Source organism: Streptomyces sp. NPDC048106, assembly GCF_040706415.1.
Classification (GTDB): Bacteria; Actinomycetota; Actinomycetes; order Streptomycetales; family Streptomycetaceae; genus Streptomyces.
The window spans coordinates 1-91,787 of sequence record NZ_JBEZND010000040.1 but is presented as its reverse complement, the minus strand read 5'-3'; the positions used below and the strand labels follow the sequence as shown (position 1 = coordinate 91,787).

The following is a 91,787-nucleotide window of genomic DNA, read 5'->3' as shown; positions in this document are numbered from 1 at the left end:
GTGTCCGGCGGATCTTGGCGGAGACGCGGGGTCAAAACCGTGCCGTGACTTCCCTCCACCAAGATCCGCCGGACACCCCCTAGCCCAGTACCCGCTTCAGCGTGTCCAGCGCGGATCGCAGTTCCTCCGCCGTGATCGTCAGTGGCGGTGCCAGGCGGATCGTGGAGCCGTGGGTGTCCTTCGCCAGGATGCCCTCCCGCATCAGGCGCTCGCTGATCTCGCGCCCGCTGCCGATCGCCGGGTCGACGTCGACACCCGCCCACAGGCCACGGGAGCGGAAGCCGAGGACTCCCTTGCCCACCAGCTCGGTCAGCCCGTCCCGCAGGATCACGCCCGACTCGGCGGCCCGTCGCTGGAACTCGCCGGTCTCCAGCAGCTCGATCACCGCGATGCCGACCGCCGCCGCGAGCGGGTTGCCGCCGAACGTCGAGCCGTGCTCGCCCGGGTGCAGCACGCCCAGCACCTCGCGCCGGGCCACCACCGCCGACACCGGCACGATGCCACCGCCGAGCGCCTTGCCGAGCAGCAGCACGTCCGGCACCACGTCCTCGTGCTCGACGGCGAGCGTACGGCCCGTGCGCCCGAGGCCCGACTGGATCTCGTCCGCGATGAAAAGACAACCCTTGCGCCGGGTCAGCTCCCGCACGCCCGTCAGATAGCCGTCGTCCGGGATGACCACCCCGGCCTCGCCCTGGATCGGCTCGATCAGCACCGCCGCCGTGTTCTCGTCGACGGCCTCCTCCAGCGCGGCCAGGTCGTTGTACGGCACCACCTTGAAGCCCGGCGTGAACGGGCCGAAGCCCGCCCGCGCCGACTCGTCGGTGGAGAAGCTCACGATCGTCGTCGTACGGCCGTGGAAGTTGTCCGCCGCGACCACGATCGTGGCCTGGTCGGCGGGCACGCCCTTGACGTCGTAGGCCCATTTGCGGGCCACCTTGATGCCGCTCTCCACCGCCTCGGCGCCGGTGTTCATCGGCAGCACCATGTCCAGGCCGGTCAGCGCCGCGAGCCGCTCGGCGAACTCGGCCAGCCGGTCGTTGTGGAACGCCCGGGAGGTGAGGGTGAGCCGGTCCAGCTGGCGATGGGCGGCCTCGATCAGCGCCGGGTGCCGGTGACCGAAGTTGAGCGCCGAGTACCCGGAGAGCATGTCCAGGTAGCGGCGGCCCTCGACGTCCTCCACCCAGGTGCCCTCGGCCCGGGCCACGACCACCGGCAGCGGGTGGTAGTTGTGCGCCAGGACCGGCTCCTCCGCACGGATCAGGTCGTCGGACGTACGGGTGCGCGCGGGTGCGGTCATCAGCGGATCTCCTGGGTGCAGCACTTGATGCCACCGCCGGCCTTGTGGAACTCCGACAAGTCGACGGGGACGGGGACGTAACCGTGGTCGGCGAGGCGCTCGGACAGCGCCTCCGCCTGGGGTGCGATGAACACGTGCCGGCCGTCGGACACCGAGTTCAGGCCCCAGGTCATCGCGTCCTCGCGGGTGGCCGGCACCGCGTCGGGGAACAGGCGCCGCAGCACCTCGCGGCTGCCCGGCGAGAACGCCTCCGGGTAGTAACAGACATTGACGTCGTCCAGCACGAACAGCGCCGTGTCCAGGTGGTAGAAGTACGGGTCCACCAGCGTCAGGCCGATCACCGGGTACCCCAGGAACTCCTGCGCCTCACGATGCGCCTCCCGGGTGGTGCGGAACCCGGTGCCGGCCAGCAGGTACCGGCCCGTCCACACCAGGTCGCCCTCGCCCTCGGACACCGCTTCGGGGCGGTACACGGTATACCCGGCCGCCTTGAACCAGGTGTCGTAGTGCACCGACTCGGGGCGCCGCTCCGGCGCGTGGAACAGCGAGCCGAAGACGCGGCCGCCGACCACGCACGCCGCGTTGGCCGCGAACACCATGTCCGGCAGGCCCGGCACCGGCTCGACGGAGTCGACGGTATGGCCGTGGGCGCGGTAGGCGCGGATCAGCTCCTGCCACTGCTCACGGGCGAGATCCACGTCAACCGGCCGGTCGGGGTTCATCCAGGGGTTGATCGCGTACTGCACCGCGAAATGTCTGGGTTCACAGACGAGGAAGCGCCGGGGGCGCGATTCACGGCTTTCGGACACAGAGGGTTCCCTCCGGTTTCCGTCTGTCACTGTTGGGTGACTCCACGGTAGGAAGGAACGAGGACGGGCGACAAGCGCGAAAAGCTGCGTGGACCTGCAACATCGCTGCGTTGTCCGGCACGATCACGCAGCCCTGCTGCGCATACTTCCGATCACCCCGTGAAGGTCGTCTCCGGGTCATTCGGGGGCCGCCTGGGTGGCACCCGCCTCCGGGCTGTCGGGGAGGAGATGGGAGAGCACCATCACGCTGATCGTCTTCCGGATGAAGGGCACCGTGCGGATCCGCTCCAGCACCTCCTCGAAGTGGTCCACGTCCCGCGCCCGCACGTGCAGCAGCGCGTCCGCGGCACCGGTCACCGTCATGGCCGCCGTGATCTCCGGATGGTTGCGCACGACCTCCGCGAGACGCCGGGGCGGGGCCGCGCCCTCGCAGTAGACCTCGACGTACGCCTCCGTGCGCCAGCCGAGCGCCGAGGGCTCCACCGTCGCCGTGAACCCGGTGATCACCCCCGTCTCGCGCAGCCGGTCCACCCGCCGCTTGACCGCCGTCGCGGACAGCCCGATCGCCGCGCCGATCTCGGCGAAGCTGCTCCTGGCGTTCGCCATCAGCGCGGTGATGATCTCGCGGTCGAGTTCGTCGAAGGACGCGGCCCTGCTGCTCATGCGGGCTATGTAATCAGCTGGAGGCGCCCGGGAGGCTGGAGGCGCCCGGGGGGCAGGGAGCGCCCGGGGCGCTACGACCGGGTGACGGCCAGGACGAGGGTCAGCAGGCCCAGCACCACCCAGCCGAACCACAGCCAGCCGTTGCCGCCGAGCGTGACCGTGTAGGCGGTCACGGCGACGAGGGAGCCGGCCGTGAGCCCGCCCATCGCCTTGGCCGAGCCGTGCTCACGGCCGTACGCCGAGCCGGGCCCGGTGCCGGGCGTGGGACCGGGTGTGGGACCGGGTGTGGGTGTGGAGCCGTTCGGGGAACCGGGCATCGCGAGACCTCCTCATGGTCCGTCCGACCATGGTGCCCCGGCGGCCGCCCGTAGGGGATACCCCGCGCTCAGCCCTGGCGCGCGTTGAGCGACGCCAGGTAGGCGTTGTACTCCTCCAGCTCCTTGTCGCCGTCCCGGTCGGCCTGCCGGTCCTTGCGCTTGGCGTGGCGCTGCTCGGAGCCGTACCACTGGAACAGCAGCGCGATCAGCACCAGCACCGACGGCACCTCGCTGAACGCCCAGGCGATGCCGCCGGCCGAGCTCTGGTCGGAGAGGGCGTCGATGCCGAGCGAGGCGGGCGGGTGCAGGAAGGTCTTCACCATCGGGGTCGACGCCATCATCAGCGCGATGCCGAAGAACGCGTGGAACGGCATGCCGGCGAACAGCTCCAGCATCCGCATCAGGTGACCCGGCCGGTGCGGGCCCGGGTCCACGCCGATGATCGGCCAGAAGAAGACGACACCGACCGCGAGGAAGTGCACCATCATGAAGATGTGCCCAGTCCTGGAGCCCATCAGGAAGTCGAACAGCGGGGTGAAGTACAGCGCGTACAGGCTCGCGATGAACATCGGGATCGTGAACAGCGGGTGGGTGATCACCCGCATGTACCGGCTGTGCAGCAGCATCAGCAGCAGCTCGCGCGGGCCCTTGCGGCCCCGGCCCGCGGTCGGCAGCGCGCGCAGCGCCAGGGTGACCGGAGCGCCGAGCAGGATCAGGATCGGGGACAGCATGCTGATGACCATGTGCTGCACCATGTGCACGCTGAACATGACCATCCCGTAGTCGTTCAGCCTGGTGCACATCATCAGCATGATGGTCAGCACGCCGAGGACGTACGAGACGGTCCGGGCCATCGGCCACGCGTCACCGCGCCGCCGCAGCCGTACGACCCCCCACGCGTACAGGCCGAGCCCGAGCAGGCAGGCGACCAGGAAGAAGGGCTCCGCCGAGAAGTGGAGCCCACGCCCCAGCGTGAACGGCGGCAGATCCATCACCATGCCGTGCCCGCTGTGATCCATGTGTCCCATGTGATCCATGCGGCGGCTCCTGTTTCACGGGGGTTGTGCGATTCTGTCCGCCCACAAGAGTAGAACCGCCCCCGATCATGCCGATGACCGGGGGCGGGTAGTTCACAAGCGGACTAAAGCACGCACTCCGCCTCGTCGTACCGCTCCACCGGGACCGTCTTCAGCGTCTCCACGGCCTCCGTCAGCGACACCATCACGATGTCGGTGCCGCGCAGCGCCGTCATCATCCCGAACTCGCCCCGGTGCACCGCCTCCACGGCGTGCCAGCCGAAGCGGGTGGCCAGCACCCGGTCGTAGGCGGTCGGCGTGCCGCCGCGCTGCACATGCCCGAGGATGACCGGCCGGGCCTCCTTGCCGAGCCGCTGCTCCAGCTCGATCGACAGCTGGCGGGCGATGCCGGCGAAGCGCTCGTGGCCGTAGACGTCCTTGCCGCCCTCGTCGAACTCCATGGTGCCGGAGCGGGGCTTGGCGCCCTCGGCGGCGACCACGATGGCGAACCGCTTGCCCGCCGCGAACCGCGCGCCGATCTTGCGGGTCAACTCCTCGATGTCGAAGGGCCGCTCCGGTACGACGACGGCGTGGGCGCCGGCCGCCATGCCGGAGTGCAGGGCGATCCAGCCGGTGTGCCGGCCCATGACCTCCACGATCAGCACCCGCTGGTGGGACTCGGCGGTGGTCTTCAGCCGGTCCAGCGCCTCCGTCGCCACGGTCACCGCGGTGTCGAAGCCGAAGGTGACGTCGGTGACAGCGATGTCATTGTCGATCGTCTTGGGCACGCCCACGATGGGCAGTCCGTTGTCCGACAGCAGCCGGGCCGCCTTGAGGGTGCCCTCGCCGCCGATCGGGATGATCGCGTCCAGACCCAGCTCCGCGACATGGCCCCTGGCCCGCTCGACGCCGTCGCGCAGATGCTCGGGGCGGACCCGCGAGGAGCCGAGGATGGTGCCGCCCCGGGCCAGGATGCCACCGACGGCGTCGAGGTCGAGCTTCACGGAGTCGCACTCCAGGAGGCCCTTCCAGCCGTCCCGGAAACCGATGACCTCGTCGCCGTGGTCGGCGACCGCACGGTGCACGACGGACCGGATGACGGCGTTCAGACCAGGACAGTCGCCGCCGGACGTGAGGACACCAATGCGCATAGCCCGAATTACCTTCTCGACGTGGGCCGGGATACCGGACCACGTTGTCCGGCCGATTCCCGGCCACCCTACCGGCGTGAGGGGGTGGCTCCGTAGCGGGCGTCCGCCTGCTGGACGCGCCCGCCCAGATGAGCGGACGAGCCGTCAGGCGGGCCCACCACGACCCTGCCGGAACCCGCTGAGAAGCCCCTGACGCGAGGCTTACGCCGGCTGCCGCGCGGCAGTACCCACGCGGGCTGCCGCACGGCGGTTCTCACGCGGGCTGCTGCGCGGCCGCGATGCGCTCCTCGCGGAGCGCGTCGTACCACCGGTCGTCGATCGGCGGCAGCGCGTTGACGTCCAGCGCCAGCTTCAGCAGCAGGTCGGCGATGAGCGGGTTGCGGGCCAGGACCGGCCCGTGCATGTACGTGCCGAAGACGGTCCCGTTGTACGCGCCCTCCGTGCCGTCCCCGGTGCCGTTGCCCCGGCCGATCTTGGTCCGGGCGAACGGGCGGGCGGTCGGGCCGAGGTGGGTGACGCCCTGGTGGTTCTCGAAGCCGGTCAGCGGGGGCAGGCCGAGCTGCGGGTCGATGTCGCCGAGCACGTCGCCGACGCACCGCTCGCCCTCGCCGCGCACCGAGACCACGTCGAGCAGGCCGAGGCCCGGCTCACGCTGGCCGAGGTCGTTGATGAACTCGTGGCCGAGGATCTGGTAGCCGGCGCACACCGAGAAGACGATGGCGCCGTTCTGCACCGCTCGCTGGAGGTGCCCGTCACGGCGCAGCCGCTCGGCCGCCAGCCGCTGCGGACGGTCCTCGCCGCCGCCGATCAGGTAGATGTCGCCGGAGGTCGGGATCGGCTGGTCGCTGCGCACGTCGAGCCGGGCCACGTCCAGGCCGCGCTGCCGGGCCCGGCGCTCCACGACCAGGGCGTTGCCCTGGTCGCCGTAGGTGCTCAGCAGGTCCGGGTAGATCCACACCAGCCGCAGTTGGTTGTCGCTCATGAGGTGATCGCCCTTCGAAGATCAGTTGCCGACGCGGCGGCGCAGGTCCTGGAACGCGGTGTAGTTCGCGATGACCTCGATCCGGCCGGGCGGGCACAGCTGCACGGCCTGGTCGAGGTTCTCGCAGACCTGGAAGTGCTGGTTGGCGACCTCCAGACGCACCGCGAGGTCCAGCTTGCGGTCGCCGAGCACGAAGATCGGGTGACCGGTGAGCCGGGTGTAGTCGACGTCCCACAGCCAGGAGGTGTCGGTTCCGTCGGCCCCGCGGGCGTTCACCGAAAGGATCACCGGGGCGGGCGGCGGGTCGATCAGCGAGAAGGTCTCCAGCCAGCCGGCCGGGTTCTTGGCCAGCAGCAGGCGCAGGTCGCGGTTCTGGAACTGCACGACGTCGTACCGGCCGGCGACCGCCTGCACCTGGTACATCCGCTCCAGGGCGACCTGCGGCGGCACCCCGAAGACGGCGGCGACGGCCGCGGAGCTGGCCGCGTTGGCCTTGTTGGCGCGGCCCGGCAGCTGGAGGTGGATCGGCCAGGCGGAGCCGTGCGGGTCGAGGACGTGGTCCCCGGACAGCGCCCAGCTCGGCGTGGGCCGGCGGAAGCCGCACTCGCCGCAGTACCAGTCGTCGCCGGGGCGCTGCATCACGCCACCGCAGGACGGGCAGGACCAGGCGTCGTCCTTCCACATCTGCCCGGCCGCGACCCAGATCACGTTCGGGGACGAGGAGGCGGCCCACACCACCAGCGGGTCGTCGCAGTTGGCGACCACGACCGCCTTGGAGCCGGCCAGGCCCTCGCGCCAGTTCTCGGCGAGCATCCGGGTCTCGGCGGCGCGGTCGAGCTGGTCGCGGGAGAGGTTCAGCAGGGCGATGCACTTCGGGTCGGTGTCCCGGGCCACTCCGGCCAGGTACTTCTCGTCGACCTCTATGACGCCGAACTTGGAGTCCGAGCCGCCCGCGAGCGCGGAGGTGATGCCGGCCGGCATGTTGGCGCCGAGCGCGTTCGACACCACGGGGCCCGCGGCGCGCAGCGCCTCCGCGATGAGCCGGGTGGTGGTGGTCTTGCCGTTGGTGGCGGACACCAGGACGACGTCCAGGTTCTGGGCGAGCCGCGCCAGGAGGTCGGGGTCGAGCCGCAGCGCGACCTTGCCCCCGATCACCGACCCGCTGCCCCGTCCGGCGGCGCGCGATGCCGCCGCGACCGCCCTGCCCGCGGTCACGGCCAGCTTGGCCCGCGGCGTGAGCGGGTCCGAGTTGCCTGCCATCAGTTCTCGATCCTCCTTGCGTACGCGCCGCGCCTGGGGCCATCCGGCAACGTGGTGTGAACCCTCAGCCTATCGAGATCCATTCCCGCACCCGAATCCCGGTCCGCACCCACTGCGGCGGGCGTGGGCTGAACGAACCGTACCCTTGCCGCCATGCGACACGGTTCCATTCCGGGCGTCCACGGGCGCGTCCGGCCCCTCACCCTGCTCGGCGACCCCCGCCTGCGCGAACGATGCCGGGACGTCACGGACTTCGGCCCCGAGACGGCGGCGCTCGTGGAGGACTTGTTCGCCACGATGTACGCGGCCCAGGGGGTGGGCCTGGCCGCGAATCAGATCGGGGTGCCGCTGCGGGTGTTCGTCTACGACTGCCCGGACGACGACGATGTCCGGCATCTCGGGCATGTGGTGAACCCGCGTCTGGTGGCGGCCGACGGGATCGTGCTGCGGGGCCCCGAGGGCTGCCTGTCCCTGCCGGGCCTGGAGGCGGGCACGGAGCGGTACGACCACGCGGTGGTCGAGGGCTTCACCGTGACCGGTGAGCCGGTCACGGTCCACGGCACGGGCTTCTTCGCCCGCTGTCTGCAGCACGAGTGCGACCACCTGGAGGGCCGGGTGTACGCGGACCGGCTGACGGGCCTGCGTAGGCGCAGGCTGGAGCGGCGGATCCGGCGGGCCTCCTGGAGCCGGTGACTCAGAACCCCGGGCCGCCCGCCCGGTCCCCGGCGGCGGCGAGCCGGCCCCACAGCAGGTCGGCCAGGGAGCGCACCAACTCGGCGCGGGTGCAGGGGCGTTCGCCCAGCCACCAGTCGCCGGCCGCGTGCATCATCCCGACGATCCCGTGGCCCCACACCCGGGCGAGCTGCTGGCTGCCGGGGCCGAGGTCCACCCGCTCCTCGATGACCTGGGCCAGGTCCTCGCCCATCCGCCGCAGCAGCGGGGCGCTGTGCTTGCCGACGTCGAATCCCTGGTCGGCCGCGGTGCTGCCCTCCGCCGGGTGCATCAGGAACCGGTACACCTGGGGTCGCGCCTCGATGGCGGCGAGGTAGGTGTCCAGCGTGGACTCCACCCGCTCCCGCCGGTCCGCCGGGGCGTCGAGCGCGGCCCGCAGGGAGGACAGAAGGGCGTCGGTGTGCCGCCTGGCGAGCGCGGCGTAGAGTCCGCCCTTGTCGCCGAAGTGCCGGTAGAGGATCGGCTTGGTGATCCCGGCCTCGGCGGCGATCGCGTTCATCGACGCCTGCGGGCCGTCGCGGAGCACCACCCGGTCGGCGGCTTCCAGCAGCTCGCGCCGTCGGCGGTCGGCGGACCGCTGCTGATCGGTCCGCTGTGTGGTCTCCATATGTGCTCCCCACCCGTGTTGATTCGGTGACGCCAGCGCAAACTAACACTGGCAGGGCCTGTGACATCGAACGGGATGCCGAGGCACCCTTGCCGGTTGACTTTTCCTACCCGTCAGTAACAGACTCGGGTTACCGTAAGTAACATCGTACCGCCGCTGGAGGGGACATGGCCGAGTTCACCATGGAGCTGAACGACGAGCAGAAGGAAGTCCGGGACTGGCTCCATGGCTTCGCCGCCGATGTGATCCGGCCCGCGGCCGCCGAGTGGGACGAGCGCGAGGAGACCCCCTGGCCGGTCATCCAGGAGGCCGCGAAGGTCGGCATCTACTCCCTCGACTTCTACGCGCAGCAGTACTTCGACCCCACCGGCCTCGGCATCCCGATGGCCATGGAGGAGCTGTTCTGGGGCGACGCGGGCATAGCCCTGTCCATCGTGGGCACCGGCCTGGCCGCGGTGGGCGTCCTCGCCAACGGCACCGAGGAGCAGATCGGCACCTGGATCCCGCAGATGTACGGGGACGCCACGGACGTCAAGGTCGCCGCGTTCTGCTCCTCCGAGCCCGACGCCGGCTCCGACGTGGCCTCCATGCGCACGCGCGCGGTGTACGACGAGGCCAAGGACGAGTGGGTGATCAACGGCACGAAGACCTGGGCGACCAACGGCGGCATCGCCAACGTCCACGTCGTCGTCGCCAGCGTCGACCCGGAGCTGGGCTCCAAGGGCCACGCCTCCTTCATCATCCCGCCGGGCACGCCGGGGCTCGCGCAGGGCCAGAAGTTCAAGAAGCACGGCATTCGCGCCTCGCACACCGCCGAGGTCGTCCTCGACAATGTGCGGGTTCCGGGGTCCTGCCTGCTCGGCGGCAAGGAGAAGCTGGACGAGCGGCTCGCCCGGGCCCGGGAGAAGGCGAAGGCCGGGGGCGGGGAGCGGGTGAAGAACGCGGCGATGGCCACGTTCGAGGCCTCCCGGCCGGCGGTCGGCGCGATGGCCGTCGGCACCGCACGGGCCGCTTACGAGGTCGCCCTCGACTACGCCAAAACGCGGGAGCAGTTCGGGCGGCCGATCATCGACAACCAGGGCGTCGCCTTCCAGCTCGCGGACATGCGGACGCAGATCGACGCGGCGCGGCTGCTGGTGTGGCGGGCCTCGTGGATGGCGATCAACGGCAAGCCGTTCACGGCGGCCGAGGGCTCGATGTCCAAGCTGTTCGCCAGCGAGACCGCGAAGAAGGTGAGCGCGCAGGCGATCCAGATCCTGGGCGGGAACGGGTACACCCGGGAGTACCCGGTGGAGCGTATGCACCGGGACGCGGCTATTTACACCATTTTTGAGGGGACGAGCGAGATCCAGCGGCTCGTCATCGCGCGGACCCTGTCGGGGATGCCCATTCGCTAGGGCGCCGCCTGTTCGGCCATGGGGAAACCGCGCGGCTCCCGCGGTTCGCCGACCGCGGTGCACCGTGCGGTTTCCACCGGCCCCCGACCCCGCCGCCCCTTTCCGGACGGCGGGCTCACCTGTGTTTCAAGGGGGTGAGCTGCTCGATGTCGTACTTGAGCCGCAACGCCTCTATCGCCTCCTGGTCGGGCGGGCCGCCGTCGCTGAGGATCTCGAGGAGTTCCTCGAAATAGCGCTCGTGGTCCGGGGGCGGGCTCGCCTGGAAGAACATCTTGGCGGGGACGTCCGTGGGGTTCGCGAAGGCGTGGGGGCAGCCGGGGGGTACGACGATGACCGTGCCCGGGGTCGCCCGCACCACCCGGTTGCCCGAACTCGACTCCCACCTCCTCCAGTTGTCGGGGGTGCGGATGCGGGGCTCGAAGGCGAGCACGTCCAGCTCGCCCTCCAGGACGTAGAACAACTCCTCGCTGCGGGTGTGCACATGGGCGCCGACGTCGAAGCCCGGCGGGACCTCCACCTCGAAGGTGGAGGCCATCCGCGAGTGCGTGCCGGTGACCTTGAACGTGACCCGCTGCGCGGGCGTCTCCACCACCCGGCCCTGGCCCGGCGGCACGAGCAGCCCGTCGACCGATGCCGATGTCAGCCCTTCGACCGTCGTCATCGCCGGCTCACCACATCACGGGAAGTGCCTCGGGGCCGCGGATCAGCGCGCCCTTCCTGAAGGGCACCTCCTCGGGCGGTACGGCCAGCTTCAGGCCCGGGATCCGGTCCAGCAGGGCGTCGACCAGCAGCTCGGACTCCAGCCGGGCGAGCTGGCCGCCCGGGCAGTAGTGCGGCCCGAAGCCGAACGACACATGCGGGTTGGGACTGCGGGAGAAGTCGATCTCCTCCGGGCGGGGGAAGACCTCCGGGTCGCGGTTCGCGGCCAGGTAGGAGACGTAGACCGCGTCGCCCGCGCGGATCCGGACGCCCCTGATCTCGACGTCCTCCAGGGCGATCCGCGACAGGCCGACCGCGTTGCGGTGCGGGATGTACCGCAGCAGCTCGTCGATCGCCTTCGGGCGGATCGCCGGGTCGTAGCGCAGCCGTTCGGCCAGGTCGGGGCGGGTCAGCAGCAGGTAGAACATCTGCCCGCTGTTGTTGGTGACCGCCTCGCCGCCGATCTGGAGCAGGACGGCGAGACCGACGGCCTCCTCCAGGGTCACCTCGCCCCGGCCCACGGCCGCGCCCAGCAGCGAGGCGACGTCCTCGGCCGTGCTGTGCTCGCGCGCCCCGACGAGGCCGGAGAAGTACGCGCTCATCTCGCGCTTGGCCCGCTCGCTGACCTCCTTGCCGTGCGCGGAGGACAGGATCAGCTGGGTCCACTCGTGCATGTCGTGCCGGTCGGCGGCCGGGACGCCCATCAGCTCGCAGATCACCGCGATGGGGAACGGGCTGAGGACCGCCGCCGTCAGATCGGCCGGCGGGCCGCCCGCCAGGAGCCGGTCGACCAGCTCGTCCAGCATGGCGCGCGCCTTCTCGCGCACCCGCTCCACGCCCTTGGCGGTGAAGGCCGCGGTGACCGAGCGGCGCAGCCGCGTGTGGTCGGGCGGGTCGAGGAAGCCGACCGCGCCGCGGTCCGGTATGAAGTGCGGGGCGAGCCGGGTGACCGGCTTGTCCATGACCGCCTCGCGGCCGAAGCGGGGGTCGTTGGTCACCATGCGCACGTCGTCGTACCGGGTGACCAGCCACGCCCAGCCCTCGCCGTTGGGCAGTTGGACGCGGGTGACCGGGCCCTCCTGCATCAGCTCGCGGAGCACGGGGTCGAAGTCGGTTCCGGTGAGGTCGAGCGCCGGCCACTGGCGGACCGGCGGCACGGCCTCGGTGAGCGTCGCCTCCTCGGTCTCCGTCATCGCCCGCCCCCGTCGCCGTCGACCCAGCGGCCGACCGTCATCTCGGCGGTGATGCCGGGTCCGAAGCCGGCGAGCAGTCCGCGCGCCCGTTCCTCGGCGCCGCCCTCGTCGAACAGCCGGCGCAGCGCGTCCAGGACGACGGCGCTCGCGATGTTGCCGTACTCGGTGAGCGTGGACCGGCTGAACCGGAACGCGTGCGGCTCGACCTCCAGGAACTTGCTGAGGTCGTCGAGGATGCGGGGGCCGCCGGCGTGGATGATGTAGAAGTCCAGGTCGGTGGCGTCCCAGCCGTGGGTGCCCGCCAGGTCCTTGAGCGCCGGGGCGAGCGGCTCCATGGTGGTGGGCACCCGCTTGTCCAGCAGGAAGTGGAAGCCGGTGGCCCGGACGTCGTAGGCGATCCAGTCCTCGGTCTTCGGGATCAGGTAGGAGCCGTTGCGCTCCAGCTGGACGCCCCTGCCGCCGCGTCCGCGCACCACGGCGGCGGCGATGCCGTCGCCGAACAGGCCGTTGGACAGCAGCGAGCCGACGCCGAGGTCGGTGGGCTGGTAGCACAGCGAGCAGAACTCGCAGGCCACGATCAGCGCGTTGGCGTTGGGGTACGCCGTGCAGAAGTCGTGGGCCCGGTTGATCGCCGCGCCGCCGGCCGCGCAGCCCAGCTGGGCGATGGGCAGTTGACGGGTGGTGCTGTCGAAGTCCATCTCGTTGATCAGCCACGCCGTGAGCGAGGGCATCATGAAGCCCGTGCACGACACGTAGATGATCACGTCGATGTCGGTGGTGAGGAGCTCGGCGTCGTCCAGCGCCCGCTGGATCACCGCCGGGACCCGGGCCTTGGCCTCGGCCTCGTAGAGCTTGTTGCGGTCCTCGAAGCCGGGGTGCTTGAGGGTCTCCTCGATGGGCTGCACGATGTGCCGGGTCTTCACACCGGTGTTCTCGATGAGCCTCAGTGCCAGCGCCAGTTGAGGGTGGTCCGCGTGGCGGGAGCGCGCCAGCTCCAGCGTCTCCTCCATCGTGATCACGTGCTCCGGGACCGACACCGAGGGTCTGCACAAAGTCGCCATGAACCGTCCCTGCTTTCCGCGTGTCCGATGGGCCTTCACCCACCGGTCAGAAGGTGGTTCACCTCAGGAGGTGCTCCATCCACCGTCACCCGAGGGGAGCACGATCTCGCGCTGGGTTACTCCGAATCGGGGACGCCGTGGCAGGCTCGAAGGGGGACTTCCGACGCCGGACGAGGGAAAAAACCATGCCGACCGTTAACGCGAAAGCCCTGCTGGGGACGGCCGTCGAGGCCCTCGCCCCGGACCCCGCGGCCCACCCCCTGGTACCGCTCGTCGAACGCGGCGAGGCACCCGTCGGGACCCTGGCCCTGCTGGCCCTGGAACAGCGCTGGGTGATCCCCGCCGACCAGGCCGCCTTCGAACACCTGGCCGCACGCGCCGACTCCGCGTCCGCCGGCTTCTTCGCGGCCCTAGCGGGGGGAGAGGAACTGGCCGCCCGGTATCTGACGGCCTTCGCCGAGGCGTGCGGGGTCACCGAGGACCGCGCCCGCGCCTACATTCCCCGGCCCGGCTGCCAGTCCTGCCCCGCCTACGTGGCCTGGCTCGCCCTCAACGCGGCCCCTGCCGACGCGGTCGTCGCCCTGACAGCCAACTTCTCGGCGTGGGGCGGTTACTGCGCCCGCATCGCCACGGGGCTGCGCCGCCACTACGGCTTCCCCGACGAGGCCTGCGCCTTCTTCGACTTCTTCGCCGAGCCGGTCCCGGACCTGGACCACCGGGCGACGGCGGCGGTCCGGGCGGCGCTCGACGCGGGGGAGCTGGACACCGGCCTGGCCCACGCGTACGCGGGTCTGCTCCAGACGTACGAGGCGATGTTCTGGAACGGGCTGCTCACACGTCCCTGACCTCACGGAGCCCCGCTGCTGTGCGCGATGCACGCCACGTCGATACGGTCCGCCAGCTTCGCCAGCTCGATCGTCAGCGCGGCCACCGTGTCCTCGTCCAGCTCCTGCTCACCGGTCTCGACCAGCCGCAGCCAGCGTCCCCCCACGGTCCGCAACAACTTGCTCACATCGGCGGCGGCCACCTGCAAGGTCCCGCGGTCGTCGACGATCAGAGGCAGAGTCACTTCGCGGTTCACAAAAGAGGATGGTAGCCGTGCATACGTCACGCACTCTGCCAAACCGTGGTGATGTTGCAGAACTCCCGCATTCCGTGCCCGGACAGCTCACGCCCGTACCCCGAGCGCTTCACCCCGCCGAAGGGGAACGCCGGGTGGGACGCGGTCATCCCGTTGACGTACACCGCCCCGGCCTCCAGGTCCCGCGCGAACCGCTCGACTTCGCCGTCATCCCGCGTCCACACATTCGAACTCAGCCCGAACGGGGAGTCGTTGGCGATGAGCAGCGCCTCGTCCAGGTCGGCGGCCCGGTACAGCGTGGCGACCGGCCCGAACGCCTCCTCGCGGTGGATGCGCATCTCGCGGGTGATCCCGGCGAGCACGGTCGGCGGGTAGTACCAGCCGGGCCCGTCCGGCCGGGTGCCGCCGCACAGCACCTCGGCCCCGCTGCGCCGCGCGTCGTCCACCAGCTCCTCCACGTCCTTGCGCCCCTGCTCGCTGGAGAGCGGCCCGATCTCGGTGTCCTCCTCCAGCGGATCGCCGATCCGCAGCGCCTTCATGCCCGCGACGAACCGCTCGGCGAAGGCGTCGTAGACATCGCCGTGCACGATGAACCGCTTCGCGGCGATGCAGGACTGCCCGTTGTTCTGCACGCGCGCGGTCACCGCGACCTCGGCGGCCCGGTCGACGTCGGCGGAGGGCATGACCACGAACGGGTCGCTGCCGCCCAGCTCCAGGACCGTCTTCTTGATCATCTCCCCGGCGGCGGAGGCGACCGCCCGCCCGGCGGGCTCGCTGCCGGTGAGGGTGGCCGCCTTGACCCGCTCGTCGCGCAGGATGTCGTCCACCGCGGCGGAGCCGATCAGCAGCGTCTGGAAGCAGCCCTCCGTGAAGCCCGCCCGGTGGAACAGGTCCTCCAGGTACAGGGCGGTCCCCGGGACGTTGGAGGCGTGCTTGAGCAGGCCCACGTTGCCCGCCATCAGCGCGGGCGCGGCGAACCGGATCACCTGCCAGAGCGGGAAGTTCCAGGGCATCACCGCGAGCACGGGGCCCAGCGGCCGGTAGCGGACCCTGACCCGGCTCGCCCCGGAGTCGCGGACGTCCGCCTCGGCGGGCTCCTCGTCGGCGAGCAGGGCCTCGGCGTGCTCGGCGTACCAGCGCATGGCCTTGGCACACTTGGCGGCCTCCGCGCGGGCCTGCTTGACCGGCTTGCCCATCTCGGTGGTCATGACCCTGCCGATCTCCTGCTGGTCCTCGTCCAGCAGGTCGGCGGCCTTGTTCAGCAGCCGGGCGCGCTCGGTGAACGGGGTCGTCCGGTACGTGCGGAACGTGGCCTCGGCGAGCTGGAGCCGGCGTTCCAGCTCCTCCTCGCCCATGGCCTCGTACGTCTTGAGTGTCTCGCCGTTCGCCGGGTTCACCGTCGCGATGGGCATGGCTGGCCTCCCCTGGAAGCGGGCTGTGCTTCGACCTTCGCGCGCGGCCCGCTTGGGCGCAACGCCAGGTCGCCTGTTCAGCCCGAGTGCTCCGCCAGCCGGTCGAGAAACGCGGCCTGCGCGGTGATGATCACCTCGCGGGCCCGCTCCAGGCCGAGCCAGGCCACCCGGTCCAGTTCCGGGAACTCCGCCCGCCGCCCCGAGCGCGGGGGCCACTCCATGGTGAAGGTGCCGGGGGCGAAACCGGTCAGGTCCGGGTCGCCCCGTACCGCCCAGGCCGTGACGGCCTTGCCGTTCTTCTGTACGACCTCGCCGAGCGGTACGGCCTCTCCGTCGGGCGGCGCGAGGCCCAGCTCCTCCCGGAACTCCCGCCGGGCCGCCTCCCAGGCGGGCTCGTCGTCCGCGTACTCGCCCTTGGGGAGCGTCCAGGCCCCGGCCTCCTTCCTCGCCCACAGCGGGCCGCCCATATGGCCGAGCAGTACCTCGACCCCCTCGCCGGTGTGCCGGTACACCAGCAGACCCGCGCTGCGTCTCGTCGTGCGTGCCGTCACGGTGTGACCTCCGGGTGGGCCGCGAGCAGGGACTGGACGGTATCGGCCTCGGCGGGGCTCTTGTCCTCGCGGTAGCGGACCACGCGGGCGAAGCGGAGGGTGACGCCGGCCGGGTAGCGGGAGGAGCGCTGGAGGCCGTCGTAGGCGATCTCCACGACGAGTTCGGGGCGGACCCGCACCGTCCAGCCGTCGTCCTCGACCGCGAGTCGCCGCAGACGGTCGGTCTGCCAGTCGAGCATCGCGTCCGTCATGCCCTTGAAGGTCTTGCCGAGCATCGCGAAGCCGCCGTCCGCGGTGCGGGCGCCGAGGTGGAGGTTGGACAGCTTGCCGGTGCGCCTGCCGTGGCCCCGCTCGGCCGCCAGCACCACCAGGTCGAGGGTGTGCACCGGCTTGACCTTGAGCCAGGCGGCGCCGCGCCGGCCCGCGCTGTAGGGGGCGGCCAGCGACTTCACCACCACGCCCTCGTGGCCGCGGGCCAGGGTGTCGGTGAGGAACCGCTGCGCCGCGGGGACGTCCCCGGCGCCCTCGGCCAGCGCCCGCCGGACCCGCATCGGCTCGGGCACCAGCCGGGCCAGCTCCGCGTGCCGCTCGGCGAAGGGCAGGTCGAGCAGATCGCGGTCGTCCGCCGCGAGGACGTCGAAGAAGACGGGGGAGACCGGGACCTGTTCGGCCGCCCGCGCCACGTCCGTGCGGGAGCCGACCCGGCCCGCCGTCTCCTGGAAGGAGCGGGGCCGCCCGGCCGCGTCGAAGGAGATCACCTCGCCGTCCAGGATGAACCGCTCGCCCCTCAGCTCCCGTGCGGCGGCCGTCACCTCGGGCAGCCGGGAGGTGATGTCGTCCAGGGTGCGGGTGTGCACGCGGACCGTGTCGCCGTCCCGGTGCACCTGCACCCGGATGCCGTCCAGCTTCTCCTCCACCGCGCAGGGCCCCAGCTTCTCCACGGCCTCGGCGACGGAGGAGGCGCTGTGCGCCAGCATCGGCAGCACCGGGCGGCCGACCGTGAGCCGGAACCGGTCGAGTGCGGCGGGCCCCTCGCCCAGCAGGGCCTGCGCGACCGCGCGCAGCGAGCCCGAGAGCATCACCGCCCGCCGCACGTCACCCGCCCGCGCGCCGGTCGCCCGCGCGAGGCCCTCCACCGCGACCGCGTCCAGGGCGCCCTGGCGGACCTCGCCGGTGAGCAGACCGCGCAGGAAGTACTGCTCCTCGTCGGTGGCCGCGCCCATCAGCGCGCCCACGAGCCGGGCGCGCTCGGCCTGGGCACCGGCTCCGGACACCTGGCCCAGGCCGGTGAGGGCGGCGTCGACCGCGCGGACGGTGAGGGTGGGCTGGGCGGCCGGCGGGACCCGCTCGCCCAGCACCTTCCAGCCGACGCCCAGCCGGCCCTGCGGCAGCCGTCCGGCGAGGTACGGGATGACGATCGGCGCGTCGTCCGGGTCCGCCTCCCGGAACAGCTCCGCGAGCAGCGCGATCTTGCGGGACCGGGCCGCCGTCGCGGCGACCTCCCGGGACACCTGGGCGAGCCGGGCCAGCAGCATGCCCCCAAGGGTGCCTCATGGACCGGCCGGGTGCGATGCCCGGCCCCGCGGGACCGACAGCCGGACCGACCGCGAGACCGACCGCGAGACCGACAGCGGAATTGACAATTGGGTTTGCCGAAACTGCAATGCCGGCATGAGCACCGAAGACGTCCTGGCGGAGGTGGGTCCCCGGCTGCGGCGGATCCGCAGGGAACGGGAGGTGACGCTGGCGGCGCTGTCCCAGGCCACCGGCATCTCCGTGAGCACCCTGTCGCGGCTGGAGTCCGGGCTGCGCAGGCCCAGCCTGGAACTGCTGCTGCCGATCGCGCAGGCCCACCAGGTCCCGCTGGACGAGTTGGTCGGCGCGCCGCCGGTCGGCGACCCCCGGGTGCGGGCGGAGCCGGTGCGGCGGCAGGGCCGTACGTTCTGGCCGCTGACCCGCCAGCCCGGCGGCCTCCAGGCCTTCAAGGTGCTCGAACCGCGGCGCGCGGAGGAGCCGGAGCCGCGCAGCCACGAGGGGTACGAGTGGCTGTACGTGCTGTCCGGGCGGCTGCGGCTGGTGCTCGGCGAGCACGACGTGGTGCTGTCGGCCGGGGAGGCGGCCGAGTTCGACACCCGGGTACCGCACTGGTTCGGGTCGACGGGGGAGGGGCCGGTGGAGTTCCTGAGCCTGTTCGGGCCGCAGGGGGAGCGGATGCATGTGCGGGCGCGCCCGGCGGCGCGGAGGTGAGCCCCCGGGGGGTGTTCCCGGATAGGCAAGCGACCGCTTAGTATGCGAACCGATCCGGTCGGACGATGCGGTCGCGTGGAGGCCCCGAATGCAGGCATGGCAGGTGCACGAGAACGGTGAGCCGAGTGAGGTGATGCGCCTCGCGGAGACCGAACCGCCCGTCCCGGGCGACGGCCAGGTGCTGCTCCGGGTGCGGGCGGCCAACGTCAACTTCCCGGACGCGCTGCTGTGCCGGGGCCAGTACCAGGTGCGCCCGCCGCTGCCGTTCACGCCCGGCGTGGAGATCTGCGGCGAGACCGGGGACGGCCGCCGGGTGCTCGCCACCCCCGCGCTGCCGTACGGCGGCTTCGCCGAGTACGCCGTCGCCGACGCCGCGGCCCTGCTGCCGGCGCCCGAGACGCTGGACGACGCCGAGGCCGCCGCGCTGCACATCGGCTACCAGACCGGCTGGTTCGGGCTGCACCGCCGGGCCCGGCTCGAAGCGGGCGAGACCCTGCTGGTGCATGCCGCGGCCGGAGGCGTCGGCAGTGCGGCCGTGCAGCTCGGCAAGGCGGCCGGGGCCACCGTCATCGGCGTGGTCGGCGGCGCCGAGAAGGCCGCCGCGGCCCGGGAACTGGGCTGCGACGTGGTCGTGGACCGGCACGCCCAGGACGTCATCGCCGCCGTGAAGGAGGCCACCGGGGGGCGCGGCGCCGACGTGATCTACGACCCCGTCGGCGGCGAGGCCTACGCCCAGTCCGCCAAGCTGGCCGCCTTCGAGGGCCGGATCGTGGTCGTCGGCTTCGCGAGCGGCACCATCCCGGCCCCGGCGCTCAACCACGCCCTGGTGAAGAACTACTCGGTGCTGGGCCTCCACTGGGGCCTGTACAACACCAGGAACCCCGAGCTGGTCCGGCACTGCCACGAGCGGCTGACCGGACTGGCCGCGCGCGGCGCGATCAAGCCGCTGGTCAGCGAGCGGGTGCCGCTGGGCGGCGCCGCCGCGGCCGTGCAGAAGGTGGCGGACGGCCGCAGCACCGGCCGGATCGTCGTGACGACGGAGGGGGCAGCGTGAGCGACGCCGGCGAACTGCGCGAGCGGACCAGGGAGTTCCTCGCCGCGAACCCGCCCGAGCGGACCGGGCGGCTCGACTTCCTGCGCGCCCGCTTCGACGCGGGCCTGGCCTGGGTGCACTACCCGCAGGGCCTCGGCGGCCTCGGCGCGCCGCGCTCCCTCCAGGCCGTCGTGGACGCCGAGCTGGAGGCGGCGGGCGCCCCCGACAACGACCCCCGGCGGATCGGCATCGGCCTCGGCATGGCCGCGCCGACGATCCTGAAGTACGGCACCGAGGAGCAGAAGCTGCGCTGTCTGCGGCCGCTGTGGACGGGCGAGGAGGTCTGGTGCCAGCTCTTCAGCGAGCCGGGCGCCGGCTCCGACCTGGCCGCGCTCGGCACCCGCGCCGTCCGCGAGGGCGACTCCTGGGTGGTCAACGGGCAGAAGGTGTGGACCTCCAGCGCCCATCTCGCCCGCTGGGCCATCCTGATCGCGCGCACCGACCCGGCCGTGCCCAAGCACCAGGGCATCACCTACTTCATCTGCGACATGACCGACCCCGGGGTCGAGGTGCGACCGCTGCGGCAGATCACCGGTGAGGCCGAGTTCAACGAGGTCTTCCTCACCGACGTCCGCATCCCCGACAGCCGCCGTCTCGGCGCGGTCGGCGAGGGCTGGCGGGTCGCCCAGACCACGCTGATGAACGAGCGCGTCTCCATCGGCGGCATGCGGCTGCCCCGCGAGGGCGGCATGATCGGCCCGGTCGCGAAGACCTGGCGCGAACGGCCCGAGTCGCGCACCCACGACCTGCACCAGCGGCTGCTGAGGCTGTGGGTGGAGGCCGAGGTCGCCCGCTTCACCGGCGAGCGGCTGCGCCAGCAGCTCGTCGCGGGCCAGCCGGGACCCGAGGGCTCCGGCATGAAGCTCGCCTTCGCCCGCCTCAACCAGGAGATCAGCGGCCTGGAGGTCGAACTCTGCGGCGAGGAGGGCCTGTTGTACGACGACTGGACCATGCGCCGCCCGGAACTGGTGGACTTCACCGGCCGGGACGCCGGATACCGCTATCTGCGCGCCAAGGGCAACAGCATCGAGGGCGGCACCAGCGAGGTACTGCTGAACATCGTCGCCGAGCGCGTCCTCGGGCTGCCCGCCGAGCCGCGCACCGACAAGGACGTCGCCTGGAAGGACCTGGCCCGATGACCGACCTGCTGTACTCGGAGGAGGAAGAGGCGCTGCGGGCGGCCGTACGGGACCTGCTCTCCGACCACTGCGCCGCGGCTGACGTCGTCGCCCGCACCGAGTCCGACGCCCCGCACGACCTCGGCCTGTGGGCGTCCCTCGCCCAGGACATGGGGCTCGCCGGCCTCCTGGTCCCCGAGGCACTCGGCGGCCAGGGCGCCACGCACCGCGAAGCCGCCGTCGTCCTGGAGGAACTGGGCCGGGCCGTTGCGCCGGTTCCGTACCTCACCAGCGCCGTGGTGGCCACCGAGGCCCTGCTGGGCTGCGGCGACGAGGAACTGCTCGGCGGGCTCGCGACCGGGCGCACCATCGGCGTGCTCGCCGTCGCGCTGCACATCGCGCCGGGCGCCGCCGTACCGGCCGTACGACTCGCGAACGGGGCGCTGCACGGCGAGCTGACCGGCATCGCGGACGCGGCCGCCGCCGACGTGCTGCTCGTCCCGGCCGACGACGGCGGCCTGTACGCCGTGGCCGCCGACGCCGTGACCCGCACCCCGCAGACCTCCCTGGACCTCACCCGGCCGCTCGCCACCGTCACCCTCGACGGCGCGCCCGGCCGCCGCGTCGGCGACGCCGAGCCCGCCGTGCGACGGGCCCTGCGCGCCGCCGCCGGTCTGCTCGCCTCCGAGCAACTGGGCCTCGCCGACTGGGCGCTGACCGAGACGGTGCGCTACCTCAAGGAGCGCAAGCAGTTCAACCGGCCGGTCGGCGGCTTCCAGGCGCTCAAGCACCGGCTCGCCCAGCTGTGGCTGGAGGTGGTCAGCCTGCGGGCCGCCGCCCGCGCCGCCGCCGACGCCCTGGCCACGGGTGAGGACACCGACATCACGGTGTCCGTCGCCCAGGCCTACGCCGGCCCCGTCGCCGTCCGCGCCGCCGAGGAGGCGCTCCAGTTGCACGGCGGGATCGGCATGACCTGGGAGCACCCCGTGCACCTGTATCTGAAGCGGGCCAAGGCCGGCTCCCTCGCCTACGGCACCTCCGGCGCCCATCGCGAGGCCCTGGCCGGACTGGTCGACCTCCAGGCGCCCTGACCCCTACCGCCGAAGACACCACACGATCGGAGGACACGTCAGCCGCCCGGCGGAACCCTCCGCTACGCCACACTTGCGGCCGAACGCCGCTCATGGGCGTGGCGGAGGAGGTTCCCGATGGCGATTTCCATCTCTGTGGTGCTGCTGCTCCTGATCCTGGCCGTGATCTTCATGCGCAACGGTTCGCTGAAGGTCTCCCATGCCCTGGTCTGCATGCTGCTCGGCTTCTATCTGGCGTGCACGAGCATGGCGCCCACCATCCACAACGGGCTCGATGCGACGGCCGCCCTGGTGAGCAGCCTGCGGCCCTGAGCCGATCAGCCCGTGGCGAAGACCCCGACCCCGTTCGCCACGGGCCGCTCGGCACCGCCGCTCGGATGGTTGCGGACCGTCACGGCGGCCGCGCCCGCGCCCCGGGTGACCATCTCGGTGGAGCCGCCCCCGTCCAGGTTGAACGCGTCGGTCGCCCCCAACGACCGCATGGTGGTGGCCTCTTCGGCGACCGTCAGTCCGGACCGGTAGGCGGCGGCGCCGTCCAGGGCCAGGATCAGCAGCCGCCGTCCGCCGTCGTCGAAGCCAACGACCGTGCGCACCGCCGAGGTGGTGTCGTCCAGCCCGGACAGCGGCTTGCCGCCGCGCAGCACCGGGAAGCCGCCGAGCGCGAAGGTGTAGGCGGTCTTGGAGGCCGCCGCGACCAGCGAGTGGGTGACGGACACCGTGTCGCCTACCGCCAGTTCGCGCAGGCGCCGGGCGCCGTCCTCGCGGCCCAGCAGGACCGTGGTGTCCGCCGGGATCGGGCCGCTGCCCGGCGCGTTGGCGACGGAGACCACCCGGCCGGCGCGCACCGTCACCTCGTACGCGTCGGAGCCGCAGGGCGCCCCCCGGTTCGTGTCGGTGCCGCAGACGGCGCGCTCGCGCGAGGCGCTGCCCCAGCGGGAGGTGTAGGCGCCGACCGAGTTCTCGGGCAGCGCGTACTGGTTGAGGCCCTTCAGCGGCAGCGTGCCCCGCGGCGTGCGCACCGAGCCGGTCAGGGAGAGACGGTCCAGGCGGGCCCGGTGGTCGGTGCCCACGCCGAGGACGTCCTCGGTGGTCGTGCCCGGCGGCAGCGCGGGCCCGAACCGTTGTCCGTCCGGCACCGCCGCCTTGAGCACCTGCCCGTCCGCCACCGCAGGACCGACGCTCGCGCCGGTGGCGGTTACGCCCGGGTGCTGGGTCTCGGTGATGTCGAAGAAGTCCCCGTTGACGCCCGCGACCGCCTTGGCCGCGTCCGCCATCCGGGAGACCGTGGCCCGGGCGGCCACCGCGCCCGGGTGCAGCAGGTCGACGCGCACGTGCGGATTGCCGAGGTCGACCGTGAGCAGATGGGCGTGCGCGGTGCCCGCGGCCGCGTGGACGTCGAACTGCCGGTAGGTGACGCCCGGCGTGATGGTGGTGCCCGCCGGCGCGGCACCGGCCGGCGCCGCCCCCGAAAGGGCCGCGCCGGCCAGCACGCCGAACGCCGTGACGACCGTGAGAACCGCACTGCCCGCTGCCGAACCCCTGCGAGGTCTGATCACCATGCCCCCTGATGTCCCGTCAACTGTCCCTGATTCCAGGGGCAGTGCACCAGACGGGGGCGGACGGCGGGCGGACTAGGCGTCGACTACGCGAGAACGAGTGAGAAAACGCACTCCCTCGGGGGCCTCCAGGGAGAATCCGCTGCCCCGTCCCGGGACGACGTCCACGATGAGCCGGGTGTGGCTCCACGCCTCGTACTGGCTGCGCGACATCCAGAAGGTGACCGGCTCCGCCACCCCCGGCACATCCAGCTCCGCGAGCAGCACGTCCGAGCCGCCGGTGCGGAACTCGCCGTCCGGGTAGCACATCGGCGCGCTGCCGTCGCAGCAGCCGCCGGACTGGTGGAACATCAGCGGCCCGTGCTCGGCACGCAGCCGGCGCACCAGGTCTTCGGCGCGCGGCGTGAGGAGCACGCGCGGGACTTCCTCTTCCATGGCACCGTCCTGGAAACCGGGGCGTCCGTCCCGGCCAGTCTCACGGATGCCCGGAACACAGTCCAGAGCGCGGGTCCCCGACAACGGGCGGGTGGGTCACGTCGGTTGACGCCGCAGGGATGAGCGGGACGGACGCCCTGCCGGGTGCCGAGGTGGTGCGACGTCCGCTCAGTGGTCCCGCCGGTCGCGGCGCGCCCTGCGGGCCTCCGCCAGCAGCGGCAGCATGGACAGGACGACCACCACCGCGACCAGCAGCAGCAGATAGTCGTCCACCTGGGGGACCGAGGCGCCGAGGGTGAACCCCGCGAGGACCAGGGCCTGCGACCAGAGCACCCCGCCCACCGTCTGCCAGACCGTGAACGGCCGCGCGGGCACCCCGAGCGCCCCCGCCACCGGATGCAGCACCGTGCGCAGCAGCGGCACGAACCGGCCGATCACCAGCGCCTTGCCGTAGCCGTACCGGGCCAGCAGGCCCTCGGCGCGGGTCGCCGCGTCCTTCACGCGCCGGCTGGAGGTGCGCGCGAGCAGCGCCCGGCCGCCGTGCCGCCCGATCAGATAACCGACCTGGCCCCCGGCCACCGCGCCGACCGCCGCGCACAGCAGCACCTGCCACAGCGCGAGCCGCGGCGGCTGCCCGGGGCTGCCCGCGCACAGCACACCGGCCGGGAACAGCAGCGTGTCCCCGGGCAGGAAGAAGCCGAAGACCAGCAGGCCCGACTCCGCGAAGATCACCGCCAGCACCCCGAGCGCGCCGAAGGCGGCCAGCACCGAGGCGCTGTCCAGCGGGTTGACGGCGATCACCGGCGGCGCCTCCTGGCCTTCTCGCGGGGCTTCTCCCCCACCAGCATCCTTCGTGGGGAGGATTCGTGCGAAAGCACAGGCCGGTGGATGCCGCCGACCATGGACACGGACACGGCACGGCTGCCCCGGAAGCGGCCCCCGAACCCGTGGGTACCGGGAGCCGCCACTCAGCTCCGCTGGAAGAACTCCACCTCCGCCACCGCGACGTGCCGGCCCGCCGTCAGCCCCGTGACCGAGTGCAGCACCAGCCGCACGCGCACCACGTCGTCGATTCCCGTGGGCACGGTCTGCGGGCCCGCCTTGTCGGCGAGGGAGACGGACTTGTGGTGCACCGTGCCGTCCGAGGACGTGACGTCCATGTCCATCTGGAGCGCGCGGGCCTCGGTCGCGTACTGCTCCGGTGAGAGCGACGCGCCGTTGATGATGATGACGTCCACCAGCCGGAACGGCTTGCCGAAGGTGTACGTCACCGAGGCGCCCGTTCCCGGCGCGCCCCAATAGCGGTTGTTCAGACCGTCCTTGGTGTTCGACGCCGGATGTCCGGGCACGGCGGCGCTCGCCGTGACCCGGGTCGCGGTGACGGCCTTGGGGGTGCCGAGCTTGTCCCGGGTGTCCTCGTACAGGGCGCGCCCGGCGGGCAGCAGCAGGAACCCGCCCACGCACAGCGCCAGCACCACCAGCAGGATCACCAGCATCCGCACCCACCGCCCGGACCCCGCCCGCACCCGGCGCCGGAACGGCCACACCGTCCGCCACCACGGCAGCGGCGCGGGGGCCGCCTGCGGGTTCAGCGGGGTGGCACAGCGCCGGCAGAACCGGCGCCCCGGCGGATTCGGCGTCCCGCACGCGGGGCACGGCGGCCCGACCACCTCGTCGCGCCGCTCCGCCGGCCGTACGACGGGCCGCGGCGCGACCGGCCTCCCGGGCAGCACGGGCGCGGGCTGCCGGGCCTCCGGCTCGGCCGGCTCGGGCGGCTCGGGCGGCTCGGGCGCGCGGGGTACCCGCGGGGCCGGGGGAGCGACGGGTGGGGCGGGAGAGACCGACGCCGCCGGCGCGGGAGGCGTGCGGGGCGCGGGCGGCACCGCGGGCGCGCCGGCGGTGCCGGACGCGGGAGGTGCCGCACGGGGAACGGGCGGGGCCTGGCCGGCCTGGGGGCCGTCGTCGGCGGGGGCCGTACGACGTTCCGCCTCGCCTCGGGCCGTACGCGACTCCTCCGGACGGGGCAGGGTGTCGGCGGCCGGCCCCGGGCTCCCTTCGCCCGCGGCCGAGGGTTCGTTCGCGGGCGAGGGGTCGTACGCGGGCGAGCCGGTGTCCGCGGCCGGGGGGCCCGGAGTTCCCTCGCCGGCCGGGCCGTCGTCCTCCGCCGGCGTCCGCGCGACCCCTTCCGAGGACCACCCCAGATACGCCCCGCAGTTGCCGCAGAAGTCGTCGTCTGGGCTGTTGGACGCCCCGCACGCGGGACAGGCGCGCATGACGTCACCTCCCTTCGTCGGCGGGCGGACCGGACAGGATCTCGACCCGGCAGGGGACATGGACGGGACAGTGGGCGCGGACGAGCTCGCGGACGCGGTCCGCGTCCACCTCCGCTTCCCGGCCCGGCCACACCCGGACCAGTACCTCGCCCGACGGCGCCGGCGGCAGCGGGGTGCCCGGGGTCCGGGACCACGCCGCGCCGCCGTCGCCCACGACATCGGCGTTCACCCCGAGCGTGAGCCGCAGCCGCTCCAGCAGGCCACGCCGGGTGCCGCGCCAGCGGTGCAGCTCGACCGCCCGTACCACCGCCTCCCGGCGCAGCTCGGCCGGCCATTCGGGGTCGTCGGCGGCGCCCACCCACGACGCCAGCCAGGCCACGAAGTCGGCCGGCGCGACCCGGGGGTCGAGATAGGCGGCCAGATTGTCGAGGGTGGAGAACACGGGGGCGAGGACGGTGTCCAGGCCCGCGGTGAACCGCTGGGCGAAGTCGTCGTCGGCGTACAGCGCGGGCAGCAGCCCGCCGATCGGATGCCGGCTCGGCAGACCGGGGACGGCGGCGCGGCTCATGGGCGGCCCTCCGGCTCGATGGGCTGGACGACGACCTGGTGCTGGTAGGAGAAGACGAGCGCGCCCGGACCGATGTCGATGCGGTCCACCGGGGCGCCGCGCCGCCCGGTGATCGGGTCGGCGGCGAACAGCCGGATCTCCTCCACCAGCGCGTTGCCGGTGGCACGTTGCAGCACGCCGAACACCTCCCCGTACTGCACCGGACGCCCGAACGGCCACCCGGTGCCGTCGGGGCCGCCGTGCAGCGGGTTGAGGTACCGGAACAGGGCGGTGAGCGCCGCGTCCCGCACCCGGTCGGTGTCGGCGGGCGCGGTCGCGAGCCGGGCGACCACGGTGACGCCCTGGTAGACCGGCGGCTCCACCACCAACCGGGTGCCGATCAGGCGTCGTTCGTCCAGACTCTCGGTGATCGCGGCGAGCACCTGGTCCGAGGGGATGAGCTGTTCGAAGCGGAGCCGGTCGCCGTCGTCGGCGACCGCGTCCGGCACCACCAGCACCCGGACCGCGCCCGCCCCCTCCCCGGCGGGCAGACAGCGCACCCGGCGCACCGAGGGGGCCGCCTGGCGGGCGATGATCTCGTGGTCCTCGGCGGTGACCGCCCGCTCCTGCATGCGCAGCGCGTCGGGGGCACGCAGCTTGGCGTTCGCGACGGTCTCCCCGTCCACGCCGCCGCGCGCCGCCTCCCGGTTGACGACCCGCGCGATGTACGGCACCGAGCTGCGCAGCACCGAGATCGCACCCCGGGCCACATTGCCGGCCGGGCCGCCGCCGGTGCGGTAGCGGGACACCCGGATGTGGGCGCCCTTCTCCGGCACCGCGCCGCACAGCCGCAGCGTGCCGTCCGGCTCGCGCAGCGCGGGCGGGAAGCCGAACTCGCCGGTCGTGGCGTCCACCCGGACATGCCGGTCGCCGGGGCCCGAGCGGCCGAAGTGCTCGACCACCTCCCAGCGCTGCCAGCCGTCGGCCGAGGAGACCTCCACCAGCGGCGGCCCGCCGTCCAGCAGCACGGGCGGGCGGCCGAGCCGGAACGTCTGGCCCGCCACCCCCTCCGAGATGCCGAGCGGGACGTCGGTGACGGTCTCGGCGTGTTCGACCCGGGTGGTGCCGCCGACCGTGAACACCGTCGCCTCGCGCACCGTCGGGGACTCCGAGTAGAACGGCTGGCCCGGCTCCGTCTCGGTGGCCCGGCAGCGCAGCCAGCCCGCCCGGGTGCCGCCGATCACGGACGCCGTGTGCCCGTCCGGCACGTACACGATCACCTCGCCGGGCCGGTTCAGGCCGCCCGTGGTGTCCGAGCCGGTCTCGCACCGCTGCCAGCGGCCCCCGTCCCACGCCTCCCACACCAGCGGCGGCTGGCGCGGGTCCACGCCGACGCCCTCCACCCGGCTGTCCAGACGCACCGCCACGATGCACCGCGGCACCGCCGCGGGCAGTCCGAACAGCAGCGCGTCCCCCGGCTGCGGGGCCGCCTGGAAGCACCGTACGTCGCGGCCCTCGGCGAGTTCCCGGGGCCGGTCGGTCTGCTCGCCGGTGCGCGGCGCGGTCACCAGCCGAATCAACTCGCTGGGCACGATCCGCAGTTCTTCCTCGGTGGCGAACACCACGGGCTCCTCGGCCTCGCCGTCCGCGGTGGTCACCTCGGTGCCCGCGGGCAGCGTCACCGCCTCCTGCTGCGGCGCCGACAGCCAGAAGTCGACGTCGGCCCCCGCCGCCGCGGGCGGGAACAGCCGGATCCCCAACAGGTCGAGGAAAGCGGTGTAGTTCTTGTCCGGCACCCGGTTCAGCCGGTACAGCAACTGGTCCACGATGTAGGCGAACGTCTCGATCAGGGTGACGCCCGGGTCGGAGACGTTGTGGTCGGTCCACTCGGGGGCGCGCTGCTGCACGTAGCGCTTCGCCTCGTCGACGAGCTGCTGGAAGCGCCGGTCGTCCAGATTGGGGGAGGGCAGGGCCATCAGTCCGCGACCGCTTCCTCGGCCCCCTCCTCGGAGGGGATCGTGTAGAAGGGAAACACCAGGTTGCGCCGGTCGTTGGTGGACCGGATCGTGTAGCGCACATCGATGTAGAGGGTGCCGGCTTCGACCGCGTCGAAGGCGACGACCACCTCGTCCACGCCGATGCGCGGCTCCCAGCGCTCCAGCGCCTCGCGCACCTGCTGGGCGATCCGGCCCGCGGTGGCGCCGTCGGCGGGCGCGAAGACGTAGTCGTGGATGCCGCAGCCGAACTCGGGCCGCATCGGCCGCTCACCGGGCGCGGTGCCGAGGACCAGCCGGATGGCCTCCTCGATCTCCCGCTCCCGCGCCACCAGCGCGATCCCGCCGGTCGGGCCGACCCGCAGCGGGAACGCCCAGCCCCGCCCGATGAACCGCTCGCTCATCACATCCCTCCGATCCGCACGTTCAGGGCGCCGATCTGGACGGTCGCGCCGCACGCGGTGGTGTCGCCCGCCCGCGCCGCGGGCAGCCCGCCGATCAGCACCTGGCCGGTCAGCAGAGCGGCGGGGTTGGGCAGGATCACATTGGCCGGGCCCAGGGCCGCGTGCGGCGGCATCGGACAGGTGTGCAGACTGCCCACGACGGCGGCGGGACGGCCGCCGATCAGCACCCGCGCCACCGTCGCGGCGGCGCCGGGCGGCGGGGTGGCGACCACCCCGCCGTGGCTGGTGGGGTCGCCGGTACGGGCTGCGCCGGGCATGAGGGGCTCCTCCGGGGAAGTATGCGTGCTGGCAGGTCAGTTGATGCGGACGAGGTTCGCCTTCAGCACCCCCAGCAGGCCGCCGTCGAGGGTGAGGCCGGTCTGCCCGGAGACCGTCGTCGAACGGCCGGAGACCTGCACCGAGTTGGTGCCGTCGATGTCCACGGAGGCGCCCTTCACGGTGACCTTTCCGGTGCCCGCGTCCAGGGTGATGCCCTGCTCGTCCAGGCGTATCGAGGACAGCGCCCGCCGCCCGCCGAGCGCGTACACGGTCAGTTCGATCCGGTCGTTGCGGTCGTCGAGCAGCACCTCCATGCGCTCGTCCGCGGTGCGCAGCCGTACCCCGGAGGGGCCCGGCGCCCGCGCGTCGAGCAGCTCCACCCGGTGCCCCGAACGGGACACGATGGAACGGCGGTTGACAGTCCCGCTGGTCCGGTCGACCAGCGGCACGTCGTGCTTGGACGGGGCGTCCACGCCGTTGTACAGACCGCCGATGACGTACGGGCTGTCCAGCAGGCCCTGTTCGAAGCCGACCAGTACCTCGTCGTTGACCTCGGGGCTGACCACGCCGCCGCCGCCCTTGCCGCCCCACTGCACCGTGCGCACCCAGTCGGAGACGTAGGTGTCGTCCAGCCAGGGGAACGTGAGCCGGACCGCGCCGCTCTGCTTGCCGCCGGGCTCGCGCACGTCCGTCACCACGCCGATCGCGAGGCCAGGGATGCGCGGCCCGCGGCCGGGCGCGTTGGCGCCGGTCGCCAGGCCCGCGAGGGACCGGTCCGGGCTGGCGCTGACCCACACGGTGGTCCGGTAGCCGGTGCCCGGATCCAGGCTGTGGTGCACGGCGGTCGCCGTGTACCGGCCCGAGAACGCGGGCCCCACGTTGCCGAGCGCCACCGGCAGCCCCGCCCGCAGCCGCGGACTGCCCTCCACCACCGCTTCCAACTCGGCGAATCCGGAGGCGACTTGAGCGGAGATCGCCGACGCGGCCGCCGTCGTCTCGGCCTGCGTGCGGTACGGGGTGTCGGTCACCGTCAGCTTGGCAGCCGCCCCGAACGTGGACGCCAGCGACGGGGAGAGCCCCGGCCGCACCGTCTGGCTGTCCACCGACGGCTGCCGGGCCACCAGCGGCGTCCTGGTGGTGACGTCCCAGCCGCGCACCTCCACCTGGGACGCGCCGTCCGCGCCCGACAGCGCGGCGCGCAGCGCCAGCAGATTGCGCCCGTACTCCAGCACCATCGGGCTCTGCGTCGCCGGTGTCGACGGCGCCGGTGCCCCCGAGGCCGGCCGGGGCCGGGTGAACTGGAGCACCCCCTGGTCGTCGACCCGCACCTGCGCACCGCTCTCGCCCGCCAGGTACTGGAGGAAGTCCCAGTCGGAGACGTTGGCCTGCGACAACTGCTTGTAGGTGACCCGCGCGGCCTCCACCTTCCCGCAGGGCAGACCCGCCCCCGCCGCCACCTTGCGCACGATGGCGGCGGCCGTCATGTTCCGGTACGCCACCACCTTCCGGCCGCGCTGCAACCGGTGCGCCTTGGAGTAGGCGCGCACCACCGTGAACGACCCGGTGCCGTCCCGGTCGATCTCCACCGCCGTGACCTCGCCGTTGAACAACCGCTCGCGCGCCTGCCCGGAGACCGTCACCACCGAGACCCGCAGCGGGGTGCCGAGGGTGATGCCGGTCGACTTCAGGAACTCGTTGTCGGGATCGCGGTAGGTGAGCACCGCCGCGTCCGGCAGCCCCACGTTCTCGTCCACCACGCAGCTCACCAGCTGCGCCGCCCAGACCTGCGGCAGCTCACCGGGCGCCTCCACCACGGGGTCGGCCGCGAACGACCGGCCGCCCCGCGCCTCGGGTGTCGTCACCGTTCCTCCTCACCGCCCGCGTCCCCGAGCGCCGGCACCACCAGTTCGGTGCCCGGCGGCAGGTCCATCGGGTCGTCGATCCCGTTCGCCTCGGCGATCAACCGCCAGGCCGTCGCGTCGCCGTACTCCCGCCAGGCCAGCAGCGCCAGGCTGTCCCCGGCCACGATGGTGTGGGTGCTGCGGGCCGTGCGCGCGCCCGACGTGGGGTTCTGCCCCGCCGGGTCGACGCTCGCCTCCTCCACCGACAGCGAACAGGTCGCCCGCAGCGGCTTGCCGTCCACGTCGAACAGCGTGTACGTCACCGAAAGACTCGACATCACCCCGTCGAACGACGTGGTGCGGGCCGTGCCCCACTCGAACCGCACCCACGGACTCGCGGGCTTCTTGCGGGCGAGGCTCGCCGGTGTCGGCACACAGGCCTTCATCAGCTTCTCCACCGCCCGCTCGACCGAGTTGTCGTGGGTCGACGTCGCGTCGAGGAAGACGTCCAGGCTCAGCTCCCGCGGCCCGCTGCCCACGAACTCCGGCAGCGCCGACTGCCCCGCCATCCGCGAGGGGGTGCGCCGCCAGGTGGTGCTCTTGCGCAGTTGCAGGGTGGACGGGTTGAACTGGAGATCGAGCTGCGCGATGGTCCCGCCGGGCTTCGCGCCGACCGCCGAAGGGGGTTCCTTCAGGGTCAGTTGGGCCCGGGCACGGCTGGTGCGGGGCGCGGAGGGCATACCGGGAACTCCTCTCGTACGGATCGCGGCGACGGGCTGCCTGGTCGGGTCGGGTCGGGTCGGTCGGGTCGGATCAGGAGGGCCGCAGGCCCTCGTGGGCGATCTCCAGCGTCTCCAGGGCGGCCTGCGAGTTGGCCGGGTCGAACGACGGCCCCTCCCAGCGCACCGGCACGATGCCGAGCACCTGCCAGCTGATGATCCGCGACAGATCCGGTTTCAGCGCCACGATCTCCCCGTCCTTGGGCTCCACGCGGCGCAGCGTCTGGTCGAGCCAGCGGCTGATCTTCATCGTGTCGGCGGTGACCGGCCGGGTCAGCGTGATGTTCGACCAGGTGACCCGGCCCGGGAGCTGCCAGGTGAAGCCGTTGTTGCCGCCCTCCGCGTAGCTCTCCATCTCCACCTGCGCACCCATGCCGGAGCACGTGTGGAAGGCCCCCAGATCGTTGCCGCCGATCGAGAGCCGGAAGAACACGCTCGTCGCGAAGATGTTGTCCGTCATCCGTGGGCCATCCGTTCCATGTCCGCTAGCGCCGTCCGTCGTAGGGGCGTCCGGCGCGTTCCCGCCCCCGCCGCAGATCGGCCCGGAGCAACCGGGCCAGCGGGTCCAGCAGCCGCCGTGCCAGGTCCTCCAGATCGATGCCCGGGTCCGGTGGCGGGGCCGCCTGGTGGCCGGCCGTCGTGGTCGGCGCCGGGAAGGAGGGCGGGGCGGAGGCCGACCGCGGGCGGCCGCGCGCTGGGGCGTGGGCGGTCGCCGCCTTCGCGTCGCGCTGGACGACGTCGACCGGGATGGCGCCGGTGAGCACGGGAGCCGGCTCCGGCGCGCGGACGGCGCGGACCACGGGCACGGGAAGGCCGCCGGACGCGGGCGACAGCGGGGCCGGGGACGCCTGCAACGAGGGAGCCAGTGCCTCGGTCAGGGGCAGGGCGGCGTGCGGGGCGGTACCGGCCGCGGCGCGCTGGACGGGGGCGTCCGGGCGTACGACGGGGAGCTTGGGGCGGGCCGCGGGGGCCGGAGCGGGGGCGGGGGTCCTGTGCGCGCGGGGCGGCATGGGGGTGGCCGACGGGGCCGCCGAGACCGCCGGGGCCGGGTCACGACGCCAGGAGGCGGCCACGACGGGGGGCCGCTTGGCGGGAGCACCGGGGGCGTCGGACCGAGGCGGACGCGGCAGGCCCTCCGGCACACGGGTGCTGAGGGTGAGGGGGCGGGCGGAGAGGAGCGAGCGGGCGGTGGTGCCCACGGCACGCCGGGGCCCGGCGACGGCACGGGCCACGACGACCGGGCCCTGGGTCCTCGGGCCCCGTCCGCCTGAGGCCGTGCCGGCGGGCACCGCGCGCGGTACGGCACCGGGCGCGTCCGGTGCCGTGGGGCCCGGCTGTGCCACGGTCCGGGTCACCAGGGGAGCCAGGGGAGTGGCCGGGACCGGCGCGGGGCCCTCGACGGACGGTGGAACGTCCACCGAGCCGGGCGCGCCGGGGCCTGCCGAACCCAGGAGAGGCGCCGCGGACGCCGGTACCGGTCCGGTGTCCGTGCCCTGCCTCGCCACCAGGCGCTGGACGGTGGGCGGGGCAGGGCGACCACCGGCGTCGACGGCCGGTCCGCGCGGTGCGGCGGTCGGCGGCAGCGCGGGCAGGGGCGCGCCCAGACCGCCCCGGGCACGCGCTCCGGACGTGCCGGTCCGCCCGGTACGGCGGGCCGGCGCGGACCCTTCGGCGGCGGCCGGTCCGGGTCCGGCGGCCGGTACCGCTCCGGTGGCCGGACCCGGTCCGGTGACCGTCCGGTCCGCCGGGAGGGGCCCGGAGCCGCCGTCCGGCTGGTGTCGTACGACCGGCAACACCGGACCGGGCGCGGGCTCGGCGGCGGCCGGCCGGGGGGCCGTGACGGGGAGTTCCCGGCCGGTGGGGTCGGGAGCGTCCACGGCGCGCCGCACCACTGGCGGCAGCGGCTTGGAGACCGCCTGGACGTCGGCCGGGGTGGAGTCGGGGGCGGCTGTCCGGCGTTGTACGACGGGCGGAACCGGACCCGTCGCCGAGTGGGCGTCGGCCGCGGCGGCGCGGGGGGCCTCGGGGCCGTTGGGGGCGGGGGCGTCCGCCTGGGACCGCACTCCGGGCAGCAGCGGCCTGGTTGTCGGCTGGGCGGCGGGCGGGGTGGCGCCGGAGGCGTCCGCTCGGCGTTGCACGACGGGCGGTGCCGATCCGGGCGCGGGCGCGGGCGCGGGCCGGGTGTCGGCCGTGGCGGTGCGGGAGGTCTCGGGCCTGTTGTCGGCCGGGAGTTCGCGGCCGGTGGGGGCGGGGGCGTCCGCCTGGCGCTGTACGACCGGCAGCACCGGGTCGGCCGACGGCCGGGACGCCGCGGCGCGGGCGGTCTCGGTGCCGTCGGCGACAGCGGAGCCGGAGCCGTCCGTCCCGCGCTGTGCGTCGGGGAGCAGCGGCCTGGACGTCGCCCGAGGGGCGGCCGGGACGGAGCCGGAGGTGTCCGCGCGGCGCTGCACGACAGGGGGCGGCGGACCGGTGGCCGGCCGAGCGTCGGCCGCGAGGGGTTCGCCGGGGGCGGACTCGGGAGCGTCCGCCCTGCGCTGCACGACCGGCAGCTCGGCACCGCTCGTCGGCTGGACGTCGGCCGCAGCGGAACGGGACGGCCCATCGGCGGCCAACGGAGCTGCCGTGGGCGGAAGTTCACTCATCGGCGCGCCCAGTGGGGCCCTCCCGGTCGGCCGGTCGGGCACGACGGCGCGCTGGACGACACCGGCGACGGGCTCCGGTCGCAGCGCGGCGACCCGGCGCACCGGCCCGGTCGCGACCCGGCGGGCCACGGTCAACGAGGGGCCCAGCGGCCGCGGTCGTACGCCTCCTGCCCCGGCTGGTTCAACTACCGAGCGTCGGGGCGCGGTTGTGGAGCGGGAGGCGGTCGGCACCACGGCGAGGCGCCGTACCACCGGGAGTGCCAGACCGGTCACCTGCCCCGCACCGTCGGCCACGGCGCGCCCCGCGCCAGCCGAAGTCGCCTGCACGCTCGGCGTGTTGGCTCGCCGTACCTCGCCGCTGCCACGGCCGCCGGCCCGCGCCGACCGCTGGACCGGCGGTCCCCCGGAACCGGACGCCGGACCGGCACCCTCGCCGTCCCCCGCCTCCTCGGTACCGGGCTCCGGCAGGGACCGCAACAGCAGCGGCCCCCCACCACCACCCGACTCCGATCTCTGGACGGCGGGACGCGTCACGCCATGCACCAGACCCACCGGCGCCGAGGGCAGCAGCCCGTGGCCGAGGCCGGTGTCGAAGCTGGGGTCCTGCCAGGAGGCGAGCCCGGAGCGGAAGGTCAGGCCGTCGCTGACGCCGAGCGGCGCGCGGGCGACGGTCAGCGGCGGCGGCGGGACCCGGCGCCAGCCACCGTCCCAGTCGCCGGGCACGGACGACGCCCGTGCCTGCTCGGCTCCTGAAGGAGCCGACGGAGCCGCCGCAGGCGTGTCCGCGGGCGCGGACCGGCGGCGGCGTACCCCCTCCCACCACCCCATGACCTCAACCACCCTCGTTCATACGGGCGTTGATGCGAGCGATCTCGCCCACCCACTGCCGGCGCTCCGCATGGGTGAGGTCCAGGATCTCCTCGCGCTGCCAGTGGAAGTGATAGGCGATGTACGCGACTTCCTCCCGGAGCCGGGGAAGCGCGTACGTCACGATTCCCCCAGGCGCCCACCCGAGAGGTCGACCTCGAAGGCGCCCTCGCAGTGCGGGCAGGTAACCGCCGCGCGGGTGTGACCCTCGCTGTTGACCCGGCGGTAGAAGTCCTGGAGGAAGGCGACGTCGGTGGCGTACATCCGTTCCACGACGCCCGCGTGCACATCGGTGATGGTGCCGAGCCGGGTGATCACCTGGCTCAGCAGCACCACACTGAGGTACGCGGGGTTCTCCTTGACCCGCAGATCGATCTGCGGCCGCAGCTCGTCGCGGGCCGTGGCGAGCCGCATGGACCCGCTGCGGTGCAGCGTGCCCGACTCGTCCACGTACCCGCGCGGCAGCTCGAACTCGAACTCGGTACGCAGCCCGTGGTCGCGGACGGCCGCGGGGCCGGACGGTGGCGCCGGGGCCTGCGACTGCTCGGGGGCCTGGGCGGGCGCCGTCGCGTCGAGGATCTCCTCCAGACTGCCCGCCGTCACCGTACGGCGCCTCATTCGACGACGATCTCCTCGAACACGATGGTGACGGTCTCGGTCGCCGCGGCGGACTCGCCCGCCTTCAGCGAGGGACCCTCCCAGCGGGAGGCCCAGCCCTGCATCAGCTGGATCCGGCGGACCGTCTCGCCCTTGGAGTCCTTGATCTCGATGGTCAGGTTCTGCCGGGCGGTGTCGACGGCACCGTTGTTCAGGGTCTCCTTGATCCACTTGGTGAACTCGCTGCTCTTGTCGAGTCCCCGGGTGATCGTGATCTCACCCGCCTGCCGGGCGCCCGGCTGCTTGCGGATGATCTGCTTGCCCTCCGAGGTGACCTGCCGTACCTCGACCACCTCTTCCTCGACGGTCAGGCCGCTGATCTCCTGGATGGACTCCACCATGTAGCCGCCGAGTTGCACGCCGAACACATGGGTGGAAAGAGCATCGCCCTCTGCCATGACTGTTTCGTCACCTTTCCTTGACCGACCCGCGGGTCACTGGTCTCACTCGTCGATGAGGCTGGTGCTGTCGGAGAACTGGGCCAGCCGGAAGACCACGAACTCGGCGGGCTTGACCGGTGCGACACCGATCTCGCACACGACCCGGCCCTGGTCGATGGACTCCTGCGGGTTGTTGTCGCGGTCGCACTTGACGTAGAACGCCTCCTCGGCGGTACGCCCGAACAGCGCGCCCCGCCGCCACTCCTCGCTGAGGAACGCGGTGACGTTGCGCCGGATGCTCGACCACAGCCGGTCGTCGTTCGGCTCGAAGACCACCCACTGGGTGCCCAACAGGATGGACTCTTCGAGGTAGTTGAAGAGCCGGCGCACGTTCAGGTAGCGCCAGGCCGGGTCGGAGGACAGGGTGCGGGCACCCCAGATCCGGATGCCCCGGCCGGCGAAGGCCCGCACGCAGTTCACGCCGATCGGGTTCAGCAGGTCCTGCTCGCCCTTGCTGAGCCGCAGTTCCAGGTCCACCGCGCCGCGGATCACCTCGTTGGCGGGCGCCTTGTGCACCCCGCGCTCGGCGTCGCTGCGCGCCCACACGCCAGCGACGTGACCGCTCGGCGGGACCGTGGTGTTGCGGCCGGCCGCCGGGTCGAAGACCCGCACCCAGGGGTAGTAGAGGGTGGCGTACCGGGAGTCGTAACCGGCCTCGTCGTTACGCCAGGTGCGCACCTGCTGGGCGGTGAGGCCCGGCGGGGTGTCCAGGACGGCCACCCGGTCGCCCATCTGCTCGCAGTGCGAGATCACCGCGAGCTGGACGGTGCGCACGCCCTCGGCATCGATGTCACCGCGCTGGTAGGCGCCCATCAGGTCGGGGACCGCCACCATGGTGATCTCGTCGATGGCCTCCAGTCCGCCGAACCCGGTGCGGGCGGCGGAGTCGCCGACGTACTCGGCGGGGTCGAGCCGGACCACCTCGCCGGACGCGGGCACCGCGGGGGTGCCCGGGGCGTCGGGCAGGGCCACCGTCTGGGCGGCCGGCCGCGCCTGGGCGGCGTCGCGCTGCTCGGTGACCTCGATCAGCTTGGAGGCCCGGACCTGGTTGACCACGTAGCCCTTGACGTTCTTGCGGGTGGAGACGTCGTAGTTCTCCACCACCTGCTCGCCCTGGCGGACCAGCAGCCGGAAGCGGTCCTCGGGGCTGTTGTCGCCCTCCGGGTCGGCGATCTCCACCGACACCCCGGAGACGCCGGGCCTGGCCGCGACCAGGAACCCGCCGAGCGCCACCGGCTCGGGCGCCTGGCCCTGCCGGGGCACCGTCCCGCCGGCCGCCGGCGCGGCGGAGTCCCGGCCGGAGCCGCCGATGCGGACCACGTAGGCGGCACCGCCGCCGTTGGCGAAGTAGCCGTACACGGCGTGCGCGAGATAGGTGCCCTCGGTGAAACCGCCGAACGACTGGGTGTACTGGTCCCAGTTGGTCACGAGGGTGGGCTCGTGGAAGGGTCCGGTCTGGGCGAAGCCGACGAACGCGGCGACGGCGGTGCCGACCCCTTCGATCGGCCGCGCACCGGACTGCACCTCCTCCACGTACACGCCCGGGGTGAGGTACGTCGGCATGCTCGCTCCTTCATGTGCCATCGATGTCACCTGCGTCGACGTCGAGTCTCCGAGGCGGGCGCGGCGTGGCGACAGGGGCGCACGGACCTGCGCGAGGGCAACCACGCTGCCTTTCCGGGCGCCCGCACCCAGCACCGCCTTCCCTTTCGGGCAACGCGACCGGCGAGGAGGCCCCGAGGAGGCTCCGCGGCGGGTAAAAGCCGCTGGACAGCGGGTGGTTCAGGAGTCGGCGAGCATGTCCCGTGTCCACGGCCCGAACTCGCTTTCCAGCACCAGCCGGCCGAGCTTGCGGTACTCCTGTGCGATCGCCGTCATCAACTGCCGCATGGTCAGCGGCAGTCCGGACTCGGCCGCCAGATACGCGGCTGTCACCGCGCACGCCCGGATCGAGCCGCCGGCCAGTTCGAAACGGTCCGCGCAGAAGCCGAGGTCGAGGTCGTCGGCGCGCGGCAGCCGCCCGCCCAGACACCGCTCCCACAACGCGAGCCGCCCGCCCGCGTCCGGCACCGGGAAGTCCGCGATCACATCGAGCCGACGGGTGAACGCCTCGTCCAGGTTGGCCCGCAGATTGGTGGTGAGCACGGCGATGCCGTCGAAGGACTCCATGCGCTGGAGCAGATACGCCGACTCGATGTTGGCGTGCCGGTCGTGCGCGTCCTTGACCTGCGAGCGCTTCCCGAAGATCGCGTCGGCCTCGTCGAACAGCAGCACCGCGTTGACCGCGGACGCCTCGGTGAAGATCCGCTCCAGGTTCTTCTCGGTCTCGCCGACGTACTTGTCGACCACCGTGGACAGGTCGACCACGTACAGGTCCATGCCCAGGTCGGCCGCGACCACCTCGGCGGACATGGTCTTGCCGGTGCCCGACTCCCCGGCGAACAACGCGATCACGCCCCGCCCGCGGCCGCCGCCCGGCCGCATCCGCCACTGCCCGAGCACCTGTTCGCGATGCCGGGCGCGCACCGACAGCTCCCGCAGCCTGCGGTGGGTCGGCGCGGGCAGCACCAGGTCGTCCCAGCCGACCGCCGGTTCCACCCGGCGGGCCAGCCGCGCGAGCCCCGCGCCGTTCTGCGCCCGTACGGCGGCCCGCAGATCGTCGGGACGCACCGCGCGGCCGGCCAGCGCGGCCGTGCGCACCGCCGTACCGGCGGCCCGGCGCAGTTGCCCGCCGTCCAGCCGGTGCGCGGCGACCGCCGAGGCGAGCGGCTCCGCGTCGGCCGGGGCGATGGCGTCGGCGCCGGCCTGTTCGAGCGCGTGCCGCCAGCGCGCGGCCTGGCGCCCGGGGGAGGCCGGGGCCACCGGGAGCACCACCGGGGTGTCGGCGGCCCAGGCCGGCTCCCAGCCGTCCGTGCCGTACGTGAACAGCGGGATGCCGTGCAGGGCGGCGCACAAGTCCCGCGTGACGCGGTCACGTTGGTGGGGCTCCGCGGGCAGCGCCTCCAGCGGGCCGAGGACGACGCCCGCACCGGACAGCCGGGCCTCCAGGGCCGCCACCCGGGCGAGCGCGGGCACCTCGGCGGAGCGCCGGGCGAGCGCCGCCGCGTCGAGGACCAGGGCACGGAGCCCGGCCGCGCGCAGGGCCGCCACCGCGAGGCCGGGCGCGTCCCCGCCGCGGTCCAGCAGATGCACCAGTCCGGAGCCGGACCGGGCCGCCGCGGCCGCCCGGTCCACCTCGGCGGTCTCGGCCGTCGGGTCGGCGACTGCCTCGCCGAGCAGCCCGGCGAGCCGCGCGTCCGGTTCCGTGCCGCCCAGCAGCCGCGCGCTCACCCGGTCCGGGACCGCCAGCACCCGCGACAGCGGCGGCCGCTCCGGTTCGGTGACCTCCACCAGGCCGCCCGCGACCAGCGGCGCCCCCGGGGAGAGCCGGAAGCGGGCCGCCGACGCGGCCGGCAGTCCGCACAGTTCCAGGGCCAGCGCGACCGTCGGCCTGCGGCGCGTCAGGTCGTCGTTGAGATAGCCGTACAGCCGCTCGAAGCGGGGGTCGAGGTCCGGTGCCAGGGCGACCAGCAGCAGATCCGTGTCCAGCGACGAGAGCCCGAACCTCGCCACCAGCAGACCCAGTTCGGACGTCGGTGGCAGCGGCGGCGGCTCTTGGTCGGGCAGTTCGAGGCCGCCCCGCCCGTCCAGGATCCGCTCCACCGCCTCCGGGGTCAGATACTGGCCCCGGTACGGGTCGTCGGGATCCGGGTCGACGGCGCGCCGTGCGGCCACCGCGTACCGCACCCGCTCCTCGACCAGCCGCAGCCGCGCCCACAGGACGTCCACCTCGGCCTCGGTGGCGTACATCAGGGCTGCCGCCTCCCTCTGCGACGCCGGGCCGGGACCGCGGGCCGCTCGCGCGGGCCGGCGAAGCCCTCCGCGCCGGCGTCGCCCGCCTCCTCGTACCGCAGCCGCCGGCCCGGCGCGGGTTCCTCGTCGGACCGCAGCCCGCCGGCGCGCACCACGAGCCCCTCGGTCACCGGCGGTCCGACCGGCCGCGCCGCCCCGGCGAGCGGCGCCCGCACCCGCACCGCGAGCGACGGCTTCAGCTCGCCGTCCAGCGCCGACCAGACGTCGGAGGCGGGCGGCGCGTCGGGCCCGGACCCGGCGATCTCCAGCGAGACGGTCAGCCCGAGTTCGGCGAGCGAGCCGGTGAGCAACTGCTCCGACAGCGCGTCCGTGCTCACCAGCATGCCCAACACCTGGGAAAGCAACCGGTGTTCGTCCTGCGGGCGGCTCGCCCACGCCGTGACGAGATACGTCAGCTCGAACCAGCGGGGCGGGTCGCGCCGGGCCGTCACGAACCCCTCGGCGTCGTGCACCTCACCGGTGCCGCTGCCGCGCCGGGTGGCGTCCTCCTGGATGTGGTACAGGAACACGCACACCGTGGGCGCGTTGCGGCGGGCCGCCCACTCGCGGGTCGGCGCGTCGAAGACCACCTCGACCCCGGACGCCTCGAGACCGGACCCGGCGAGCAGCGCGCGCAGCGCCTCGTCGACCTCGTGGATCACCGGCGGGTCACCTCGTCGGGCGGCTGCACACTGCCCGTCACCACCAGGAAGTCCGTGTGCACCGCGGAGAAGCCGGGCCCCCGCGCGGTGATGGTGCGCGGTCCCGTCTGGTCCTTGGCGAGGATGAGCAACTGGCCGATGAAGGTGCCGTCCGGCTTGGGCACGGTCGGCGCGGCGGCCGCGGTGATCCCCGGATCCCAGGTGAACCGCACCGGCACGCCCGGCGGGAAGTCCTTGCCGCGCACCGAGGTGACGAAGCCGGGCTTGCCGATGGGCGGCACCGCGATGATCTTCGGCTGGAGGATCCGCAGGGTCGTGGCGGCCTTGTTGTCCTTGAGGTCCGCGTCCGTGCCGGTGGTGGTCAGCACGCCGGTGGCCCGGCCGGTCAGCGCGTGGTCGGGGGTGAGCACCGCCCGCACGACGGTGCTCTGACCGGGCGTCAGGTCAGGCAGCGCGCACAGCCACGAGCTGTCGCAGCCCGGCGGCGGTCCGGCGTCCGGAACCCCGGCGGGCAGCGAGATGCGCAGCCGCAGCCCGGTGGCCAGCGCGTTGCGGCCGTTGCGCACCGTGTACGTCACCACGACCCGGCCGCCGACGTAGCCCGGGTCGGGCTGGGCGGTCACCTGGACCCCGGGACCGGCCTTCGGCGCGGGCGCCGGTGGCGGCGGAGGCGGCGGGGTGGGCGTCGGAGTCGGTGTGGGCGCCGGCGGGGCGGCCGGGCGCACCGGCACCACGGTCCGGGCGGAGTTGTCCCCGGGCAGCGGGTCGATCACGCTGCCGGTGACCGACCAGTCGACCGGCTGCTCGCCGGTCACGTTCCCGGTGACCGTCACCGTGACCGGAACCGTCGTACCGGGCGGCACCACCCCGAGGTCGCACTGGAGCGTGGCCGCGTCACACGTGTGGCCGGGATAGGTGACCTTGGTGACGCTCACCCTGGCCGGCGGCGCGACGGTCAGCCGGGTGCCGGGCGAGGCGGCCGGGCCGTTGTTCACGACGTCGACCCGCAGGTCCGTGGAGCTGCCGACGGTCACCGGGGCCGACGCGGCCGGGGCGTGCACCGCGAGGTCCACCGACTGCTCGACGCTGGGCTCCTTCTGACGGCCCGGGAGCTGCGCGGTGAGGGAGGAGACCCGGCCGGTCGCCACGGTCAACACATAGAGGTGCTCGGGGCAGTTGACCGGTGCGTCGTCCCGCGCGCTGAACACGATCGCGGAGCCGTCTGCGGTCCAGGCCGCGTCGCGCGGCTGGTGCGGTCCGGTGAGCGTGCTGTCGGGCAGTTGCTGACGGCAGGCGTCCGCGGTGCCCCGCGCCGCCTCGGGCAGCAGCACCTGGCAGCTTGCGCCGGACACGGAGGTCAGCACCAGGCCGGTGTGCTCCTCGCCGGGGTCGCCGCCGTGCTTGCGGTTGAAGGCGATCGAGCGGCCGTCGGGTGAGAAGGCGGGGCTGTCGTCGATGACCGAGCAGTTCCCGGGGCAGTTCGACGTGCTGAGGTCCCTCTGCCGGCTCAGGTTGCCGACCGGCACGGTCCAGATGTGCTTGTTGCCGCCGTGGTCGTCGATCACCTCGTTACGGGTGAAGGCGAGCAGGGTGCCGTCCGGGGACCAGGTGGGCTGGGCGTCGCCGCCGCTCTGCTGCCCGGCCGGCGGGACCACCTCGTGCACGATCGCGCCCGTGGTGGCGTCGGCGATCAGGATGCGTCCGGGACCGGCGGTGGCGCCGGTGCTGGTCGGCGAAGTCCGCGTGAACGCCAGGTACTTGCCGTCCGGCGAGAACGTCGGATCGGTGTCCCAGTCGTTCGGCCCCCGTCCGGCCAGCGGCATCGTCGCCGGGTGGGAGCCGTCTGCGTCCGTCGTCCAGATCTGCTCGATCCGCCCCTGTCCGCCGTCCTGGAACCGGGTCACGACGAGCCGCCGGCCGTCGGGGGTGTAGTTCTGCCGCTCCGTCCACGGGTCGTAGCCGGGCGCCGGCTCGAACAGCGGGTCCTTGCTCGGATCGGTGTTGGTGTCGGCCGCCGGGTCCTCCTGCAGCACGGGTACCCCGAGATCCCGGGGGTCGGAGCCGTCCATCCGCACGTCTTGCAGCGTCGCCACCCGCTGGTCGGGCGTCTCCGCCGGGCCCTTCACCTGCGGTGCGGGCGACGAGAGCCGTTCCACCACCGGGTACCCGCCGGTCAGCGGGCCGACCCAGGTCACCGAGGAGACGTCGCGGTTCTCGCTGAGCACCAGGCCGGGCTCCTGGTCCATGCGCACCGGGACCCGGTACACGTGGTCCCAGTCGCCCTTGCAGGAGCAGGTGCGGTCCGGGCTGAGGAACAGCGCCTGGTTCCCGTCGGGCAGCCAGGCTGCCCCATGGGTCCTCCACTGTGCCCATGAGCCCCCGAGCAGCGGCTGGTCACCGTCCGGGCCGCCGGTCTCCCGCAGCCGGGGTCCGCTCCCCGAGTCGGCGGTGTAGGTGTACGCCAGGAGGCCCCGGTGCGCGGCGTCGTTCACCGGATTGAACACCGGCTCCGTCGCCTTGCCGCCGAGTTGTCCGGTGACCGCGGTCGGGTAGCCCTTGGCCAGGGGGCGCGCATAGATCTGCGCTCCGGCGCCCGAGTCCGGGTTCGCGCTGTAGGCCAGCCGCTCCCCGTCCGCCGACACGGTCGGGCTCTGCTCGTCGTACGGCGTGTCGGTCAGCCGCTTCATGCCGGTGCCGTTGGTGTGCACCAGCCACAGGTCGCGCTGCTTCTTGCCGCCCGGGCCGCCCGGCTCCGCCGAGTCGAACACCACCGACGCGCCGTCCGGCGTCAGCCGGGGATGCGCCGCGTCCCGCCCGCTGGTCAGTTTGCGCACCGAACCGTCCGCCGCCCGCAGATAGATCTGCGGATGCCGGTCGTCGCGGCGGCTCGCGAACACGACCGTGCTCCCGAGCGACGTCGCCTGGACGTCGTAGTGCGCCGGGCCCGTGCCGAACAGCGGATCGCTGGACGTGGTGGTCGTGGCCTGGACCCGGCCCAGGCTGCGGTGTCCGGTACCCGCGTACGCCACCCGGGCGGGCGCGGTCTGGGCGGCCGTCGTCCGGACGGGGGCCGCGCCGCTCGGTTCCGAGGCCGCGGTCACCGCGAGCAGCGGGACCAGCAACAGCGACGAGGCGCCGAATCTCCCCAGCCGGCGCTGCCCGCCGGGGCCAGCGGTGCCGTTCACGGTCCACCTCGCAGTCTCGGTACACATGGGTGCGCCCCGCCACTGTGCGCCACGGGCGTGGGCAGCGGCAGGGCGGCGGGGACTCTCCCGGGGGAAGGCCGACTTGCGCTTTCGGGCAGCCTCCGGGTGCCCGGACAGCCGTCGGCCCAGCCTCTTCGAGTCGTCCTCAGATCAGGCCGTTGCGCAGCGCGTACCCCACCGCGTGGGCCCGGTTGCGCAGTTGGAGGCGCGTGGTCACCTCGTGCAGCACGTTCTTCACGGTCCGCTCGGAGTACGACGTCTTCTCCGCGATCTCCGCCGTGTCGAGCCCCTCCGACACCAGGCGCAGCATGTCCGCCTCGCGCGCGGTCAGTGTGGACAGGGACAGACCGCGCGGATCCAGCGCCGAGCGCTGCAGACTTCCGACGTGGGTGAGCAGCTTGCCGAGCAGGTCGCCGGGCAGCACGCCCTCGCCCTTGGCCAGCGCCAGCACCAGGTGCAGCAGCCGGTCCTGGTCCGCCTCGGAGCGCCGCAGCACCGCGCCCACCCCGCACTCGATCACGCGTTGCAGCGCCGCCGACTCGAAGGTGCCCACCACCAGCCCGATGCGGGTGGCGGTGTTGCGCTGGAGCCGTTGCAGCAGGGCCGTCACCTCGTCGTCCACGGTGTCGACGACCACGAGCGAGATCTGCGCTCCGTCCGTGTCGCCGTCCGGCAGTAGTTCCAACTCGGGCCGCTGACGCAGCTGTTGCACGATGCCGATCTGCAGGACGAGATCCTGGGCATAGACGGCCACGGTCACCCGGTCCGGGCGACCGACGGAGGCGGGCAGGGTCCCGCCGGGCATCTGGACGATCATGAGCGTACTTTCTTTCGCAAGGCCGGACATGGTGGCGTTCTTCAGGACGCGCCCCGGGCGACGGCGGTGGCGCCGGGGGCGGTGGAATGGAGCACATGACGCCTCGCTGCGTCAGCACCCTTATTGTTCAGGGGAGTTGACCTTGGCCGCTGCGGGCATGCCGACTGCCCGGATGTTGCCCCCGCATCTCTCGTGGTACGTCGGGCAGGGCCCTACCGTCGTGGCGTGACGCCATCTGCAGCCTCTTCCGGACCCGGCGCCCCCGGCATCGACATCCCGGCCGTGACGGTGACCCCGGGCGGCACCGCCACCACCAGCCTGACCGTGCGCAACGACAGCGACATCGTCGAGGCGTACACGCTGGAGGTGGTGGGCGACTGTGCGCCCTGGGCGACCGTGGAACCCGCGCGTATCTCGCTCTACCCCGGCACCTCCGAGACGGTGACCATCACCCTGGCCCCACCGCGCTCGCCCGAGGTCCGGGCCGGCGATGTGCCGCTGGGGATCCGGGTGTTGCCGGCCGAGCACCCCGAGTCGGTCACCGTGCCCGAGACCACGGTGCACGTCGAGGAGTTCCACGAGCTGCGCACCGAGATCCTCCCGCGCCGCCGGCGCGGCTGGCTGCGCGGCCGCTACCGGGTGGCGGTGCGCAACGAGGGGAACACCCCGACGCGGGCCACCTTCCGGCCCGAACAGGCCGGTGAGGAGCTGCGGTTCGGGTTCAACCCGGCCGGCCTGGAGCTGGAGCCCGGCGAGTCGGCGGAGACCCGGCTGCGGGTGCGCATCGGCAAGCCGGTGTGGTTCGGCAAGCCCGCCGTCTGGCCGTTCACCGTGCACACCACCGACGGCGCGGCGGAGGAGCAGGCGGAGGCGAGCAGCCAGCCCGCGGCGTTCGTCCGGCCGCCGCTGGAGGCCGAGTTCGTCCAGATCCCCATCTTCCCGAAGTGGCTGCTGGCGCTGCTCGCGGCCATTCTCGCGCTGCTGCTCGCCTGGTTCGCGCTCGTGCGTCCGACGGTGCGCAGCGCGGCCCGGCAGGCCGCCGACGAGGTGGTCCAGCAGCGGCCCACGCCCGGTGGCGACAAGGCCGGACAGTCGCCGGGCACCGGCACCGGAACCGGCGGCGGCACGGGCAAGGAGCAGGGCGGCACCGGCCCGGGCGTGCCCTCGGGCACCAGCCCCGGAGGCACCGGCCCCGGCACCTCGGTGGGCGGCGGCGAGCAGAGTTCGAACACCATCGACGTGGAGACGTCCGGCGGGCAGGACAAGACCGGCAGCTACACGGTGCCGCAGGGCAAGGTGTTCCGCGTCACGGACATCGTGGTCGCCAACTTCCAGGGCGACGAGGGGGTCATGACCATCACCTTCGGCGATCGGAAGATCACCACGATCGCGCTGGAGACCTTCCGCAACCAGGACTACCACTGGGTCACCCCCATCGAGATCCCCGCAAACGCCACCGTCACCGCGAAAGTCACCTGTGCGAAGCCGGGCACTCCGGCCACGGGCCGGCAGGCACAGCAGTGCCATGAGGTCCTGAACGTGAGCGGTGTGCTCGCAGACGTCGCCCAATGAGGTGGCTTTTCTGAAAATAGTTCGCCTGGTGTGGCCTATGAGGGAAGGGGCGACTTTCACTCCGTCCGAAAACCGATACCGGGCCGCACCGCGCGGGAAATGTGCAGGTCAGTGTGGATGACCTGGGAATCCAAGGCCTGCCGCGAGCGGGATCGGGAGCCACGGTGGATCACGGTCCGGAGGGAATGGCCTGTTCCCTACCGTTCGTGTGGGGGAGGGGCGCGAGAACGGCGCGCAGGGGCTCGCGCACGCCCCCACCTCGCGCACGGCGAAGGGCGCCTTCCGGGCGACGTCCCCGGTCAGGCGCCCTTCCTGGGGCGTGGCACTAGGATCGGCGCCTGCGCTCCGACGTCCGGGTCGCGGACTCGACCTCCTCCGTCACCGGGTCCAGCCCCTCGGCGTCCAGGACGTGATCGCCGTACAGGTCCTGGAGCCAGTTGGTCTGGTAGACGGTGTCGAGATAGCGCTCGCCCATGTCGGGGGCGACGGCGACCGCGGACAGGCCGCGGGTGTCATGCCGGGACAGCCAGTCCGTGGCCCCGCTGACCACCGTCCCCGTGGAGCCGCCGAACAGGAAGCCGCGGCGGGCCATGCGGTGGCACATGCGGATCGTGTCCGCCTCCTCCACCCGGATCACCTCGTCCACGAAGGACTCGTCCAGCAGCGGCGGGCGCATGCTCATGCCCAGGCCCGGGATCATCCGGCGCCCCGGCTCGCCGCCGAAGGCCACCGAGCCCACGCTGTCCACGGCGACGATCCGCACGGGCCGGTGCCACTGCCGGAACCAGCGGGCGCAGCCCATCAGGGTGCCGGTGGTGCCCGCCCCGATGAACACGACGTCCAGGTTCGGGAACTGCTGGGCGATCTCCGGGGCCGTGGTGCGGTAGTGCGCCCGCCAGTTGCCCGCGTTGGTGTACTGGCTCAGCCAGACGTACCGCTCGTCGGACGCGCACAGCTGGCGCACGTACTCGATCCGCGTGCCGAGGAACCCGCCGTTGGAGTCCTGGTCGGCGATGACGTGCACCTCGCTGCCGAGCGCCTCCATCAGCAGTCTGGTCGACAGGTTGCAACGGGAGTCCGTCACACACAGGAACTGGTAGCCCTTGCTGGCGGCGATCATGCTGAGCGCCACGCCGAGGTTCCCGGAGGAGGACTCGACGAGGATGGACTCCGGCGTCAGGAGTCCGTCCCGCTCGGCACTCTCCACCATCTCGTTCGCGGCCTTCAGCTTGATGGAGCCGGCGAAGTTGAAGCCCTCGCACTTCAGATGGAGGGGCTGTCCGCAGATCGACTCCAGGTCGACGAAGAGACGGCCCTCGTTGAAGGCGTAGGGAGCGGTAATGACAGGCACGGCGGACCTCCTGGTGCCGGGCCGAGGACGGGCCTCAGCCGTACCGGCGCAGGTCGTGGAAGAAGTCGTCGATGAGGCGGAGGCTGCCCGCCCGGCAGACCTCGTCGTAGACGTACTTGCCGACGGCGAGATCGAGGACACCGAGGCCGAAGGGCGAGAAGATCACCGGCCGGTCCGCCGGCGGCGTGGCCCGCCCGAGCAGCACGTCGTTGAGCGTGCCGTCGAGGAAGCCGCGGTCGCCGGTGAGCTGTTCGACCAGATGCGGTGAGGTGTCGGCCTTCAGACAGTGCTCGACGTCGTCGACGAAGTTGGCGGCGCCCAGCAGGACTTCGGGGGCCAGGTCCCGCAACGACACGTGCAGGACCAGGGGGTTGTGGGAGAACCACGCCGGATCGGTGACATGCGGCTTCCCGGCGACGGTGGCGAAGACCACGAGATCGCTGGCGCGGACCAGCTCCTCGGCACTCCCGTGCACGGTGACCTGCCCGCCCGCGCCGCTCTGGCGCAGATAGCCCCGGAACCCCTCGGCGCTCTCGGCGGACACGTCGTGCACGCCGACCGCGTCGAACTCCCAGCCGGTGCCGGTCAGGAAGGTGTGGATGTACCGGGCGATCAGCCCCGTGCCGAAGAACCCGACCCGCGCGGGCCGGACGGACCGGCCGCGGCTGAGCCAGTCGGCCGCGAGCGCCGCGGACGCCGCGGTCCGGGTGGCGCTGATGACGGAGCTTTCCAGACAGGCGAACGGATAGCCGGTCTCCGGGTCGTTGAGGATCAGCACCGCGGAGGCCCGCGGCAGCCCGGAGCGCACGTTGTCCGGGAAGCTGGAGATCCACTTCAGGCCGTCCACCCCCACCGGCCCGCCGATCGAGGCCGGCAGCGCGATGATCCGCGAGGAGGGACGGTCCGGGAAGCGCAGGAAGTACGACGGCGGGTTCACCGACTCCCCGGCCCCGTGCAGCCGGTAGGTGGCCTCCACCAGCGCCACCAGCTCCCGCTCGCGCCCGGCCAGCGCTCGCTGCACCTGCTCCCCGGAGACCACCGCGAACGTCGGCGCCGAGGGCTCGCCCGCCGGCTGTCCGGCGGTTGTCGTCAGGAGATCGGTCATCGCTCGCTCGCCTCCGGGATCGGGCAGCCGTCGGCGAGCCGGTGCGGATCGGCCATGCCCACCAGCACCTGCCGCTCGCCGGTGAACGGCTCCCGGCTGTGCGCCGTACCGATGTTGTCCACGAGCAGCAGATCCCCGGCCTGCCAGGGCTCGCGCCGGGTGTGCGCCTCATAGGCGGAGTTGAGCAGCTCGACCACCTCCACGCCGATCGGACTCCCGTCCCCGTAGAGGGTGTTGAACGGCAGCCCGTCCTCGCCGTACATGTCCACCAGGTACTCGCGCACCTCCGGGGCCAGCGTCCACTCGTTGAGGAACGCGATCTGGTTGAACCAGCAGCGCCGGCCCGTGACCGGATGCCGGACCACGGCGCTGCGCCGCTGCCGGGTGCGGAGCGAACCGTCCGCCCGCCAGGCGAACTCGATGGCGTGCGACCGGCAGTAGCGCTCGATCTCCGCGCGGTCCTCGGTGCCGAACGACTCGGCGAGCGACGCCCCGATCTCGTCGTTGTAGCTGCGGGTCAGCAGCCAGCCCTCCCGCTCGAACCGCTCGGTCAGCGAGGCGGGCAGCGCGTCCAGGACCTCCGCCGCGTCGGCCACCGCCGTCGCCCCGCCCTCGGCGGGCGCGACCGGACACGCGAACAGCATCAGGGACGGCACGTCCAGCGTGTAACTCAGCTCGTGGTGCATGCACATCGGCTGGTTGGCCGGCCACGGAGTGGAGGTGTACACCCCCGGCCCGAGGCATTCCCGAGGCGCGAACGCCTCCCGCTCCGTCATGAGTTCACCGGCGAGCCGCGCGAAGACGGCACCGATCCGGTCCGCGTCCCGCAGTCCCAGCCCGCGGACGAGCAGCGCCCCGTGCTCGGTGACCGCGGCGCGCAGCGCCTCGCGGTGCTCGCCCGCCCAACTCAGGGGGTCGCCCGGGGAGTCGACGCGCAGCAGCGCCGGTCTGTGCGGCCGCAGCTCCACCTCGAGCGGTGCTGCCAGGGATGAGAACGGCATCTCGGTTTCCTTTCGGTTGCCCGGCTGGAGGGTCCGCGTGGCTCAGGACGTGGCCAGGGGTACGGCGGCCCGCAGTACGGCCCGCGCCGCCTCGGCCGGCCGGGTGCGCGGGAAGTAGTGCCCCCCGTCGGCGAGTTCGTGCAGCTCCACCTGATTGGCCAGCAGCAGCCAGTCCCGGTGGCACTCGGCGGCGCCGGCGGTGTGCGGGTCGTCGGCCGCGACGACCACCGTCAGGGGCGCGGACAGCTTGGGCGGCGACGGGGTCTGCAGCGCCGCTCGGAAGTAGCGGTGCGCGGCCACGCAGTCGTGCCGGTAGGCGGCGCCGATGTGCTCGGCGTGCGCCTCGGTCAGCTCCGCCAGTTCGGTGTAGCCGCCGTCCGCGGCGAGCCGCGCCGCGATCTCGGCATCGCCGAGCCCGGTCAACTCCACCACGGCGGCGTCTCGTTCGTCGGCGGTGCCGAGGAGCTGGGCGCCGATGAACACCCGGGTGACCGGCACACCCCGCTCGGCGAGCCGCCGGGCCGTCTCGATCGCGGGCGCGGCACCCGAGGAGTGGCCCCACAGCATCACCCGGGTAAGCCCGCGGGCGATGATCTCCGCGGCGACCTGCTCGGCCACCTGCGCGATCGAGGCGAAGGGCTCCTGGTGCGCGGCCAGATCGTGACCCGGCAGGTCCACCGCGAGGACCGCGAGCCCGCTGTCCGCCAACGCGCCCGCCAGCGGCTGGAAGTTGACCGCGTTGCCCCCCGCGTACGGGAAGCACACCAGCGCGCCCTGGCCCGCGCCCGCCCCCTCCGCGAGCGGTTGCAGCAGCTCCCCGTGCTGCCTGCTCGCGCCGTCCAGCAGCGCGGCCAGATCGGCGAGGACCGGGTGCCGGGTGATGTCCTTGAGGGACACCGCCCGCTCCAGCGCGATGCTGAGCTTGACCGCGGTCAGCGAGGTGCCGCCGGAGTCGAAGAAGTGGTCCGAGCGGCACACCCGCTCCTCGGGCACGCCCAGCACCTGCGCCCAGGCCGCGGCGAGCCGCCGTTCGGCCGGGCCGACCGGGACGTCCGCCGCCGGGGTCTCCCGTGCGGCCTCCCCGGCCTCCCCGGCCAGCGCGGTCAGCGCCTTGCGGTCGATCTTCCCGTTGGCCGTCAGCGGCAGGGCGTCCCGCCAGTGGAAGGCCGAGGGGAGCATATAGGCGGGCAGTACCGCGGCGAGCGCCTCGCGCAGCTCCGCCACCGGCCGGGGCGTGCCCGCGCAGAAGGCGATCAGATGCTTGCCGCCGGCGCCCCGCTCGGTGACCACCACCGCCGCGTCCCGCACCCCGGCCACCCGCAGCAGCGCGTTCTCGATCTCCCCGATCTCGATGCGGAAGCCGCGGATCTTCACCTGGTTGTCCCGGCGGCCCAGGAACTCCAGCTTGCCGTCCGGGTGCCAGCGCCCCCAGTCACCGCCCAGATAGAGCCGCTCACCGGGCCGGTACGGGTCCGTGCGGTACGCCTGACGGGTCCGCTCGGGATCGTTGACGTACCCCCGGCCCACGCAGACACCGGAGAACGCGATCAGGCCGGGCGCGCCCAGCGGCACCAGCGACAGCCGCTCGTCCACCACGTAGACGCGCACGTTGTTCACCGCGCGCCCCAGCAGGATCCGCTCCGGCACCCGGTCCAGGACCTCGTGGTTGGTGTCGTCCGACGTCTCCGTCAGGCCGTAGGCGTTGAGCAGCCTGATGCCCGGCTGGATCGCGAACCAGCGCTGCGCCAGCTCCCGCTTGAGCGCCTCACCGGTCACCGACACACAGCGCAGGTCGGGCAGCTCACGCGGCCGCTGCTCCAAGTAGGAGACGACGACCTCCAGATAGGAGGGCACCAGCTGGGCCACCGACACCCGCCCGTCCACCAGCGTGCCGACGAAGCGTTCCACGTCGGTGATCTCGTCCTGCCCGACCAGCAGGGTCCGCCCGCCCACCAGCAGCGCGGACACGAGCTGCCACAGCGAGATGTCGAAGCACTGCGGTGCCGTCTGCGCCACCACGGAGCCCTCGCCGATCCCCAGATCGTCGATCTTGGCGAACAGGTGGTTCAGCAGCCCCGCGTGCTCGCACATCGCCCCCTTCGGCTGGCCGGTGGAGCCGGAGGTGAAGTAGATGTACGCCAACTGGTCGGCGCCGACCGGCACGTGCAGGTCGGCGTCGGCGTGCGGCTCCGCGTACGCCTCCTCGACCGGCAGCCGCACCGCGTCCGCCACCGAGGCCAGCGCCTCGTCCAGGGTCCCGGTGCTGCCGGACTCGGTCAGCACCAGCCGGCAGCCCGCCCGCGACAACGTTGCCGCGATCCGGCCGGCCGGGAAGTGCGGCTCGATGGGCAGATAGGCGCAGCCCGCCTTGAACACCGCCAGTGTCGCCGCCAGCCAGTCGAGGTCGCGCTCCATGACGACGGCGACCACGTGCTCCCGGCCGGCGCCCCGGTCGAGCAGCGCCCGCGCCAGCCGGTTGGCCCGCCGGTTCAGCTCGTCGTAGGTCCACTGCCGCTCGCCCCGCACGGCCGCCACCGCGTCCGGACACGCCCGCACCCGCTGCTCGAACAGTTCGTGCGCCCGCGCCTCGGGCAGCGGCCGGTGCGGACCGGCCAGCCCCTCCAACTGCTCTTGCACCTCGTCGTCCGACAGCAGGCTCCGCGCGCCGTGGTCGGTGTCCGGTCCGGCGGCCAGCAGCCCGAGGGCGGTCACGTGGTAGCCGCCGATCCGGGCCACGGCGGCGGCGTCCAGGACGTCCGTGCGGTAGCCGAGGCGCAGCAGCAGCCGGCCGCCCCGGTCGGACCAGCGCACCCGCAGGACACCGTCGTCGGCGTGGTTCTCGTCCGCCCCGACGGGCCCGAACACCACCTCGTACGGCGGCTCGGTCAGCCCGAGTTCGCGGCGCAGCTTCTCCACCGGGAACTCCCGGTGCGCCAGCACCTCCGCCTCGGCCCGCTCGGCGGCCGCGGTCAACTCCCGCCAGGAACCCGGGCGGACGGCCAGCCGGCAGGGCAGCGGTTCGCCGCGCACCCCGGTGGTGTAGCCGGTGACCACCTCCGGCTCGCCGGACAGCGCGGCCAGCACCTTGGCGTGCGCCGCGAGCAGCAGCGCGCTGACCGGCACACCCTCGCGCCGCACCAGCTCGCGCACCGCCCGCGCCACCTCCTCCGGCACCGGCACCTCGTGCTCCGCCGCCCCGGGAGCCGGCTCCCGGACCCAGCGCGGCACCGAGGTGACACCGCCGGCCGTCAGCACCCGCTGCCAGAACTCCCGGTCCGCTTCCACGCGCGTTCCCATCGAATGGCCTTCCTCAACTCGCGGTCGTCGCACTGGCATTGGCTGGAGACACAGCCCGGAAGGGGTCGCCGGGCGGACCGTCGGCCGCCGGCAACTCCACTGCCGGATTGCCGCCCCACCACGCGTGCGGCGGCACTTCCTCGCCCTTCATGAGGAAGGAGTCGGTGACCAGCACCGAGCCCTCGCCCATCGTCACGCCGTAGTGGACATGGGCGGAGACGCCCAGGGTGCAGCCGGCGCCGAGCCGGATGTAGTCGGACTTGAAGGTGCCGTCCTCCTGCGAGTGGCACTGGATCTTGCTGCCCGCGTTGAGGGTGCACCCGTCGCCGATGACCGCGAGGGTCCGGTCGGTGATGTAGCAGCCGTCGTCGAACACCATGCGGCCCACGCGCACGCCCATCAGCCGCCAGACCAGGCTCTTGAAGGGGGTGCCGTTGAAGATGTCGAGCCACTGGTCCGGAACCTTCCACAGGCGCTCGATCCGCCAGAACCTCCGGTCGTAGATGGAGCACAACTCGGGCCGCAGACCGCGGAACCTGGTCAGGCAGCGCTCCAGCGCGATGTAGTAGGCGGTGGAGAAGGCGAGCGTCAGCGCCAGATAGGCGGCGATCACCACATGGCCGGCCATGCCGTACAGGTCGACCGTGGCGAGGGCGAACAGAGTGAGGGCGAAGACGTGCAGCCAGCGCGCGAACAGCATGCAGGCCATCGAGCGCAGGTTGTAGCGGTTCTTCGCCCCGAGGCGGAGGCCGAGTTCCGCGCCCTCGCGCAGATGGTCGAAGCGGGCGTCGCGGTCCACCGAGCGGGGGATCTCGAAGCACGGCGAACCGAGCAGTCCCACGCCCTGTCTGATCTCGCCGTCCAGCGGGATCATCACCTTGGTCGCGAGCAGGCAGTTCTCGCCCGTCCTGCCGCCCACCGGGTAGGCGATGTTGTTGCCGAGGAAGTTGCGCGGCCCGATCGACACCTTCGACAGCCGGAACGACGTGCTCGAATAGTCGGCGTTGAGGATGGACAGACCGTCGGCCACCATGGTGCCGCTGCCGACCGAGACCAGCAGCGGGGTCTCGTGCTGCATCTCGGTGCCGAAGTTCGAGCCGGTCTGCTCGACGTGCGACAGGTCGTACCCGAGGCCGCGCAGATAGTGCACGATGTACGAGCTGTCGCCGAACAGCCAGGCGAAGAACCTGATGTTCGTCATGCGGGCCGTCGTGCGGTGCAGCGTGTAGTGGAGGCCGTAGAGCGGATAGACCCGGTCCGGCCGGACGATCAGCCCCAGCAGCCGCGGCAGGGTGTACACGGCGGCCAGGCCCACGACCGCGAAGCCGAAGAACAGCGTGAGGGAGAGCAGCAGCGAGTCCGTGAGCAGCTCGGCCGGTGCCAGCGACTGCGTCTGCGGGTCGAGCCGTTTGCCGATCGCCGGTATCGCTGTGAACAGCATGTACGTCCCGCCGACGGCCAACGGCAGGTAGATGAAAAGCAGTTGGAACAGGGTGCCCAGGCTGTAGCAGGTCCGTCGCAGGGTGCCGCACCGGGCGGGCGGGACGCGCAGGTAGTCGGTCCGCGCCGGTTCGGCGGGGGATCCGTGCCAGCGCCCGCCGGCCGGGACCGACTGGCCGCGGTGCAGCGCCGAGGCGTGCCCGAGCTGTGCCCCGTCGCCCATCGCGGTGTCGATGTCCAGGGTGGTCTTCTCCCCTATGAACACGTTCTCGCCGAGGGTGATCCGGCCGGTCTGGATACGGCCCGCGTGCGCCCGGTAGCCGAGGATGAAGGAGTCCTTGCGGATCACCGTCCCGGCGCCGATCGTCACCAGGTCGGTGCAGACCGGCAGGGTGTGCGAGAGGATCGTGACCCCCTTGCCGATCCGCGCGCCCAGGGCCCGCAGGTACAGCACGTACAGCGGCGTTCCGGCGAGGAGGACCATCGGGTTCGCGTGCAGCAGCACCTTCACCAGCCAGAACCGCATGTACGCGAGGCCCCAGACGGGGAACTCGGCGGGCTTCCAGCGGCCGACCAGCAGCCATTTCGCCAGGACCGGGAAGAGGCACAGGGCGAGGAACCCGGCGCCGCCGAGGACCAGCGACCGTACGTAGATGTCGGCGACCCCCCTGCCGGAGGAGACCCACTCGTAGCCGCTGGCGGTGACCAGGCCGGAGGCGAGCGAGTAGCCGAGGAAGACCAGCAACTGGAAGGTCCCGCACAGGGAATGGAGCAGCCGGCTGGTGCGCGGCGGTGGCGCGGGAGGCGTCACGGGCGCGGGGGCCGAGGACGCCGCGGGAGCCGTCGGGGCGGCCGTGGCTGCTTCGTCCGGCGGGGGAGCGGCCGGTGCGAGGGCCCGCGCCAGATCCCGGATGGTGGGATACCGGTAGATGTCCCGCATGGACGGGGACGGCAGGTCGGGCCGCTTCCGCACCCGTGCGCAGAACTGGGCCATGACCAGGGAGTTGGCACCGAGGTCGGTGAAGAAGTGGCTGTCCACCGGGACCTGCTCGACGCCCACGAGCTCGGCCAGCGTGTCCGCGAGTCCGCTCTCGGTCTCCGCTTTGTCCGGGCCGGCGCCGTTCACGGGGAGGACGGGTGCGTCCGGCCCGCTTATATCGATCTCGGAGGACTGCTCCACCATTCGATCTCCTCGAGAACGTGCTGGTTGGCTGATGCGCTTTCCTGATCACGAACCGCCCGTTCAGTGTGGACAGGGCACCGTATGCCTGTCATTTCGAGGCGATTGACTGATGTGCCGGAAATGCCCGACTGGGCCGTGATCCTGGGGTGTCCGGGGCCGAGGGGCGCCGGGTATCACCCGTTTGGCGGTTCACTCGTGCGGCAGCGCCGGGGGCGGCGGGGTCAGTACCGCAGGGCCGTGCCGACGGCCGCCCGCACCTCGCCGTGCAGCCTGCGGTTGCTGTACGCGGTGCCGTGGCCCGAGGCGTGCGCGGCCACGTTCCTGACCGTCAGCACCACGACGTCCAGCAGATTGCCGCTGGCGTCCGTGAAGTTGACCTGGACGGCGAAGGACTTGGCGGAGGAGGCGGTGTTCCGCGCGGTCACCGTGGTGGTGGCCCGGCCGTCGCCGCCGATGCTGACGGCGCCGAGGCTCACCTGGTCCTTGGCGTTCAGACCGCCCTTGGCCTCCTCCAGCCTGCGGCCGGCCTCCGCCGAGGCCGAGGCGAGCGCGTCGCCCCCGCGGGAGGCGAGCGAGGCGGCGGCGGAGGCCGCCGAGGCCGCCTGTTCGGCCGGGGTGGGGGAGTTCTGGGTGCCGTTGCCGCACCCGGCCGCCGTCACCATGGCCAAAGCGACCGCCGTGCCCGCCGTGCCCCGTCTCCAGTGCCCTGTCATGCGTGACTCCCGTGCCCTCGCGGCTACTCTTTCCGCTCAGTCAAGGGTGGGCGGCCGTGCCCCGCACACCGGGTGCGACACCCGTGCCACACCGGCACCCGAAAGGACCCGCGGGCGCCGCTGAACAGGCGATGCGTGCGGTGCGGGCGTCTTCGCCGGGCGGGTCCGCGGACTCTGACGGATAGTGGTGGGGGGACCAGGTCCCCCGGCAGCACCCGCCTTGGTACAGGAGGCCCGATGCGCGCTTCACGGTCGCTGGCCGCGCTCACCGGTTTCGCGTTGCTCGGCATCGCGCTCACCGCCTGCCAGGACCAGGCGTCCGGTCAGATCGTGGCACGGCACAATGGACGGATCGTACAGAACCTCACCAACCCGCAGGTCGAGGGCTGTCACCGCTTCCCCGAGGGTGTCACCCAGGTCACCAACCAGACCCAGAGCAGCCTGCGGCTCTACACGACCCCCGACTGCACCGTGCCCGCGGGCGGTTCGTACGTCTTCCTGGACATCGGCGCCACGGACCAGGCGGTCAGGGCGACCGGCCTGTGGAACAGCTTCTCGTTCGCCCCGGAGTGAGGGGGCGGGGGCCGCGTGGCACCCGCCCACCGGGCGCGGGACCGGCGGCCCCCCGGTGCCGCCGCGCTCAGCCCGTGGAGGGCGCGCGCCGCGCGCCGAGCCTGCCGGGCAGGACGCCGCCGAGGGTGCGCAGCGCGATCGCGCCGACGAGCACGGTCACCACGGTGAGCAGGACCCAGGCGGCGGGCCGCCAGCCGCTGAAGCGCAGGGCGCCCGCCCAGCGAACGCCGTCGTTGCCGAGGACCGCCAGCGGGAACGTGAAGGTCCAGTGCTGAAGGCTGAACGGCACGTGCAAGTAGCCCGGCAGATACACCAGTTGCACCAGAACCATGAGCAGCATGACCCCGCCGAGGGTGAGCCAGAAGTAGATGCCGGCGCCGAACGCCGCGACGGCGGCGCGGTGATCGCCGATGCTGGTGAACCCGATGCTGGTGATGAACGAGCCGGCCACGACCGGCAGGAAGTACCCGGTGTGCAGCTCGTCCCGCTCCAGCGAGCCCTCCAGCCAGTGCGCGACCAGGACGGCGGCCAGCAGCACCAGGACGCCGGCGGCGACATGCCGTTACGGGGCCCCGGACCGCCTGCTACGTTCGCCCTGTGTCGAGCGAACCCGCGCGTGGGGACGTCATGACCCCGCCCCCGCGCCCGTCCCGGCAGATGTGGCCGCTCTACGCCGCCGGGTTCACCACCGCCTTCGGCGCGCACGGAATCGCCGCGAACCTCGGCGGCCAGGCGCGGGGCGCGGTCACCTCCCTGCTGGTGCTGGGCGGGCTGCTCGCGCTGTACGACGGCGCCGAGGTCGTCCTCAAGCCGGTCTTCGGCACCCTCGCCGACCGGATCGGCGCCCGCCCGGTGCTGCTCGGCGGGCTCGCCGCCTTCGCCGCCGCGTCCGCCCTGTACGCGGGCGCCGGCGGCCCCGGCTGGCTGTGGGCCGCGCGCCTCGGCCAGGGCGCCGCGGCCTCCGCCTTCTCGCCGTCCGCCGCCGCCCTGGTCGCCCGGCTCGGCCCGGCGGCCGAACGCGGGCGGGTCTTCGGGAGTTACGGCTTCTACAAGTCCCTCGGCTACGCGCTGGGCCCGCTGCTCGGCGGGGTCGTGGTCTGGGCCGGGGGCCTGCGGCTGCTGTTCACCGTCCTCGCGGTGCTCGGCGCCGCGGTCGCCGGCTGGGCCGCGCTGGCCGTCCCCGTCGTACCCCCGCTGCCCAGGGCCCGGCAGACGGTGCTGGACCTCGCCCGCCGGCTGGCCGACCCGGCCTTCCTCGCCCCGACGGCCGCGCTCGCGGCGGCGACGGCGGCCCTGTCGGCCGCGGTGGGCTTCCTGCCGGTGGCCGGCCGCGCCGACGGGCTCGGCACGGTGGCGACCGGGGCGGCGGTGTCGGTGCTCGCGTGCTGCGCGGCCGTGGTCCAGCCCTGGGCCGGACGCGCGCTGGACGCCGGCCGGCTCAAGCCCCGCAGCGGCCCGGCCCTCGGCCTCGCCGTCACCGCGGCGGGCCTGGCCTGCGCGATGCTGCCCGGCCTGACCGGTATCCTCCTCGGCGCCGCCCTCACCGGCGCCGGCACCGGCCTGGTCACCCCCCTCGGCTTCGCCGCCCTGGCCGCGAGCACCCCCGCCGAACGCCTCGGCCAGACCATGGGCACCGCCGAACTCGGCCGTGAACTCGGCGACGCGGGCGGCCCCCTCGTGGTCGCCGCGACCGCCTCCCTGACCACCCTCGCCTACGGCTTCGGCGCCCTCGCCGCACTGATCGCCCTGGCCGCGCTCACCACCCTCGCCACCCTCCGACCCCGACCCGACGAAACGGCCTGAACCGGCCCACGGGCCGGTGCCCGTCCTCCCCCTCCCCGTACCCCTTTGTCGATACGATGGCCGGGATGGCGAGTTGGGGGAGTGCTGGGTGGAACCGTTGATGGACTTGGTGTTCTCTGCCGTCGGCACGGTCGCCTCCGGCGCGCTGTCGGGTGCGGGCGGTGAGATGGGCAGGCGGATCTCGGAGCGGCTGCACGGACTGCTCGGCCGGGCGGGCACCGAGCCCGGTGCCCCATCGGGTCAGCAGGTACTCGTCCTGCCCGTCACCGAGCACGAACGCCGGGCCGCGGCCTTACGGCTGGTGGAACTCGCCCGCACTTCCCCGGAGTTCGCCGACGAGCTGCGGGAATGGGTGCGTGAGGCGTCCTGGCTGGCGCCGGGCGCGGCGCGGGCCCTGGCGCCCAGCGCCGCCCGCCCGCAGATGCTGCCGCCCGCCACGGCGGCGTTCACCGACCGGGAGGACGTGCTCGCCTGGCTCAAGGGCCTGCTGGACGACACCGACCGCGCACCGGGCGCACCGGTCGTCGCCGCCCTCACCGGGCCGGGCGGCATCGGCAAGACCGCCACCGTCGTCCGGTGCGCGCACGAGCTGCGCGAGCGGTTCGAGGACGGGGTCCTGTTCGTCGACCTGGCGGGCGCGTCCGCGGGCACCGCCCTCACGCCCTCCGAGGCGCTCGTCCGCTTCCTGGAGAGCCTCGGGGTCGACACCATCCCCGGCGACGAGTCCCGCCAGCGGGACCTGTTCCGGGAGCGCACGGCCGGCCGGCGCATGATCGTCGTACTGGACAACGCGCTGAACGACGCGCAGGTCCTCCCCTTGCTGCCGGCCTCGCCCGGGTCTCTCGTCCTGGTGACCAGCCGGCACCGCCTCGGCCGGCTCGTGGCCGAACAGGGGGCGCATCCCTTCACCCTGCGGCCGCTGTCGACCGCGGACTCCGTCCTGCTGCTGCGGCGCGTCGCCGGGCGGGCGCGGGCGGCCGCCCCGGAGGAGGTCGTACGGGCCGTCGCGGAGGGCACCGGCGGCATCCCGCTCGCGGTGTGCACCACCGGCGCCGGACTCGCCGTCCGCGAGCACCTCTCCTGGGACAGCGTGGCACGCGGACTCTCCGACCGGATCCACGGCACGAGGCAGACCGGAGCCCCCGTGGAAGAACCCGGTTCAGGTGCCGGGGACCCGGTCCGGCTCGCCCACGACGTGTCGTACGGCGAACTCACCCCCGAATGCGCCGCCTTCTACCGGGCGCTCGCGGTATGGGCGTGGCCGACCGTGAACGTCCTGTGCGCCGCGCCGGCGGCAGACGTCGAGGAGGCTCAAGCGCGGGAGATGCTGGAGGAGTTGGCCCGCGTCCATCTGCTGGAGGAGGTCGCGGAGGAGCGCTACCGCTTCCACGACCTGGTCCGCGCGCACGCACGCGAACTGGCGGTCGCCGAGGACGGGGAACGCCGGATGCGCGAGGCGGTCCGCCGGGTGGCGGTGGCGTATCTGCGGTTCGCGGCGGCGGCGGACCTGCGGGTGATCCGGCACCGCTGGCACCTCGGCCCCGTCTACGACCGCCTCCCGGCCCCGGCGGCACCCGAACCGGGCGACAGCGCAAGGGCGTTGGCACAGTTGCGCGCCGAGCGGGAGAACCTCGCCGCCGTCATCCACGCGGCCGATCACCACGGCTTCGACGACCTGGTGTGGCAGCTGTGCGAGGCGATGTGGAGCCTGCATCTCAGGCTCGGCTTCCACGCCCAGTGGATCGAGACGCATCTGCGCGGGGTCGAGGCCGCCCGCCGCAGCGCCGAGGAGTTCGGCGACCGGCGCGCCGTGGGCCGCATGCTGGTCCAACTGGCCTTCGCCTACATGGGAGTCGGCGAGGCCGACAAGGCGGAGGAGGCGCTGGAGGCGGCCGTCACCGCCGACGAGGCCTGCGGTCATCGGCGCGGCCAGGCGACCGCCCTGGAGGCCCTCGGACTGCTCCGCCTCAAGCTGTGGCGCCACGACGAGGCGCGGCAGGGCTTCGAGGAGGCCCAGCGCATCCTGGGGGGCGTCCGCGAGGGCGACGACGGATGGCGGGACGTCCCCCGCGCCACCGCGCTCCTGGCGCACCACATCGGCCGCGTCCTCGCCGGGGAGGGCCGGTTCCCCGCCGCCTTCGAGCGGTTGAACGACGCGCTGGTCCGCTTCCGCACCCTGCCCGACGGAGCCGACGTCTACAACGAGGGCCGCGTCTACATGAGCCTGGGCGAGGCCCACCTCGGCGCGGGCGACCCTGAACTCGCCCTGGTCTGCCTGGACAAGGCCGTCGAGACCATGACGGCACAGGGCGCGGGGCTTCAGCTCGCCGACGCGTTGGAGCAGCGGGCCGAGTGCCATCACCGGACCGGCCACCCGGAGCGGGCCGCCGAGGATCTGCGGGCCGCCGCCGCGCGGTACGACGCGCAGGAGAACGGCATCGGCGCGGCGCGGGCAAGGGAGCGCCTTGCCGCGCTGGCGGCCTGAGGCGGTGCGAGGGTCTTTCGTTTGGATCAGGCCGGATCAGGGAGCGGTGCCAGGGCCCGCGAGCCCGGCATGATCCAAACGAGAGGCCCTAGGCCGGGGGTGGTGACAGCCGTTCGACCGTCACCCGGTGGGCCACGGCACCGGTGCGCACCACGAGGCGCGGCACGGCCTCGGAGACCTTCCGCCCGCTCGCGATCCAGGCGTGCAGCGCGGAGGCGTACGCGGCCGGATCGCACAGGTCAGGGCGCCCGTCCGGGCCCGGGGCTGCGGACAGCCGCAGCAGCTCGCCCTGCCGGGTGCGTACGACGCAACGGTCAGGACCGTCGGCGTAGGCCGCCAGCGCGCAGTACGGGTACCGCGCCAGCGCCTCCGCCGTCCAGGCGCCGGGCGGCCCGAGCCGTGGATCGTCGGCGGGCGCGTGCCGCAGCACGACGTCCGCGAGGCGCAGCCGGCCGGCCTCCCGGGTCTCCTCGTCCACCGCCGTGTGCGCGAACTCCGCACGCGCCGCCGGTCCCGCCTCCGGATCGGGGGCGTCGCCGGACACGGGGTGGCGTACAAGCGTGACCTCCGGCGTCCGTCCCTCGGCCACGTCGGCGAAGACCCGGACGGGCGTGGTACGACGGGCCGGTCGATGGGGCGGCAGCGGCAGCGGGTCGAGCAACGCGGCGTGGCCGGCGGGCTCCGGCAGGCCCATGAGGCGGTAGAAGAGCCCGCGCAGCAGCCCGGCCGACTCGCCCGGCGACGAACTGGCCTGCTCGGCGAAGTGCGCGTAACGGCCCGGCTCGTGGGCGTCGATCGCCGCGTCGATCTGCGCGCGCAGGCTGCCCCGCCGGACCAGCCGGGGCGCCGTACGCCCGAGCGCGGCCACCGGGGAGTGCGGGTCGAGCGCGTCCTGCGGAAACGCCCCGAGGAGCACGGGGACGCCGATGGCCGCCGCGTAGTAGGTGACGCTGGAGTGGTCCCCGAGCACACAGTCCGACGCGATCAGGGCCTGCCGCCACCAGTCGAGCGGCGGCACGGCGTCCAGACCGGCTCGCCGGGCGTGGTCGAGCCAGGCCCTGACCTGTCCCGGACCGTGCCCGTACCAGATGTTCGGGTGCAGGACGGCGACGGAGCGGTACTCGTCGGCCGGCAGCTCCGTGGACAGCCGGGACAGCAGCCAGGGCAGCAGATCGCCCGCGTCGTCCGGCTCGCTCGCGTCCGTGGTGCCGAACAGGGACCGCGACGACCAGGTCGAGCTGAGGACGACCAGCCGCTGCCCCGGCGCCACGCCGAGGGCCCGGCGGAAGAGGTCGCGCTGCGGGAGCGCGCCGATGAGCCGGTCGTAGCAGGGGTCGCCCGCCAGTACGGCCGTGGGCGCGGCCTGCGGACAGGAGGCGCGCAGCCGCTCCAGCTGTTCGGGATGCGACAGCACGGTGGCCGCGGCGAGCGGACGGCCGCGGTGCAGCAGCCAGTCCGGCGACAGGCCGAAGACCGGTGCCGAGGCACGGTGTCCGGCATCCGGGGCGGCGAGCCGCTTGTTGTAGCCCATCCCATGGGACAGGACGACCAACTTGGCGCGTATCTCGTCCAGTTCACCGCCGTAGCTGGCCGAGACGGCGAGGTCGAACGTCGTCTCCTTGGCCTGCTCCCACGGCAGGACGGGCAGCCCCGTGCCGGCCAGCAGCTCGACCACGCCCGCGAGGAAGGGCGACGACCCCGTGCACGTGGCGAACAACTGGAGCCGTACGTCGCCGCCGAACAGGGGCAGCACGTCAAGCAACCGGGTCGCGGACGTCACGTTGTGCACCACGAGCAGCACCCGGCGGCACCCGGCCCGCGTGACCCAGCGCTCCGCGTCCGCCCCCACCGGCACCCGCAACCGTGTTGCCCCACCCGTCACCACTGGCGCGTATCCCCGTCCCGGCCTGATCGATTCGGCGTTCTGCGGCTGTCAGCCCGATGCTATGCCCGCCACCTCCGATAATGCTTCACCCCGGCAGGCGGGAGACGGAGGGAGCACAGGTGGCCGACACGTTCAAGCGCCGCGTCCCGAGCCAGTGGGGCGAGGGCGGGGTCCTGAAGGAGGAGATCCTGGCCGCCGCGGCACGGCTGCTGGCCGAGTCGGGCCGCGAGGAGGCGCTGTCGCTGCGCGCGGTCGCCCGGGAGGTCGGGATCTCCGCGCCCAGCGTCTATCTGCACTTCAAGGACCGCTCCGAACTGGTCGCCACCGTGACCCGGCGGGCCTACGAGAAACTGGTGGCCGAACTGCGCGAGGCCCGCGCGCCCCGCGACGGCCGCGCTCCCCGGGTCGCGCTGCGGGCCATGGCGCACCGGTATTGCGACTTTGCGCTGGAGAACCCCCGGCGCTACCGGCTGATGTTCGGGGTCGAGCGCATGGTCGGCCCGCGTGAGGATTCGCCCCGGCACCCGGTGTGGCTGGTGCTCGGGGCGTGGGAGGAGGCGCTGGCCGCGCTGCCCACGGCCCGCTCCGCCCAGGTGGACGGCGGGCAGGACGCCCTGCTGCTGTGGTCGGCGCTGCACGGCATCGTCACCATCGCGATGGCGCTGCCCTTCGAGGTCGACCGTCGCGGCCTCGCCCGGCGCGCGGACGACCTGCTCGACCGCATCGTGGCCGAATAGCGACGGCGAACCCTTCGGCCCCGTTGACGCGCTCACCACACTCCCTAAAGTTGCCTGAAGCACCTAACACCGTTAGGGGTGTTGGGTGTCCCCTCTGCCGAGGAGGCAGGTATGACCGAGACCGTCACGGACACGCCGACCGGGCTTCCCGAGCACCCCATGCCCCGCGCCGCCGGATGCCCCTTCGACCCGCCCCCCGCCCTGAAGACCCTGCAGAGCGAGCGCCCCGTCTCCCGGGTGCGCATCTGGGACGGCAGCAGCCCCTGGATGATCACCCGCCACGAGGACGTACGCGCCCTGCTCGGCGACCCGCGCATCAGCGCCGACCCCCGGCACCACGGCTACCCCCACCGCAGCGCGGCGACGAAGGAGCGGGACCAGGTCCGCAACACCTTCCTCACCATGGACGACCCCGAACACGCCCGCCTGCGCCGCATGGTGACGGCCCCCTTCACGATCCGGAAGGTCGAGGCCCTGCGCCCGTCCGTGCAGCGGATCGTGGACGACCTGATCGACGAGATGCTCGCCGGGCCCAATCCCACCGACCTCGTCGAGGCGTTCGCGCTGCCCATGCCGAGCCTGGTGATCTGCGCGCTGCTCGGCGTGCCGTACGAGCAGCACGACTTCTTCCAGCGCAACACCCGTGTCCTGGTGCGCCGTACCTCCACCCGCGAGGAGATGCTCGCGGCGTCCGAGGCGCTCACCGACTACCTGGACGACCTCCTGACCACCAAGCGCGCGCACCCCGAGGACGACGTGCTCTCCGCGCTCGCCGTCCAGCGCGTCGCCACCGGCGAACTGACCCAGCGCCAAGCGGCCGAACTCGGCGTCCTGTTGCTCGCGGCGGGACACGAGACCACCGCCAACATGATCGCCCTCGGCACCCTGGCCCTGCTGCGCAACCCCGGCCAACTCGCCCTGCTCCGCGGCACCGACGACCCCCGCACGGTCGCCTCGGCCGTCGAGGAACTCCTGCGCTACCTCAACATCACGCACTCCGGCCGCCGCCGCGTCGCGCTGGAGGACATCGAGATCGGCGGCGAGCTGATCCGCGCGGGCGACGGCGTCATCCTCGCCAACGACATCGCCAACCGGGACGCGGACGCCTTCCCCGACCCCGACCGGCTCGACCTCACCCGCGACGCCCGCCGCCACGTCGCCTTCGGCTACGGCGTCCACCAGTGCCTCGGCCAGCCGCTCGCCCGCGTCGAACTCCAGGTCGTCTACAGCACCCTCTACTCCCGCATCCCCACGCTGAGGCTGGCCACGGACTTCGACCAACTGGAGTTCAAGCACGACGGCTTCGTCTACGGCGTTTATGAACTACCCGTTGCCTGGTAGCACTTCACAGCACCGCGATCTTCGTACCACCGCGAACCACGAAACGAGGAACCCATGCGCGTGGAAGTCGACCAGTCCAAATGCGTCGCCTCCGGGCAATGCGTCCTGATGGCACCCGAGGTCTTCGACCAGGACGACGACGGCATCGTCGAACTGCTGGACGCCACCCCCGGGCCCGAGCACGCGGACGGCGTGCACGAGTCGGTGGCCATCTGCCCCGCCGCCGCGATCCGGCTGGTGGCGGAGTGACGGGCGCCCCGCCGCGCCGCATCGTCGTGGTGGGCGCCTCGGCGGCCGGTCTGACGGCCGCCGAGACCCTGCGCCGCGCCGGTCACGACGGCTCGCTGACCCTCGTCGGAGGCGAAGCGCACCCGCCCTACGACCGGCCGCCGCTGTCCAAACAGGTCCTCACCGGCACCTGGGAGCCCGAGCGGGTGCGACTGCGCCGCCCGGCCGATCTCGACGCCCTCCTCCTGGACCTGCGGCTCGGCGTGCCCGCCGCGGCCCTCGCCCCGGCGACGCGGACGCTGACCCTCGCCGACGGCACGCGGCTCACGTACGACGGCCTGATCATCGCCACCGGGGTCCGGCCGCGCCGGCTGCCCGAGTGCGACACGCCCGGCGTCCACGTCCTGCGGGACCTGGACGACGCCCTCGCCCTGCGCGAGCGGCTGTCGGCCGGTGGCCGGCTGGTCGTCGTGGGCGCCGGGTTCCTCGGGGCCGAGGTCGCCGCCGCCGCCCGTACCCTCGGCGCGGCCGTCACCCTCGTGGAACCCGCCCCCGTCCCCCTGGCCCACGCCGTCGGACGGCAGGTCGGCACGCACCTGGCCCAGGTCCACCGCGACCACGGGGTGGACCTGCGGACCGGGACCAAGGTCGCCGGGATCACGACCGGGGCGGGCCGGGCCACCGGGGTACTGCTCAGCGACGGCACCGCGATACCGGCCGACGACGTGCTGGTCGCCATCGGCTCCGAGCCCAACACCGAATGGCTCGCGGACAGCGGTCTGCGCCTGGCCGACGGTGTGGTGTGCGACCAGTACAGCGCCGCCGCGCCCGGCATCTACGCGGCGGGCGACGTGGCCCGCTGGCACAACCCGCTGTTCGGCACCGACATGCGCGTGGAGCATCGGACGAACGCCGCCGAACAGGGCATGGCCGCCGCCCGCAACCTCCTCGACCCCGGGCAGGCCAGACCCTTCGCGCCGGTGCCCTCCTTCTGGTCCGACCAGTACGACCTCAGGATCCAGGCCTTCGGGCACCTGCGCGATCACGACGAGGCCCTGGTGGTCGACGGCGACCCGGCCGACGGCCGGTTCCTCGTCGCCTACCGCAGGGGAACGGCGCTGACCGGAGCGCTCTCCGTGGGCATGCCGCCACGCGCCCTGCGCCCCTGGCGGACGGCGATCGCGGCCGGGACCGAGTGGACGAGTGCCCTGGACGGCCCACCGGAGCCGGACCAGGCTTGACACCAGGCAGCTCAAGTTCTAGTCAGTCTCCATAGGCAAGGAGGTCCGGGGAACACGGGTGGGGGAGCAGCCGGAAAGGCCGGAGAAGCCAGACAGGGAGGACTCACCATGGCGCGTTCGGTCGGTATCGACCTCGGGACGACGAACTCGGTGGTCTCGGTCCTGGAGGGCGGCGAACCCACCGTCATCACCAACACGGAGGGCGCCCGGACCACTCCGTCGGTCGTGGCGTTCGCCAAGAACGGGGAGGTCCTCGTCGGCGAGGTCGCCAAACGGCAGGCCGTGACCAACGTGGAGCGCACCGCACGCTCGGTCAAGCGGTACATGGGCGACCACTCCTGGCGCTTCCCCGACCAGGGCGACATCGACGGCAAGCGCTACACCGCCCAGGAGATCTCCGCGCGGGTGCTGCAGAAGCTGAAGCGGGACGCGGAGGCGTACCTCGGCGAGGACGTCACGGACGCGGTGATCACCGTGCCGGCCTACTTCGACGACGCGCAGCGGCAGGCGACGAAGGAGGCCGGGGAGATCGCCGGGCTGAACGTCATGCGGATCATCAACGAGCCGACCGCCGCCGCGCTGGCGTACGGCCTCGACAAGGAGAACGACCAGACGGTCCTCGTCTTCGACCTGGGCGGCGGCACCTTCGACGTGTCGCTGCTGGAGATGGGCGACGGCGTCATCGAGGTCAAGGCCACCAACGGCGACACCCACCTGGGCGGCGACGACTGGGACCAGCGCGTCGTCGACCACCTGGTCCAGCAGTTCAGGAACCACTACGGCGTCGACCTGGGCAAGGACAAGATGGCCGTGCAGCGGCTGCGCGAGGCGTCCGAGAAGGCGAAGATCGAGCTGTCCAGCTCCTCGGAGAGCACGATCAACCTGCCGTACATCACCGCCTCCGCCGAGGGCCCGCTGCACCTGGACGAGAAGCTCACCCGCGCCCAGTTCGAACAGCTGACGGCGGATCTGCTGGACCGCTGCAAGGCGCCGTTCCACAACGCCATCAAGGACGCCGGGATCAAGGTGTCCGACATCGACCACGTGGTGCTGGTGGGCGGCTCGACCCGGATGCCCGCCGTGACCGGGCTGGTGCGGGAGCTGACCGGCAAGGAACCGCACAAGGGCGTCAACCCGGACGAGGTCGTCGCCATCGGCGCCTCGCTCCAGGCCGGTGTCCTCAAGGGCGAGGTCAAGGACGTCCTGCTGCTCGACGTCACCCCGCTGTCCCTCGGCATCGAGACCAAGGGCGGCATCATGACCAAGCTGATCGAGCGCAACACCACGATCCCGACCAAGCGCTCCGAGATCTTCACCACGGCCGAGGACAACCAGCCGTCCGTGCAGATCCAGGTCTACCAGGGCGAGCGCGAGATCGCGGCCTACAACAAGAAGCTCGGCATGTTCGAGCTGACCGGTCTGCCGCCCGCGCCGCGCGGCATCCCGCAGATCGAGGTCGCCTTCGACATCGACGCCAACGGGATCATGCACGTGTCCGCCAAGGACCTCGGCACCGGCCGGGAGCAGAAGATGACCGTCACCGGCGGCTCCGCCCTGCCGAAGAACGACATCGACCGCATGGTCCGCGAGGCCGAGCAGCACGCCGAGGAGGACCGGCAGCGCCGGGAGGCCGCGGAGACCCGCAACCAGGCCGAACAGCTCGTCTACCAGACCGAGCGGCTCATCGCCGACAACCCCGAGCGGATCTCCCCCGAGGCACGGCACGAGACCGAGACGGCGCTCGCCGGCCTGAAGGCGAAGCTCAAGGACGAGAACACGGACACGGCCACCATCCGCCAGGCCACCGACCAGGTGGCGCAGGCCGCCCAGAAGATCGGCACGGCGCTGTACGAGCAGTCGCGCGGCCAGGGCGAGCAGACCGCGGGCGCCGCCGGCGGGTCCGCGTCCGCCGGGTCCGCCCCGGACGACGACGAGGTGGTGGACGCCGAGATCGTGGACGACGACCGGCCGGAGGCGGGCTGACCATGGACGGGGGCCTGCCGCGGGACGCGGACCCCGCGCGGCTGCGGTGCCTGCTCCAGGAGCGCACGGCCGACCTCCAGCGGGTGAAGGCCGAGTACGACAACTACCGCAAGCGGGTGCGCAGGGACCGGATGGCCGTACGGGAGATCGCCGCGGCCAACATCCTGCGCACCCTGCTGCCGGTCCTGGACGCCGTGGACCGCACCTGCGCCCACGAGCCCATGACCCCGGGCCTCGCCGACATCGCCCACACCCTCGACACCCGGCTGGGCGCCCTGGGCCTGGAGTCCTTCGGTCAGGAGGGCGACCCGTTCGATCCCGCCTGCCACGAGGCCCTCGTCCACCACGTCTCCCCGGACGCCACCCGGCCGACCTGCACCAGGATCCTGCGGGCCGGCTACCGCGCCGGCCCGCACCTGCTGCGCCCGGCCACGGTGGAGGTGACCGGCCCGCCACCGGGTTGATCAGGGCTTCTCCACGATGAAGCCCTCGATGTAGAGACGGTCCAGGGACGTGCGCAGGAACGTGTCGATCGCGGTCCTCGGATCCATGATCAGGGGCTGGCCCTTCACATTGAACGAGGTGTTCACGACACACCCCGTGCCCGTCCGCTCCTTGACGGCCTTCAGCAGGGTCCAGAAGACGCTGTTGTATTCCTCACGGACGTCCTGGATGCGCGCCGTGCCGTCCGCGTGCACGATGCCGGACACCGCGGCGCGCTGCTCGTCCCGCACCCCGGCGGTGCAGAGCATGTAGCGGGTCGGGGCGAGGGCCCGGGTCCGGAAGATCCGGTCCCGGTCCTCGGCCAGCACCGCGGGGGCGAAGGGCCGGAAGGGCTCGCGGAACTTGACCAGGCTGTTGATGCGCTCCTTGATCCGGTCCCCCTTGGGCAGCCCGAGGATGGACCGGTTGCCGAGGGCGCGCGGCCCGAACTCCATCCGTCCGTGGAACCAGGCGATGATCCGGTCCTCCGCGAGGTCCCGGGCGGCCGCCGCGTAGTACTCGGGCGTGAGCCCGGCGTACCTCCACCCGACGCCGGCCGCCCGCTCGTCGAGGGCCTCGCGCACCTCGTCGGTGGTGTACGAAGGCCCGGTGTACGGCTGGAACCCCTCGGCGTTCCCCACGTACGGGCTGCCCTGCTGGTGGCTGACGTACAGCGCCGCTCCGAGCGCCGTTCCGTCGTCACCGGACGCCGGCTGCGCGAAGACCCGCTCGACCGCCGGCAGGTCGCAGATCGACTGGTTCGCCTTGCAGTTGAGGAAGGTGCCGCCCGCCAGGCAGAGCGAGGTCTCGCCGGTGCGGTCCAGCCAGTGGGAGACGAGGGCGACCAGCACCTGGGTCAGCCGGGCCTGGAGCGCGGCCGCGAAATCGGCGTGCGCGGGCACGACCTCACCGCTCTGCGTGGGCGGCGGGAAGGCGACCTCCGTCAGGTACCGCATGGCCCGGGGATAGCCCGACTCCGGTTCGCGCAACGCCCCGTTGGGCCAGTTGACGAGGATGGAACCGGTGGCGTCGTCGAAGGTGACCAGCGTCTCGAAGAACCGCCGGTACGGCTCCGGGTCCCCGTAGGCGGCGAGCCCCATCACCTTGTACTCGTCCGAGTTGGAGGCGAAGCCGAGGAACCGGGTGCAGATGGAGTACAGAAAGCCCAGGGACTGCGAGATCGGCTGGGTGTGCAGCTTCTTCAGATGCCCGTCGCGCGCCTGGTAGACCGAGAGCGACTCCGTCTCGCCCATGCCGTCCGACACCACGCACAGGGCGGAGTCGAAACCGCTCGGGTAGTAGGCGGAGGCCGCGTGGGCGAGGTGGTGGTCCACCGGATGGAAGCGGCCCTCCACATCGCTCCAGCCCGCCTTGCCCAGCGCCTCCGTCATGGTGCGGCCGCTGAGCACCGAGTCGAAGTAGTCCCGCGACGCGGCGAACACGCGCCGGTGCCGGTCGTAGTTGAAGCCATGCGCTATCGCCTGCACCTGCTCCCTGGTGACACCCCCCGCCCGCAGGACGTAGTCGATGGCGTGGGCCGGGAAGCGTCCGGTGCCCTTGTCCCCGTCGAACCGCTCCTCGGCGGCCGCGGCCATGATCCGGCCGTCGACCATCAGACACGCGGCACTGTCCAGGCCCTGCACGTTCCGTACGTCCAGGGGATGCGGGTCGGCGGTGTTGGCGAGCAGATGGTCCTGCGCGTGGGGCAGACCGCTGAGGCCCAGTACGATCATGGCAATCCTTTGGTCGGTGGCGAGTTGCGCGTCAGGGAGCCTCGGTGGCCCAGTCGTGGACGACGACCCGGTACGGCCGCCCGCCCGCCAGCGCCACGGCGGCGGCCCCGCCCGGTGGCGAGGGGACATTGCGGACCGTCCAGGTGCCGCGCAGGGGTGGCCGGTTCGCCCGCACCACGGAGGTGACGCCGGGCGGCCCCACCTCCTGTCCGACGCCCAGGGCCATCCGCGCCCCGGCCGCCTTGACCAGCGCCTCCTTGCGGGTCCACAACTCCACGAAGGCGAGCGGGCGTTCGTCCGGCGGCCGGGCCAGGAGCAGGTCCTGTTCCGGCGCCGGGAAGTAGCGGCGGACGAAGGCTTCGAGGGGGAACCCCGGGCGGACGTGGTCGAGGTCGACGCCGACGGCCCGGCCGGTCGCCAGGGCGACCAGGGCGTGCCCCCGCGCGTGCGCCAGACTGAAGCACAACGAACGGTCGGACCCAGCCAGTTCGGGCTTGCCCAACGGTCCCCGCCGGATGGGTACTTCGGCGGGGGCGAGACCGAGGGCGTGGCCGAGCAGGCCCCGCAGGGCGCCGTGGGCGGCGGTGTGCCGCGCCCGGGCGGACGCGTGCGTGTAGCAGGCGAGACGAGCCGACTCCGCCGGTCCCAGGGCCGCTTCGGGGCCGGCGGACGGCCCGTCGAGATCGATGTGCCACAGGTGCACCTGATCGGTGTCTGCCACGAACGTGCCCTCCTTCCGGGTCACGGCGGAATCAGGCGGGGGAGAGGTCGCCGCGGGCCAGGGCCTGGGCGACGGTCATGCGCTGGATGTGCGAGGTGCCCTCCATGTGCTCGATGCCGTGGGCGTCCCGCGCCCACTTGTCGAGCAAGGGGTGTTCGAGCCGCGCCCCGGGACCCAGCAGGCGCAGTGCCGTGGTCGTCGCCTCGACGGCGAGGACCGCCGCGGCCGCCTTCGCGGCGGCGGGCAGATGGGCGTTGGCCGGATCGGCGTCCACGGCCCGCGCGGCGCCCATGGTCAGGCTCCGCACTCCCTCGATACGCGCCCCCAGCTCGGCCAGGCGCCGCCGCCGGGTGACGTCCTGCCCGGCGAGACACGCCGCCACGTGCGCGTGGGCGGCGCGGGCGATGCCGACGCCCAGCGCGGCCGCCACGCAGCGCAGCGGGTTGAAGGCGTGCAGCCAGCCCCACATGCCCCTGCGGGTGGCCGGCAGATGCCGGCCCAGCAGGGCCTCCTCGGGGACGGCCAGGTCCTCGAAGCGCATGGCCCCGAGCGCGCCGCGCATGCCGAGGGTGGCGATCGGCACCGCGCTGAACCCCGGGGCCTGGGCGTCGACCAGGACGCACCGGATGCCCAGCGGGCCGGGACGGGTCCGCGCGGTGACGACGCCCGTGCGGGCGCGGTGCGCGTTGCCGACGTAGCGCTTCTCGCCGTTGAGGAGGAACGAGGAGCCCGACGGTTCGAGGGTGGTGTGCAGGCGGGTGGCGTCGGATCCGCCCCCGGGCTCGGTCATGGCGAGGAAGGTCCAGGTGGGGCGCTCGTGCAGGCGCCCGAAGAACGCGCTCTGCTGCTCGTCGTCGCCGAGCGTCGCGACCAGCATGCCCGCGGTGAGGGAACCGGGCGCGGACAGCAGCGCCGCCGCGTCGCCGTACGCCGCCGCCTCCTCGTGGAAGACCACCCGCTCGACCGCGCTGAGGACGAAGTACTCCTCGCCGTCGAGGACCAGCGGGGCCCGCGCGTACTTCCGCGGGATCTGCAGCGTCGCGAGCCGGTCGAGCAGCGGGGCCCGAGGGGGCTCCCCGTCCGGCTCGCCGCCGGCGCGCAGCGCGGGTGCCTCGGCGCGGACGTACTCCCGAAGGATGCGCAGGCGGCGCGTCATGGTGTCTCCCCCGAAGGTTCGGCCGGGGCGTACAGGTCGGCCAGCAACGCGCAGACGTAGGCGTCGGCGCCGGGACCGTCCTCGGTGAGGCCGTACGCCCCGAGCAGGTCGAGCAGGGACCGTCCGGTGCCGCCGAGCTCGTCGTGCAGCAGGCGCAGGGCGGTGTCGTCCAGGCCCGTCGTCCCGGCGTCGTGCAGCCGGGCCTCCACCTGGAGCAGGGCGACGACGGCATCGGCGAGCGCGTCCTTGAGCACCGGGTGCCTGCTCAACCGCGCGTCGCCGAAGGACCGTTCGCCGAGGTGGACCGTCACCGCGTCGAGCAGCCGCTCGGTCATGCCGAGCCGCACCCACAGCAGGGAGGTCTCCCAGGAACGGCCGGTGCCGGGCGGCGCGACGGCGGCGCTGCGGACGGCGGTGCTGTGCACGGCGGCGAGCCCCAGCCGCGCCAGCAGCGGCGTGGTCAGCTCCCGTTCGCCGGCACCGACACGGTCGCCGACCGCGCCCGCCCGGCAGGAGCGCGTGGCGCTCGCGACCAGCGCGGCCGGGGCCAGCGCGTGCCCGGCCGGCCCGTGGACCAGCGTGCCGTCCCCGGCTTGGCGGTGCAGTGCGGCCAGGGCCCGGCGGGGAGGGTCGTGCCGCGCGAGGGCGCGCAGCGGTGACGGGGTGTCCGGTGGATCGAGGGGAGCCGGCATGCCTGCGCTTCCTGTGCGGTCCGACGGGGAGGAACGCGGGGGTCAGCCGCCGAGGGTTTCGCGGACGTACGACGAAAGCCCGTCGACCGTTTCGAACGTGCCGGTGCCAAAAGTGTCCGGATCGAATTCGATGTCGAATTCCGTCTCCAGACGCATCAGCAGTTCCAGAATGTTGGTGGAATCGAAGTCGAGGTCCTGACGGAAACGCGTCCGCCCGGTGATCTCCTGCGGTGAGAGCTTCGCCATGGCGGCGACCGAGCGGATGACGTCCGCGGTGATGTCGCGGCCGGCCGCGGAACCGGTGGCACCGTCCGGCAGTCCCTGAGCTGCGTCCATGGTGGTCGTGGCCCTTCGTCGTGGTCTGCGCCGAGGCCGCGGGGCGCGGCATGGTGCGAGCAGGCTGCCTGGGGCCGGGACGCCCGCCAAGTCACCGATGGGCGCTCCTCGGCCCTGGTGAGGCAGGCATACCCGAAGGAGGGGCTGCCGCCGGACGCGTCGGGCGACGGAGTATGAGGGCGGAACCTGCGCCCCCCAAAGGCACCTCTCGGCAGCTCGCTCGCGAGGTTTCTCGTCCCCCGTCTCCTGGTCAAGAAGGGCGAAATCCGGCTATGGCCCGCGGAGCGACCGAACGAAGCGACTCTCGTTACCGGTGCGTCGGTATCGGCGTCGGACCCGCCAATCTGAGCCTCGCCTCACTCCTGCACGGCCATACGGACGTGCGCAATGTCTTCTTCGAGAGCAAGGCGGAATTCGGCTGGCACGAAGGACAGCAGATTCCCGGCACGTCCCTCCAGGTCTCCCTGTTCAAGGACCTGGTCACGCTGGCCCAGCCGACCAGCCCGTTCTCCTTTCTCGCCTATCTGCACGACCAGGGGAAGATCTACCACTTCCTCAACGCCCGGTTCGACGCGGTGCCCCGGCAGGAGTTCCGCAACTACATGCGCTGGGCGTGCGAGCGCAATCCCAACATCGTCTTCGGCGAGCAGGTGCTCTCGGTGGACTTCGACGGGGAGTTCGTGGTCGCCACCGAGCGGCGGACCGTGCGCGCGGACAACGTCGTCCTGGGCATCGGCACCCACCCGGTGCTGCCGGAACAGGCGAGCCGGGACGCGGCCACCCAGTTCCACGCCGGCGAGTTCACCGCCAGATCGGGCGGACTCGGCGGCAAACGGGTGTGTGTCGTGGGCGGCGGCCAGTCGGGCGCGGAGGCGGTGCTGCACCTGCTGGGCAGAAGCGGGTCCGAACTGCCGCGCCGGGTCTCGTGGGTGTCGCGGCGGACCAACTACTTCCCCATCGACGACTCGCCGTTCACCAACGACTTCTACATGCCCTGCCACTCCGAGTACTTCTCCCGGCTCGACCGGACGGCCCGCGAGGACTTCAACCGCGACAACGTGCTGTCCAGCGACGGCATTTCGGAGCACACGCTGCGCGACCTCTACCAACGCCTGTACGTGCTGCGGTTCATCGAGGGCGCGGGCGACCTGTTCGCCCTGTTCCCGAACCGGACCGTGCGCGCGGTCGGCGGAGCGGACGCGGACGGCTGGAAGCTGACCCTGGGCCACAACGACCAGCCGGACGAGCTGGAGGAGATCGACGCCGACGTCGTGGTCTGGGCGACCGGTTACCGCACCCGGGAGGCCGACGTCCTCGCGCCCCTCGCGGGACGCATCGAACGCGAGGGCGGTGAGTTCCGGATCGACGGCAACTACGCGGTGCGCTGGGACGGCCCCGCGGACCGGAACATCTTCGTGCAGAACAGGGCCCGCGGGCAGCGCGGCCTGGCCGATCCCAACCTCAGCCTCAACGCCTACCGCAGCCAGCGCATCGTGGACCGGATCCGCGGGGTGCGCTCCGACGGCCAGCTGCCGTCCTTCATCGAGTGGTCGGCGAAGCCCCGCCTCGGCCTCTCCTGGGAGGGATGAGCATGCCACGCGAGGACACGACGACGGTCCTGGACGTCGTCATCGTCGGCGCCGGGATCATCGGCTGCCTGACGGCCCGTGCGCTGACGGCCGCCTTCCCGGGCGCCACGGTCGCCGTCATCGACCGCGACCAGGTCGCGAGCGGCGCCAGCCGGAGGTCGGCGGGCCTGCACTTCCCCCGCGGCTCCTCGGCGCGGGTGCGCCGGATGGCGGACCTGAGCGAACGGTACTACCGCGAACTCCGGGAAGAGCTGCCCGAGTTGCCCATCCATGACGTGGCCACCACCGTCGTCGCCGCGCGGTCGAACGTCGGCCGTCTGGCCGAGCACTACCTGCCGGACGCCGGACTGGAGCCGGTGCGCCGGATGCCGGCCGGCCCGGCGGACCTGGTCCGGCTGCCGCCCGGCAGCGCCGCCTGGTCGGTCCGGGGCGGTCAGTACGCCGACGTGCACGGCGTGGCCCAGATCCTGGCCGCGCGGCTGCGGCCCGGCGTACGGTTCTTCGAAGGCACCCGCGTCGTCGCCGTCGACCCGGGCGCGGACCGGGTGCGGCTGCGGCTGAGCACGGGGGAGGAGCTGGCCGCCCGCAAGGTGGTCCTGGCCCCCGGCCCCTGGATCGAGGACCCGGCCTGGCGCGAGTGGACCGCCCCGCTGGGCCTGCGGGTGAAGAAGGTGGTCGCCCTCCACATCGAGCGACGGCCGCGGCCCGGTGACGGCGTGCTCGTCTTCGAGGACGAGGACGCCTTCCTCCTGCCCCTGCACCACCGCGGGCACTGGCTGTTCAGCTACACCTGCGAGCAGTGGGACGTCTCTCCCGAGGGCACGCACTCCCATCTGTCACCCGTCGAGATCGCCGAGGGCCGGGCCGTCCTGGAGCGCTTCGCCCCCGGGCTGGCGCGGCACTGCGGGACGGGCCGGGTCTTCTGCGACGCGTACAGCGCCGAACGGGCGCCGGTGGTACGGCCCCTCGACGAACACCGCCGCGTGATCTTCGCGGGGGCGGCGAACGGCTCCGGTTACCGGCTGGCACCCGCGATCGCCGCGGAGACCGTGCACGCCGTGAGCACGGCGGAGACCGACCGGACCGCGGAGACCGGCCGGAGCGCGGAGGTCGGCCGGACCGCGGAGCCCCTCCGTGCGCGCCGACCGGACCGCCCGCCGACCCCGACCGCCGCCGACCGCCCCAGGAGTGCCCAGTGATCATCAGCAGCTACGACCCCGGCGCCCTGCACGCCGCCCTCGGCATCGGGATGTCCGGCATCGACGGGCTCGGCGTCGGAGCGGCCTGGGGCCGGGTCGAGCCGGGCGAGGCCACGAACCCGGACCGGCACGACGAGACCGAGGTCTTCGTCATCACCGCCGGTCACGGAGACGTCGTGGTCGACGGGGTACGGCACCCGGTCGCCGCCGGCACGGTCGTGGGCTTCGAACCCTTCGAGACCCACGTCCTGGAGAACACCGGCGACGAGAACCTCCTCTTCGCCACCTTCTACTGGCGGGACGCCCCGCGCGCCGCGCTCGCGGCCGGGCAGACCGGCAGCCGGCGCGGACAGCGGCCGCAGTTCGTGTTCTCCACGCCCCCCACCCCCAACGGCGACCTGCACCTCGGCCACCTCTCGGGCCCGTACCTGGGCGCCGACGCGTACGTCCGCTTCCAGCGGATGAACGGCCGCGAGGCCTGGCACCTGACCGGCAGCGACGACTTCCAGAGCTACGTCCTGGCCGCCGCCCGAGCCGAGGGCCGCACACCGGCCGAGACCGCCGCCCGCCACAGCGCCGAGATCGCGGACACGCTGAGACTGCTGGACGCGGAGCCCGACCAGTACACCGTCACGAACACCGAGCCCGGCTACCGGGCGGGCCTGAGGGCCTTCTTCTCCCGGCTCGTGGCATCCGGCGGTATCACCGCCCGGGAGGCCCCCGCCCTCTTCGACGCGTCCGGGCGGTACCTGTACGAGGTCGACGTCAGCGGCGGCTGCCCGGCCTGCTCCGGCGGCACCAGCGGCAACATCTGCGAGGAGTGCGGCGAGCCCAACTCCTGCGTGGACCTGACCGATCCGGTGACCACGGCCGACGGCACCACCCCGCGCGCCGGGACCGCGACCCGCTACATGCTGCCGCTGCACCACCACCGCGCCGACATCGAGCGGCACCACGGCCGAGGCCGCGTGCCGGCCCGGCTGCGCGACCTCGCCGACCGCGTCCTCGGCCGCGGCCCGCACGACATCGCCGTCACCCACCCCTCCGCCTGGGGCGTCGAACCCGCCGAGCCCGCGGCTCGGGGCCAGGTCATCTGGGTCTGGCCCGAGATGGCGTACGGCTTCCTGCACGGCATCCAGGCGCTCGGCCGCCGCCTCGGCCGGCCCTGGCACGCGTCGGCCCCCCAGGACGACTGGCGGATCGTCCACTTCTTCGGCTACGACAACAGCTTCTACCACGGGGTGCTCTACCCGGTGCTGTACCAGCTCGCCCACCCGGGCTGGAACGCCGACATCGACTACCACGTCAACGAGTTCTACCTCCTCGACGGCGGCAAGTTCTCCACCAGCCGACGCCACGCCGTGTGGGGCAAGGACATCCTGAACGCCGAGTCGGTGGACGCGGTGCGCTACTTCCTCGCCCGCACCCGCCCCGAGGGCCGCCGCACCAACTTCACCTGGGCGCGGTTCGGTTCGGCGGTCGACGACGACCTGATCGGCACCTGGCAGCAGTGGCTGCACCGCCTCGGCGACCGCCTGGCACGGGAGTTCTCCGGCACGGCCCCCGACGCCGGCGTCTGGCGCCCCGAACACTCCGCGTTCCTCGACCGGCTGGAGGTCCGGCGCCGGGCCCTCACCCAGGCCCTGGACGCCGACGGCTTCTCGCTCAACCGGGCCGCCGAGGAACTCCACGGCCTCGTCACGGACACGGCACGCTTCAGCCGTACGGAGGCCACGGCGGCCACGACGGCCACCCCCGGACGGTGGCACGGCGAGGCCCGTACGACCATGGCCCTGGAACTGGCCGCGGCACGCCTGCTCGCCCGGTGCGCGACGCCGGTCATGCCCCGCTTCGCCCGACGGCTGTCCGAGGCCCTCGGCGACCAACAGCCCACCGTCTGGCTGGAGTCCGTCGAGCTGCTGCCCCCGGGCACCAAGGTGAACCTGGCCGAGCAGGTGTTCTTCACTCCGATCGGAGCCGTCGCCAAATGATCCACTCGGCCCTGAACCACCTGGTCACCACCCCGCCCGCCCCCGGCAACCACATCACCTTCCGCGGCGCGGGCACCCCCGAGACCCTGTCGCTCGAAGAGTTCTACGCCCTCTCCGGCGGGCTCGCCCGGCAACTGCGCGCCCGCGGCCTGCGACCGGGCGACCGCATCGGCATCCTCGCCGCCAACTGCCTGGAGTGGGCCCTGCTCGACCTGGCCGCCCTGCGGCTCGGCGTGCAGACCGCGGGCTTCGAGGCGGGCAAGTTCACCGCGGACGGCGCCCTGCTGGAGCGCTACGGCCTGCGCCTGCTGTTCACCGACCAGGACGGCGACCACCCCGCCGTACTGCCCATCGCCCAGGCCCGGACACTGGCCACGGCCCCCACGGACGAAGAACTGCCACCGGTGTCGTACGGCCCGAAGGACGCCACCACGCTCAAGTTCACCTCCGGCAGCACGGGCACCCCGAAGGGCCTCGCCGCCACCGCGGGCAGCATCGACAGCTCCCTGCGCGCCGTCCAGGAGATGTTCGCCCACGGCCCCGGCGACGAACTCTTCGTCTTCCTGCCCCTGTCCCTGCTCCAGCAGCGCTACTGGATGTACTCCGCGCTGTGCTTCGGACACGACCTCACGATCAGCACCTACCAGTCGGCGTTCCCCGCGCTGCGCGCGACCCGGCCGACCGTGGTCATGGGCGTACCGGCCTTCTACGACCTGGCCAAACGGCACATCGAGGCACGGGCCGCGCGGATGGCGGACACGGAACCCGCCGACGCCCGGCGACAGGCGGCCCACCACCTCTTCGGCGACCGGATCCGCTACCTCTGGACCGGCTCGGCCCCCGCCGCACCGGACACACTGCGCTTCCTCACCTCGTGCGGCCTGCCCATCTACGAGGGCTACGGCATGAACGAGACCTGCATCGTCACCAAGAACCACCCCGGCGCCTGGCGCGAGGGCAGCGTCGGGCGCGTGGTGCGGGGCAAGGAGGTCCTCCTCGACGCGGACGGCAACATCAGCGTACGCAGCGACTTCCCCGTCGGCACGGCCTACACCTACGCCGCACCGGGCGCCTCCGAACAGGTCTTCGCGCCCGACGGCACCGTCAGGACGGGCGACATCGGCTACTTCGACGCCGACGGCTTCCTCTACATCACGGGCCGCGCCGACGCCGTCCTCTCCCTGGGCAACGGACGCAACATCACCGTCCGGCCGGTCGAGGACCGCATGCGGCAGAGCCCGGCGATCGCCGAGTGCGTCCTGTTCGCCCACGGCGACGAACTCGTCGCCGTCGTCTCCCCGGCCGGCGAGGCACCCGACCGGACCGCCATCGAGGCCCAGCTGGAGTCCGCCAACGAGCAGGGCGGCCGACACGAACGGATCGGCCGCGTCATCGTGGCCGACCAGCCCTTCAGCATCGAGAACGGCCTACTGTCCTCCCAGTACAAACCACTGCGCCCCAGGATCCGCGAAGCCTTCCGCACCCGGATCGAGGACCCGGACGCGGGCATCACCGCCTGACCGGTCCGCGGGACCGCACCGCACCACCCACCGCACACACCAGGAGAACGCCCCATGAGCTGGGCCGAGTCGGCACCCGCCACGCTCGAGAACGAGCACGTCACGCTGCGCCCGATCGGCGAAGAGGACCGCGAGGACCTGCACGCCATCGCCCTGGACCCGCACATCTGGCGCTACTTCGTCAGCCGGGTCGACACCACCGAGGACTACCACGCGTTCTTCGACGCGGCCCTCGCCGACCAGGCGGCCGGCCGGCGCGTCGTCTTCCGCGTCACCGACCGGCACACCGGCCGCGCCGCCGGCAGCATGAGCTACGGCAACATGGCGGAGGCCGACCTCCGCCTGGAGATCGGCTGGTCCTGGCTCGGCCGGGACTTCCGCGGCAAGGGCGTCAACCGCTGGGCCAAGTACCTGCTGCTCCAGCACGCCTTCGAGGCGCTGGACGCCGAGCGGGTGGAGTTCAAGACGGACGTCCTCAACGAACAGGCGCGGCACGGCCTGCGCAACATCGGCGCGGTGGAGGAGGGCACCCTGCGCAGCTACAACTTCATGCCGGGCGGCCGCCGCCGCGACGCCGTCTTCTACAGCGTCCTGCGCGCCGAATGGCCCGGCGTGCGCGAACTCCTGCGCTCCGGACACCGCCCGGCCGAGCAGACGGCCCAGTGACATGGACGTACTCCCGCTTCCCTTCGTGCGCGCCGTGGGCGACCCGTACGAGCTGGGACTGCGGCACGGCAGCGAGCGGGCGGCGGCCCTGAGGGCCTTCTACGACGACTCGTTGTGCCGCCTGAACAAGGTGCTCGCCCGGCCGGTCACCCCGGCCGGGCTGGCCCCCCGCATCGAGGCGTACCGGCGCGCGATCGAGGCCGCGGTACCGGACCTGGCCACGGAGATCGGGGGCCTCGCCGCCGGCGCGGGCCTGACCGAGGCACAGGCCTGCCTGCTCCAGATACGCCGGGAGATCATGGGCTACCGCACGGTGCCCACCATGGGCGACTGCACCACGTACGCGCGGACCGGGGAAGGACCACCCGTGGTGGCCCAGACCGTCGACCTCAACGGCGACCTGGACGACCAGATCACCGTCCTGGAGACCTCCCGCACCGGCACCTCCCGCCGGTCCCTGCTGCTCAGCTTCGGCGGCCTGCTCGGCTACCTCGGCCTGAACAGCTCCGGCCTCGCCGTGGGCCTGAACCTGGTCCTCGCCGGCACCTGGCGCCCCGGAGTGCCGCCGTACCTGGCCGTCCGCCACGTCCTGGACCACGCCGACACCGTGGAAGACGCCCTGGCGCTGCTGCGCCGCCTGCCCCTGGCCAGCTCCCGCTGCTTCACGCTCTGCGACACCCGGCGCGCCGTATGGGCCGAGTACGACGGTGACGGCTGGCGCGTCGCCGGGGGAGAGCAGACGGCGCACACCAACCACTTCCTGCACCCGGACCTGGCACCCCACGACCAGATCAACGTCTTCGCCCGGCGCTCCTCGATCCGGCGCCTCGACACCTGCCGCTCCCGCCTCGCCGCCCTCCCCGCCACCGCGGGCCCCGAGGACCACTTCGCCCTGCTGGCCTCCCCGCCGCTGTGCGTCGCGGACAACGGCGACATCAGACGCGAACGCACGGTCGCGGCCGCCGTGCTGCTCCCGCAGCAGGGCGAGCTGCACCTGCGCCCCGGAGACCCCTCACGCAGCGCGACCCATGTGTTCCGACTGTGCTGATCGACCCCGACCTGCCCATACGCACAAGACCATGGCTGTCTGGCCATGGCCGGACGGGGCGATTGTGAACGTCCCGCCCCGACTCATAGTGTCCCTGCGTCAGCAGGACAGCACCACGGGCCCCGGCCCGGAAGACGACACCGATCACACCGATCACACCGCCCGTCCGGCCCGGCGCACCACGCGGCCGAGACGCGGCCAACCCTTGGGGGACGGGTGACCCAGACAGCACGGTTCACCGATTCGAGCTGCTACCACGCGGCACTGGCGACCCTCCTGAACGCCACCGAGCCGGACACGGATCCCTTCGCCGTGCTCGGGAACAACGCCGCCACGGCCGCACGCCTGGCCGCCGACGGGGAGCTGACCTTCAGCGACCCGCTGGAACCGCTGACCTCGACCTTCACCCGCCACGGCTACCGGCTCACCCACCACCCGGTGCGCACCGAGGCCGACTGGACGCGGGCGCTCGACACCCTGCGCTCCGGGCAGGCGGTGGCCATCGCGGCGGACGCCTTCCACCTGGAGCACTACTGGGTGGGCTTTCGCACCAGCCACGCGCTCCACGTCGTCGTACTGGAGGACTTCGACGCGCCCTCGGCGACCGTGCGCCTGGTCGACCCGGGCGAGGCCGTCTTCTTCGACGGCCGCGTACCGGTCGCCCAGCTCACCCCCGCGATGTGCGAGGGCGACGCCGGGCAGGCGTGGATGGAGATCCTCCCCCTCGGCACCGAGCCCACGGACACGGGCGCGCTCCTGGACCTCGCGCGGCAGCTTTCCGGCGACGGCGGACCCTGGCTCAGCGGAACGGCCCTGGTACGACAGCTCCAGCAGCACCTGGACGCGTACCTGGGCGTCGTCGGCAGCCGGCCGCGCGGATCGGCGGGCGGCGCCCAGCAGGACTGGGGGCCCGGGCCCAGGCTGCTGCTGGGCCTGTGGTGGTACCACCACACGCTGCGCTGGCTCGCCGGCCACCTGAGGACCCGTGCCGCCGACGGCGCGTTTGGCACCGGGGACGGCCCCGCCGAAACCGTCGAACAGGCATCCAGGGACCTCCTCGTCGTCCGCAACCTCATGATGCGCCTGGGCGCCATGGACGAGAACGACGAACGGTTCGCCAGGTTCCGCGCCCAGCTTCACCCCCGCCTGGAGACCACCCTGGAGAACCTCGATTCGGCCGCGGCCGCCCTGACCGCCCTGGCAAAGGAGCAGCAGTGACGGTGACGCCCGCCGGCGCGGTCCGCGTCGACCTCACGCCGCACCGCAACAGCACGGCCTTCCTCGCGGCCGGCGAGGCGCCCACCGACGGCTTCGACGGCTTCGGCCGGGCCTTCCCCGCCGAGGAACTCGGCGCCGCGGCCACCCTGCTCGGCCTCCCGAGCGGCCACGGCCACGGCGCCCCGGACAACGTCGCCTGCGAAGGCCAGACCATCGACCTGGCGGAACCGCTGCGGGCCGGCGGCCTGCGCGTCGTGGGCGCCGGATCGGGCGGCACGGTCAGCGAACTCCTGTCACTGGAGCACGACGCGACGACACCCGTCCGCGTCCGCCTCAGCGACTTCCTCTCCCGCCAACCCGCCTTCGAGGACACCTGCTTCGCCCACAGCTCCTTCCTCTACGACATCGGCGGCCGCCCCGAACCCGGTGCCCAACCCCGCCTGTGGCAGGCCGAGATACCCCTCGACCCACCGGTGCCCTGCGCCCGCATCACCCTCCCGGTCAACCCCGACATGCACATCATGGGCATGTGGCTGCTGCCGGCCGGCCCCGAGCGGACGGAACAGCCATGAGATGCCTCTACCTCACCCAGGAACTCGCCCCCTACTTCGTCGAGGGCGGTCTCGGCCAGACGGCCATGGCCCTGCCCCGCGCACTGGAACAGGACCTGGGCATCGCCCACGACCTGGTCGTCCCGTACTACCCCTGGCTCGTCGACGGACACGGCCTGCGGACCGAGACCGTATGGCGGACCCCGTCCCTGCCGGTCGGCCCGGTGGACGTGCCCGCGAGCGTCGAACGCCTCCTGGACCGCGACGGCCTGGGCGAGGTGTTCCTCGTCCGCGCCGACCACTGGTACGACCGTCCGGGCCTGTACCGCGACGAGAACTACGTGGAGTTCGCGGACGCCACCGCACGGGCCGCCTTCTTCGGCGCGTGCGTCGCCCGGTGGCTGACGGACTCCGGGCGCCGCTACGACGTCGTCCACGGCAACGACTGGCAGTCCGGCGCCGCCCTGGCCCACCTGCGCACCCTGCGCGGTACGGACCCCACACCCGTACTGCTCGCCAACGTGCACAGCGCGGCGTACACCGGCCGCATCGACCGCGCGGACATCGGCGAACTGGCCCTCCCCGCCCCCTGGAGGGAAGCCCTCGCGGACCACGGGGACGAGGCGAGCCTCCTGCTCCTGGGCCTGCTCGCCGCCGACACCGCCATCACGGGCAGCCCCACCTACGCGACGGAACTCGTGGCAGAGCTGACCGGCACGGCCATCGGCGCGGCACTCGCCCGGCTCCCCCTGACCGGGATCGTGGCCGGCATCGACACCCGCCTGTGGCAGCCGGCCGCCACCGGCCGCGTGACCACCCCCTACACACCGGACACCGTCACCTCGGGCAAGCAGGCCAACAAGCTCCTGCTGCAAAGGCGCCTCGGCCTGAAGGAGGACCCGGACGCCGCGCTGTTCGGCGTCTGCACCCGGGTGGTCCCCGAAAAGGGCATCGACCTCCTCATCGAGGCCGTCACCGACCTGGCCGGCACCCGGAACGCACAGCTCGTCGTCGTCGGCCAGGGCGACACCTCCCTCGTCACCGGCCTGCGGACACTCGCCCGGAACCTGCCCTCCGCCGTGGCGCACGTCCCCCGCTTCGACCAGGACTCCGCCTGGCTCACCTACGCGGGCTCCGACTTCACCGTGATGCCCTCCAGGGTCGAGCCCTGCGGCCTCAACCAGCTCATCGCCATGACCTACGGCTGCCTGCCGGTGGTCAGCGCGGTCGGCGGGCTGTGCGACACCGTCACGGACCTCGCCGAAGACCCGGCCCACGGCACCGGATTCACCCTGCCCGACCTGACGGCCGACGCCCTGCGGACCACCATGCTCCGGGCCATGGACTGGCTCGCCGGCCCGCGGGACGAAGTGGCCGCCGGGCGCCGCCGGGCCATGGCCCAGGACTGGTCCTGGACACGGGCCGCCCGGGACACGGCCGCCTGCTACGCCCGCCGACCGTGACCCGCTCCCTCCACGACGTTCTCACCACCGCCACCAGACATGCGAACGGGGTTCCCCACTCATGGCCGAAGCCTTCGACCGGCAGACCGAGATCACGTCCTATCTCTCCCGGATGCAAGAGGCCCTCGCCAAGGTGTCCACCACCGACCTGACATGGCTGGCGGAAACCTTCGAGCAGGCCTACCTGGCGGGACGCACGCTGTTCATCTGCGGCAACGGCGGCAGCGCCGCCACCGCCTCGCACCTCGCCGTCGACCTCTCCAAGAACACCAGGGCGACCGGCCGGTTCCCGGTGCGCACGGTCTCCCTGGTCGACCACGTCCCCGCGCTGACCGCCTGGGCGAACGACTTCGGCTACGACCAGGTCTTCTCGGGCCAGCTCGCGGGCCTCGCCCAGCCCGGCGACCTGGTCGTCGGCATCAGCACGAGCGGCAACTCGCCCAACGTGCTGGAGGCGCTGCGCTACGGCCGGGCCAACGGCCTGATCACCGTGGGCCTGCTCGGACCGGACGGGGGCCTCGCGCGCGAGCTGTGCGACGCCTACGTCCTCGCGCCCGCCGACTCGATCGAGGAGCAGGAGGACATCCACATGTCCCTCGCCCACATCCTCACCCGGCACATGCGGGCCTTCGTCCACGCCTCCCCGCCCGAGCTGACCAGCGCGACAACGGCCCAGGTCCGGTGAGGCACTATCCTCAACTCCAGCCTTCGCGCGGGGCGTTGAGGACCAAGACGCCGCACTCCCGAGCCCCTTCGCGCACCCGGTGACCGCGGCCCCGCATCCTGTCCGTCCAGTCCTCCCCCCACGGCCCCGCAATGGAGAGACCACATGTTCGCCCCGTACCGCAGATTGTTCTCCGCCAAGGGGAGCGTCGGCTTCACCACCACCGGGTTCCTGGCCCGGCTCGCCCTGTCCATGTCCGGCGTCGGCACCGTGGTGATGATCGCCGCCACGCGCCACTCCTACGCGCTGGCCGGCGCCGTGGGCGGCTCGTCCCTGGCCGCCACCCTGGTGACGATCCCGCTCCTCGGCCGGCTCGTCGACCGCTACGGCCAGTCCCGTACGGCCATCCCCGCGGCCATATGGTCGGCGGCCATGTCGGCGGCCCTGGTCATCTGCCTCGCGGTGGACGCACCGACCTGGACCCTGTTCGTCACCAACGTCCTGTCCGCCACCGCACCGAACGTCGGCGGCATGGCCCGCGCCCGCTGGGCCGAGATCTACGGCAATGACGACGAACGCATGCACGTGGCCAACTCGTTCGAACAGGTGCTGGACGAGATGTGCTTCGTCCTCGGCCCCATCCTCGTGGTCGGCCTGGCCACCGGCATCGCCCCCGAGGCGGGCCGGATCGCCCCGCTGATCCTGACCCTGGCCGGCACGGTCCTCTTCTCCCTCCAGCGCGGCACCGAACCCCCGGTCCAGCCCGCCGACCCCTCGGCCTCCCGCTCCCCGCTCACCAACCGGGGCCTCCAGGTGATGATGCTCGTCTTCCTCTTCACCGGCTCCCTGTTCGGATCCCTCGAAGTGGTCACGATCGCCTTCACCGACTCCCTGCACCACAAGTCCTCGGCCGGCCTGGTGCTGGCCCTCCAGGCGGTCGGCTCCGCATTGGCGGGCCTCCTCTTCGGCATGCTCACCCTGCGCGGCTCCAGCACCACGCGCTTCCTGATGGGCGTCGGCGGCATGGCGGTGCTGATGCTCCCGCTGACCCTCGCCACCGGCCTGTGGTCGCTCATCCCGCTGATGTTCATCGCCGGCATGGCCACCTCACCGACCATGATCACCGGCATGGGCCTGGTCCAGGAACTGATCCCTCGCTCCCAGATCAACGAGGGCATGACCCTGGCCGTGACCAGCCTCCTCGGCGGCTCCTCGCTCGGCAGCATGGTCGCGGGCTGGTCCGTGGAACGCTTCGACGCCGAGAACAGCTACCTGCTCCCGGTCAGCGCCGCCGTCCTGGCCCTCCTGACCGGCGCCGCCGGCCTCGGCCGCCTCCGCAAGACCGTGTCCGCCACCGCGGCACCCGCCCTCGCCAAGGACACCGCCGAACTCGGCCAGCAGGCCTGACGAGGGAGGGGCAGGACTTACGAGGAGGGGCAGGCCCGCCCCGTAAGTCCCGCCCCTCCCCGGTCAGCGATTCACCAGGTTCCCCACTCGGAACCGAGCTCGTCCTCGAAATCGTCGATCTCGCTCTGGCTCAGACCGCCCAAGGAGAGATCGGACGGCGTGTGCCCGCCCGCGTCCGGGCGCTGCCCGTGCGCGGCGAGCGCACCGAGCACCCGGAACCAGATCTCGGCCAGCTCGCGCACCTCGGCCTCCGGGAACAGGGCCCGCGGCCACGTCCATCTGACCGTGAGACGCGCACCATCGGCACGATTCTCGGTGACGGCGTCGATCTCGATCGCGTGCGCCGCGCCCATCCCCGGATCACCGCCACCGACCAGACCGAACTCCGGTACGGCCGCCCAGTCGTCGCCCGCCGCGGACGAGACGTCGAACCGGCCGAGGTAGTTGAAGCCGATCTGCGGCCTCGGCAGGGCGGCCAGCTCAGCCTCGGTCTCCGGATGGACATAGCGCAGGAGACCGAAGCCGGACCCCTTCTCGGAGAACTCGCGCACCTGCTCCTTGACCCACTTGAGGGCCCGCCCCAGATCGGCCCCGCCCGCCCACACGTCCGCCCAGTCCACCTCACCCGCGTCCAGCAGCATGGGGTACAGACTGGTGAACCAGCCCACAGTGGACGACAGATCGGCGGGCGCGGGCAGACCGTCCCGCCCGTGTCCCTCCACATCCACCAGTACGGCCGTGCCCTGACCGAGCCCGCGCCGCCGGCGCCAGTCCGCCACCGCCAGGGTCAACCCCGCGAGCAACGCGTCCTGAACCGTGGCGTGGAAGGCCGCCGGCACGGTGGTCAGCAGATCGGCGGTCGGCGCTTCGGGCAGGGACAGCGTGATGCTCCGCAGCGTCGCGTACGTGTCCCGGACCGGATCGAGCGCCACCGGACCCAGGCTCGGCTCCTCGGACGTGAGCGCCGAGATCCACAACGGCAGGTCGGCCACCGCTTCTTGGGCAAGCCGCCGGCTTCGCGTCGCCCAGGTCCGGAAGGACATGCCCGTACGACTCAGCGAAGGCGTCGTACCGCTCGCGGCGGCGGCGCAGGCAGCCGCGAGGTCCGCCAGCAGGATCCGCCAGGACACTCCGTCCACGGACAGGTGATGCATGACCCACAGGAGCCGGCCACGCGCGTCCGATCCGGCATCGCACCAGGTGACAGTGAAGACGACACCGGCTTCCGGGTCCAACCTCTGCACAGCGGCGTCGAGTTCGGTGCGGGTCAGCTCGTGCACCTCGTCATCCGGAAGTCCCCGCACATCGATCCGGGTGATCCGCCCGTCGACGTCGACCGCGCCACGCTTCTGTACTTCCAGCGTCGGGACGGCACCGTCCGTGGCCCGGGTCACGCGCAGCCGCGCCATGTCGTGGTGGTCCACGACACTCCGCAGCGCGGCGCGCAGATCCTCGAAGGAGAGACCCGCGGGGGTGTGCACGACCATCGCCTGATGGAAGTGATCGACCGATCCGCCGCGCTCGAAGAGCCAGCGCATCATGGGAGTCGGCGGCAACTCGCCGATACCCGCGTCCGCGTCCTCCGCCGCGTCGCCGGTGACGACCGTCGCCACCGGTGCCAGATCGCGGACGTTCCTCAGCTGGAACAGATCCTTGGGTGTGATGCCCAGCCCGGCCTGCTGGGCCCGGCGGACCACCTGGATCGCCAGGATGCTGTCGCCGCCGAGCTCGAAGAAGTTGTCATCGATGCCGACCCCGTCGACCCCGAGGACCTCCGCGAACACCCGGCACAGGGTTTCCTCACGGGGATTTCTCGGTGCTTGGCCCCCGGCGCTCACGGTGAACTCGGGTGCGGGCAGGGCCCGTCGGTCCAGCTTGCCGTTCGGGGTCAGGGGGAGCGCGTCCAACATCATGACGGTCGACGGGACCATGTAGTCCGGCAGCGCCTGCGCCGCGTACGCCCGCAGGGCCTGCGGGTCGAGTACGACATCCGGTGCGGGGACGGCGTAGGCGACGAGTCGCTTGTCACCCGGCCGGTCCTCCCGCACGATCACTGCGGTCTGGGCGACTTCCGGGTGCGCGGTGAGGACGGATTCGATCTCGCCGAGTTCGATGCGGAAGCCGCGGATCTTGACCTGGTCGTCGGCGCGGCCGAGGTATTCGATCTCGCCGTGGGTGTTCCAGCGTACGAGGTCGCCGGTGCGGTACATGCGGGAGCCGGGGGCGCCGAACGGGTCGGCGGTGAAGCGCTCCGCCGTCAGACCGGGCCGATCGTGGTAACCGCGGGCGAGCTGCACGCCCGCGATGTACAGCTCGCCCGTGACACCGACGGGGACGGGGGACAGGCCCGCGTCGAGGACGTACAACCGCGTGTTCCAGACGGGCCGTCCGATCGGCACCGTGGCCCCCGCCGGGGTCTGGCATTCCGACCAGGAGACGTCGACGGATGCCTCGGTGGGCCCGTACAGGTTGAACAGCGGCACATCCAGCACCTGCCGGAACCGCTCCACCACCTCCGGCGGCAACGCCTCACCACTGCACACCACCCGCCGCAGCCCACCACACCGCACGGCGGCAGGCTCCTGGAGGAACACCTGGAGCATCGACGGCACGAAGTGCACCGTCGTCACCCGCTGCCCGGCGATCAGACCGGCCACGTACGCGGGATCCCGGTGACCACCGGGCCGCGCCACCACCAGTCCCGCACCCACGACCAGCGGCCAGAAGAACTCCCACACCGACACATCGAAACCAGAGGGCGTCTTCTGCAAGACCCGGTCATCGGCCGCCAGCCCGAACCGGTCCTGCATCCACAGCAACCGGTTCACGATCCCCCGGTGCTCGACCACCACACCCTTCGGCCGACCCGTCGAACCCGACGTGAAGATCACATACGCAGGAACGCCTGGGTGCAGAGGCGCGAGCCGCTCGGAGTCGGTGAGGTCTCCGGATGCCTGTGCGCTGAGTGCCTGCCGGGTGGCGAGGCCGTCCAGGAGGATTCGGGCGGTGTCGGCCGGCAGTTCGACTCCGCTGTCCTCGACCGTGATGATGGCCATCGGGTTGGCGTCGGTGAGGATGTAGGCGATGCGGTCGGCCGGGTACTCGGGGTCGATCGGCACGTATGCGGCGCCGGTCTTGAGTACCGCGAGCAGCCCGATCACCAACTCGGCTGAGCGAGGCATAGCGACGGCAACGAACCGCTCCGGACCCGCACCTTGCTCGATCAGCAGGCGTGCGAGCCGGTTGGCCCGCTCGTTCACCTCGCGATACGACAGCTCGGTGCCCTCGAAGACGACGGCGACCGCGTCGGGTGTCTTCGCGGCCTGCGCCTCGAACAACTCGGGCAGTGTGCTGTCCGGTACTGCGGCAGAGGTGTCGTTCCATTGGTCGAGGAGGAGTGTGCGTTCTGCGGGGTCGGTCAGGTCGGTGTGGTGGATGGGGGTTTGGGGGTGGGTGGCGAGGGTGGTGATGAAGCGTTGGAGGCGGGTGAGGTGGGTGGTGACGTCGTCGTCGGTGTAGAGGGCGGGGTTGGCGTGGAGGTCGATTTTGAGGAGGTCGGGGTCGGTGTGGGGGGCGATGGTGAGGGCGAGGTCGGGGACGGGGCCGTTGGTGAGGGGGTGGGCGGCGGCGTGGTGGCCCGCGAAGTCGAGGTGGTGGTCGAAGGAGAGGATGTTGACCATCGGTCCGAACGCGTGCTGTCCGCCCGCGTGTCCGAGGCCCGTGTGGAGGTCTTCCTGGCGGTGGCGCTGGTGCAGGAGGAGGCGGCGCACGGATGCGGAGACGTGGGCGAGGACGTCGGTGATGGTTGCCCGGGGGGTGACGGGGACGGTCAGGGGCAGGATGTTGGAGAGCATGCCCGGGGTGTGGCGGTGGACCGCGGTGAGGCGTGAGGTGACCGGGAGTTCCAGGGTGAGGGTGTCGCGGCCGGTGAGGCGGGCGAAGTAGGCGCTGCTCAGTGCGAGGACGGCGCCGGTCCAGGCGGAGGCGCCGAGGCCGGCGGCGGTGCAGACGGCGGTGACGGTGTCCTTGGCCAGGTATGCGGTGTGGTGCAGGGGGATGTCGGCGGGTGGTGCGGAACGGCCGGTGAGCAGGAGGGGTTCCGTGTCGGCGGCGGGCCGGGCGGACCAGAAGTCACGGTCGCGTGTGGAGGCGGTGGAGTCCCGGTAGTCCTGTTCCTCTTCCACCAGACGGCTCAGGGGCCTGAACACGGTTGGCGGGCACGGCTGTCCGTTGACCAGTGCCGTGTAGACCTCGGCGGCCCGCCGCGCGACCAGGGAGCAGCTGTATCCGTCCATCACGATGTGAT

At 72.9% G+C, this 91,787-nt stretch carries 79 protein-coding genes; 29 read left to right on the top strand and 50 right to left on the bottom strand.

The features are described from left to right. Positions 1-79: 79 nt before the first annotated feature. The 8 genes from rocD to AB0927_RS31700 all read right to left on the bottom strand — a co-directional run bounded on the left by rocD (position 80) and on the right by AB0927_RS31700 (position 7,495). Positions 80-1,297: an ornithine--oxo-acid transaminase gene (rocD, locus tag AB0927_RS31735; RefSeq protein WP_366671227.1), complete on the bottom strand. Its 1,218-nt coding sequence runs from the start codon at positions 1,295-1,297 to the stop codon at positions 80-82. Continuing rightward, positions 1,297-2,106: a dimethylargininase gene (ddaH, locus tag AB0927_RS31730; protein ID WP_366671226.1), complete on the bottom strand. Its 810-nt coding sequence runs from the start codon at positions 2,104-2,106 to the stop codon at positions 1,297-1,299. The genes rocD and ddaH overlap by 1 nt, the downstream gene beginning before the upstream one ends. Before the next feature lie 177 nt (positions 2,107-2,283). Beyond that, positions 2,284-2,769 (bottom strand): Lrp/AsnC family transcriptional regulator, encoded by a 486-nt coding sequence (locus AB0927_RS31725; protein WP_366671225.1) that lies wholly within the window; start codon positions 2,767-2,769, stop codon positions 2,284-2,286. Positions 2,770-2,840: 71 nt separating this feature from the next. Next, complete coding sequence (locus AB0927_RS31720; protein WP_366671230.1) at positions 2,841-3,086, bottom strand: hypothetical protein; 246 nt, start codon at positions 3,084-3,086, stop codon at positions 2,841-2,843. A 68-nt stretch (positions 3,087-3,154) separates the two neighbouring features. Further along, positions 3,155-4,105 (bottom strand): cytochrome c oxidase assembly protein, encoded by a 951-nt coding sequence (locus AB0927_RS31715; protein WP_366671229.1) that lies wholly within the window; start codon positions 4,103-4,105, stop codon positions 3,155-3,157. A gap of 122 nt (positions 4,106-4,227) precedes the next feature. After that, positions 4,228-5,253, bottom strand: coding sequence for a 6-phosphofructokinase (locus AB0927_RS31710; protein ID WP_366671224.1), 1,026 nt, complete (start codon positions 5,251-5,253; stop codon positions 4,228-4,230). A gap of 253 nt (positions 5,254-5,506) precedes the next feature. Continuing rightward, positions 5,507-6,235, bottom strand: a complete 729-nt coding sequence (locus AB0927_RS31705; RefSeq protein WP_037658850.1) for a type 1 glutamine amidotransferase — start codon at positions 6,233-6,235, stop codon at positions 5,507-5,509. 21 nt (positions 6,236-6,256) lie between these two features. Further along, positions 6,257-7,495 (bottom strand): MurT ligase domain-containing protein, encoded by a 1,239-nt coding sequence (locus AB0927_RS31700; protein ID WP_366671223.1) that lies wholly within the window; start codon positions 7,493-7,495, stop codon positions 6,257-6,259. 153 nt (positions 7,496-7,648) lie between these two features. Between AB0927_RS31700 and def the strand changes: the two genes are divergently transcribed. Continuing rightward, positions 7,649-8,188, top strand: coding sequence for a peptide deformylase (def, locus tag AB0927_RS31695; RefSeq protein WP_366671222.1), 540 nt, complete (start codon positions 7,649-7,651; stop codon positions 8,186-8,188). 1 nt (position 8,189) lies between these two features. Here the strand turns inward: def and AB0927_RS31690 are convergent, their stop codons facing one another. Then, on the bottom strand, positions 8,190-8,834 hold the full coding sequence (locus AB0927_RS31690) for a TetR family transcriptional regulator (RefSeq protein ID WP_366671221.1): 645 nt from the start codon (positions 8,832-8,834) through the stop codon (positions 8,190-8,192). 167 nt (positions 8,835-9,001) lie between these two features. On the opposite strand from AB0927_RS31690, the gene AB0927_RS31685 reads away from it, so the two are divergent. Next, positions 9,002-10,231, top strand: coding sequence for an acyl-CoA dehydrogenase family protein (locus AB0927_RS31685; protein ID WP_366671220.1), 1,230 nt, complete (start codon positions 9,002-9,004; stop codon positions 10,229-10,231). Positions 10,232-10,346: 115 nt separating this feature from the next. On the opposite strand, the gene AB0927_RS31680 is transcribed toward AB0927_RS31685, so the two are convergent. The 3 genes from AB0927_RS31680 to AB0927_RS31670 are packed head-to-tail and all read right to left on the bottom strand — an operon-like array spanning position 10,347 to position 13,184. Then, complete coding sequence (locus AB0927_RS31680; protein ID WP_366671219.1) at positions 10,347-10,892, bottom strand: cupin domain-containing protein; 546 nt, start codon at positions 10,890-10,892, stop codon at positions 10,347-10,349. Between the two features lie 7 nt (positions 10,893-10,899). Next, positions 10,900-12,123, bottom strand: a complete 1,224-nt coding sequence (locus AB0927_RS31675; protein WP_366671218.1) for a cytochrome P450 — start codon at positions 12,121-12,123, stop codon at positions 10,900-10,902. After that, complete coding sequence (locus AB0927_RS31670) at positions 12,120-13,184, bottom strand: type III polyketide synthase (RefSeq protein WP_366671217.1); 1,065 nt, start codon at positions 13,182-13,184, stop codon at positions 12,120-12,122. Before AB0927_RS31670 ends, AB0927_RS31675 begins: the two co-directional genes overlap by 4 nt. A 185-nt stretch (positions 13,185-13,369) precedes the next feature. Here AB0927_RS31670 and AB0927_RS31665 point away from each other — a divergent pair, with 185 nt between their 5' ends. Then, a complete protein-coding gene (locus AB0927_RS31665) occupies positions 13,370-14,029 on the top strand; it encodes a transcriptional regulator (RefSeq protein ID WP_366671216.1) in 660 nt (219 codons plus the stop codon). A 2-nt stretch (positions 14,030-14,031) separates the two neighbouring features. On the opposite strand, the gene AB0927_RS31660 is transcribed toward AB0927_RS31665, so the two are convergent. From AB0927_RS31660 to AB0927_RS31645, 4 genes are all read right to left on the bottom strand, one after another. Further along, positions 14,032-14,265 (bottom strand): DUF6213 family protein, encoded by a 234-nt coding sequence (locus tag AB0927_RS31660; protein WP_366671215.1) that lies wholly within the window; start codon positions 14,263-14,265, stop codon positions 14,032-14,034. A 26-nt stretch (positions 14,266-14,291) separates the two neighbouring features. Further along, positions 14,292-15,677: an NADP-dependent succinic semialdehyde dehydrogenase gene (locus tag AB0927_RS31655; RefSeq protein WP_366671214.1), complete on the bottom strand. Its 1,386-nt coding sequence runs from the start codon at positions 15,675-15,677 to the stop codon at positions 14,292-14,294. Between the two features lie 77 nt (positions 15,678-15,754). Continuing rightward, the gene (locus AB0927_RS31650; RefSeq protein ID WP_366671213.1) at positions 15,755-16,228 is read right to left on the bottom strand and encodes an NUDIX domain-containing protein; all 474 of its coding nucleotides are present in this window, start codon (positions 16,226-16,228) and stop codon (positions 15,755-15,757) included. After that, positions 16,225-17,763, bottom strand: a complete 1,539-nt coding sequence (locus AB0927_RS31645) for an ATP-dependent DNA ligase (RefSeq protein WP_366671212.1) — start codon at positions 17,761-17,763, stop codon at positions 16,225-16,227. The genes AB0927_RS31650 and AB0927_RS31645 overlap by 4 nt, the downstream gene beginning before the upstream one ends. Before the next feature lie 136 nt (positions 17,764-17,899). Here AB0927_RS31645 and AB0927_RS31640 point away from each other — a divergent pair, with 136 nt between their 5' ends. From AB0927_RS31640 to AB0927_RS31620, 5 genes are all read left to right on the top strand, one after another. Beyond that, the gene (locus AB0927_RS31640; protein ID WP_366671211.1) at positions 17,900-18,475 is read left to right on the top strand and encodes an XRE family transcriptional regulator; all 576 of its coding nucleotides are present in this window, start codon (positions 17,900-17,902) and stop codon (positions 18,473-18,475) included. Positions 18,476-18,563: 88 nt separating this feature from the next. Continuing rightward, a complete protein-coding gene (locus tag AB0927_RS31635; protein WP_366671210.1) occupies positions 18,564-19,529 on the top strand; it encodes an NADPH:quinone oxidoreductase family protein in 966 nt (321 codons plus the stop codon). Further along, positions 19,526-20,707, top strand: coding sequence for an acyl-CoA dehydrogenase family protein (locus AB0927_RS31630; RefSeq protein WP_366671209.1), 1,182 nt, complete (start codon positions 19,526-19,528; stop codon positions 20,705-20,707). The genes AB0927_RS31635 and AB0927_RS31630 overlap by 4 nt, the downstream gene beginning before the upstream one ends. Next, positions 20,704-21,777, top strand: coding sequence for an acyl-CoA dehydrogenase family protein (locus AB0927_RS31625; RefSeq protein ID WP_366671208.1), 1,074 nt, complete (start codon positions 20,704-20,706; stop codon positions 21,775-21,777). The genes AB0927_RS31630 and AB0927_RS31625 overlap by 4 nt, the downstream gene beginning before the upstream one ends. A 117-nt stretch (positions 21,778-21,894) precedes the next feature. Then, complete coding sequence (locus tag AB0927_RS31620; protein ID WP_366671207.1) at positions 21,895-22,089, top strand: hypothetical protein; 195 nt, start codon at positions 21,895-21,897, stop codon at positions 22,087-22,089. 5 nt (positions 22,090-22,094) lie between these two features. On the opposite strand, the gene AB0927_RS31615 is transcribed toward AB0927_RS31620, so the two are convergent. The 20 genes from AB0927_RS31615 to AB0927_RS31520 form a co-directional block, all read right to left on the bottom strand. Further along, positions 22,095-23,336, bottom strand: coding sequence for a phosphodiester glycosidase family protein (locus AB0927_RS31615; protein WP_366671206.1), 1,242 nt, complete (start codon positions 23,334-23,336; stop codon positions 22,095-22,097). 72 nt (positions 23,337-23,408) lie between these two features. Continuing rightward, positions 23,409-23,768, bottom strand: a complete 360-nt coding sequence (locus tag AB0927_RS31610; protein WP_366671205.1) for a DUF779 domain-containing protein — start codon at positions 23,766-23,768, stop codon at positions 23,409-23,411. A 168-nt stretch (positions 23,769-23,936) separates the two neighbouring features. Further along, complete coding sequence (locus tag AB0927_RS31605) at positions 23,937-24,569, bottom strand: DedA family protein (RefSeq protein ID WP_366671204.1); 633 nt, start codon at positions 24,567-24,569, stop codon at positions 23,937-23,939. Between the two features lie 167 nt (positions 24,570-24,736). Then, the gene (locus tag AB0927_RS31600; protein ID WP_366671203.1) at positions 24,737-26,041 is read right to left on the bottom strand and encodes a zinc ribbon domain-containing protein; all 1,305 of its coding nucleotides are present in this window, start codon (positions 26,039-26,041) and stop codon (positions 24,737-24,739) included. Positions 26,042-26,045: 4 nt separating this feature from the next. Then, on the bottom strand, positions 26,046-26,609 hold the full coding sequence (locus AB0927_RS31595) for a phage tail protein (RefSeq protein ID WP_366671202.1): 564 nt from the start codon (positions 26,607-26,609) through the stop codon (positions 26,046-26,048). Then, the gene (locus AB0927_RS31590; RefSeq protein WP_366671201.1) at positions 26,606-28,564 is read right to left on the bottom strand and encodes a putative baseplate assembly protein; all 1,959 of its coding nucleotides are present in this window, start codon (positions 28,562-28,564) and stop codon (positions 26,606-26,608) included. Before AB0927_RS31590 ends, AB0927_RS31595 begins: the two co-directional genes overlap by 4 nt. Then, the gene (locus tag AB0927_RS31585; RefSeq protein WP_366671200.1) at positions 28,564-28,986 is read right to left on the bottom strand and encodes a GPW/gp25 family protein; all 423 of its coding nucleotides are present in this window, start codon (positions 28,984-28,986) and stop codon (positions 28,564-28,566) included. Before AB0927_RS31585 ends, AB0927_RS31590 begins: the two co-directional genes overlap by 1 nt. Then, positions 28,986-29,303, bottom strand: coding sequence for a PAAR domain-containing protein (locus tag AB0927_RS31580; protein ID WP_366671199.1), 318 nt, complete (start codon positions 29,301-29,303; stop codon positions 28,986-28,988). Before AB0927_RS31580 ends, AB0927_RS31585 begins: the two co-directional genes overlap by 1 nt. Before the next feature lie 36 nt (positions 29,304-29,339). Beyond that, the gene (locus AB0927_RS31575) at positions 29,340-31,166 is read right to left on the bottom strand and encodes a VgrG-related protein (RefSeq protein ID WP_366671198.1); all 1,827 of its coding nucleotides are present in this window, start codon (positions 31,164-31,166) and stop codon (positions 29,340-29,342) included. Then, on the bottom strand, positions 31,163-31,885 hold the full coding sequence (locus AB0927_RS31570) for a LysM peptidoglycan-binding domain-containing protein (RefSeq protein WP_366671197.1): 723 nt from the start codon (positions 31,883-31,885) through the stop codon (positions 31,163-31,165). The genes AB0927_RS31575 and AB0927_RS31570 overlap by 4 nt, the downstream gene beginning before the upstream one ends. 73 nt (positions 31,886-31,958) lie before the next feature. Next, complete coding sequence (locus AB0927_RS31565) at positions 31,959-32,384, bottom strand: phage tail protein (RefSeq protein WP_145486087.1); 426 nt, start codon at positions 32,382-32,384, stop codon at positions 31,959-31,961. 25 nt (positions 32,385-32,409) lie between these two features. Continuing rightward, complete coding sequence (locus AB0927_RS31560; RefSeq protein ID WP_366671196.1) at positions 32,410-35,394, bottom strand: hypothetical protein; 2,985 nt, start codon at positions 35,392-35,394, stop codon at positions 32,410-32,412. A gap of 4 nt (positions 35,395-35,398) precedes the next feature. Continuing rightward, positions 35,399-35,557, bottom strand: a complete 159-nt coding sequence (locus AB0927_RS31555) for a DUF6760 family protein (protein WP_164932503.1) — start codon at positions 35,555-35,557, stop codon at positions 35,399-35,401. Beyond that, positions 35,554-36,051, bottom strand: a complete 498-nt coding sequence (locus AB0927_RS31550) for a hypothetical protein (RefSeq protein WP_366671195.1) — start codon at positions 36,049-36,051, stop codon at positions 35,554-35,556. The genes AB0927_RS31555 and AB0927_RS31550 overlap by 4 nt, the downstream gene beginning before the upstream one ends. Then, complete coding sequence (locus AB0927_RS31545) at positions 36,048-36,488, bottom strand: phage tail protein (RefSeq protein WP_037662774.1); 441 nt, start codon at positions 36,486-36,488, stop codon at positions 36,048-36,050. The genes AB0927_RS31550 and AB0927_RS31545 overlap by 4 nt, the downstream gene beginning before the upstream one ends. A 45-nt stretch (positions 36,489-36,533) precedes the next feature. Next, positions 36,534-38,093, bottom strand: a complete 1,560-nt coding sequence (locus tag AB0927_RS31540; RefSeq protein WP_366671194.1) for a phage tail sheath family protein — start codon at positions 38,091-38,093, stop codon at positions 36,534-36,536. Positions 38,094-38,312: 219 nt separating this feature from the next. Then, the gene (locus AB0927_RS31535; RefSeq protein ID WP_366671193.1) at positions 38,313-40,379 is read right to left on the bottom strand and encodes an ATP-binding protein; all 2,067 of its coding nucleotides are present in this window, start codon (positions 40,377-40,379) and stop codon (positions 38,313-38,315) included. Then, positions 40,379-41,083, bottom strand: coding sequence for a DUF4255 domain-containing protein (locus tag AB0927_RS31530; RefSeq protein WP_366671192.1), 705 nt, complete (start codon positions 41,081-41,083; stop codon positions 40,379-40,381). The genes AB0927_RS31535 and AB0927_RS31530 overlap by 1 nt, the downstream gene beginning before the upstream one ends. Next, entirely contained in the window at positions 41,080-44,268 is a 3,189-nt protein-coding gene (locus AB0927_RS31525) for a hypothetical protein (RefSeq protein ID WP_366671191.1), read from the bottom strand. Before AB0927_RS31525 ends, AB0927_RS31530 begins: the two co-directional genes overlap by 4 nt. A 166-nt stretch (positions 44,269-44,434) precedes the next feature. Continuing rightward, positions 44,435-45,106 carry a LuxR C-terminal-related transcriptional regulator gene (locus AB0927_RS31520; RefSeq protein WP_366671190.1) on the bottom strand — a complete coding sequence of 224 codons (672 nt, stop codon included), beginning with the start codon at positions 45,104-45,106 and terminating at the stop codon, positions 44,435-44,437. Between the two features lie 225 nt (positions 45,107-45,331). Between AB0927_RS31520 and AB0927_RS31515 the strand changes: the two genes are divergently transcribed. Continuing rightward, positions 45,332-46,678, top strand: a complete 1,347-nt coding sequence (locus tag AB0927_RS31515; protein ID WP_366671189.1) for a hydrolytic protein — start codon at positions 45,332-45,334, stop codon at positions 46,676-46,678. Between the two features lie 325 nt (positions 46,679-47,003). On the opposite strand, the gene sbnA is transcribed toward AB0927_RS31515, so the two are convergent. The 6 genes from sbnA to AB0927_RS31485 form a co-directional block, all read right to left on the bottom strand. Next, on the bottom strand, positions 47,004-48,029 hold the full coding sequence (gene sbnA / locus AB0927_RS31510) for a 2,3-diaminopropionate biosynthesis protein SbnA (protein WP_366671188.1): 1,026 nt from the start codon (positions 48,027-48,029) through the stop codon (positions 47,004-47,006). 34 nt (positions 48,030-48,063) lie between these two features. Further along, the gene (gene sbnB / locus AB0927_RS31505; RefSeq protein WP_366671187.1) at positions 48,064-49,134 is read right to left on the bottom strand and encodes a 2,3-diaminopropionate biosynthesis protein SbnB; all 1,071 of its coding nucleotides are present in this window, start codon (positions 49,132-49,134) and stop codon (positions 48,064-48,066) included. Beyond that, complete coding sequence (locus AB0927_RS31500; RefSeq protein ID WP_366671186.1) at positions 49,131-50,135, bottom strand: TauD/TfdA family dioxygenase; 1,005 nt, start codon at positions 50,133-50,135, stop codon at positions 49,131-49,133. Before AB0927_RS31500 ends, sbnB begins: the two co-directional genes overlap by 4 nt. Positions 50,136-50,177: 42 nt before the next feature. After that, positions 50,178-53,432 carry an amino acid adenylation domain-containing protein gene (locus AB0927_RS31495; protein WP_366671185.1) on the bottom strand — a complete coding sequence of 1,085 codons (3,255 nt, stop codon included), beginning with the start codon at positions 53,430-53,432 and terminating at the stop codon, positions 50,178-50,180. 13 nt (positions 53,433-53,445) lie between these two features. Continuing rightward, positions 53,446-56,055, bottom strand: a complete 2,610-nt coding sequence (locus AB0927_RS31490; protein WP_366671184.1) for a Pls/PosA family non-ribosomal peptide synthetase — start codon at positions 56,053-56,055, stop codon at positions 53,446-53,448. 221 nt (positions 56,056-56,276) lie between these two features. After that, on the bottom strand, positions 56,277-56,768 hold the full coding sequence (locus AB0927_RS31485) for a hypothetical protein (RefSeq protein ID WP_366671183.1): 492 nt from the start codon (positions 56,766-56,768) through the stop codon (positions 56,277-56,279). A 237-nt stretch (positions 56,769-57,005) separates the two neighbouring features. Here AB0927_RS31485 and AB0927_RS31480 point away from each other — a divergent pair, with 237 nt between their 5' ends. Continuing rightward, positions 57,006-57,341, top strand: a complete 336-nt coding sequence (locus AB0927_RS31480; RefSeq protein WP_366671182.1) for a hypothetical protein — start codon at positions 57,006-57,008, stop codon at positions 57,339-57,341. A gap of 67 nt (positions 57,342-57,408) precedes the next feature. Here AB0927_RS31480 and AB0927_RS31475 read toward each other — a convergent pair whose 3' ends face one another. Further along, the gene (locus AB0927_RS31475; RefSeq protein WP_366671181.1) at positions 57,409-57,879 is read right to left on the bottom strand and encodes a hypothetical protein; all 471 of its coding nucleotides are present in this window, start codon (positions 57,877-57,879) and stop codon (positions 57,409-57,411) included. A 119-nt stretch (positions 57,880-57,998) separates the two neighbouring features. On the opposite strand from AB0927_RS31475, the gene AB0927_RS31470 reads away from it, so the two are divergent. Together AB0927_RS31470 and AB0927_RS31465 are read left to right on the top strand one after the other, a co-directional pair. Then, positions 57,999-59,144, top strand: a complete 1,146-nt coding sequence (locus AB0927_RS31470) for an MFS transporter (RefSeq protein WP_366671228.1) — start codon at positions 57,999-58,001, stop codon at positions 59,142-59,144. An 88-nt stretch (positions 59,145-59,232) separates the two neighbouring features. Further along, complete coding sequence (locus tag AB0927_RS31465) at positions 59,233-61,629, top strand: NB-ARC domain-containing protein (protein ID WP_366671180.1); 2,397 nt, start codon at positions 59,233-59,235, stop codon at positions 61,627-61,629. Positions 61,630-61,717: 88 nt separating this feature from the next. Here AB0927_RS31465 and AB0927_RS31460 read toward each other — a convergent pair whose 3' ends face one another. Beyond that, the gene (locus AB0927_RS31460; protein ID WP_366671179.1) at positions 61,718-63,511 is read right to left on the bottom strand and encodes a hypothetical protein; all 1,794 of its coding nucleotides are present in this window, start codon (positions 63,509-63,511) and stop codon (positions 61,718-61,720) included. Between the two features lie 122 nt (positions 63,512-63,633). Between AB0927_RS31460 and AB0927_RS31455 the strand changes: the two genes are divergently transcribed. The 6 genes from AB0927_RS31455 (at position 63,634) to grpE (ending at position 69,508) form a co-directional block, all read left to right on the top strand. After that, positions 63,634-64,251 (top strand): TetR/AcrR family transcriptional regulator, encoded by a 618-nt coding sequence (locus tag AB0927_RS31455; RefSeq protein ID WP_366671178.1) that lies wholly within the window; start codon positions 63,634-63,636, stop codon positions 64,249-64,251. A gap of 111 nt (positions 64,252-64,362) precedes the next feature. Further along, positions 64,363-65,592, top strand: a complete 1,230-nt coding sequence (locus AB0927_RS31450) for a cytochrome P450 (RefSeq protein WP_366671177.1) — start codon at positions 64,363-64,365, stop codon at positions 65,590-65,592. A 54-nt stretch (positions 65,593-65,646) separates the two neighbouring features. Further along, on the top strand, positions 65,647-65,841 hold the full coding sequence (locus AB0927_RS31445) for a ferredoxin (RefSeq protein ID WP_366671176.1): 195 nt from the start codon (positions 65,647-65,649) through the stop codon (positions 65,839-65,841). Then, positions 65,838-67,061 carry an FAD-dependent oxidoreductase gene (locus AB0927_RS31440; RefSeq protein ID WP_366671175.1) on the top strand — a complete coding sequence of 408 codons (1,224 nt, stop codon included), beginning with the start codon at positions 65,838-65,840 and terminating at the stop codon, positions 67,059-67,061. The genes AB0927_RS31445 and AB0927_RS31440 overlap by 4 nt, the downstream gene beginning before the upstream one ends. A gap of 108 nt (positions 67,062-67,169) precedes the next feature. Further along, complete coding sequence (dnaK, locus tag AB0927_RS31435; RefSeq protein ID WP_366671174.1) at positions 67,170-69,044, top strand: molecular chaperone DnaK; 1,875 nt, start codon at positions 67,170-67,172, stop codon at positions 69,042-69,044. Between the two features lie 2 nt (positions 69,045-69,046). Further along, a complete protein-coding gene (gene grpE, locus AB0927_RS31430) occupies positions 69,047-69,508 on the top strand; it encodes a nucleotide exchange factor GrpE (protein ID WP_366671173.1) in 462 nt (153 codons plus the stop codon). Here grpE and AB0927_RS31425 read toward each other — a convergent pair whose 3' ends face one another. The 5 genes from AB0927_RS31425 to AB0927_RS31405 are packed head-to-tail and all read right to left on the bottom strand — an operon-like array spanning position 69,509 to position 74,165. After that, a complete protein-coding gene (locus AB0927_RS31425; protein ID WP_366671172.1) occupies positions 69,509-71,260 on the bottom strand; it encodes a carbamoyltransferase C-terminal domain-containing protein in 1,752 nt (583 codons plus the stop codon). 31 nt (positions 71,261-71,291) lie between these two features. Beyond that, the gene (locus AB0927_RS31420) at positions 71,292-71,981 is read right to left on the bottom strand and encodes a 4'-phosphopantetheinyl transferase superfamily protein (protein WP_366671171.1); all 690 of its coding nucleotides are present in this window, start codon (positions 71,979-71,981) and stop codon (positions 71,292-71,294) included. A gap of 31 nt (positions 71,982-72,012) precedes the next feature. Then, a complete protein-coding gene (locus AB0927_RS31415) occupies positions 72,013-73,137 on the bottom strand; it encodes an acyl-CoA dehydrogenase (RefSeq protein ID WP_366671170.1) in 1,125 nt (374 codons plus the stop codon). Beyond that, positions 73,134-73,829, bottom strand: coding sequence for a hypothetical protein (locus tag AB0927_RS31410; RefSeq protein ID WP_366671169.1), 696 nt, complete (start codon positions 73,827-73,829; stop codon positions 73,134-73,136). The genes AB0927_RS31415 and AB0927_RS31410 overlap by 4 nt, the downstream gene beginning before the upstream one ends. A 42-nt stretch (positions 73,830-73,871) precedes the next feature. Continuing rightward, entirely contained in the window at positions 73,872-74,165 is a 294-nt protein-coding gene (locus AB0927_RS31405) for an acyl carrier protein (protein ID WP_366671168.1), read from the bottom strand. Between the two features lie 272 nt (positions 74,166-74,437). On the opposite strand from AB0927_RS31405, the gene AB0927_RS31400 reads away from it, so the two are divergent. From AB0927_RS31400 to AB0927_RS31350, 11 genes are all read left to right on the top strand, one after another. After that, complete coding sequence (locus AB0927_RS31400; RefSeq protein WP_366671167.1) at positions 74,438-75,754, top strand: SidA/IucD/PvdA family monooxygenase; 1,317 nt, start codon at positions 74,438-74,440, stop codon at positions 75,752-75,754. Beyond that, positions 75,751-76,953 carry an FAD-dependent oxidoreductase gene (locus AB0927_RS31395; RefSeq protein WP_366671166.1) on the top strand — a complete coding sequence of 401 codons (1,203 nt, stop codon included), beginning with the start codon at positions 75,751-75,753 and terminating at the stop codon, positions 76,951-76,953. The genes AB0927_RS31400 and AB0927_RS31395 overlap by 4 nt, the downstream gene beginning before the upstream one ends. Next, a complete protein-coding gene (locus AB0927_RS31390) occupies positions 76,950-78,944 on the top strand; it encodes a class I tRNA ligase family protein (protein ID WP_366671165.1) in 1,995 nt (664 codons plus the stop codon). Before AB0927_RS31395 ends, AB0927_RS31390 begins: the two co-directional genes overlap by 4 nt. Next, the gene (locus AB0927_RS31385; RefSeq protein WP_366671164.1) at positions 78,941-80,464 is read left to right on the top strand and encodes an AMP-binding protein; all 1,524 of its coding nucleotides are present in this window, start codon (positions 78,941-78,943) and stop codon (positions 80,462-80,464) included. Before AB0927_RS31390 ends, AB0927_RS31385 begins: the two co-directional genes overlap by 4 nt. A gap of 54 nt (positions 80,465-80,518) precedes the next feature. Continuing rightward, the gene (locus AB0927_RS31380) at positions 80,519-81,130 is read left to right on the top strand and encodes a GNAT family N-acetyltransferase (protein ID WP_366671163.1); all 612 of its coding nucleotides are present in this window, start codon (positions 80,519-80,521) and stop codon (positions 81,128-81,130) included. A gap of 1 nt (position 81,131) precedes the next feature. After that, a complete protein-coding gene (locus AB0927_RS31375; protein ID WP_366671162.1) occupies positions 81,132-82,178 on the top strand; it encodes a C45 family peptidase in 1,047 nt (348 codons plus the stop codon). Positions 82,179-82,394: 216 nt separating this feature from the next. After that, a complete protein-coding gene (locus AB0927_RS31370) occupies positions 82,395-83,396 on the top strand; it encodes a hypothetical protein (protein WP_366671161.1) in 1,002 nt (333 codons plus the stop codon). After that, entirely contained in the window at positions 83,393-83,968 is a 576-nt protein-coding gene (locus AB0927_RS31365) for a hypothetical protein (RefSeq protein WP_366671160.1), read from the top strand. Before AB0927_RS31370 ends, AB0927_RS31365 begins: the two co-directional genes overlap by 4 nt. Next, positions 83,965-85,410 carry a glycogen/starch synthase gene (locus AB0927_RS31360; protein ID WP_366671159.1) on the top strand — a complete coding sequence of 482 codons (1,446 nt, stop codon included), beginning with the start codon at positions 83,965-83,967 and terminating at the stop codon, positions 85,408-85,410. Before AB0927_RS31365 ends, AB0927_RS31360 begins: the two co-directional genes overlap by 4 nt. Positions 85,411-85,471: 61 nt before the next feature. Next, complete coding sequence (locus AB0927_RS31355; RefSeq protein ID WP_366671158.1) at positions 85,472-86,095, top strand: SIS domain-containing protein; 624 nt, start codon at positions 85,472-85,474, stop codon at positions 86,093-86,095. A 144-nt stretch (positions 86,096-86,239) separates the two neighbouring features. Then, positions 86,240-87,481 (top strand): MFS transporter, encoded by a 1,242-nt coding sequence (locus AB0927_RS31350; RefSeq protein ID WP_366671157.1) that lies wholly within the window; start codon positions 86,240-86,242, stop codon positions 87,479-87,481. A 71-nt stretch (positions 87,482-87,552) separates the two neighbouring features. Here the strand turns inward: AB0927_RS31350 and AB0927_RS31345 are convergent. Further along, on the bottom strand, positions 87,553-91,787 hold a 4,235-nt coding region (locus AB0927_RS31345), incomplete at its 5' end, for an amino acid adenylation domain-containing protein (protein ID WP_366671156.1).

Bases quoted from the DNA above. Each gene is read 5' to 3' on its own strand.
- AB0927_RS31690 (WP_366671221.1), bottom strand. From the start codon at position 8,834: ATGGAGACCACACAGCGGACCGATCAGCAGCGGTCCGCCGACCGCCGA.
- AB0927_RS31610 (WP_366671205.1), bottom strand. From the start codon at position 23,768: ATGGAAGAGGAAGTCCCGCGCGTGCTCCTCACGCCGCGCGCCGAAGAC.
- AB0927_RS31590 (WP_366671201.1), bottom strand. From the start codon at position 28,564: ATGGCCCTGCCCTCCCCCAATCTGGACGACCGGCGCTTCCAGCAGCTC.
- AB0927_RS31535 (WP_366671193.1), bottom strand. From the start codon at position 40,379: ATGTACGCCACCGAGGCCGAGGTGGACGTCCTGTGGGCGCGGCTGCGG.
- AB0927_RS31625 (WP_366671208.1), top strand. From the start codon at position 20,704: ATGACCGACCTGCTGTACTCGGAGGAGGAAGAGGCGCTGCGGGCGGCC.
- AB0927_RS31355 (WP_366671158.1), top strand. From the start codon at position 85,472: ATGGCCGAAGCCTTCGACCGGCAGACCGAGATCACGTCCTATCTCTCC.
- sbnB (WP_366671187.1), bottom strand. From the start codon at position 49,134: ATGACCGATCTCCTGACGACAACCGCCGGACAGCCGGCGGGCGAGCCC.
- AB0927_RS31490 (WP_366671184.1), bottom strand. From the start codon at position 56,055: ATGGTGGAGCAGTCCTCCGAGATCGATATAAGCGGGCCGGACGCACCC.
- AB0927_RS31500 (WP_366671186.1), bottom strand. From the start codon at position 50,135: ATGCCGTTCTCATCCCTGGCAGCACCGCTCGAGGTGGAGCTGCGGCCG.
- AB0927_RS31450 (WP_366671177.1), top strand. From the start codon at position 64,363: ATGACCGAGACCGTCACGGACACGCCGACCGGGCTTCCCGAGCACCCC.
- AB0927_RS31545 (WP_037662774.1), bottom strand. From the start codon at position 36,488: ATGGCAGAGGGCGATGCTCTTTCCACCCATGTGTTCGGCGTGCAACTC.
- AB0927_RS31480 (WP_366671182.1), top strand. From the start codon at position 57,006: ATGCGCGCTTCACGGTCGCTGGCCGCGCTCACCGGTTTCGCGTTGCTC.
- AB0927_RS31665 (WP_366671216.1), top strand. From the start codon at position 13,370: ATGCCGACCGTTAACGCGAAAGCCCTGCTGGGGACGGCCGTCGAGGCC.
- AB0927_RS31380 (WP_366671163.1), top strand. From the start codon at position 80,519: ATGAGCTGGGCCGAGTCGGCACCCGCCACGCTCGAGAACGAGCACGTC.
- AB0927_RS31560 (WP_366671196.1), bottom strand. From the start codon at position 35,394: ATGGGGTGGTGGGAGGGGGTACGCCGCCGCCGGTCCGCGCCCGCGGAC.
- AB0927_RS31400 (WP_366671167.1), top strand. From the start codon at position 74,438: ATGGCCCGCGGAGCGACCGAACGAAGCGACTCTCGTTACCGGTGCGTC.
- AB0927_RS31565 (WP_145486087.1), bottom strand. From the start codon at position 32,384: ATGACGGACAACATCTTCGCGACGAGCGTGTTCTTCCGGCTCTCGATC.
- rocD (WP_366671227.1), bottom strand. From the start codon at position 1,297: ATGACCGCACCCGCGCGCACCCGTACGTCCGACGACCTGATCCGTGCG.
- AB0927_RS31385 (WP_366671164.1), top strand. From the start codon at position 78,941: ATGATCCACTCGGCCCTGAACCACCTGGTCACCACCCCGCCCGCCCCC.
- AB0927_RS31680 (WP_366671219.1), bottom strand. From the start codon at position 10,892: ATGACGACGGTCGAAGGGCTGACATCGGCATCGGTCGACGGGCTGCTC.
- AB0927_RS31655 (WP_366671214.1), bottom strand. From the start codon at position 15,677: ATGCCCATCGCGACGGTGAACCCGGCGAACGGCGAGACACTCAAGACG.
- AB0927_RS31645 (WP_366671212.1), bottom strand. From the start codon at position 17,763: ATGCTGCTGGCCCGGCTCGCCCAGGTGTCCCGGGAGGTCGCCGCGACG.
- dnaK (WP_366671174.1), top strand. From the start codon at position 67,170: ATGGCGCGTTCGGTCGGTATCGACCTCGGGACGACGAACTCGGTGGTC.
- AB0927_RS31520 (WP_366671190.1), bottom strand. From the start codon at position 45,106: ATGATCGTCCAGATGCCCGGCGGGACCCTGCCCGCCTCCGTCGGTCGC.
- AB0927_RS31470 (WP_366671228.1), top strand. From the start codon at position 57,999: ATGTGGCCGCTCTACGCCGCCGGGTTCACCACCGCCTTCGGCGCGCAC.
- AB0927_RS31375 (WP_366671162.1), top strand. From the start codon at position 81,132: ATGGACGTACTCCCGCTTCCCTTCGTGCGCGCCGTGGGCGACCCGTAC.
- AB0927_RS31640 (WP_366671211.1), top strand. From the start codon at position 17,900: ATGAGCACCGAAGACGTCCTGGCGGAGGTGGGTCCCCGGCTGCGGCGG.
- grpE (WP_366671173.1), top strand. From the start codon at position 69,047: ATGGACGGGGGCCTGCCGCGGGACGCGGACCCCGCGCGGCTGCGGTGC.
- AB0927_RS31415 (WP_366671170.1), bottom strand. From the start codon at position 73,137: ATGACGCGCCGCCTGCGCATCCTTCGGGAGTACGTCCGCGCCGAGGCA.
- AB0927_RS31570 (WP_366671197.1), bottom strand. From the start codon at position 31,885: ATGCCCTCCGCGCCCCGCACCAGCCGTGCCCGGGCCCAACTGACCCTG.
- AB0927_RS31710 (WP_366671224.1), bottom strand. From the start codon at position 5,253: ATGCGCATTGGTGTCCTCACGTCCGGCGGCGACTGTCCTGGTCTGAAC.
- AB0927_RS31700 (WP_366671223.1), bottom strand. From the start codon at position 7,495: ATGGCAGGCAACTCGGACCCGCTCACGCCGCGGGCCAAGCTGGCCGTG.
- AB0927_RS31600 (WP_366671203.1), bottom strand. From the start codon at position 26,041: ATGCGCGCCTGTCCCGCGTGCGGGGCGTCCAACAGCCCAGACGACGAC.
- AB0927_RS31705 (WP_037658850.1), bottom strand. From the start codon at position 6,235: ATGAGCGACAACCAACTGCGGCTGGTGTGGATCTACCCGGACCTGCTG.
- AB0927_RS31725 (WP_366671225.1), bottom strand. From the start codon at position 2,769: ATGAGCAGCAGGGCCGCGTCCTTCGACGAACTCGACCGCGAGATCATC.
- AB0927_RS31445 (WP_366671176.1), top strand. From the start codon at position 65,647: ATGCGCGTGGAAGTCGACCAGTCCAAATGCGTCGCCTCCGGGCAATGC.
- AB0927_RS31715 (WP_366671229.1), bottom strand. From the start codon at position 4,105: ATGGATCACAGCGGGCACGGCATGGTGATGGATCTGCCGCCGTTCACG.
- AB0927_RS31595 (WP_366671202.1), bottom strand. From the start codon at position 26,609: ATGAGCCGCGCCGCCGTCCCCGGTCTGCCGAGCCGGCATCCGATCGGC.
- AB0927_RS31485 (WP_366671183.1), bottom strand. From the start codon at position 56,768: ATGACAGGGCACTGGAGACGGGGCACGGCGGGCACGGCGGTCGCTTTG.
- AB0927_RS31395 (WP_366671166.1), top strand. From the start codon at position 75,751: ATGAGCATGCCACGCGAGGACACGACGACGGTCCTGGACGTCGTCATC.
- def (WP_366671222.1), top strand. From the start codon at position 7,649: ATGCGACACGGTTCCATTCCGGGCGTCCACGGGCGCGTCCGGCCCCTC.
- AB0927_RS31410 (WP_366671169.1), bottom strand. From the start codon at position 73,829: ATGCCGGCTCCCCTCGATCCACCGGACACCCCGTCACCGCTGCGCGCC.
- AB0927_RS31685 (WP_366671220.1), top strand. From the start codon at position 9,002: ATGGCCGAGTTCACCATGGAGCTGAACGACGAGCAGAAGGAAGTCCGG.
- AB0927_RS31360 (WP_366671159.1), top strand. From the start codon at position 83,965: ATGAGATGCCTCTACCTCACCCAGGAACTCGCCCCCTACTTCGTCGAG.
- AB0927_RS31540 (WP_366671194.1), bottom strand. From the start codon at position 38,093: ATGCCGACGTACCTCACCCCGGGCGTGTACGTGGAGGAGGTGCAGTCC.
- AB0927_RS31670 (WP_366671217.1), bottom strand. From the start codon at position 13,184: ATGGCGACTTTGTGCAGACCCTCGGTGTCGGTCCCGGAGCACGTGATC.
- AB0927_RS31635 (WP_366671210.1), top strand. From the start codon at position 18,564: ATGCAGGCATGGCAGGTGCACGAGAACGGTGAGCCGAGTGAGGTGATG.
- AB0927_RS31615 (WP_366671206.1), bottom strand. From the start codon at position 23,336: ATGGTGATCAGACCTCGCAGGGGTTCGGCAGCGGGCAGTGCGGTTCTC.
- AB0927_RS31550 (WP_366671195.1), bottom strand. From the start codon at position 36,051: ATGAGGCGCCGTACGGTGACGGCGGGCAGTCTGGAGGAGATCCTCGAC.
- AB0927_RS31620 (WP_366671207.1), top strand. From the start codon at position 21,895: ATGGCGATTTCCATCTCTGTGGTGCTGCTGCTCCTGATCCTGGCCGTG.
- AB0927_RS31720 (WP_366671230.1), bottom strand. From the start codon at position 3,086: ATGCCCGGTTCCCCGAACGGCTCCACACCCACACCCGGTCCCACACCC.
- AB0927_RS31675 (WP_366671218.1), bottom strand. From the start codon at position 12,123: ATGACGGAGACCGAGGAGGCGACGCTCACCGAGGCCGTGCCGCCGGTC.
- AB0927_RS31585 (WP_366671200.1), bottom strand. From the start codon at position 28,986: ATGAGCGAGCGGTTCATCGGGCGGGGCTGGGCGTTCCCGCTGCGGGTC.
- AB0927_RS31495 (WP_366671185.1), bottom strand. From the start codon at position 53,432: ATGGGAACGCGCGTGGAAGCGGACCGGGAGTTCTGGCAGCGGGTGCTG.
- AB0927_RS31580 (WP_366671199.1), bottom strand. From the start codon at position 29,303: ATGCCCGGCGCAGCCCGTACCGGCGACCCCACCAGCCACGGCGGGGTG.
- AB0927_RS31350 (WP_366671157.1), top strand. From the start codon at position 86,240: ATGTTCGCCCCGTACCGCAGATTGTTCTCCGCCAAGGGGAGCGTCGGC.
- AB0927_RS31405 (WP_366671168.1), bottom strand. From the start codon at position 74,165: ATGGACGCAGCTCAGGGACTGCCGGACGGTGCCACCGGTTCCGCGGCC.
- AB0927_RS31425 (WP_366671172.1), bottom strand. From the start codon at position 71,260: ATGATCGTACTGGGCCTCAGCGGTCTGCCCCACGCGCAGGACCATCTG.